Origin of the sequence: Paenibacillus lupini, assembly GCF_011761355.1 — a bacterium.
In the GTDB taxonomy this organism is placed as follows: Bacteria; Bacillota; Bacilli; order Paenibacillales; family Paenibacillaceae; genus Pristimantibacillus; species Pristimantibacillus lupini.
Map to the genome: position 1 here is coordinate 448,530 of NZ_JAASRW010000003.1, position 115,343 is coordinate 563,872.

General features: G+C 45.1%; 110 protein-coding genes, 5 pseudogenes and 1 riboswitch (1 of these 116 only partly in view). Of the genes and pseudogenes, 82 read left to right on the forward strand and 33 right to left on the reverse strand.

What is annotated here, in order from left to right:
* Positions 1–9 precede the first annotated feature (9 nt).
* Positions 10–1,146 carry a GGDEF domain-containing protein gene (locus FHS17_RS11610; RefSeq protein ID WP_167278562.1) on the reverse strand — a complete coding sequence of 379 codons (1,137 nt, stop codon included), beginning with the start codon at positions 1,144–1,146 and terminating at the stop codon, positions 10–12.
* Positions 1,147–1,352: 206 nt separating this feature from the next.
* On the opposite strand from FHS17_RS11610, the gene FHS17_RS11615 reads away from it, so the two are divergent.
* From FHS17_RS11615 to FHS17_RS11635, 4 genes and pseudogenes are all read left to right on the forward strand, one after another.
* Positions 1,353–1,616 carry a hypothetical protein gene (locus FHS17_RS11615; protein WP_167278563.1) on the forward strand — a complete coding sequence of 88 codons (264 nt, stop codon included), beginning with the start codon at positions 1,353–1,355 and terminating at the stop codon, positions 1,614–1,616.
* Between the two features lie 87 nt (positions 1,617–1,703).
* Positions 1,704–2,570: pseudogene (locus FHS17_RS30535) on the forward strand (FAD:protein FMN transferase).
* Entirely contained in the window at positions 2,554–3,153 is a 600-nt protein-coding gene (locus FHS17_RS11630) for a ferric reductase-like transmembrane domain-containing protein (RefSeq protein ID WP_167278566.1), read from the forward strand. Before FHS17_RS30535 ends, FHS17_RS11630 begins: the two are co-directional and overlap by 17 nt.
* Positions 3,154–3,555: 402 nt before the next feature.
* Positions 3,556–3,843 (forward strand): hypothetical protein, encoded by a 288-nt coding sequence (locus FHS17_RS11635; protein WP_167278567.1) that lies wholly within the window; start codon positions 3,556–3,558, stop codon positions 3,841–3,843.
* Between the two features lie 109 nt (positions 3,844–3,952).
* On the opposite strand, the pseudogene FHS17_RS11640 reads toward FHS17_RS11635, so the two are convergent.
* A pseudogene (locus tag FHS17_RS11640) lies at positions 3,953–4,835 on the reverse strand (LysR family transcriptional regulator).
* Positions 4,836–4,943: 108 nt separating this feature from the next.
* Here FHS17_RS11640 and FHS17_RS11645 point away from each other — a divergent pair.
* From FHS17_RS11645 to FHS17_RS11665, 5 genes and pseudogenes are all read left to right on the forward strand, one after another.
* Complete coding sequence (locus FHS17_RS11645; protein ID WP_167278568.1) at positions 4,944–6,221, forward strand: adenylosuccinate synthase; 1,278 nt, start codon at positions 4,944–4,946, stop codon at positions 6,219–6,221.
* A gap of 61 nt (positions 6,222–6,282) precedes the next feature.
* A complete protein-coding gene (locus FHS17_RS11650; RefSeq protein ID WP_167278569.1) occupies positions 6,283–6,594 on the forward strand; it encodes a luciferase domain-containing protein in 312 nt (103 codons plus the stop codon).
* A 74-nt stretch (positions 6,595–6,668) separates the two neighbouring features.
* Positions 6,669–6,842 (forward strand): annotated as a pseudogene (locus tag FHS17_RS11655) (small acid-soluble spore protein H); the annotation flags it as partial.
* A gap of 167 nt (positions 6,843–7,009) precedes the next feature.
* Positions 7,010–7,933, forward strand: coding sequence for a DMT family transporter (locus FHS17_RS11660; RefSeq protein ID WP_167278921.1), 924 nt, complete (start codon positions 7,010–7,012; stop codon positions 7,931–7,933).
* A 158-nt stretch (positions 7,934–8,091) separates the two neighbouring features.
* Positions 8,092–8,685, forward strand: a complete 594-nt coding sequence (locus tag FHS17_RS11665) for a hypothetical protein (protein ID WP_167278571.1) — start codon at positions 8,092–8,094, stop codon at positions 8,683–8,685.
* 9 nt (positions 8,686–8,694) lie between these two features.
* On the opposite strand, the gene FHS17_RS11670 is transcribed toward FHS17_RS11665, so the two are convergent.
* The 4 genes from FHS17_RS11670 to FHS17_RS11685 all read right to left on the reverse strand — a co-directional run bounded on the left by FHS17_RS11670 (position 8,695) and on the right by FHS17_RS11685 (position 16,082).
* Positions 8,695–9,240, reverse strand: coding sequence for an HD domain-containing protein (locus FHS17_RS11670; protein ID WP_167278572.1), 546 nt, complete (start codon positions 9,238–9,240; stop codon positions 8,695–8,697).
* 262 nt (positions 9,241–9,502) lie between these two features.
* Complete coding sequence (locus FHS17_RS11675; protein ID WP_167278573.1) at positions 9,503–13,399, reverse strand: galactose-binding domain-containing protein; 3,897 nt, start codon at positions 13,397–13,399, stop codon at positions 9,503–9,505.
* A 446-nt stretch (positions 13,400–13,845) separates the two neighbouring features.
* Entirely contained in the window at positions 13,846–14,622 is a 777-nt protein-coding gene (gene murI / locus FHS17_RS11680; protein ID WP_167278574.1) for a glutamate racemase, read from the reverse strand.
* A 95-nt stretch (positions 14,623–14,717) separates the two neighbouring features.
* Complete coding sequence (locus FHS17_RS11685; RefSeq protein WP_167278575.1) at positions 14,718–16,082, reverse strand: TrkH family potassium uptake protein; 1,365 nt, start codon at positions 16,080–16,082, stop codon at positions 14,718–14,720.
* Between the two features lie 210 nt (positions 16,083–16,292).
* Between FHS17_RS11685 and FHS17_RS11690 the strand changes: the two genes are divergently transcribed.
* The 3 genes from FHS17_RS11690 (at position 16,293) to FHS17_RS11700 (ending at position 19,254) form a co-directional block, all read left to right on the forward strand.
* Complete coding sequence (locus FHS17_RS11690) at positions 16,293–17,423, forward strand: tyrosine-protein phosphatase (protein ID WP_167278576.1); 1,131 nt, start codon at positions 16,293–16,295, stop codon at positions 17,421–17,423.
* A 120-nt stretch (positions 17,424–17,543) separates the two neighbouring features.
* Positions 17,544–19,010, forward strand: coding sequence for a protein adenylyltransferase SelO (locus FHS17_RS11695; protein ID WP_167278577.1), 1,467 nt, complete (start codon positions 17,544–17,546; stop codon positions 19,008–19,010).
* 19 nt (positions 19,011–19,029) lie between these two features.
* Positions 19,030–19,254 carry a helix-turn-helix domain-containing protein gene (locus FHS17_RS11700; RefSeq protein ID WP_167278578.1) on the forward strand — a complete coding sequence of 75 codons (225 nt, stop codon included), beginning with the start codon at positions 19,030–19,032 and terminating at the stop codon, positions 19,252–19,254.
* Positions 19,255–19,436: 182 nt separating this feature from the next.
* Here the strand turns inward: FHS17_RS11700 and FHS17_RS31090 are convergent, their stop codons facing one another.
* Positions 19,437–20,357: an SRPBCC domain-containing protein gene (locus FHS17_RS31090; RefSeq protein ID WP_167278579.1), complete on the reverse strand. Its 921-nt coding sequence runs from the start codon at positions 20,355–20,357 to the stop codon at positions 19,437–19,439.
* A gap of 150 nt (positions 20,358–20,507) precedes the next feature.
* Between FHS17_RS31090 and FHS17_RS11710 the strand changes: the two genes are divergently transcribed.
* The gene (locus FHS17_RS11710) at positions 20,508–21,122 is read left to right on the forward strand and encodes a cyclase family protein (protein ID WP_167278580.1); all 615 of its coding nucleotides are present in this window, start codon (positions 20,508–20,510) and stop codon (positions 21,120–21,122) included.
* A gap of 122 nt (positions 21,123–21,244) precedes the next feature.
* Positions 21,245–22,480: a YncE family protein gene (locus FHS17_RS11715; RefSeq protein ID WP_167278581.1), complete on the forward strand. Its 1,236-nt coding sequence runs from the start codon at positions 21,245–21,247 to the stop codon at positions 22,478–22,480.
* Positions 22,481–22,842: 362 nt separating this feature from the next.
* On the opposite strand, the gene FHS17_RS11720 is transcribed toward FHS17_RS11715, so the two are convergent.
* From FHS17_RS11720 to FHS17_RS11735, 4 genes are all read right to left on the reverse strand, one after another.
* Positions 22,843–24,045 (reverse strand): IS110 family RNA-guided transposase, encoded by a 1,203-nt coding sequence (locus FHS17_RS11720; RefSeq protein ID WP_167278582.1) that lies wholly within the window; start codon positions 24,043–24,045, stop codon positions 22,843–22,845.
* Between the two features lie 421 nt (positions 24,046–24,466).
* Entirely contained in the window at positions 24,467–24,874 is a 408-nt protein-coding gene (locus FHS17_RS11725) for a cupin domain-containing protein (protein ID WP_167278583.1), read from the reverse strand.
* A gap of 33 nt (positions 24,875–24,907) precedes the next feature.
* On the reverse strand, positions 24,908–25,654 hold the full coding sequence (locus FHS17_RS11730) for an SDR family oxidoreductase (RefSeq protein WP_167278584.1): 747 nt from the start codon (positions 25,652–25,654) through the stop codon (positions 24,908–24,910).
* A gap of 16 nt (positions 25,655–25,670) precedes the next feature.
* Entirely contained in the window at positions 25,671–26,426 is a 756-nt protein-coding gene (locus FHS17_RS11735; protein WP_167278585.1) for a carboxymuconolactone decarboxylase family protein, read from the reverse strand.
* Positions 26,427–26,650: 224 nt separating this feature from the next.
* On the opposite strand from FHS17_RS11735, the gene FHS17_RS11740 reads away from it, so the two are divergent.
* The 19 genes and pseudogenes from FHS17_RS11740 to FHS17_RS11830 all read left to right on the forward strand — a co-directional run bounded on the left by FHS17_RS11740 (position 26,651) and on the right by FHS17_RS11830 (position 41,700).
* Positions 26,651–27,196, forward strand: coding sequence for a TetR/AcrR family transcriptional regulator (locus FHS17_RS11740; protein WP_167278586.1), 546 nt, complete (start codon positions 26,651–26,653; stop codon positions 27,194–27,196).
* Between the two features lie 224 nt (positions 27,197–27,420).
* Positions 27,421–27,918, forward strand: coding sequence for a 2,4'-dihydroxyacetophenone dioxygenase family protein (locus FHS17_RS11745; RefSeq protein ID WP_167278587.1), 498 nt, complete (start codon positions 27,421–27,423; stop codon positions 27,916–27,918).
* A 97-nt stretch (positions 27,919–28,015) separates the two neighbouring features.
* Complete coding sequence (locus FHS17_RS11750) at positions 28,016–28,456, forward strand: GNAT family N-acetyltransferase (protein ID WP_167278588.1); 441 nt, start codon at positions 28,016–28,018, stop codon at positions 28,454–28,456.
* Between the two features lie 109 nt (positions 28,457–28,565).
* Entirely contained in the window at positions 28,566–28,742 is a 177-nt protein-coding gene (locus FHS17_RS11755) for a hypothetical protein (RefSeq protein ID WP_167278589.1), read from the forward strand.
* A gap of 58 nt (positions 28,743–28,800) precedes the next feature.
* A complete protein-coding gene (locus FHS17_RS11760) occupies positions 28,801–29,580 on the forward strand; it encodes a class I SAM-dependent methyltransferase (RefSeq protein WP_167278590.1) in 780 nt (259 codons plus the stop codon).
* A gap of 265 nt (positions 29,581–29,845) precedes the next feature.
* Positions 29,846–30,472 (forward strand): hypothetical protein, encoded by a 627-nt coding sequence (locus tag FHS17_RS11765; RefSeq protein WP_167278591.1) that lies wholly within the window; start codon positions 29,846–29,848, stop codon positions 30,470–30,472.
* A 112-nt stretch (positions 30,473–30,584) separates the two neighbouring features.
* A complete protein-coding gene (locus FHS17_RS11770) occupies positions 30,585–30,977 on the forward strand; it encodes an SMI1/KNR4 family protein (RefSeq protein ID WP_167278592.1) in 393 nt (130 codons plus the stop codon).
* A 76-nt stretch (positions 30,978–31,053) separates the two neighbouring features.
* Positions 31,054–31,218, forward strand: coding sequence for a hypothetical protein (locus FHS17_RS11775; RefSeq protein WP_167278593.1), 165 nt, complete (start codon positions 31,054–31,056; stop codon positions 31,216–31,218).
* A gap of 136 nt (positions 31,219–31,354) precedes the next feature.
* Positions 31,355–31,552, forward strand: a complete 198-nt coding sequence (locus FHS17_RS11780) for a hypothetical protein (RefSeq protein ID WP_243865303.1) — start codon at positions 31,355–31,357, stop codon at positions 31,550–31,552.
* 633 nt (positions 31,553–32,185) lie between these two features.
* The gene (locus FHS17_RS11785; protein ID WP_167278594.1) at positions 32,186–32,761 is read left to right on the forward strand and encodes a TetR/AcrR family transcriptional regulator; all 576 of its coding nucleotides are present in this window, start codon (positions 32,186–32,188) and stop codon (positions 32,759–32,761) included.
* A gap of 284 nt (positions 32,762–33,045) precedes the next feature.
* Entirely contained in the window at positions 33,046–33,573 is a 528-nt protein-coding gene (locus FHS17_RS11790; RefSeq protein WP_167278595.1) for an NAD(P)H-dependent oxidoreductase, read from the forward strand.
* Between the two features lie 227 nt (positions 33,574–33,800).
* Positions 33,801–34,445, forward strand: coding sequence for an MFS transporter (locus tag FHS17_RS11795; RefSeq protein WP_341805828.1), 645 nt, complete (start codon positions 33,801–33,803; stop codon positions 34,443–34,445).
* A 114-nt stretch (positions 34,446–34,559) separates the two neighbouring features.
* Positions 34,560–34,919 (forward strand): MFS transporter, encoded by a 360-nt coding sequence (locus FHS17_RS11800; protein ID WP_167278597.1) that lies wholly within the window; start codon positions 34,560–34,562, stop codon positions 34,917–34,919.
* 445 nt (positions 34,920–35,364) lie between these two features.
* Entirely contained in the window at positions 35,365–35,793 is a 429-nt protein-coding gene (locus FHS17_RS11805) for a hypothetical protein (RefSeq protein ID WP_167278598.1), read from the forward strand.
* A gap of 323 nt (positions 35,794–36,116) precedes the next feature.
* On the forward strand, positions 36,117–37,391 hold the full coding sequence (locus tag FHS17_RS11810; RefSeq protein ID WP_208420332.1) for a glycoside hydrolase family 5 protein: 1,275 nt from the start codon (positions 36,117–36,119) through the stop codon (positions 37,389–37,391).
* 244 nt (positions 37,392–37,635) lie between these two features.
* Positions 37,636–37,767, forward strand: a pseudogene (locus tag FHS17_RS30550) (RCC1-like domain-containing protein); the annotation flags it as partial.
* 310 nt (positions 37,768–38,077) lie between these two features.
* Positions 38,078–39,151, forward strand: coding sequence for a substrate-binding domain-containing protein (locus FHS17_RS11820; protein WP_167278599.1), 1,074 nt, complete (start codon positions 38,078–38,080; stop codon positions 39,149–39,151).
* A 76-nt stretch (positions 39,152–39,227) separates the two neighbouring features.
* On the forward strand, positions 39,228–40,751 hold the full coding sequence (locus tag FHS17_RS11825) for a sugar ABC transporter ATP-binding protein (protein ID WP_167278600.1): 1,524 nt from the start codon (positions 39,228–39,230) through the stop codon (positions 40,749–40,751).
* Entirely contained in the window at positions 40,735–41,700 is a 966-nt protein-coding gene (locus FHS17_RS11830) for an ABC transporter permease (RefSeq protein ID WP_208420333.1), read from the forward strand. Before FHS17_RS11825 ends, FHS17_RS11830 begins: the two co-directional genes overlap by 17 nt.
* Before the next feature lie 1,066 nt (positions 41,701–42,766).
* Here FHS17_RS11830 and FHS17_RS11835 read toward each other — a convergent pair.
* Positions 42,767–43,492, reverse strand: a complete 726-nt coding sequence (locus tag FHS17_RS11835; protein WP_208420334.1) for an alpha/beta hydrolase fold domain-containing protein — start codon at positions 43,490–43,492, stop codon at positions 42,767–42,769.
* 295 nt (positions 43,493–43,787) lie between these two features.
* On the opposite strand from FHS17_RS11835, the gene FHS17_RS11840 reads away from it, so the two are divergent.
* From FHS17_RS11840 to FHS17_RS11870, 6 genes and pseudogenes are all read left to right on the forward strand, one after another.
* Positions 43,788–44,759 (forward strand): helix-turn-helix transcriptional regulator, encoded by a 972-nt coding sequence (locus FHS17_RS11840; protein ID WP_167278603.1) that lies wholly within the window; start codon positions 43,788–43,790, stop codon positions 44,757–44,759.
* Between the two features lie 51 nt (positions 44,760–44,810).
* On the forward strand, positions 44,811–45,011 hold the full coding sequence (locus tag FHS17_RS30880; protein WP_167278604.1) for a DUF3888 domain-containing protein: 201 nt from the start codon (positions 44,811–44,813) through the stop codon (positions 45,009–45,011).
* A gap of 292 nt (positions 45,012–45,303) precedes the next feature.
* A complete protein-coding gene (locus FHS17_RS11855; RefSeq protein WP_167278606.1) occupies positions 45,304–46,092 on the forward strand; it encodes a P-loop NTPase family protein in 789 nt (262 codons plus the stop codon).
* A gap of 75 nt (positions 46,093–46,167) precedes the next feature.
* Positions 46,168–46,701 carry an RDD family protein gene (locus FHS17_RS11860; protein WP_167278607.1) on the forward strand — a complete coding sequence of 178 codons (534 nt, stop codon included), beginning with the start codon at positions 46,168–46,170 and terminating at the stop codon, positions 46,699–46,701.
* A 202-nt stretch (positions 46,702–46,903) separates the two neighbouring features.
* Positions 46,904–47,865 (forward strand): annotated as a pseudogene (locus FHS17_RS11865) (IS110 family transposase).
* A gap of 475 nt (positions 47,866–48,340) precedes the next feature.
* Positions 48,341–48,475, forward strand: a complete 135-nt coding sequence (locus tag FHS17_RS11870; protein ID WP_167278608.1) for a VOC family protein — start codon at positions 48,341–48,343, stop codon at positions 48,473–48,475.
* Between the two features lie 258 nt (positions 48,476–48,733).
* Here the strand turns inward: FHS17_RS11870 and FHS17_RS11875 are convergent, their stop codons facing one another.
* The 4 genes from FHS17_RS11875 to FHS17_RS11890 all read right to left on the reverse strand — a co-directional run bounded on the left by FHS17_RS11875 (position 48,734) and on the right by FHS17_RS11890 (position 54,516).
* Positions 48,734–50,146 (reverse strand): MFS transporter, encoded by a 1,413-nt coding sequence (locus FHS17_RS11875; protein ID WP_167278609.1) that lies wholly within the window; start codon positions 50,144–50,146, stop codon positions 48,734–48,736.
* Between the two features lie 1,136 nt (positions 50,147–51,282).
* Entirely contained in the window at positions 51,283–51,879 is a 597-nt protein-coding gene (locus FHS17_RS11880) for a TetR/AcrR family transcriptional regulator (protein WP_167278610.1), read from the reverse strand.
* 44 nt (positions 51,880–51,923) lie between these two features.
* Positions 51,924–53,399, reverse strand: coding sequence for an FAD-dependent oxidoreductase (locus FHS17_RS11885; RefSeq protein WP_167278611.1), 1,476 nt, complete (start codon positions 53,397–53,399; stop codon positions 51,924–51,926).
* Positions 53,400–53,877: 478 nt separating this feature from the next.
* Positions 53,878–54,516 (reverse strand): TetR/AcrR family transcriptional regulator, encoded by a 639-nt coding sequence (locus tag FHS17_RS11890; protein WP_167278612.1) that lies wholly within the window; start codon positions 54,514–54,516, stop codon positions 53,878–53,880.
* Between the two features lie 167 nt (positions 54,517–54,683).
* On the opposite strand from FHS17_RS11890, the gene FHS17_RS11895 reads away from it, so the two are divergent.
* Entirely contained in the window at positions 54,684–55,685 is a 1,002-nt protein-coding gene (locus tag FHS17_RS11895) for an NAD-dependent epimerase/dehydratase family protein (RefSeq protein ID WP_167278613.1), read from the forward strand.
* Between the two features lie 84 nt (positions 55,686–55,769).
* A complete protein-coding gene (locus FHS17_RS11900) occupies positions 55,770–56,159 on the forward strand; it encodes a tautomerase family protein (protein WP_167278614.1) in 390 nt (129 codons plus the stop codon).
* Between the two features lie 242 nt (positions 56,160–56,401).
* On the opposite strand, the gene FHS17_RS11905 is transcribed toward FHS17_RS11900, so the two are convergent.
* The gene (locus tag FHS17_RS11905) at positions 56,402–56,818 is read right to left on the reverse strand and encodes a MarR family winged helix-turn-helix transcriptional regulator (RefSeq protein WP_243865304.1); all 417 of its coding nucleotides are present in this window, start codon (positions 56,816–56,818) and stop codon (positions 56,402–56,404) included.
* 150 nt (positions 56,819–56,968) lie between these two features.
* On the opposite strand from FHS17_RS11905, the gene FHS17_RS11910 reads away from it, so the two are divergent.
* The gene (locus tag FHS17_RS11910; RefSeq protein WP_167278616.1) at positions 56,969–57,721 is read left to right on the forward strand and encodes an SDR family oxidoreductase; all 753 of its coding nucleotides are present in this window, start codon (positions 56,969–56,971) and stop codon (positions 57,719–57,721) included.
* Positions 57,722–58,271: 550 nt separating this feature from the next.
* Positions 58,272–58,742 carry a DinB family protein gene (locus FHS17_RS11915; RefSeq protein WP_167278617.1) on the forward strand — a complete coding sequence of 157 codons (471 nt, stop codon included), beginning with the start codon at positions 58,272–58,274 and terminating at the stop codon, positions 58,740–58,742.
* A 191-nt stretch (positions 58,743–58,933) separates the two neighbouring features.
* Here the strand turns inward: FHS17_RS11915 and FHS17_RS11920 are convergent, their stop codons facing one another.
* Positions 58,934–59,779: an aldo/keto reductase gene (locus tag FHS17_RS11920; protein ID WP_167278618.1), complete on the reverse strand. Its 846-nt coding sequence runs from the start codon at positions 59,777–59,779 to the stop codon at positions 58,934–58,936.
* 120 nt (positions 59,780–59,899) lie between these two features.
* On the opposite strand from FHS17_RS11920, the gene FHS17_RS11925 reads away from it, so the two are divergent.
* A complete protein-coding gene (locus FHS17_RS11925) occupies positions 59,900–60,349 on the forward strand; it encodes a MerR family transcriptional regulator (RefSeq protein ID WP_167278619.1) in 450 nt (149 codons plus the stop codon).
* A gap of 767 nt (positions 60,350–61,116) precedes the next feature.
* Here the strand turns inward: FHS17_RS11925 and FHS17_RS11930 are convergent.
* The gene (locus tag FHS17_RS11930) at positions 61,117–62,016 is read right to left on the reverse strand and encodes a LysR family transcriptional regulator (RefSeq protein ID WP_167278620.1); all 900 of its coding nucleotides are present in this window, start codon (positions 62,014–62,016) and stop codon (positions 61,117–61,119) included.
* Positions 62,017–62,202: 186 nt separating this feature from the next.
* Between FHS17_RS11930 and FHS17_RS11935 the strand changes: the two genes are divergently transcribed.
* Both FHS17_RS11935 and FHS17_RS11940 read left to right on the forward strand, forming a co-directional pair.
* On the forward strand, positions 62,203–62,742 hold the full coding sequence (locus FHS17_RS11935) for an NAD(P)H-dependent oxidoreductase (RefSeq protein WP_167278621.1): 540 nt from the start codon (positions 62,203–62,205) through the stop codon (positions 62,740–62,742).
* A gap of 81 nt (positions 62,743–62,823) precedes the next feature.
* Complete coding sequence (locus FHS17_RS11940) at positions 62,824–63,495, forward strand: NAD(P)H-dependent oxidoreductase (protein WP_167278622.1); 672 nt, start codon at positions 62,824–62,826, stop codon at positions 63,493–63,495.
* Positions 63,496–64,352: 857 nt separating this feature from the next.
* Here the strand turns inward: FHS17_RS11940 and FHS17_RS11945 are convergent.
* Positions 64,353–64,967, reverse strand: coding sequence for a helicase-related protein (locus FHS17_RS11945; protein ID WP_243865305.1), 615 nt, complete (start codon positions 64,965–64,967; stop codon positions 64,353–64,355).
* 218 nt (positions 64,968–65,185) lie between these two features.
* Between FHS17_RS11945 and FHS17_RS11950 the strand changes: the two genes are divergently transcribed.
* The 5 genes from FHS17_RS11950 (at position 65,186) to FHS17_RS11970 (ending at position 72,728) form a co-directional block, all read left to right on the forward strand.
* Positions 65,186–65,389: a hypothetical protein gene (locus FHS17_RS11950; RefSeq protein ID WP_167278623.1), complete on the forward strand. Its 204-nt coding sequence runs from the start codon at positions 65,186–65,188 to the stop codon at positions 65,387–65,389.
* 144 nt (positions 65,390–65,533) lie between these two features.
* The gene (locus tag FHS17_RS11955; protein ID WP_167278624.1) at positions 65,534–66,853 is read left to right on the forward strand and encodes a helix-turn-helix transcriptional regulator; all 1,320 of its coding nucleotides are present in this window, start codon (positions 65,534–65,536) and stop codon (positions 66,851–66,853) included.
* A gap of 697 nt (positions 66,854–67,550) precedes the next feature.
* A complete protein-coding gene (locus FHS17_RS11960; protein WP_167278625.1) occupies positions 67,551–68,279 on the forward strand; it encodes an SDR family oxidoreductase in 729 nt (242 codons plus the stop codon).
* Complete coding sequence (locus FHS17_RS11965; protein WP_243865306.1) at positions 68,254–68,697, forward strand: MerR family transcriptional regulator; 444 nt, start codon at positions 68,254–68,256, stop codon at positions 68,695–68,697. Before FHS17_RS11960 ends, FHS17_RS11965 begins: the two co-directional genes overlap by 26 nt.
* 536 nt (positions 68,698–69,233) lie before the next feature.
* Complete coding sequence (locus FHS17_RS11970) at positions 69,234–72,728, forward strand: hypothetical protein (RefSeq protein ID WP_167278626.1); 3,495 nt, start codon at positions 69,234–69,236, stop codon at positions 72,726–72,728.
* A gap of 284 nt (positions 72,729–73,012) precedes the next feature.
* Here the strand turns inward: FHS17_RS11970 and FHS17_RS11975 are convergent, their stop codons facing one another.
* The 6 genes from FHS17_RS11975 to FHS17_RS12000 all read right to left on the reverse strand — a co-directional run bounded on the left by FHS17_RS11975 (position 73,013) and on the right by FHS17_RS12000 (position 78,754).
* Positions 73,013–73,984 (reverse strand): stalk domain-containing protein, encoded by a 972-nt coding sequence (locus FHS17_RS11975; RefSeq protein ID WP_167278627.1) that lies wholly within the window; start codon positions 73,982–73,984, stop codon positions 73,013–73,015.
* 90 nt (positions 73,985–74,074) lie between these two features.
* A complete protein-coding gene (gene rsiV, locus FHS17_RS11980; protein WP_167278628.1) occupies positions 74,075–74,953 on the reverse strand; it encodes an anti-sigma-V factor RsiV in 879 nt (292 codons plus the stop codon).
* Complete coding sequence (locus FHS17_RS11985) at positions 74,938–75,459, reverse strand: RNA polymerase sigma factor (protein WP_167278629.1); 522 nt, start codon at positions 75,457–75,459, stop codon at positions 74,938–74,940. Before FHS17_RS11985 ends, rsiV begins: the two co-directional genes overlap by 16 nt.
* Before the next feature lie 657 nt (positions 75,460–76,116).
* Positions 76,117–77,115 carry an ABC transporter ATP-binding protein gene (locus FHS17_RS11990; RefSeq protein ID WP_243865307.1) on the reverse strand — a complete coding sequence of 333 codons (999 nt, stop codon included), beginning with the start codon at positions 77,113–77,115 and terminating at the stop codon, positions 76,117–76,119.
* 12 nt (positions 77,116–77,127) lie between these two features.
* On the reverse strand, positions 77,128–77,946 hold the full coding sequence (locus FHS17_RS11995; protein ID WP_167278630.1) for an ABC transporter permease: 819 nt from the start codon (positions 77,944–77,946) through the stop codon (positions 77,128–77,130).
* A gap of 10 nt (positions 77,947–77,956) precedes the next feature.
* Positions 77,957–78,754 (reverse strand): ABC transporter permease, encoded by a 798-nt coding sequence (locus FHS17_RS12000; protein WP_167278631.1) that lies wholly within the window; start codon positions 78,752–78,754, stop codon positions 77,957–77,959.
* A 126-nt stretch (positions 78,755–78,880) separates the two neighbouring features.
* Between FHS17_RS12000 and FHS17_RS12005 the strand changes: the two genes are divergently transcribed.
* The 4 genes from FHS17_RS12005 to FHS17_RS12020 all read left to right on the forward strand — a co-directional run bounded on the left by FHS17_RS12005 (position 78,881) and on the right by FHS17_RS12020 (position 81,929).
* Positions 78,881–79,846, forward strand: a complete 966-nt coding sequence (locus FHS17_RS12005; protein ID WP_167278632.1) for a phosphotransferase — start codon at positions 78,881–78,883, stop codon at positions 79,844–79,846.
* Between the two features lie 281 nt (positions 79,847–80,127).
* Positions 80,128–80,664, forward strand: coding sequence for an NUDIX hydrolase (locus tag FHS17_RS12010; protein ID WP_243865308.1), 537 nt, complete (start codon positions 80,128–80,130; stop codon positions 80,662–80,664).
* Positions 80,665–80,785: 121 nt separating this feature from the next.
* Positions 80,786–81,346, forward strand: a complete 561-nt coding sequence (locus FHS17_RS12015; RefSeq protein ID WP_167278633.1) for a glutathione peroxidase — start codon at positions 80,786–80,788, stop codon at positions 81,344–81,346.
* Positions 81,347–81,512: 166 nt separating this feature from the next.
* A complete protein-coding gene (locus tag FHS17_RS12020; RefSeq protein ID WP_167278634.1) occupies positions 81,513–81,929 on the forward strand; it encodes a hypothetical protein in 417 nt (138 codons plus the stop codon).
* Between the two features lie 258 nt (positions 81,930–82,187).
* Here FHS17_RS12020 and FHS17_RS12025 read toward each other — a convergent pair whose 3' ends face one another.
* Positions 82,188–82,901, reverse strand: coding sequence for a glycoside hydrolase family 25 protein (locus FHS17_RS12025; protein ID WP_167278635.1), 714 nt, complete (start codon positions 82,899–82,901; stop codon positions 82,188–82,190).
* 129 nt (positions 82,902–83,030) lie between these two features.
* Positions 83,031–83,110, forward strand: a riboswitch (ZMP/ZTP riboswitch).
* Positions 83,111–83,186: 76 nt separating this feature from the next.
* Here FHS17_RS12025 and FHS17_RS12030 point away from each other — a divergent pair.
* From FHS17_RS12030 to FHS17_RS12070, 9 genes are all read left to right on the forward strand, one after another.
* Positions 83,187–83,795 carry a DJ-1/PfpI family protein gene (locus tag FHS17_RS12030; protein WP_167278636.1) on the forward strand — a complete coding sequence of 203 codons (609 nt, stop codon included), beginning with the start codon at positions 83,187–83,189 and terminating at the stop codon, positions 83,793–83,795.
* Between the two features lie 73 nt (positions 83,796–83,868).
* A complete protein-coding gene (locus tag FHS17_RS12035; protein WP_167278637.1) occupies positions 83,869–84,732 on the forward strand; it encodes an AraC family transcriptional regulator in 864 nt (287 codons plus the stop codon).
* An 85-nt stretch (positions 84,733–84,817) separates the two neighbouring features.
* Positions 84,818–85,102, forward strand: a complete 285-nt coding sequence (locus FHS17_RS12040; RefSeq protein ID WP_167278638.1) for a (2Fe-2S)-binding protein — start codon at positions 84,818–84,820, stop codon at positions 85,100–85,102.
* 191 nt (positions 85,103–85,293) lie between these two features.
* Positions 85,294–85,614: a PadR family transcriptional regulator gene (locus tag FHS17_RS12045; protein ID WP_167278927.1), complete on the forward strand. Its 321-nt coding sequence runs from the start codon at positions 85,294–85,296 to the stop codon at positions 85,612–85,614.
* 5 nt (positions 85,615–85,619) lie between these two features.
* Positions 85,620–86,180, forward strand: a complete 561-nt coding sequence (locus FHS17_RS12050; RefSeq protein WP_167278639.1) for a DUF2812 domain-containing protein — start codon at positions 85,620–85,622, stop codon at positions 86,178–86,180.
* Positions 86,181–86,237: 57 nt separating this feature from the next.
* Positions 86,238–87,140, forward strand: coding sequence for an aldo/keto reductase (locus tag FHS17_RS12055; protein ID WP_167278640.1), 903 nt, complete (start codon positions 86,238–86,240; stop codon positions 87,138–87,140).
* 35 nt (positions 87,141–87,175) lie between these two features.
* Positions 87,176–87,706, forward strand: coding sequence for a phosphotransferase family protein (locus FHS17_RS12060; protein ID WP_167278641.1), 531 nt, complete (start codon positions 87,176–87,178; stop codon positions 87,704–87,706).
* Positions 87,707–88,069: 363 nt separating this feature from the next.
* Positions 88,070–88,546 (forward strand): GNAT family N-acetyltransferase, encoded by a 477-nt coding sequence (locus FHS17_RS12065; RefSeq protein ID WP_167278642.1) that lies wholly within the window; start codon positions 88,070–88,072, stop codon positions 88,544–88,546.
* Between the two features lie 3 nt (positions 88,547–88,549).
* On the forward strand, positions 88,550–88,951 hold the full coding sequence (locus FHS17_RS12070) for a GNAT family N-acetyltransferase (RefSeq protein ID WP_167278643.1): 402 nt from the start codon (positions 88,550–88,552) through the stop codon (positions 88,949–88,951).
* Between the two features lie 2 nt (positions 88,952–88,953).
* Here FHS17_RS12070 and FHS17_RS12075 read toward each other — a convergent pair whose 3' ends face one another.
* From FHS17_RS12075 to FHS17_RS12085, 3 genes are all read right to left on the reverse strand, one after another.
* A complete protein-coding gene (locus FHS17_RS12075) occupies positions 88,954–89,430 on the reverse strand; it encodes a hypothetical protein (RefSeq protein WP_167278644.1) in 477 nt (158 codons plus the stop codon).
* Positions 89,431–89,541: 111 nt separating this feature from the next.
* Positions 89,542–90,480, reverse strand: coding sequence for an aldo/keto reductase (locus FHS17_RS12080; protein WP_167278645.1), 939 nt, complete (start codon positions 90,478–90,480; stop codon positions 89,542–89,544).
* Positions 90,481–90,499: 19 nt separating this feature from the next.
* A complete protein-coding gene (locus FHS17_RS12085) occupies positions 90,500–91,498 on the reverse strand; it encodes a Gfo/Idh/MocA family protein (RefSeq protein ID WP_167278646.1) in 999 nt (332 codons plus the stop codon).
* A 124-nt stretch (positions 91,499–91,622) separates the two neighbouring features.
* Here FHS17_RS12085 and FHS17_RS12090 point away from each other — a divergent pair, with 124 nt between their 5' ends.
* Entirely contained in the window at positions 91,623–92,462 is an 840-nt protein-coding gene (locus FHS17_RS12090) for an AraC family transcriptional regulator (RefSeq protein ID WP_167278647.1), read from the forward strand.
* A 40-nt stretch (positions 92,463–92,502) separates the two neighbouring features.
* Here the strand turns inward: FHS17_RS12090 and FHS17_RS12095 are convergent, their stop codons facing one another.
* On the reverse strand, positions 92,503–92,904 hold the full coding sequence (locus FHS17_RS12095) for a VOC family protein (protein ID WP_167278648.1): 402 nt from the start codon (positions 92,902–92,904) through the stop codon (positions 92,503–92,505).
* A 220-nt stretch (positions 92,905–93,124) separates the two neighbouring features.
* Here FHS17_RS12095 and FHS17_RS30555 point away from each other — a divergent pair, with 220 nt between their 5' ends.
* The 15 genes from FHS17_RS30555 to FHS17_RS12170 all read left to right on the forward strand — a co-directional run bounded on the left by FHS17_RS30555 (position 93,125) and on the right by FHS17_RS12170 (position 108,993).
* Entirely contained in the window at positions 93,125–93,313 is a 189-nt protein-coding gene (locus FHS17_RS30555) for a hypothetical protein (RefSeq protein ID WP_167278649.1), read from the forward strand.
* 77 nt (positions 93,314–93,390) lie between these two features.
* On the forward strand, positions 93,391–94,305 hold the full coding sequence (locus FHS17_RS12105; protein WP_167278650.1) for a helix-turn-helix transcriptional regulator: 915 nt from the start codon (positions 93,391–93,393) through the stop codon (positions 94,303–94,305).
* Positions 94,306–94,325: 20 nt separating this feature from the next.
* Positions 94,326–95,321, forward strand: coding sequence for a hypothetical protein (locus FHS17_RS12110; protein ID WP_167278651.1), 996 nt, complete (start codon positions 94,326–94,328; stop codon positions 95,319–95,321).
* Between the two features lie 24 nt (positions 95,322–95,345).
* Entirely contained in the window at positions 95,346–96,296 is a 951-nt protein-coding gene (locus FHS17_RS12115; RefSeq protein ID WP_167278652.1) for a hypothetical protein, read from the forward strand.
* Between the two features lie 751 nt (positions 96,297–97,047).
* Positions 97,048–98,208 (forward strand): multiple monosaccharide ABC transporter substrate-binding protein, encoded by a 1,161-nt coding sequence (chvE, locus tag FHS17_RS12120; RefSeq protein ID WP_167278653.1) that lies wholly within the window; start codon positions 97,048–97,050, stop codon positions 98,206–98,208.
* A gap of 101 nt (positions 98,209–98,309) precedes the next feature.
* Positions 98,310–99,839, forward strand: coding sequence for a multiple monosaccharide ABC transporter ATP-binding protein (gene mmsA, locus FHS17_RS12125; protein WP_167278654.1), 1,530 nt, complete (start codon positions 98,310–98,312; stop codon positions 99,837–99,839).
* Between the two features lie 6 nt (positions 99,840–99,845).
* The gene (mmsB, locus tag FHS17_RS12130) at positions 99,846–101,009 is read left to right on the forward strand and encodes a multiple monosaccharide ABC transporter permease (RefSeq protein ID WP_167278655.1); all 1,164 of its coding nucleotides are present in this window, start codon (positions 99,846–99,848) and stop codon (positions 101,007–101,009) included.
* 105 nt (positions 101,010–101,114) lie between these two features.
* Positions 101,115–102,128: a substrate-binding domain-containing protein gene (locus FHS17_RS12135; RefSeq protein ID WP_167278656.1), complete on the forward strand. Its 1,014-nt coding sequence runs from the start codon at positions 101,115–101,117 to the stop codon at positions 102,126–102,128.
* A gap of 34 nt (positions 102,129–102,162) precedes the next feature.
* Complete coding sequence (locus tag FHS17_RS12140; RefSeq protein WP_167278657.1) at positions 102,163–104,037, forward strand: cache domain-containing sensor histidine kinase; 1,875 nt, start codon at positions 102,163–102,165, stop codon at positions 104,035–104,037.
* On the forward strand, positions 104,003–105,199 hold the full coding sequence (locus FHS17_RS12145; RefSeq protein ID WP_167278658.1) for a response regulator transcription factor: 1,197 nt from the start codon (positions 104,003–104,005) through the stop codon (positions 105,197–105,199). The genes FHS17_RS12140 and FHS17_RS12145 overlap by 35 nt, the downstream gene beginning before the upstream one ends.
* Before the next feature lie 41 nt (positions 105,200–105,240).
* On the forward strand, positions 105,241–106,128 hold the full coding sequence (locus tag FHS17_RS12150) for a LysR family transcriptional regulator (protein WP_167278659.1): 888 nt from the start codon (positions 105,241–105,243) through the stop codon (positions 106,126–106,128).
* 106 nt (positions 106,129–106,234) lie between these two features.
* Positions 106,235–106,669, forward strand: a complete 435-nt coding sequence (locus FHS17_RS12155; protein ID WP_167278660.1) for a rhodanese-like domain-containing protein — start codon at positions 106,235–106,237, stop codon at positions 106,667–106,669.
* Positions 106,670–106,785: 116 nt separating this feature from the next.
* The gene (locus FHS17_RS12160) at positions 106,786–107,067 is read left to right on the forward strand and encodes a DUF4190 domain-containing protein (protein ID WP_243865309.1); all 282 of its coding nucleotides are present in this window, start codon (positions 106,786–106,788) and stop codon (positions 107,065–107,067) included.
* A 131-nt stretch (positions 107,068–107,198) separates the two neighbouring features.
* On the forward strand, positions 107,199–107,741 hold the full coding sequence (locus tag FHS17_RS12165) for a sigma-70 family RNA polymerase sigma factor (protein ID WP_167278662.1): 543 nt from the start codon (positions 107,199–107,201) through the stop codon (positions 107,739–107,741).
* A complete protein-coding gene (locus FHS17_RS12170) occupies positions 107,722–108,993 on the forward strand; it encodes a hypothetical protein (RefSeq protein WP_167278663.1) in 1,272 nt (423 codons plus the stop codon). The genes FHS17_RS12165 and FHS17_RS12170 overlap by 20 nt, the downstream gene beginning before the upstream one ends.
* A gap of 337 nt (positions 108,994–109,330) precedes the next feature.
* On the opposite strand, the gene FHS17_RS12175 is transcribed toward FHS17_RS12170, so the two are convergent.
* A complete protein-coding gene (locus FHS17_RS12175; protein ID WP_167278664.1) occupies positions 109,331–109,945 on the reverse strand; it encodes a DUF975 family protein in 615 nt (204 codons plus the stop codon).
* Positions 109,946–110,113: 168 nt separating this feature from the next.
* Between FHS17_RS12175 and FHS17_RS12180 the strand changes: the two genes are divergently transcribed.
* Positions 110,114–110,398: a hypothetical protein gene (locus FHS17_RS12180; protein WP_167278665.1), complete on the forward strand. Its 285-nt coding sequence runs from the start codon at positions 110,114–110,116 to the stop codon at positions 110,396–110,398.
* 76 nt (positions 110,399–110,474) lie between these two features.
* On the opposite strand, the gene FHS17_RS31095 is transcribed toward FHS17_RS12180, so the two are convergent.
* Positions 110,475–113,258 carry a carbohydrate binding domain-containing protein gene (locus FHS17_RS31095; RefSeq protein ID WP_167278666.1) on the reverse strand — a complete coding sequence of 928 codons (2,784 nt, stop codon included), beginning with the start codon at positions 113,256–113,258 and terminating at the stop codon, positions 110,475–110,477.
* 387 nt (positions 113,259–113,645) lie between these two features.
* On the opposite strand from FHS17_RS31095, the gene FHS17_RS12190 reads away from it, so the two are divergent.
* On the forward strand, positions 113,646–115,343 hold the 5' portion of the coding sequence (locus FHS17_RS12190) for a cache domain-containing sensor histidine kinase (protein WP_167278667.1). Its footprint extends 93 nt past the window's final position; only the first 1,698 of its 1,791 coding nucleotides appear in the window; it begins with the start codon at positions 113,646–113,648; its stop codon lies beyond the right edge, outside the window.

The window sequence follows — 115,343 nt, forward strand, 5'->3', positions numbered from 1 at the left end:
GAGTGTTATCTAGCCAGCCTGACTGCGGAAAATGCTGTTTCGACCGTTGCGTTTGGCCGTATACAGGGCTTGATCACATCTTGTATACATCGATTCCAGATGAGTGTGCTGATCCGGGACAACCGTGAGTACTCCTATACTAATGGTATAAGTGACAGGCAGGCTGCTTGGAACTGTTTCGAGCAGTTTCTTGATCCGCTCGGCCAATTCGTTTGATTGGGCCTCGTTTTTACCGGGTAACAGGATACCGAACTCATCTCCTCCATAACGCACGAACAGATCGTTCTCCCCTAATTGCTGCTTAATCCGGTTCGTAACATCTTTAAGCACGAGATCTCCTATATGATGGCCGTATGTATCATTAATGTCCTTAAAGCTGTCGATATCAAACAGCAAATACGATACAGCCTCCCTTTTCTTCGCAGAGCGAGTAAGAAAATCCTTGGCATGCTCGGTGAACGTTCTTCGATTAAGCGTGCCGGTCAGATCATCATAACTAGCATAGCGAATCAGATCCTGATTGATTTTCTCCTTCCACATCAGTAGAAATCCCATGATCGAAAGAATGGTAAGAAGGTATATAGTCAGCAGGTAGAACAATTGATAAATACCAGGTGTGTAAAAGCTTGCTGAGATATCCGTAAAGAGGGCCGTTACCCCTCTGAAGATATTCGCCGCTATAACGAATAGATAGATATAGCCTATAACTTTCATTAATGAGGATGGTCCTTTAATTAACCGATACACAGGTGCCAGAAGGAATACAAGGATGATGGAGCAGTAGGCGATTCGTATGTCCTCATTCTGATGAAGGAGTAATTGAAAACCAACGATGCTAAGGAGGAGGAATGATAGATATATTTTTCTGAAGGCAGCATGCCATTCGTTCCTTAAATGTAACAGAGAGATAATTTCCAGAGATGCTCCGATAAACATGAATGAATTGGCAACGGTGATGGATAGAAAGTCTGATATATCTCCACGTAATACGGCACAGAACCAGGAGATGGACTGCAATAATTTAGCTACGAAGAATGTTCTGACTGGTAAAGCCTTGATCAGATCATGCCAGTAAGCACTCATAACAATAAACGTGAACAGATATCCGATTCCAAGAAAAATAACGATCGTAGTTGAATCGAGCATTATATTTATAATAGTCACCAGCCTGACGAGAAGAATGTCCGTTATTGTCGATTATATCAGGTCAAAGGAAACACTTGGAAGTGATTGTGTGTAAAAAGTAGGTCTTTTTCACCAGATATAACGTTGCATCCCATTTCAGATTGATTTAAGGAATGAAGTATACACTGGCTGTAATTACCATTGAAGCGATGAAGGGGGCTACATAGATGGCTAATCCAAAGTGGGTGAAGTGGGTTGTCGGCATCTCCAGCGTAGCGTTATTTACAGGTATGGTAGGCGTAATTAATCATTCCGAGACAACAACTGCGGCTAGTCCGGTCAGCAGTGATATCATAAACAGCAGTCCAATGGACGAGAGTATACAAGGCGGCAGCAGCACAGACAGCTTTCAGCAGCGTCCGCTAGGAGGCCGCGGCCGTGGCTCGAGCTCAGGGTCAACAGATGAAGGCATGCGGACACATGCATCTTAGAGGAGGGGACTCGACATGACTTTGCATAGATTTTACGCTATGAATACGCAGTTCTTTACCAAAGGACTGCCAGCTGGAGCGCAGGAGATGTCTGAAGGCTGGATGGCCACCGTAGAAGGAAAGCTCAGCCGATTTAATCCACATAGTGAGTTGTCATTATTCAATCGTTCGGCAGGACAACCTTTTCTTGCATCAACGTTGCTGTATGAAGTGATGAACGAAGTGAATCGATACTATGAGGCAACAGAAGGGTTGTTTAATCCCTATTTGGGACATGTGATCCGCCAGCTTGGTTATTCAAAGTCTTATGAGCTTCTAGAGGAAGAGGTCATCATTCACGACATAAAGTCAAAGCCCTTCGAGTGTGATATTCCCGTAATTCTTGATCCGGATCTAGGTGCCATTAGACTTAACCTGAAGCTTGCTGTCGATCTGGGCGGTTTTGCAAAAGGCTGGAGTACCCATCAACTATCTCTCATGCTTCAGCAAGCAGGCATTCGTTCTGGGGCAATTGGAGCGGGGGGCGACATTACATTATGGGGAGTACCGGAAGAGGGCTGGACAGTCAGCATCGGTGATCCGTGGGAGACGAGCCGGGACTTGATGACACTTCGCGTGCGTTACCCAGCCGGAATCGTCACGAGCAGCACGGTGTAACGGCAGTGGAAGGATCATTTGGGACAGTCCCATCATCATATTATTCATCCGCATACAGGGGCCTCTGTCCGCTGTGATCTTGCTCAGGTTACGCTCTTTGCCCCGCATCTTGTAGACGCTGAAGTGTATGCCAAATGCGTACTTATTCTTGGTTCGGAGCAAGGCTTTGATTGGTTAGCTAGTCATCATCCTTCCTGTGCGGCAATAGGCGTTCTGCATGACGGTTCCATACGGACAGTTGGTATGATTGGGCAGTATGTGGAGGAAGGGGAGCTTCTTCATGCATGGAGTTATTGAAGCTTTTACTGTATGGACGACTACACGTGCTTCAGGCATTACCTCGTATTTGTTTCTGTTTCTATCAACGGTTGCAGGCATAACAATGGGACTTCGTCTGGTCAAAAATAAAGCCAAACCAATCGTACTTACCATCCATCAAACTGCGGGCTGGTTTGGGTTTCTATTCGGAATGATTCATGGCTCGGTGCTGTGGTTTGATCAATATGTAGGCTATTCAATCAGCGATGTGTTGATTCCTTTCACGTCTGACTCGCATCCTATTTTGACTGGCCTAGGCACATTATCTTTTTACTTCACCTTCATCGTAATCCTGTCTTCTGATCTGATGAAAAGGCTTGGCAAAAAAGTATGGAAAATGACGCATATGCTGGCTTTTCCCGGTTACTTTCTGTCTCTTACACATGGCCTCCTGATCGGCTCAGACTCCCATTATCCATGGGCTCAGGCGATGTATTGGTCGACAGGTGTTATCGTAGTTTTGCTGACGTGGTATAGGGTTGCTACTTTGAAATCTAAAACACTTGAGGCTCCGAAGAACGGACGGCTGGCCTATCCGCCTGTTAAGCCACCTGTTCGCTGAGCTGAAAAGTCCACATACAAGAGATAAGACACTGCGAGGGTCTTATCTTCCACATACCAGCTACTTTTTCACGAAATAAGACCCCCGCAGGGTCTTATTTCGCGCTAGTCCCATCATTTCACCCCGTCTACGCGCCATTTTGACAGCGATAAGATCCTACGAGGGCCTTATCACTTACATACCAACAACTTTTCTATCTGATAAGACCCCTGCAGGGTCTTATTTTTGTGCAGCGCCTACCATTCTTCTCCGTCCCATTCACAGGTTTTCTTGTATCCAATAAGCACGCTTTTTTATTTTTCGAGAATATACGTTGATACAGGCTGATGGTGGAGACAACTTGCGAGCTGCCTGCATAAAATGTAAGCGTATCACATTCCTCTAATTCGGAGGTGATGAAAAGTGCTAGGATCATTTACACTTTGGATGGAAGTCGCAATGTGGGTCGTAATGGGCTCAATGGCAGCCAACTTATTAGTTGATTTGTTCAAAATGGTAACAGGAGGAAAATTCTCAACAGACTTCGTGTTAGGCTATTTGAAAGACATGGTTTACTATGTGCTCCCGCTGCTCCTTCTTGCAGGCCTTGCTGCAATGGATGTAACAGGCTGGCTAGTTTTGGTCGGCTACTACGTGGGCGCCCTCGCTGTACTGTTTAAGTATTTGATGGACTTGAAAGGTAAACTATAAGACTCACAGATGCAGCAGTTCGAGCCGCTAGAGAGGACTGCGTATCTTCGGATATGATAGGCCGGAGCTCCCTTAGGGAGTGCTCCGGCCTTTGTGTTTTTTCGTAAAGTTAAGGTAATAAACCAAGAAAGGACTTCGTTGCCGCAGATAAAGGAACTCCTCGCAAGGTTGCAATTCCAATCGGACGAGCAGGTATGGAGGGGCTTAATGGAATTTCAACCAGCTCGCCTCGCTGCAATTCCTCAAGTACAAAGTTACGAATGACAAACGCAAGACCAAACCCACTTCTCGCAAATTGGACAAGAAGATCTACGCTGCCAAGTTCAAATTCCGGTGACAGCGTTATGTCGTGCGATGCCGCATAGTCATCCAAGTAACGCCTGGTATAGCTTCCTTTCTCGAGTAAAAGCAAAGGATATTCGTTTAATTGTTCAAGAGGCATTGGAGAGCTTGCTGCTAGTGCTTGGTATCCTGTGCCTCCAACGAGACAGTCTTGCAGAGGTGTGCTTTCACGAATATCAACTTGTTTATCTGATAGCGGCGTACTTACAATACCGCAATCAATCTTCCCTTCTTTTAGCAGCCCGAGTGTTTCTGGTGTTGTTCGATTCGTTATCCGAATTCGGTATGCCGGGATGCTCTTTATGGAATTGCTCCAGATAGGGCAGCAAATAATGCTTGCACAACGTGTCGCTGGCTCCTATTGTGATCTCACCGCTATTCAGGTTGTTCATTTCAGCAATAGCCTTTTCACCAATTTCGACAGAGTGGAACGCTTGCTCAATATATTGCAGCAAAACGGAGCCTTCCGTTGTTAAGGTTACGCCCCTTGGTGTTCGGAAGAAGAGCTGCCCTCCCAATGTACTCTCGAGCTGCTTAATCGTATGACTAACTGCAGGCTGCGTAATATGCAGCTGTTCAGCTGCTCGTGATAAGCTTCCTGTCTTCGCAATCCAATAAAAGACACGATACCATTCCAAGTTAACTTCCATAGGTATTCCTCACATTTATATCGGATATTAGTTATATGAATTATTCTAATACACTTCTTTGCCTTTATCATTAGCTTTGTAAGTAATAAATGACCGGGGGTTGAGAAGATGGCTGTTACGGCAATTGTAGGAGCAAATTGGGGAGACGAAGGAAAGGGCAAAATGACAGATGTGCTTGCTGCACAATCTTCCTATGTAGTCCGTTATCAAGGTGGGAGCAATGCGGGGCATACGATTATTAATGACTTTGGCAAGTTTGCGCTGCATATGCTTCCATCAGGTGTTTTTAATCCGAATGTGATGAATATCATTGGACCAGGAGTTGCGCTGGATATCGACGTATTGTCGGAAGAACTCGAGGCTTTATCCTCAAGAGGAGTTCCGCTTCCACAATTAATGATTTCCGATCGAGCTCAGATTGTACTGCCTATTCATAAGCTGTTTGACCAGCTTGAAGAAAAGCGGCTAGGTAAGAACAGCTTTGGTTCGACTAGACGGGGAATTGCCCCTTTTTATGCAGATAAATATATGAAGCTTGGCATTCAGGCCTCGGATCTGCTGGAGACCAATCGGCTGCGCGAACGTATTGCTCGGCTGCTGGAGGCTAAAAATGTACTCCTCGAGCATTTTTACGGACAATCACCAATAGAAGCTGAAGAGTGGATGCCGCAATTGCATAAGCAAGCAGAGTTTCTAGCTCCATATATCGGCGATACTACGGCTTTACTTCAGAAGGCTTATATGAATGGCCAAAATATTTTGCTCGAGGGTCAATTGGGAGCACTGCGAGATCCAGATCATGGTGTGTATCCTTTTACCACATCATCCTCTACACTAGCAGGGTTTGCTTCTGTTGGAGCAGGGCTTCCCCCATACGCCATTTCGGAGGTGATAGCCGTAACGAAAGCCTACTCCAGTTGTGTAGGCGCGGGACCTTTTGTCTCTGAATTGGATGGAGCAGAGGCTGAAGCACTCAGGCAGCGAGGCGGGGACGCCGGGGAATATGGCGTAACAACGGGACGGCCGAGACGTGTAGGCTGGTTTGATGCTGTGGCAACCCGTTATGGATGTCGTTTGCAAGGAGCGACCTCGGTGGTGCTAACGAATTTGGATGTATTAGGTTACTTAGACGAAATCCCCGTATGCATCGGTTACGAGATGGAGGACGGCATCACTGATCAGTTTCCAATCACATCGAGACTGGCCTCTGCTAAACCGGTGTTCAAGCAGCTGCCTGGATGGAAGTGTGATCTATCGGGGATCAAACATTACGACGAGCTGCCGGCTGAAGCCAGACAATATGTAGAATTTATTGAGTCGGAGATTGGCGTTGTGATCGCAACCGTTTCTGTTGGTCCAAGACGTGATCAGGTCATAACACGATAGACATACGAATAGTTAAGCTGTAATAACATCCATTAAGGTAGTAGAACGGAGGGACTATTTGATGGGGAAGGTTACAGAAGTACTGCTGTCCTGGCCAGGGGTAACGTCGGGGCCGCATCGGTTCGGAGGAATTGAGTTCGTTGTTGACGGTAGAGAAATTGGCCATCTTCATGGCGAGCAGCTTGTTGACCTGCTATTGCCAAAGGGCAAGCGTGATGACGCTGTGAATGTCGGAAAAGCGAAAGCTCATCATATTCTTCCCGATTCAGGATGGGTGTCAATTTATTTAAATACCGAAGAAGATGTTGCACATGCGATTGAGCTTCTTAGGTTCAACTATGAACGGTTTGCAAAAGGGAAAGATGAGATCTAACGCCTAATTGGGTGCATATTCCATTCCTCCTCCGCTCATACTGTAATGAGTTTGAAGCAGAGGAGGTTATGGCGATGGATGTTAATCGGGCAACAGAGATTGCGGCATCTCCGATTATGGCAGATGTGAGTTATAACGGGATCCCGGTTTATATTCAGCATGTGGATGAAGAAAAAGGGACAGCCCGGATTTATCCTCTTGCTGAGCCGGATCAAGAAATTGAAGTACCCTTACGCAGCTTAGCTGAGCCTTCAGCTATGATGGCTATGGAAGTTGATCAAGTGGCTTGTCGGGTATCCGACGGTGGAATGGAAGAATAAAGCTTTTCGCAGAACAGAGCATAGCGGATGACCGCTGTGCTTTGTTTTTGTATAATTAACTTTTAGATCGTGTGAAGCCGGGAGAGACGTAATTGATGAAACAACAAGGGCAATTAAAATCGAGTTTACTATTATTAATCGCCGCTTTAATATGGGGATTCGCTTTTGTAGCACAGCGGCAGGGAATGGAGCATACAGGGCCTTTTACTTTTAATGCGGTCAGATTTGCACTAGGGGCACTTTCTTTGGTTCCGCTCATATGGGTGATGGATCGAAAATCCGATCAGACGCCAATGCAGCTTCGCTCATCATTTAAGAGTGCCTCGATGTACGGGCTTTGTTCGGGACTTATTTTGTTCGCTGGCGCATCTTTGCAGCAAATTGGACTGATGTACACGACTGCGGGAAAAGCAGCTTTTGTTACGGGGCTGTACATTGTTATCGTACCTTTCTTTGGTTTGTTCCTGAAGCAGCGGCTTGGGATAAACAGTGCCGTGGGTGCGATACTCGCGGTCATTGGCCTTTATTTATTATGTATGACAGATGAACTAACACTTGGTAAAGGCGATCTGTACGAGCTTGTGGGTGCACTATTCTGGTCCGTACATATTCTGATGATCGACAGCTTTTCGAGAAAGACGGATGTGCTGAAGCTATCGTTAGTGCAGATTTTGACCTGTTCGCTGTTAAGCTTCATGGCGGCCTTCTCTACAGAAACAGTAGAGCTAGCTGGGTTGTCCGATGCGATAATTCCACTTTTGTACGGCGGGATCTGTTCGGTTGGTATTGCGTATACATTGCAGATTGTTGGGCAAAAAAGTGCACATCCTACACAAGCGGCAATTATTCTAAGCTTGGAAACGGTATTTGCCGCGATTGGAGGATATCTGCTGCTTGATGAGATACTTGGTGTTCGCGCGGGAATTGGCTGTTTGTTCATGTTGGTAGGCATGATCGTGCCGCAGCTTCCGCCGCTTTGGCGTGTAGGTTTAAAGGCAGGAGTTAACGTTAGAAAATAATAATATTATTAAACACCTTCAAGGAAGCTCCATCATTTCAGGATGTGGAGTGCTTAGAAGGTGTTTTTCTTTTAGTTATGATTAGTCATTGATGTATTATGTTTTACAATTTATTCTATATATGTGGGTGGATGGTTGTTCGGGAGGTGGAATGTCAGTTGCTCACTAAAAAATGGATCTTATCCTTACTTATACTCGTTATTGGTGGTATCTCTGTTTGGTATATAGCTTGGACACGAAGTCATTTAGTTGATACAACAATTGTTGGAGTTAATTATCAACTTGGAGGCACAAATGCGGATAACACTCAACCTGAGACCGTAACACTAAAGGGCTCTTGGTCTAGAAATGTAAAAGGTCTCCGAACATTTAAAGGGACAATTACGTTCGCTAACGATACGATTCCTGTACCAGAGGATAGCAGGAAGACGACGATCCACTTTGATAAAAATGGATATGGGCCAATTATATATGGTTATTTCGATGAGTCAGTGTCAGGAATTGGGGTTCCATTGACGTATGGTTATGGTGTTTTATTCGCGAGCTCGGATTTCAGTAAAGTCACTTTTTTGAGAATGAAGGAAGCTGCAACTGTGGACAATTCAACCAGAAGCGGCTGGAATGGAGAAGATGGCTTGATGTTTGCTGGGCCGGCAATGAACCGGGAGCAGGCTCTTGAGATATCCAATGAGCTTATGAAAAAGCATTTGAAAAACCCCGGTTATGTTGATGGACAGTTTGTTTTGAAATGAGGTTTATGTTTAATTGAAGAAATCATTTACTTCATAAATAAACTGGGCGAATAGCGGATGCTGTTGGCTATCTTCAGCTTTTACGAATGTATCAGCAAGGCTTTTGTAGTACCAGGCCTGCTCTTTCTCGCCTCTTTTAAAACGTGACCAGAAATCAGGGCCAAATGCTTCATAATCCCGTTTCATGCTTCGCAGATTATGCAGTTTGTCTGCGCAGGCAACTAAGCGTACTTCGAGCGGATCAGTAGGGATATTCTCGATCGTATGGGTTTTCCTTTCTTCCCAGGTGAGTGATTTATCCGGTTCGGAACAAGCCTTCACAATGGAAGTGATTTCATGGCCAAACTTTTCAATCAGCTGCTGTTCCGTAACATCGGTATCCTCCAGAAGATCATGAAGCAGGGCGGCAATAATAACCTTCTCGCTGCAGAGATACGACGATAGGATCATGGCCACACCAAACGGATGGGAAATATATGGCGTATTTGTTCCTTTACGGTATTGGGATTGATGGGCTGTAGCGGCAAACTCGATAGCCATATCTACTAAGCTCATTGGATCAGCTCCTTTAGGATTAATTTGGGGTATAAAGAAAGTTTACGGGCAGCTGACTTTGATGTCGAGAAGGCGAAGGACATATTTTCTTTACACACGCCTTAACGATGTCCGACATCGTAAAGGCGGTAGAAAAGTAGCGTTAGTGTGGTCTTAACGATGCGGCGCATCGTTAAGCTGTCCCAGCAAGACCGAACGAGAAAAAAGAGGCCCTCTCATCGTCATCTTGGATGACAGATGGGAGGGCCTCTTCATTTATTGCCTACCAGTTGTTCCCTGATACTCTCGTTACGGTGAAGTTCGGGCTTGCGGCTTCGCCGTAGATCGCGGAGATACCTGGATTGTTGACCTTCACGTTCGTGAAGCTTGCGCCGCCGTAAGCAGGGCCTTGGCCTTGCTCAGCACGTAACACAAGCTTGATGCCGTAGCGGGTCGGGTTGTTGATGTTGACGTTCTCGACGCGGATATTTTGCATCACCATATTGTTAGGCGTCATGGACTGGAACATAAGGCCGAAGTAGACCGGATTGTTGATGTCTACATTTTTGATCAGAATGTTCTTGATTGCCCGGTCTCCACCGTAGATCCAGATCGCGCCAAAGTTCTGATAATCGTTAATTTTGTCATCGGCGCCAACGCTGGTCCAGAAGTCTCCGCCGGTGCGATCCAGAGTTGCTCCGTCAATAACGGTGTCTTGATCACCAAAGCCAAGTGTATTGTAGCCAAAGCTGTAGCTGCTGATTGTGATGCCTGGATAAGTCAGAGTATCAGCACCATACAGGTTTTGGAATAGGTTATTCGATCCACCGTATACGGCAAAAGCAGCTGCACGTCTGACGTTAGTTGCTGTCAGGTTGGTGTATTTGTTGCCTACATTGTAGGAACCGCCTGCATCGGCAGCGCTGAACAAGGCGAAGGAGTCATCCCCCGTTCCACGAGCATAGTTGTTGTCGATGACATTGTTGGAGGAACCATTCGTCATGTTAATACCGTCTGCGAATGTGTTCTTGATCCGGTTGTTCTTGAACGTATTGTTGGAGGAGTTCACGCCCCAGTAGAGGCAGATGAAATGCTCGACCCAAATGTTCTGAACCGTTACGTTCTGCATGCCGTTACCGTCAATGAATTTACCCGGTCCGTCAGTCCGGTAAATGTAGTTGCCCCATGCGGAGAGGTCACGGATGGTCGAGCCGTTTGCCGCCGAGCCGATGTTGAAGCCCACATCTGTATTCGATTGGTCTTGAGGAGCGACCAGCTTCGTATACCAAGGACCAGCGCCTACAATTTCCGTTGCACGTCCGTAGAGGAAGATCTTACTGTTAATCGTCCAATTGCCGGCAGGGATGTAGATGCCTTTTTTCGTAGTATCCTGTCTAAATTCGTTCAAAGCCTGCTCGATCGATTTGGAAGAGGATACTTCGACGTATTTGCTAGGGTCCGGGTTCGCTTGCGCCGGTGCGACATTTTCCGTCTCGATCATGTCAACATAGATCCAAGGTACATCTCCTGCATCCTTCTGAATCTTAATCTTTGTTCCAACGGGATACACTTGATCCAGCATAAGCTGCGAATCTTCGTAGAGCCAGTAAGCAGTGAGGCCTGCGCCAGATGCATTGTCATAGCCAAGACGGCCAAGCGTACTTGGTGTTGCGTACAGGTAAGAGAACTTGGAAGAGACGTTAAACTTCCCTTTGCTTACCCCATTTGCATAGACACTTACTGTACCAGTTGTATTCTCAGCAACAGCGTTGCGGAGGACAAAAGCATTCGCCGGGGACGTGAGTGTAAACTCGACATATTCACCTGTTGCATCAAGCTGAACAGCGGAACGTCCGGAAGCTTCACCGGCAAAATCACCTGGCTTGAAGTTAGGAGCTAATTTCGTACCGTTGGTTGTATTCGAAGTCGACTCTGCTTCCATAATCGTAAACGGCATATTTGCGCCGCGGCCCGAGTACAGGCTTACTGCGTTGGTGTTATTGGTCTGCTTCGTGCTGACTTCACTGCCGTCAGCCGCAACCGTAGTCGTTACCGAGTAACTGCCGTTAACAGCTGTCCAAGTGCCCATTGTAACGTTGACCGATTGGCCTGCAGCAAGGGAGCCATTATAAGTACCGTTCCACGACTGAACAGTTGCTCCGGCTGCATTTTTCAGTGTAACGGTAATGGCATGAGCGCCGCTGGCTGAAGCGATGTTGCCTTGGTTTTTCAGATTCGTTGTAAAAGTAACCGAATTACCTGCGCTTGGATTGCTTGGATTCCAGGTCGTCGAGACGATCAGGTCCGAGCTTTGTACAGCTGCTACCGTAAAACCAGCCGAGTTGCTGTAGCTGTTGTTGTTATTATTTTGCTCAATCACCGTGTTGCTCTCGTCGACTTTGGCGCTGACCGGATAGCTGCCTGCATTTCTTGCTCCGGCATTCACCGATACAGTAGCTATTGCATTAGAGGCGAGTGCAGCAACAGGAGCAGATCCAACAAGCTCGCTGCCCAGATAGAAGTTAACCGAAGAGGCTGGGGAGCCGGCATTGCCGATATTTTTCACCGTTGCACTGAGGGTAATGGCATCCGTTTCAACCGGAGCGGAAGGCGTCCAGGTCATGCCTGTGATTGTCAGATCCGGGTTAGCAGCTGGTGTACCATAAATCTCGAATTCTGCCACCTGACCAGCTGGTGCTCCAGAGTTGGCCGAAATATTTAATTGAACCTTGCTAGCAGTAGCAGTGACCGGAATGGTTACCGAGTTGCCGGAAGTTGGGTTGAAGGTATACGACTGTGCGGAAACCAGATTGCTCAAGGCTGTTGTGCTTTGGTTAGCACCCAGCACTTGAATCGTTTGGGTGCGCGTGCTCCATTCGGTCGCAGGATTAAGTTTCACAACGACGGAAGTAATGTCATGATTAGCACCTAGATCAATCGTTAATTGGCTAGGACTACTGCCACCTTCCCAATAAGTAGCTGTGCTGCCGTCATTGCCGTTAGCTGCTACAAAAGTAAAAGTAGAGGATGAAGCGGTAATGGTCTTGCCTAATGCTACATTTGATGAGCCTGCAGGAGGTGTAGGTGTAGGTGTAGGTGTAGGTGTAGGTGTAGGTGTAGGTGTAGGTGTAGGTATAGGTGTAGGTGTAGGAGTCGGCGTCGCTGTAGGCGTTGGTGTAGGCGTTGGTGTAGGAGTCGGTGTCGGTGTAGGCGTTGGAGTTGGAGTCGGCGTCGGAGTCGGAGTCGCCGAAGCAGCTACTGAAATTTGGTCCAGGTTAATGTTGCCGGAATCGGTTGCGTCGTATTTGTAGGCAATTGTGTTATTGCCGGCATTCAACGTCAGCGTTTCTGTCTTGGTTCCCCAAGTATCCCAGTTGGCCAGATTGTTCAATGTCGTTTGGCGGATCTTAGTACCGTTGACGTAAATGCTCAATGTGCGTGAAGCTCCTTGGGAGTTTGCATATTTGAGCGAGACATCATAGCTGCCTGCAGAAGCCACATTTGCGGTGAAGGTCGTTGCTGCACCTTGCGTCCAGTAACCGTCAACAAAACCTGTACCGGAGTAACCGGTATGGTCTGTGTTCACTTTGGCACCGCCTGATAGTGCTGCACTTTCAGCTTGGTAAGTACCGGATGGTGGTGGAGTAACAGCTGCCCCATAGATTTCGAATTCGGAAATTTGTCCAGCCTGCCAGCCAGTGTTAGCGGTGATATTCAGGCGAACATAACGTGTGCTGGCTGCCGAGAAGTTGATTGTAACCGAATTGTTATTCACCGTAGGATTAAAGACATAACTGGCTGAGCCAACGATATTAGTAAATGTCGAGCCATTGGTGCTGCCTTGTACAGAGAGGGTTTGCGTGCGGGTTTCCCAGCCAGCAGGGATCTTGATTATAACCTGATCAATACTGGTGCTGGCACCTAGATCGACTTGAACCCATTGCGGAAAGGCGTTGTTCGCACTTTCCCAATACGTAGCTTGATTGCCATCAGCCACATTGCCGGCCACGTATACATCGGCATAGCCGCTCGCTGTTACGGTCTTGCCTATAGCAAGGTTAGAACCGCCTGCCGCCGAAGAGGTAGAAGGGTAGAGCGTAAGCTGGGATAAAAGGATGACGAACGCTAATGAGAACATCACAAACGGATTGCGGTTTAACCTTTTACTTATTCCTAACATAAGAAACCTCCTAAAAAGAATGATCACACAAACAGCTAGGATTATGCCGTTTGTGATGATTCTTGCTTCGAAAGCATTAGCTAGTCGAATATGTTGCGAGCTTAAAAATTAATGCGCTTACATTTTGGCGCAAAGCTACATTCAACCACCTCCTAAAAAGAATTGCGCAGTAAAGGGACTAACTTATGACATTGGGTAATTCTTGCTTCGTAGCATTAAACATGGGGAAACAAAAAACCAATACCGAAAGCTCCTATTGGTTCGCGGTATTGGCCATATCGAGGTCTGTTCATGAGGTTATTGTCCGAACTATGAGCTTAGCATAATGCACTTGCCGATTAAGCTGAAGATGTATTCCTACGATGAACATGTGTGATTCTATGTATCATTTCTAAACAAAAACCGGCAGCCACTTAGAGTGGCCGCCGGTCTTCTTGGATCATATCTTACATATCCTGTTCCTTCAAATAGCTGAGCGCAGAGCGCATCTTTTCGATATAAGCTTCTTCGCCGCCGGTACACATGAACTGTACATGGCCGCTGCCGCGCCCAGCTCCGATCCCGTAACGGTTCAGCATGGCGGATAAACGACGGATGGTTCCCATATTGCCGTTCACAATCTGAATATGCGGCGGCAAGACCTCTTGCAGAATAGACGTATAGAACGGGAAATGCGTGCAGCCAAGCACGACTATGCCGTAATCCTCAAGATCATAAGGAGCCAGCTTGGCCAGGAAATAATCGCGAAGGACATTCGTATCGAATTGAAGCGACTCGCAATATTGGACAAGCTCAGGCATCGGCAAGGAGTCAACAATGCCTTCTTCATCGACGCGGGAGACAAGTGCGTAATATTTTGGCATCCGAAGGGTAAGGGGAGTTGCCCAGACAAGAACCTTTTTCCCTGTTGCCCGGTTCATCTCCACAGCCGGCTTAACGGCTGGTTCCATCCCTATGATCGGAAAAGAATACCGCTCACGCAGCTCATTAATCGCAATGCTGGTCGCTGTATTACAGGCCACAACAAGCGCATCAATGCCTTGCTCTACCATCTGTTCAACGGTCTGAAGCACGAAGGAGCGTACTTCCTCTTCTGACTTCGTGCCATATGGGACATGCTTCGTGTCAGCCATATAGAGATAATTCTCGGCGGGAAGGCGCTTCAGCGCTTCTGCCAGTACTGTAAGTCCTCCGAGTCCGGAGTCGAAAATACCGATCATCATAGATTATGAGTTCCTATCGTATGGTATTGATTACACTCAGCATAACGCGAGAAAGGCGTTAGGGCAAGACTACGATAGGATTATTTGATCTCTGATTAGCCTGTGATCACTCTCTCAATTGGATAGCGGTACTTCGACATCGTTTGTTGTCCGCCGATGATATAGAGGAAGGAGGTTAGTCCAATTCTTCCGATGAACATCAGCAGCATGAGAATACATTTGGCAAATATGCTTAAGTCCGGTGTAATGCCTGTCGACAGGCCCACTGTACCAAAAGCAGAGCATACCTCCAGAATGATCGCAACGAGCTGATGCTGCTTATCAGAGAAGCTGATTGCGATGACGGATAAGCTGCACATGACAATAGCCAGCATCGATATCGCGAGCGACTTCAGAACATCGTCTGGATGAAGCTCCCGCTTGAATACCTTGTAATCCCGCCGACCTCTGGCAAAGTGGTACACAAACAGCATGTTCAGTACAAAGGTCGTTGTTCGGATCCCCCCGCCAACCGAGTTAGGAGAACCCCCGATAAACATATACACGCACATGAGAAGGAGAGTTGGCAACGTCAGGTGGGTAATATCCATCGTCGTAAGTCCTGCGCTGCGGGTAGTCGCGGCCTGGAAAAAGGCATAAAAGAAGCTTTCATGCCAGGACAGGCCTTTGAAATAATGCTGTGATTCGAAGAGCAGGATCAGAATGGTACCAATTCCAAGCAAAATGAAGTAAGTGGATGTCGCCAGCTTTGTAAATAAGGAGAAACGGAAGGGATAGTTCAGATCGAGCTTTTTCCGGGACAGGAACGCCTTCACTTCAATTAACACCGGGAATCCAATCGCGCCAAAAACAATAAGTAATATCGTGACCAGCTGCACGAAATAATCATCCTTGAACGGAATCAGTGACTGGCCAGTAATGTCCATTCCGGCATTGGTCGTTGCACTAACGGATGCAAACAGGCCTTGCAGAAAAGCTTCCTGCCATGTCGGAAAGTAGCGGAGGAAACGCAGACCAAATATGATCGCCCCCACCAACTCGGTCAATAGAGTAATCCGCAGAATCTCCTTCACCAGCTGGACAAGCCCGGACAATGCAAATTGATTATTGTCGACCATGATGAGGCGGCGTTCGCGCAGGCCGATTTTTCGTCCAATGAGCAGCCAGAAGAATGTACTCATCGCCATAATGCCGATGCCGCCGAATTGCAGAACGATCATAATAACGAAATATCCGAACACGCTATATGTTTCTGCTACGTTAAATACACTTAGTCCAGTATCGCTTACGACACTGACAGCCGTGAAGATGGTGTCAAAGAAGGATACTTTCATTCCCGGCTTCCGTACGGCAGGAAGGCTGAATAGCAGGATAGATAACAGCACGGCCACAATGTAATAACCAGAAATGACTTGTGCGGGTGAACGTTTGCTCACCCAGTTCCGAAATGTTCTCCACATGAATGATTAATCCTCTCCGATGTTTCTTTTCAGATAGCCATAATATGGTTAGATCGGAGCGGAAATATGCGGAAAGCTGCATTTACAAACTCTTCACCAAATTTTAAAATTCCCTTTATAAAGCCCCCCTACAATAAAAACTTGAATACAAGTCGTATACGAGCAAAACACATCCAGTACACAACCAATTTGTAGGGGGAAACAATAACAATGAAATTATCCAAAGCTTACGCAGTAACTGCAATCGCAGCATCTCTGGTACTTGGTGCAGTAGCTGCACCAGCAGCAAGCTTCGCAGCACCTGTTGCTGCATCCCAGAAGAAAGTGCAAGCCGTATTCACACAAGCAAGCGTTGAACGTACTGCAGACGGCAAATTGAAAATTAACTGGAACTCTAATGTGGATCTTGGCGCTGCGAAAATCCTGTACAGCACTTCCCCTGATAATATCGTGAAAAACGGCAAGCAGCTGAAACGCATCAACGCCAGCTATAACGGTTATGTAACATCCGATCCGAAGCCAGGCTCCCGCTTGTATTTCTACATTAAGACAAGCAGCGGCGCGACAATTACGGTTGCTGAACGCAAAGTAAACCTGCAAGGCGCATTCAACTTCCGAGACCTGGGCGGTTACAAAACAACTGATGGCAAGACCGTAAAATGGGGCAAGCTGTTCCGTGGCGAAGAGCTTGGACATTTGACAGATGCTGATATTAAGATTGTTCAGTCCATGGGTATCAAATCAAACGTTGACTACCGTACCGATGCAGAAGTTAACGCTATGCCAGATCCGATTATCCCAGGTATCACAAATATCCGTACCGATGCAGGTAATGCTGGTTCGACAGCAGACCTGAACTCCATGATTGCTTCCGGTATGATGAAAGATGAAGCAAGTGCAGTTGCCATGATGGCAGGCTTCAACAAGCAAATGGTTGACAGCCCGAAATTCTATGTTCAACTGATGGAATTGCTTAACGATCCGAACAACATCGGTTTGCTGCAGCACTGTACAGCTGGTAAAGACCGAACAGGCCTTGGTTCCGCAATCATCCTCCTGGCACTTGGTGTAGATGAGAAAACAGTGATGGACGACTACCTTCTGAGCAACGTTTACCGTGCAGAAGCTAACAAAAAAGCGGTTGATGCTGTCAGAGCTCAGGTGAAAGATGAGAACGTTGTTGCAGCTATCTCAGCAATGATGGGTGTTCAGAAGGAATTCCTGCAAGCGGCAATCGATGAAATGAAAAATAAATACGGCTCGATCGATGCTTTCCTTGAAAAAGGTCTTGGCATCACGAAGCAAGAGCGTGCGAAGCTGAAAGCCATGTACACAGAGTAAGATTTCATGCAGAGTCCGTTGACCATTTGGTCACGGGCTCTTTTTTATTTGGAGTTTCTTCATGGTGAGTGGAAGGAGGGTTATAATAAGGTTAAATATGAAAATGGATTGGAGACCAAGATGACGGATAACAAATCGCAAATAGGCTGGAACTTTGAGAACAGCTACGCTGGCCTGCCGGACTTATTGTTTACCAAGCAAAATCCTATTCCTGTACGTGCTCCGCGATTAATCAAGTTAAATGAATCACTTGCTGCTGGACTTGGACTAAATGCTGATGCACTGCGAGGCAGTGATGGTGTAGATGTATTTGCGGGTAATCAGATTCCAGAGGGATCAGAGCCGCTTGCACAAGCGTATGCCGGACATCAATTCTCTTATTTCAACAAGCTGGGTGATGGCCGGGCAGTGCTGCTTGGCGAGCAGATTACACCGCACGGAGTGAGAGTGGATGTTCAGCTTAAGGGTTCAGGCCGGACGCCTTATTCCCGCGGTGGAGACGGCCGGGCGGCGCTTGGACCAATGCTGCGCGAATATATCATCAGTGAGGCGATGCATGCGCTTGGTATTCCGACCACACGCAGCCTTGCTGTTGTAACAACAGGTGAAGAGATTGTGAGGGAAAGCTTGCTGCAGGGTGCTATATTAACTCGAATTGCGGCAAGTCATATCCGTGTCGGAACCTTCCAATATGCCGCTCAATGGGGAACGCTCGAGGAGCTTCGTGCACTGGCGGATTATACGATTAAGAGACATTATCCGGATATGGAGGATGGGGACAACCGTTATGTCAGCTTCCTGAAGGAAGTAATCAAGCGGCAAGCCTCACTTATTGCAAAATGGCAGCTGGTTGGTTTTATCCATGGTGTTATGAATACCGATAATATGGCGATCAGCGGAGAATCGATTGATTATGGACCATGTGCATTTATGGATACATATGATCCGGCTACGGTCTTCAGTTCGATTGACAGGGAAGGCCGTTATGCTTACGGCAATCAGCCGTATATCGGTTCATGGAACTTAGCCAGATTAGCTGAAGCTCTGTTACCGCTGTTTGATGAAGATGAGGAAGGGGCAATTGAGCTTGCCCAAGATGCGTTATCTGATTTTAGCGAACTGTTTCATGAACATTGGCTGCAAGGGATGAGAGCGAAGCTTGGGATTTTCAATGATGAGCCTGAGGATGAAGCTCTGATTGAAGCTTTTCTACTGCTTATGCAGAGCAACAAGGCCGATTACACAAATACGTTTCGTGCTTTATCGCTGGATAAGCCGGAAGATACGGCACTACATGGGATAACGGAGTTTGCTGAGTGGCAGAAGCAGTGGCAGGCAAGGCTGGATAGACAAGAGGAGTCGAAAGAGGATTCTTTGAGACTGATGAGAAGCAGCAATCCGGCTGTTATTCCGCGTAATCACAGGGTAGAAGCAGCGCTGGAAGCGGCAGAGCAAGGGGATTTATGCGTCATGAACAGTCTGCTGGAGGCACTTAGCAATCCGTATGCTTACTCGGAAGAACAGGCGGAATATACTCTGCTGCCGGATGAATCCCCACGTCCTTATCGGACGTTCTGCGGAACATAATTTGAGGGAGATTAACGCCATGAAATATGATCTAGGTCGATGCTTACTGCAGGAACAGCTAGAAGAGCGGGGAATGAGCAGAGAGGCGCTGGCAGGGGCTTTGTTTTATAAACCGGAGCGGCTTGCGGATTATATCGATAATAAGCGGTTAATGCCGTTAAAGACGGCAATCTCGATCGCTGATACCGTAGGTTGTACGGTTAATGATTTATATGAGCTTATTCCCGTAGAGAGAAGTAACTGAAGGAGCTATAGGGTGAATAGGGAAAGGACGGGGCATCCCGTCCTTTTTGTTACCACATTGGAATGTTTAAATTCTTTAAAGCGATAAAACGTAAAGAAAATCATTCCGATTGGCGATAAAAACTTCCGCTTAAACGCGGTCGCTCATCTTCGAAGTACTCCGATAGGAGTTTTTCTCATTTATTAATGAGGTAAACGATTGCCTTCCAAGTGTGCTTTTAGATTCTCAAGCGACATCGTATAGCCTTGTTTGACTGGTTCGGCCTGCTCTGCATTCTCATAACCGGACTCCGCCATTGTGACCTGTGTTCCACCATTGCTTTCATGGAGGCGGAAGGTAGTAGTGACCGGAACATCGTTTGCACCTGTGTAGTCCCACCGAAGGGCAAAGCGATGTGGAGGCTCGAATGCCGTTATCTCAGCTCGCAGAGTAGTCACTTCTGTACCGGAGTGATACTTGCCAGGCGAGTGATGGAATAGAGCTGATGCTCCTTCCTTGTGCTCAGTAATCTCCCACGGGGAGCCGGGTGAATACCACTGTGATAAGGCTTCAGCCTCTGTGACTGCTTGCCAGACTGCATCAATGGGCCGATCAATATCTATAGAGCATTCAACTATTAAGGATTGAAGCTGCTGCAAGGCGTCCTGATATTTCGGATACCAGCGTTCCCAATGCTCGCGGCGTGCGGCAAGAGGTTGTCCATTGTCCAGCAAGGATTGAATGACATCAAGGCAGACATGCCAGCCTGCGAGATCCTTTGGCGTATGCTCGGAAGGATTAAGGATACTCTCGATTAATTGAAGCGTACAGATGCCATCATTTTCATGGAGCTCGAACCTTACAGCCATGTCTTCACCCCAAGTGAAGGCGAGCACGGATAATGGCTCATAGGCAGTAATTCTCATCGTCTCATAAGAACCGTCACCCATGTTGAAGCTTAGGTGTCCGCCCTCCCGCAGATCCTCTACCCGAAGCTCGGAGAACCATTTTGGCAGTTTTTCGTTATCGGTAAAATAAGACCATACCTCTTCCTTCGGATGTCTCAGCTTGCGCTCGAACACCACTGTATAACCAGAGCCTTCTCTTCGAATGGTTGCCAGCATACGGACTAATCCCCTTTGTAAGGAAGTAACATCAAGGAAAGTGTACCAAATGGCGGCATGGGAATAAAGAGAGTGATTGATTGACACGGTAATTGGCTTGGCGTATAAGGAGAGTACATAGGACAATGAATTAGAGGAGGCAAATAAAAGATGCTGATCGACCTTACCCATACGATTGTAAACGGGCTGCCGCCATTCCCGGGAGATGCCGAGACGGAGCTCGTGCAATCGAGATTTTTTCAGGCGGATGGTTACAATAATCACCAGTTGAATATCAACATGCATGCGGGAACTCATATGGATGGGCCTATGCATTTAACGGACTGTTACGAGTATTTGAATGAGGTTCCTCTTGAGTCATTCATCGGCGAAGGATGTCTGTTAGATGTAAGAGGACAGGATGTTATTGATTATAAAGACGAGTATGAGCAGCATATCGGAGAGCATCAGATTATCGTGGTGTATACGGGGCATAGTCACAGATTTGGTGAACCCGGCTATTTTACAGATTATCCGGTTCTTACACCAGCGTTTGCCGATCTGCTCGTTCGGAAAAAAACGAAGATGGTTGCTCTGGATACACCGTCACCGGATCGGGACCCCTATGAAGTACATACTCGTTTATTCGAAAATCGTATTCTTATTGCTGAGAATTTGATGAATGTAGACAAGCTTTTGGACGTACAAGCATTCGAAATCATTGCACTGCCCCTGAAAATCCGAGCCGATTCATCGATTGCACGTATCGTTGCGCGAGTCCTGTAGCGAGAATCACTGTGGGACAAATGTTCGGCGTACAAATGACCGATGCCATATACCCAAGCCATCCGTGTCCCAGCTTCTTATAATAAATAAGCGGTTATGCAGGATTGGGAAAGGAGATCGGTATGAAATTATATGGCCGGAGCAAGAGAGAGTCGGTTCCATTGCTGCTATATATGTCTCAGAAGCAGTCAGGTTTTTTGTCCCCCCCAACAAACAACATAGATCAGCCAAAGAAGAAAAGGAAGAAACCATACAGCAGCGAGAAAAAGCAGAAATCGATCGTTAACAATACCAATACAAACACCATTACCAACACCAACACTAACACTAACACCAACACCAATAGTCGAGTCAGACTGGAATACCGAACAAGGCTAAAGCCTCATAAACGGGATGGTATGAAGGAGCTGGAGGATTTCGTAGAAGAGGTTGAGGTTGAGCTTGAGCCTGATCAGCTGGATGTTAATCTGATCTATGTTACCTCACAAGAGGAAAGTCTGATTACCGTCATTGACGGAGAGACGGAAGTCGTTATTCGGACGATCCCTTTATCTCCGGCTGGTTCATCCACACGAGGCATTACCCATAATCCGATAACGAATCGTATTTATGCGATTAACAGCGTCACCCATAATGTCTCGGTTATTGATGGTACGACAGGTAACGTCCTTACAGTCGTCCCGGTCAACCCTTTTCCATGCCATGCGGCGGTGAATATGGTCACTAATCATGTCTATATCACCAGTCTTCTTCTGAATACAGTAGATGTCTTGGATGGGGATACGAACACCATCATCCGGTCGGTAGGGGTGGGTAATATTCCTTCGGGTATTTCCGTCAATCCGGTTACGAATCGTATATATGTCGCCAACGGCGATCCAGATAACGACGTATCGATTATTGATGGTTTGACTCATACAAGGATATTCCCGGATATTCCGGCGGGCCAAGATCCCGGTTTGCTTGCCATTCATACGGCTGCAAATCTGATTTATGTTCCGAACTTCAAGAGTAATAGCGTCTCTGTGATGAATGGAGCAACCAATTCCTTAGTGACGACCATTACGGAAGGCATCGGGGTTAATCCTTATGCAGCAGCGGTTAATCCGTTGACGAATCTCGTCTATGTATCGAACTTCGGCAGCGATTCTTTATCCGTTATTGATGCCGCTGCGAATACAGTGGCAGCGACGATCCCAGTTGGCAGCCATCCAAGAGCAGTTGCTGTTCATCCAAGAACAAACCGGATTTATGCTGCTCTGGGCAGCGAAGTTGCCATTATTGACGGCAAGACAAACCAAGTGGTGAACCGCTTAAAGGTGGCTGTTAACCCGAGTGGTATTACGATACAGGATTAGCATATTGAATTAAAAAATACAACGACATAATAATCCCGATTTAGAACCTTGATAAATCAAGGTTCTTTTTCATTTGTACGTATTTTCTTGTCATTTATTTTTTGATGTAAAAATCCCTTAAGCTAGCGCTAGCGACAAGAAAATCACATTATTATGTGTTGTATGAGCAATATTTGAGCGAGTTAAACTGAGAAAATAAAATGAAGACAGACAAGACTTTATTAAGCTATTCCAGCTAATAGCTTGTCAATATTTAATTATTAATGGCATATTCACGAGGTGGTATACTGAAAAAAGGGTATAGCAAATAACCGTCCCTTCAGGCACAGGAAGATATTTCATATGTTGCTATAGCCTGCTACTTAATCTAAACGGAACGATTCTTTCTTAGTCAAAATGGCAAAGATCCAGTGGATGAGTTTATTTACACAAGCGATTACGGCTACCCTGAACAGCTTTCCTTCAGCCCGTTTTTTATCGTAGAAAGCTCTTAATTTTTTGTTTCGGTTACTACGAATGCCACATCGCACAGCTTGAAATAGAGCTGAGCGAAGCCTCCTTGAGCCGTGTTTCGTGATTCTATTTTGGGTTGATACAAATTTGCCTGAAGAGAAAACACTTGGATCGACACCAGCGAAAGCTACCAACTTCTTAGCGTGTTCAAACCGATCGATCTCTCCGATCTCTGCTAAGATTGTTGCAGCAATCTTAGTACCAATGCCGGGTATTGATTGGATTAATTCATATTCGAGCAATTCTTCAGCCAGGGCATCGACCGATTTTACGAGGTCAGCTAGATGCTCCTGGTACTGAAGAAGCAATTTAATGAGCAACTGAATGGAAACTAAATGGCTTGGGAAAACCGTCTCTTTGAATGGATTTCGCCTTGCTGCAGCCATTAGAATTTGAGCACGTTCTAGACACCATAAAGCGGATCGACCGCGTCCGGTAAGGCTTTGGATTGCTGCTGTAATTTCGTTCTCGGTCATTTCTAGCACATCTTTGGATGTTGAATACTTGGCCAGAAGTTTAAGGGAAACCTTTGAATACAGGTCACCAAACACACCACGGTATTCGGGAAAAACTTGATCGAGTATAGCCTGGAATTGCAATTTCACTTGGACATACATACCTGTTAAAGAGTCGTATTGCCGCGTGAGATAGCGCAAATTCATGAGATGCTGGCCACGCTTTTTGATGGGCTCAAACTCTTCTTTATAAAATAGCATCCCGAGTTGAAAGGCATCAGCAGCATCCGTCTTTACCCGCCTCAAATTGGTTTTTTTGGCTTCGAATGAGATTAACGGATTAATGACGATGGTTATATACTGGTGCTCATCCAGAAACTGAACAACAGGGCTATGATAATGTCCTGTAGCCTCCATAACAACGGAGGGACGTATTCCCGCAGCAGACTCTACGTCTCTGATGTAGTCAAGAAAGGATGCTAAACCCTCAAGATTATGCTGGAACTTAAAGACCTTGCCGTAAGGTAATCCACGTTTTAAAAAGGCTTGTGCATGACTCTCTCCCTTAGAAATATCCACACCAATGACTGGATTCATTTCATCACTCCTAGAGTAAATTCGCCGGCAACCCCTAACCTTCTTGTTGTCCACACTATCGCATGTGATACGGGATCAATGTCCCAACCAGCCTAAACATGGTTTAACAAGTAGGGGGGACGAACAGAATAGCTTACGGGATCCGAGTCCCACGGGCAGTTACGTTCGATCCCCGGCTACTGCAATCTTACGACTCTACAAAAAAGAGGTCGACCAGAAAGATCTGGTGACCTCATAATACGAACGGGCAGTTTAGTTTAAAGGGGCTGTCTCAAAAGAGTTTCGCTCGCTTGATGAACCAGCAGTTCACCTGATTGAATTAATCAGTCAAATTAAAAAATGGCGGTGCTAGGGTGTGATCCCTGCACCACCATTTTTGGCTATTGGTCTATTTTCTGCCTTCTTTAATTCAATTCTTAACCTAAATATTGTTATATTCCTCATCTGATACTGGTTCCAACCATTCAGGTGTACCAGCAGTGATTGCAATGTGTTCAAACCAACTGTCTTTTGCGGCACCATGCCAATGTTTCACACCATCGTGAGTGACAATAACATCGCCTGCTTTTAAGAATTGAGCAGGCTTTCCTTCTTCTTGGTACCAACCTTCGCCACCAGTTACCAATAAAATTTGAAATCCATCACGATGGATATGCCAGTTATTTCTGCATGCTGGTTCGAAAGTTACATTCCCAACACCAACACTCACTTTAGGATCAGCAACTAATCCTTTAAGAAAACTTTGTCCCACAAAATATTGTGCATATGCTTCATTTTTTTCACCCACTGGAAAAATAACGCCATTCTTTACTTCTTCATGTTTTACCATTTTATCCTCTCCAATATACTATATTTTGTTTTATTAACCAACTTGAACAGTTGGACGAATAATCATTTCATTAATCGCTATATCTGATGGTTGCTCAATGGCAAAGGCGATTGCACGAGCAATGCCGTCAGCATCAATTGCAACTTGGTAAAATTCCTTTAATCCTGCTTTCATCGTTGGGTCTGTTATAGTTTCTAATAATTCACTGTTGACAGCCCCAGGAGAAATATTGGTCACACGGATATTTGTAGCACTTATCGCTTCTTCTTGACGTAAGCCCTCAGAGATGGCTTTTACCGCAAATTTAGTGCCACTATAAACCGTCCCACCTGGGTAGATATTATGTCCAGCTACTGAAGAAAGATTGATTACATGACCGGATTTACGTTCTCTCATAGATGGAACAATAGCAGCGATGGCGTAAAGAACGCCTTTGATGTTCACATCAATCATCTTATCCCACTCATCCACTTTATTTTCAGCAAGAAAAGCTTGTGGCATGATGCCGGCATTGTTGACTAGCACATCAATTTTTCCAAATTCATTAAGAGCATACGCAGCGAGTTCTTCGATTTGTTGACGAGAAGACACATCTGTCACTTTATAAATAGCTTGTCCGCCACTGGTTTGAATCTCATCTTGTAGTTTCTTTAAACGGTCTTCACGACGAGCTGCGAGTACCAACTTTGCACCTTTAGATGCAAGTTCTTTTGCAGTAGCTTCTCCAATTCCGGAAGAAGCTCCAGTAAGAACGACTACTTTATTTTTAATATTTGACATAATAAGCAACACCTTTCTAATTTTCAGGAATAATTTCATTAACGCAAGCTAATGCATTAAGTGTTCTTGGAAAGCCCATATATGGAAGACAGTGGGTGATGGCATTAATCATTGTTTCCTTGTTATTCCCCACATTTTTGTTACCCTGCACATGGCCTTTAATCTGGAATTCAGTCCCACCCATTGCACTTATGATGCAGAGCGTTAACAACTCACGCATTTTCAAATCGAGTCCATCTCGAGTGTAGAAATCTCCGAAGCAAAAAGCAGAAAGATATTCCTGAATATGCTTTTGATTTGATGGGGTACTCTCTTGCATTTTTGTAATAATATCTCCAAAGATCTCTACCTGCACTGAGACTCCCTTGTCGAAGCGATTTTCTTCATTAACCTGCTTTTGGCTTTCAATTGGTAATGAAATATTCTTGGACTTGAAAACCTCATTGACTTCATTGATAGCGTTTAACGTTTTTGGGAATCCGATATACGGAGCACACTGGTAAACAGCTTCTTTAATTTCTACAGGTGTTAGCCCAACATTCAGTGCTGCACTAACATGTGCCTTTAGTTGAGGCAACGTCTGATTGGTTGTAAGCACCACCAGGGTAATCAACTCACGCATTTTGTCGTCAAGGTTGCCATGATAGAAGACTTCCCCAAAAATGAAATGGTTCAGTATGTCCTGAAAATCAGGATCAGTTTCACGTACAGCGGTTACTCCCTCACCAAATAGCTGGTTGAACTTTTCCTTGCTCTTTTCAATACGGTTCATAATTCAAACTCCTCCTTGATTGTATTTGATTTCAATATTATTCCAAAGGTAATAATATTTGATGCGCTAGTTAATCGCACATTGATGTGTTACCGCACATCTGTGTATAATATAAAATGAAATGAGGTTGTCAGCAATAATCAAAATGCTTATTTCGTGCGTTATTGCACAAGTTAATTAAAATTGTACGGTAAATTTTAAGGAAGTTTGGTGGTTATTAAAAAATGTCTATGTTGGATAGAAGAGTTCAAAAATCACAAAAGGCAATAAAAAATGCTTTTATTGAACTGATGTCTGAGAAGAGTTTTGATAATATTACAATCCAAGATATTTCCGACAGGGCAAATGTCGGTCGAAGAACCATTTATGATCATTACATGGATAAATTTGATTTATTGGATAAGCTAATTGAAGAACATATTAATGAATTAAGGAACCTCTGTGAATCGACGGCTGATATGAGCTTTGTTGAGGGAAATCTTATGTGGTTTGAATACTTCGAACGTAATTATTCATTTTTTTCAACAATGCTAAAAAGTAAAGGAGCCCCTACTTTTCGTATTCATTTCCTAAAACTTGTGATCGAAGAGTTAGAGGGGGAAGTAGATGTAACCGAAGGGAAAAATAAAGGATTAAGTAAGTCTTTGATTCTAAATTTTTTTGGAGCTGCAATCGTGGAGACAGTAGAAGCATGGATCGCCAATGGATTATCTGAACCAACTCAAGTTGTGGCAGAACAGGTGGGAATCTTGTTAGATAGGAATTTTTAGTTTTATCATATACAACGAAGATTGTGAGGGAATATACTCTTAAGCTAACGGGAAACGTTAGTTGAGAACAATAAAAATGGCAGCCGATCACTGGATGATCAGTTGCCATTTTTATTGAAGTAAAGGGCAGATTAGCGCGATGACAGAGTATGGAAATAAAGGAAAAATTGAGGCGGGTTTCGAATACTAAATATGACCAAACAAATTGAATGAAGGTGCTCTCAATGAACTCCCTTATTAAAGAATCAGTAATAAAACTCGCAGAGAAATTTCAGTTACCAGAACGTATTGTGAACATTGAAGATCTACCCTGGGTTCCGTTTACTGATAATCACTCTTCTTATTTCAAACCTTTACGCTTTGATCTAAACACCGGAACATGGATTTACTTATTTAAGATTAAGAGTAATCAGATTTTGGGAAGACATAGACACACTGGAGGATCGGTAATTGGCTATAATATTCAGGGCAAATGGAGATATGAAGGGCGCGAATGGGTTGCTGTTCTAGGAACCTTTATATTTGAGCCTCCAGGCGACATTCATACCCTTATTACAGAAGAGGAAGAAGTAGTAACTCTATTTATATGGGGCGGCTCTCTTCAGTATTTTGATGAGAACGATCAAATTATTGGGCAAGACGACATTTATACTGTCCTGAATAAATATAAAGTTTATTGCGGTCTACATGGAATTGAACCTAGAGATGACCTTATTTATTAAAAATAGTTACACATAGGATCCGTTGAACTAAGGAGAATTTGATAGTTCAATAACACACGTAGTAGCTAGACATTGTAAATTAGGTGGTGATAGTACAATGGTTACTGTTAGGAAAGCAAATGAAGGTGATTTATCAAGAGCAGCTAAATTATCTGAATTATGGGCTACTGAAGGTATCACTTACGGTCTGGGGGCAAATACCGAAGAAATTTTAAGGAACTACATAGGGGATTACTTCTGGGTCGCAGAGATTGACTCTATAGTAGTAGGATATATAACAGGAACAGTCCATGAAAGTGATGGATTGGCTGTCATTGGAAAAGGTGAAAGTTACCTTGAGGTCGATGAGGTTTATGTTCATCCAGATTATCGGAGTGACAATATCGGGCATGCGATGGTTGATAAGCTGCTCCAATCAGCTGAAAGCAATGGTATAACTCATTCCACAGTGTATTCCGCAAGTAAGCAGTGGCAAAAAATCGTTGGTTTTTACGAAAAGCACGGTTTTAAGATGTGGTTTGTTCAAATGTACCGATAAGCGACATGTGATTACGCTAACTGGGAACGATAGTTGAAAAGCCAGACTGATAAAGCTGCCGTTGAACAATCGGTAGCTTTGTTACGTTAATGGGAGAATAGTTCAATTAATGACAGATATGATTGAAAGAATAAATAATGATCTTCAAACAGAAGCCGCTTCCACTATTGCTAATATTTCCCTTATAAACTATATTGGTTTTATCCTACTAAGAAAGCGAGTGGTTACAGTGAGAACAATTCAATTTGGTGGTAAAACAGTTATTTTAGAGGTGCGGAAGGGATAATCATTTAAACTATCTCCTTCCGTGCAAAAAAACCAAAACCACGGAGGGTAAAAATTATATGTCTTTTAGTTATTACGGAGAACTGTGTACAGAGGTTTATGATCTGACCAAAGAAATTGGACATTCATTTAACGGAGATATTGAATATTATCAAGAGAGACTTAAACATTGCAACGGACGGATTCTAGAGGCAATGGTAGGTTCTGGACGTGTCATTATTCCACTTCTTAAATCAGGTCTTGTTGTCGATGGAGTAGACTACTCTTCTAAGATGTTGGATTCATGCAGACAACGTTGTGAGGTTCATGATTTAAAAACCAATTTATATCAAGCTGACTTAAAGGAACTCGCATTGTCCAATAAATATGAAGCAATCATTATTCCTGCGGGTTCATTTTTGTTAATAGAACAACGGTCTGAAGCGAAGGAAGTCTTAAAACGACTGTACGATCATCTGGATATTGGTGGGCGTCTTATACTAGACCTACATTTGCCTGGAAATAATTACAACAGCTCTGATAATGGGCACTGGAACGGTTCATCGACATTTCACTTACCAAATGGTGACATAATCACTATGGAAGGGAAGTGTGTCGAAGCTGATTTATTCTTTAACCAGTACAGAGTAGACTATATAAAGTATGAAAAGTGGCGTAACGGAACACTAATTCAAACTGAATTACAACGTTTTGCAAAGCGGTGGTACGGAGTGGAAGAATTTAAGTTAATTCTAGAAAGTATTGGTTTTACCGATGTAACTGTATCTGCCGATTTTGAATTCGGAAAGATACCGACCAATGGAAATCAACAATTCGTTTATGAAGCTACAAGATCATAATTAAGTAACATACCTAGAGCCACTCCATTGTTTGGAGTGGCTCTGTCTTATATATTGATATGTATTTTGTGATCAAACTTTAAATTCGTACTTAGATACATTACGGTGAACCTTGTCATAAATAAAAGTGCGGTTATTGAAGTAACTGGGAACGTTAGTTCAGCCATCTAGGAGCAGTTTGCCACAACGGCAGTTGCTCTTTTTTATTAGGTAAAGGGCAGGATATTACCAATATATGGTACTATCTTTAATGAGGTGATTACTTATGAATTGGTTACAAGGAGGACCTTTTTTAGAACTTAGCTTTATAATTAATGAACCAACTAAGATAGAAAGAGTCATCTCTAAGTTGAAGAATCTAGATGTTAAAATAGAAGTTCATAACCCTCCGGAATACCTTCAACAATACTACGAGGGCTATCCTTATGATGAGGATGATCCTCACAGTGTAATGATTCATCAAATAACACTCAACATAACTGTTCATACTACCCGGCTACGGAGGGCTTTACTTTTCGTTGAGAAAATCAGTTCAAAATTATTGTCATTTTCGATTTGCTTTTACGGAGATGCATTTGATGCCCCAGAGTGGAATCAGTTAGGTGTGAGAGATGATGAGTTAGACGAGTTCATTAGTCTTCTGATCTCTCTCTATATGGAATTAGATTTTAGCGTGGGCGGTTTAGCCATAGAAGAAGACATTAAGGGTTTGTTTGATGTTAGTGAAGGATGGCCAAATGAAAAATATCACTTAGCAAATCTTAATTTCAAGGATAGCCTACAAAATTTTCTGGCCATCATAATAAACCGGTCATTAAAGGACAATTTCCCAGATGAACATTTCATCCTAAAAGATAACTCTTATTTACTTTACCGAACCGAATTACGCTAACGTAAGAACAATAGTTCAATTAATACAACGGCGGCGGGAGGATAGTGTAACAACAAAAGAGAAGAAATATCCGGTAGTTAAAACGGCAGAATTCTCATATAGGAGTGTAATTATGGATTTTTCAAAATTAAATGGACTCGAGAAAAATGAAGGTGCAGGAGAATTAGACCTTCTTAAAGCTGAGAAAGAGTTAGGAGGTAGGCTCCCGATTCTTTACAAAATGATCTTAAAAAGAATGAACGGATTTATACTTGATGATGGTGTGTGTCTTTATGGCACTGAAGATTTGAGTGAACGTAACTCCACCTGGGAAGTAGCTGTTTATGCAAAAGAGTTCATTGCAATTGGGGATGATAGCGGAGGTACAGTATTACTGATGCCATTTAAAGAAGACTCAACAGTAATAATTGCTGTTGATGCTGGAGATATGAACCCCTCCAACGGTGTCCTTGTATCTGCAGATATCGTTAACTGGATCGAAAACGGATGTCAAATTGCCTATTAAGCATATCAAAGAATGCTGGTGTTCGTGACGTTGGAACCCGATAAAGTCATTTCTGCAATTTTTGGAGGTGTATTTCATGCAAAAGGCAATCGTCGTTCATTATTTTAACGAAAAAAAGAATAACTTAGCTGAGCTAAATCAACTGTTGCAAGATGGATGGAAAGTTGTAAGCCAGAATCCTATGTCTTGTTCTGAGTCTGGTGGTACAGTTTATTCACTTGCTATACTTGAGAAAAATTAGTACATATGGATTCATTGAAGTAACTGGGAACTTTAGTTCAACAATACATGAGCAGTTTGCCACTGTGACAGCAGCTCTTTGTGTCGTTAAGCTGTTAGGCAACGGCAACAAGAGCATGTGTAGAGGCGTCTATATAATGGGAATCCTTTCTAAAAAGGAGATGGTTTGCTGGTTAATTTATGTGGTTTACTCTATAGGGCATGTTGATGCATGGAACGATGATAACCGTCTTGCTATTGCACTACTTATTGCATTTGCAGGATTAGTGATTTTCCCAGTTTATTTTGAATCAATTTATTTATTTGCAAAAGTAAGAAAAAGGGAAACGATGTAGCAGCTGTAGATCATTCTGATCCTGAATTGATTTATATTTATATTTTTAATACAGAAGCTGCTCGTAAATCCGGCACAAAAGAATTTAATGAGAAAATGAAAAATGCCCAATTTACTACGTATCCTTTTTTATAAGAGAAAGGAAATATACTCACTATTTATTGGGCTAAATCAAAAGAAAAACCGCTTCTTAATGATCAGATAAAATCAGCGATTGAAAAGCTGTAAAGATACAACTTAGCATTGAACTAATTGGGAAACTATAGTTGAATAGCCAAACGTAACAAAGCTGCCGGTACACGATCGGCAGCGATGATATGGGCGCAATCATCATCGAATTATGACAGGGCGGCGCCGACGGATCCGCTCATTAGGAGGTTTGATCAGTAGTTTGTGTCAATGGACAACAACAATACAATACTCCTCCAAGGAAAAGAGCTTATATTGTCCTCCTCCGGCCAATCGACATGAACATAGCCATCGTAGGGAAGACTACCGCTAGTTCAACCTGTGGAGAGATTCGCCTCTAACATTATTCATTCTATACAAACTGTGATAAAATTAATTTGTCACCTTTCAACCGGTTAGGCAGATACTGAGCTCGAGCAAAAGAAATCAAAAAGGGTGTGTCGAGATGTCGAAACTCCAAGATATTATTAAAATCTCCAGAAAAATCATTTATTATAAGGGCTACCAAGCTACGTCGATCAGCGATATTATGGACGAGGCTCACATCGGAAAAGGACAGTTCTATCATTACTTTTCGTCCAAGCACGACCTTGGCCTGGCCGTCGTCGATGATCTGGTCAAGGAATGGGAAAGGGATGTATTCGAAGGCATTTTCGCAGCCGATCTTGATCCTATCGTGAAATTAAATAAAATGCTTAACAGGACGTTGACCATCCATACAGACCAAGAAGGGAAATCGGGTTGTCCCGCGGGGAACCTCGCCATTGAGATGAGCGAACACGACGAGACGTTTCGGCTAAAAGTCCACTATATATTCGACCGGTGGATTTTGTCGATCGAAGGCGCGCTCAGCGAGCTGAAAGCACAGGGGCATCTACCGTCGGACATCGATGCCAAACAGCATTCACAAGCCATCGTATCTATGATCGAAGGCGCCATTTTATTAATGAAGAGCCAAAAAGAAGTCAGCTTTCTCACGAACGCCATCGCGATCATTCGCTCGCAATATCGCCTTTCTTGAGCCCCGATTGCCTCCATCCTTTTCCATTGTGCATGCGAAGCGATTTTGATATGATCTGTCTGTACCTAATGGTAGGTACAATATAGAATAGAAACTGCGCTGATGAAGGAAGGGGTACCCAGATGCTTGGCATTCATTTTTTTTGCCGATTCTGTACCGACAAGTAGGTACAATTTTAAGTTAAGGAAACAAATGCACGGCAAGTGATATCGCTTATGGATCCTATAAAAGGGTAGGAATGCAGGCTCAAAACTAAACTTACAAGATGAATGGAGCGAATGCACGTGAAAACACTAGTCATCGTTACCCACCCGAATATCGAATCGTCCGTCTGGAATAAAGCATGGGTGAATGAATTGAAAAAGCATGATGAGATCACGATTCATGAATTGTACAAAGAATATCCGGACGAAAACATTGATGTCCATCGGGAGCAGCAGTTAGTCTTAGCCCATGAGCGGATTATTTTCCAATACCCGCTTTATTGGTACACCGCGCCGCCATTGCTGAAAAAATGGTTCGAAAACGTGCTGCTGTACAACTGGGCATACGGTCCGGGAGGGACGAAGACAACCGGGAAAGAAATCGGGGTCGCGTTCTCGTATGGCGCGCCTAAAGATGCGTATCAACCGACCGGTTCCAATCACTTCACGCTGGAAGAAATTTTGGTTCCCTTCCGAGCACTTACCAACTATATCAGCGCCGTATACCTGCCTCACTTTGCGTACAACACGCTCGACGAAACGCTCTTGGAGCAAAGCAGCAAAGATTATGTACGGCATATTACGACGGTTAAGCCGTTACTTATATGAAATACGTAATTATTGACGCGATTTGTCCCTGGTACCAGATAGAACGGCCAGTCTGCATACCACTCTGATATAAATGCCTTCCGCAAGGTGATGCCGGCCGATTGGGCGGAATTGTACAATTCGAAGCCACAATGAAACATTATAACCAGACCGGTGCGCATTTCGGTCTTCGATTTCATAGTTACTGATCTCTCTAAAGCCCCGGATTCATACCTGCAAAAATCTCAATTTCTCTTGCTGAGTTTTTGCCAGTTGGTCTACTTTATGAAATTAGCCGAAGCTTTGATGTATCCGAGGGTACTGCCGGAATTACAGTGACGTCCACTTCTATACTGGCGGCCATTGCGGGTCCGATTCTTACGATAGCTATCGGACGTTTGGATCGCCGGGTGGTGGTTCTCGGACTGTCGTTGCTGCTTATTGTATCTAATGTACTTTCGATGATTACAACCCATTTCTTTGTGCTAGTCATTGCGCGAATCATCCTTGGATTAAGTGTTGGAGGATTCTGGGCTGTGGCTATGACTGCTCAAGCAAAGTTAGTTCCGCAAGAGAAGGTAGCAAAAGCAATCTCGATTGTCCTCGGAGGATTTGGGATTGGCACGGTCATAAGTGTTCCATTTGCGTCTTATATGGCCGCATATTTTGATTTGAGAAGCGTTTTCATGGTAGGATGCATACTTGCGATTGCTGTTTTTATCATCCAGCTCATACTGCTTCCGAGAATTCCGATGGAACAGGGGGTTCGTGGAAAAGATTTTTTGGAGCTGTTGAAAATGAAGAATGTAATAACGGTCTTTGTTATTGCGATTCTCATTGTGGGTGGTCAATTTGCAGCCTACACTCATATAACACCCTTTTCCAGCAAGTGACTTTAATCGGCACGAATCTGCTTAGCGCGATACTGCTTGTCTACGGGATTGTTTCCTTCCTAAGCAATTTTGCCGCTGGGTTTCATAGCCGAACGCTGCCTCAAGGGATTGTTAGTGGGAACAGTAGTTATTTTCCTTATTTCATTGCTGGGCATTTCACTGATTGGACATAACGTTGTCATTTCAATCATTGCTTTCATTATTTGGGCAATCGCCTGGGGAATGGCTCCCTTGGGCCTGCAGCTATTGTTTTTTTCAACTGCTGGGAATGCTATAGAAGCCATGAGTCCGATCTATGTAGGTATTTATCAGTTGTCTGTCAGCTTGGGAGCTTTAATAGGCGGTTTGGCAGTCGATACGATCAATGTAACCAGCGCGATGTGGCTGGGAGCGTTCTCGTTCGCTTTGGTACTCATCTTTCTTACGGTTACCTCGACAGTCAATAACCGTTCTCTAGTCAGTCAAACAGAATAACGCAATAATTGTTGAAGGCGATCGTGCTTAAATCCCTTAGGGAAGCGCGATCGCCTTTACTAATGTTTTAAGCGCTCACCGCTTGAATTATGCGGGGAGTTGACATAAGTGGATACCGAAGCCTGCCGCTGGAAGTCGCAAAGATGGGCGAGAAGCGTAGCGAAACTGCTGGAACATAAATCGCGACGGAGGTCGAGGATTCAACTAACTGGGAAACGATGGTTGAAAAGCCAAACGAATAGAGCGCCGGCGTGCAACCGGCAGCTTTATTCCGTTAACGGACATAATAGCTCCCAATTCAAGAACTAGGCGATAGCAACGACTTGCATCCTTCGACACTTTGTTACCTCCCTGTAATGCTTTAGAATTATCTATATCACATTTTTCATTGAAACATTTCTACAATTATTTACGTTTCTTAGGCATACAGGAAGGAGGAGGAAGTTTGAGTAAAAAATCAATACTTATTTCTTTGTCTGTTGTAGGTGTTGTGATTGTAGTTATGATTGTCATCGGCATCTACAAAGGAAATTCAGACTTTTTTAATCAATTCAAAAGTTTTTCTGTAATGATTGATAATCAATCAGATTATGACCTTACTCAAATAGAAACAGGTGTTATGGGTGGATCCCAAGGATCCGAGAGTGAAGAAAAATCAAAGGTAGTACAAGAGTATCAACTTGCTAGCGGAAGAAAGGTTACAATTAAACCAGATCTTCATCTAACCGGTGAAGGCGGTATTTACTTGAAATTTACAGACTCGCGTGGAGAAACAATAAAGAAAACAATCTGTTCGTATACAGAGTCTTTGTCTGGACATTCGAATGTAACGATTAACAACGATTCCGTAAATGTAGTTGAAAAATGTAGTTAAACAAAAAAAGTTGGTGCGAAAGGGGACTGCCCCCCTGGCTTGAGACAAATTAAAAACACCTTCAAGAGATAGCTTCCATGTCGTAAGATATGGAGGACAACTTTGGAGGTGTTTTTTGTTGGCAACAAGAGTTAGTTAGAAACCAAACAACGGAATTGGTAGTCAAAGGTTCAAAGCTGGAGGAAATTGAGAGAGTCCGAGTAAATGACTATGAAAGCGGGATTTTACGAAGAGAAGAACTAAGACGTAAATACAATCCAAGAGAAGTGATCTTCGTTTTAGAAAAGTATTTAGAATGAGTTACTTCAAGGGGGTCTGTGACATTGAAAAAATGGAGTATTGCACTCATTGTCTCGCTGCTCATGTTTGTTTTGCAAACGGGGTGTACAGGTGGAACGCAAAACCTAGGCAAAGAGGCATCGAACAAGGAGGAGAATGCCACGCCGGCGGCCAGCAAAGCGGCGGAGAATACACTGTCTCCCGACCCGACTATGGCTGCTTTGCCCGCGACTACGCCGGACCAGAAGCTGCCGAAGCGTGACCCGCAGTCAGCGCCGCTTGACGTATTTCAACAGGCTAAACAGCTTGGGAGAGGAGTCAATCTTGGCAATGCACTTGAGGCTCCGATAGAAGGGCAATGGGGAATCATTTTACAGGAAAGCGACTTCAAGACGATCAAGGATGCTGGCTTCGAAACGGTCCGTGTTCCGATCAAGTGGTCGGCGCATGCGGATGCGGAAGCTCCTTACGCTATTGATTCCAAGTTTATCGAGCGCATTGATTGGGTCGTCGACCAGGCGCTGAAGCAGGGGCTGAACGTAGTTCTTGACATGCACCATTTCGATGAGATCTATTTGAATCCAGATGAGCAGGAGGCTCGTTTTCTGGCGCTATGGAAGCAAATCTCGGCACGGTACAAAGAGCTTCCCAGCAATGTGTATTTTGAGCTGCTCAATGAACCAAACGGTTCTCTGACCTGGTCAAAATGGAATAGAACGCTGAAGAAAGCGCTCGATACGATTCGGAGCGAGGATCAGTGGCATACGGTCATTATCGGCTCCGTCAACTGGAGCAATTATGCTGATCTTGTGTCGCTAGACATTCCGGTTAACGAACACAACGTTATCGTTACGTTCCATTATTACGATCCTTTTCTCTTCACTCACCAGGGAGCAGAATGGGCAGGTCCGGAAATCGGAACCATCGGCGTCATTTGGCCAGGTCCCCCGGCGCAGAAGACGGAACCGATCACTGCCGCCAAGCAGGTGAAGTGGGTGGACGATTGGTTCCAAGATTACAATACGAAACCGGTGAAAACGAATCCGGCAGGTCCCAATTCGATTGTGGAAGCATTCGATAAGGTGAGCAATTGGGCAAAGGAGCACCATCGCCCGATCTATCTTGGCGAATTCGGTGCGTACAACAAAGCCGATATGCCTTCACGAGCACGGTGGACGACTTTTGTGCGAGAGGAAGCGGAAAAGCGCGGTTTCAGCTGGGCTTATTGGGAATATAGCTCGGGCTTCGGCGTATTCGACCCGATAGCTAATCAGTATCGGAATGAATTGCTGGAAGCACTTATTCCTCATAAGGAATAGTAAGGAAATCAAATCAGCAATTGAGAACCTATAAAGAAAATAAGCATTCAACTAATGTGGAACGAGGGGGTTGAATAGCAAAACTGAATGAAGCTGCCGGTACACGATCGGCAGCTTTGTTACGTTAATGGGCAGGTTAGTTTAATGAATTAGTGAAATATATTAAAGGTGAGCTACTTGCAAAGTTGCAAGGGGTATGACACCTATTATTGATAGGTCATTGTTTTGAGGAGTGAAGTGAACTATGTATCATACTTCGCCGGAAACGGCGCTAAAAATGAAACGGTGGCCAAAGAATACCATAGCGGCGGGTCATCGGCATTCCGTTGGTCTCCTTTCGGACGGCACGGTAATGGCTGTGGGGAGAGTGGACGAAATACTGAAAATCAAAGGAGATTTAAGAGAATTGTTTATTGAATTTGAAACATCTGAACAGACGATGCAGTCATGAAGGAGAAAATCTTGCAAGTCATTCAACAAATTTCATGAATTATAATAGTAGTCAATAAAGGGCCATCCATTATAAGGTGGCCCTTCAAACTTGCCGGAAACCAACCTGTTAGACCATGCCGAAAAGACACGATTTAGGAAACAACAATCCCCTTTATCACCCTGACATGATTGTAGTTGAAAACGAATACACTTGATTGAGACCAAAGGGAATATATCAAGAATGGAGGGTTGGTATGATTAGAAATCGAGTTTCAGTAATGCTGGTGCTCGCGATTCTGGTGCTGTCCGGGTTGGGACTAGCCGGCTGCACGAGCGACGGCTCCGGGAAGGAAATTGCCGTCATGGTGCCGAGCGCGGATCATGGTTGGACGGGGGCTGTTCTGACTTACGCACAGGAGAAGGCAGATGAGCTGAATAAGGACGATGCGGTGAAGGAGAAATTCAAAGTCAAGGTGTTTGCAGCGACGGATGTGGAGAACCAAATTAAGCAAGTGGATGACCTCTTGAGTAAATCGGGCAGCATAGGCGGCATTGTTATTCTTCCGTACGATAACGGTCTTCAATCGACTCTGGAGAAAATTGCGGCCGCAGATATCCCCTTTGTCCAATTCGACCGTGTCATAACGAGTCCGATGATCGATGAGAAGGTGGTCTCGAACGTAAAGGGCGATAACGAAGGCATCGGTTATGAGACGGCTAAGCGATTCGTTGAGAAGGGTCTCACCAAGGACGATTATGTCTATGAAATGATCGGAGACAATTCCTCCGTGCCGGAGCTTCGTTCGAACGGATTCAGGACATACCTAAGCGAGCAAGGCTGGACAAAAGAAGAGATCGACAAGACAGTGGTGAAATCCGCAGCCACCGGCTGGAGCCGCGATACAGGGAAGGAGCTGTTCGAATCGTGGTTCGGTAGCGCCCAGCTTGATACCTCCAAGGAGAATTGGATCTTCACGCACGATGATGAAATCGCTATCGGCGTCCTGGAATCTCTGAACGGTTCAGCCCTTGATGCAGGCAAGAAGGAAGCGTTTCTGAAGCAGCTGAAGGCACTGGGCGCCTCTTCGGGTCTTGCCGAAATGCATGCAATTTTGAAAGACAAACATCAGACAATAGCACGCCCGTCCACATTCGATATCTTTTCGGTAACCTACGATCCGGCTATGATTCAAGAGGCCATGCAGGTGATAACGGACTTCCTCATGAAAAAAGGAACAGTCGAGCAGGATCACGTCATTCCGGTTAAGGTCGTCGATGCCGGCAACGTAGCGGATTTCAAGGCGTTCGGCACGTACGAAGAGAAATAGTACGGTAAATAAACCGCTCATGAGATGATCGTGCTTATGAGCGGATTATCCTAATATACAAGGTGAGTGGGGGCATATGGAACTGCTGAAGATGGACGGCATCACCAAAGCGTTCTACGGAGTTACTGTGCTCGACCGCGTTAGTCTGAGCGTTAACCGGGGAGAAGTACACGCCTTGCTCGGAGAGAACGGTGCGGGCAAATCCACACTGATGAACATCCTGGCTGGCGTTCATAGCAAGGATAACGGCCTGATCTCTTTCGACGGCAGGGAGATCACCCAATACAGCATCAAGTCGGCCGAGCAGCACGGGATTGCCTTTGTTCATCAAGAACTGAATATATTTAACGATTTGCGTGTGTACGAGAATGTGTTTCTGGGCAAGGAGCTGACCGGTCCCCTCGGCAGATTGCGAAAGAAAGAGATGGTTGATCAGACATGCGCGTTGATGGGTAAACTGGGTGTCGATATAGACCCTATGGAATACGCAGGCAGCCTGGATACGGGAAAAAAGCAGCTGCTGGAAATCGCGAAGGTGCTTCAGGGGGAAGCGAAGCTTTTTATACTGGATGAGCCTACCACAGCGCTGAACAACGAAGAGATTGAGCGGCTGTTCTTTATTATCCGAAGATTGAAAAATGCCGGCAAAAGCTTCATCTTTATCTCCCACAAGATGCCGGAGATCTTCCGGATTGCGGACCGCTTCACCGTGCTTCGCAACGGAAAGCTGGTTGTATCGAATGACATCAAGCACACCACGCCGGAGGAAATCGCCAGACATATGGTCGGGGAACGGTATTCATCCGATGTAGGGTATGAAGAGCGCACGGCAGGTGTTGCAATCGTAGAGATACAGCAGCTCTCCGGCAGGCGGTTTCACAACGTCAACTTGAACGTGAAGAAGGGCGAAATCATTGCATTTACAGGCTTGGAAGGCGCTGGCTGCTCGGAGCTGTTGCAGACGATCTTCGGCGTATTGCAGCCTCATAGCGGCAGGCTTCTCATCTATGGCCGAAGCCTCCAGCCTCACAGCATCCGAAGCGCGATGAAGTTAAGAATAGCGATGGTTCCCGCGAGCCGCAAGGAAAACTCCGTCATCCCGGACCTCAACCTGCTCGAAAATACTTACCTCTCCGAGCACGCGATTCATTCCAGACAGAAGTTTATATTCAAAAAACGAGAGCTTCAAACCTACGAGGAGTTGAGAAAAAAGCTTGCAATCAAGGCGGGCAGCTATCGGGACATGATCACAAGCTTGTCAGGCGGAAACCAGCAGAAGATCATCCTGGCGCGGTCGCTGCGCACCAACGCGGACCTTATTCTTTTCGACAACCCTACGCAGGGGATTGACATCGGCGCGAAGCACGAAATATATAAGCTTATTCTCGAGCTGGCCAAGCAAGGAAAAACAATTATTGTCAATACACTCGAGATGACAGAGATTCAGAAAATTGCGGACCGTTGTGCGGTGTTTTATCGCGGGACCATTATGGCGATTCTGAACCGGGAAGAAATCAACGAAGAACGCGTCATGCTCCATGCGACAAACGCCATTGTTCCGGAGGAGAGGAGTGCGGCGGATAATGAGCGTCAACTATAAGCATCTGTGGTCCAACTACAACTACATTATCGTCTTTATCGGCATATTCATTGCCTTCTTGTTTACGAATGGCAGGGATACATCCTGGACCAGCATGACGAATATATTGCTTCACAGCGCCATTCTGGGGACGATTGCGCTCGGAATGGGATTCATCATTCTTACCGGGGATATCGATCTCTCTGTCGGCTCCTCCTTCGTCCTTGTCGGCGGGCTGACCATTATCGTTTACAACCAAGTGGATAACATCTTTGCAGGGCTGATCATCGCCATTCTGCTCGGAATGGTGTGCGGCTTCATTAACGGCGTGCTTGTTGGCTGGCTGCTGATGCCTTCGTTCATAGTCACTTTGGCAACGATGCTGATCTTTAGGTCGATCTCGCAATATATGATGAATGAGCGGGGTGAAACGAGATACAGCGTGGACGGGTCATTATCCAGCTATTCGGCGCTGTTTAAGCTCGGCAATGGAGAATTGTTAACACTCCCCGTTATTGGCATTATTTTTATCTGTATCGCAGTGGCTCTCACGTACATATCGTCCTCTACCAAATTCGGGAAGCGTGTCTATGCGCTCGGAAGCAATCCGCGCGCTGCTAAGCTAGCCGGTATCGATATTCATTGGACCAGAATCAAGGTATTCCTGCTTAGCGGCGCATTGGTGGGATTTGCAGCGTTCCTGAAGATTGCGAAAGATACCTCCTTCGACCCGGCAACGTCCGGTCAGAACTTCGAGCTCTATGCCATCGCTGCCGTTGTCATCGGCGGAATCAGCATGTCCGGCGGGAGAGGGAAAGTGGCGAGTATCGTGTTCGGCACCATGTCATTCACAATGATCGATAAAATCATAACGGCGGTCGGAATGAATGCGTTGTTGAACGATTCAGTAAAAGGGTTGATTCTCCTTGCCGCTGTAGGGTTGCAGATGGTGAAGCGGCAATCAAGGTAGGGAGCGAAGTTGGAGGCGATCGAACTTGAAGCACGCCTGCAGTTCTCTTGAAACAATATTGTCAGACGACAACAACATTTATACAATCGAAGTCGCATATATTGCGGCTTTTTTATTTTTTGAAAGAAGTTCTTGTCGTGAGCTCAAGACAAGAATTTCTATACAAAGCCGTATTAGGACAAGAACTTCTATACAAGGCCGTGTTCCCCAAAAGCATCAGATCGAGTTATTAAACAGATGTCGTAATTGATAGTTTAATTGAATTAAAACGAGTAAAGGGCAGGATAGCGTGGAAACTATCTTGAATAAATGATTAATAAATAATCGATGCGTTACTATAAAGGCTCCAGAAGAGCAAAGCTTGTAGACCGAGCAAAAGAGGTAATGGAGAACATTGGGACCGAGATAAACGGTATATGAACCAGGAATGGGAGGCTGATTTTGGTTCCTGGCAGGGGATATTAAGTGTTTATACCTGTCGGACGACAAGAACATCTATACAATCGAAGTCGCATATATTGCGGCTTTTTTATTTTATGTATAGAAGTTCCTGTCGTTTGCTCAAGACAAGAACTTCTATACATAACCGTATTAGGACAAGAACTTCTATACAAAGCCGGTGGCCAATAAGGTAGCACGTATAAGTTTTTTTCATGAGCAATTAATTTTGACTGCACGTTCTCTTACTCTCTAAATATTCGAGGTAATTAAGAGGGGATACTCGGCAAATTAGACCGGTATTTCGCTTTGAATTGCGACTGGATAACGGGGTATCTGTTTTCCAAAATCACCATTTTTTATGTTCTATTTTATTTCCCGTTTAACCTTTACTAAATCTTATAGAATCGTGCCGGTAAGTGATAACACTGAGTTAAATAGAAAACGCAATATTTGTAATATTATGACGCAAATGTTAATCCGAGTTCAATGCGTGGAGCAAACCAATGAACTTCGACCTGATAAGATAACGAAATAGAACCAGCAATTTAATAAGAAGAGCCATCAGAATATGATGGCTCTCTCCTATTATATGTTTTCAACATTCGTATTCGTTAGGATCAAATGTTCATCTGAGATACTGTGTGATGAAGAACGCAGCACGGTCCAGGGCTTGATCAGCTTCATCGAGAATACCAGTGAACGCCTGGAAAACATGCGGGACGTCGGCAGTAACGTCAAGGATTACATCCACACCGGCTGCCCGTGCACGGTCAGCTAACTGCGTGGAATCGTCAAGAAGTAGCTCGTTCGTTCCGACCTGTAGTAGGAGTGGTGGGAATCCGGTAAGATCGGCGAACCTGGCGGGGCTCACGAGTTCATGATTCGGATCCTGTCCGGCTAGGTACATCGTATCCGTTAATGTAAAGCCCTCACGAGTGAAGAATGGGTCGATCCCCATTTTGCTATCCATACTTGTTCCGGAGCGCGTCTTATCCACCCCCGGCGAGAAAGCCACTACTGCTGCTGGCATCGGCAGACCTGCGTCCCGTGCCATCAGGCAAGCCGAGACAGCAATACCGCCGCCGGCAGAGTCTCCAGCAAACGCAATAGACGCCGCCTCAACTCCGTTGTCCAGAAGCTCACGATAGGCGGCGAGAGCATCGTCAAGAGCTGCAGGAAACGGATGTTCCGGAGCAAGTCGATAATCGAGAGAGACGGACCGGATACGGGTTTTGTTCACCAGATTTGCGGTAACGGACATGGCAGTGTAGGGGGAACCCACAATATACGAGCCGCCATGGAAATAGAGGATGATTCCTGGGCGGGCATCCTGTTCAGGGTCAACGGTCACACTGGGCCGATTACCCAGGGTCGTCGGCGTGGTTCGAATGCCGTCAGGTACCTTCATCGTTGCCATCAAGGCAGCGAAGTTCGCGCGCATCTCCTCGACGCTTTTCGGCTTGGTGGGCTTGGGACTCCGCAGTATTTCATCCAGATTCTTACGCTGTTCTCTACTCATATGTTGTTCTCCTTCTCCTTATTTAATCGTTTTCTACCGTAATCACTCCCGGCGATCCGGCTTATTCATAGTGTATAATATAATTGTGACAAAACCTGTCACTATATTTTTGGGGGAGGTGAATATAATGGGAAAGTCGAGACGCCTGATTGAATTAATGATGGCAGTAAATCGGAAGCGGAAATTCACCGTCAAAGAGCTTGCTGAAGAATTTGGTGTGTCTGCCCGAACCATGCTGCGTGATTTGCAGGAGCTGAGTGGAATGGGAGTGCCATTATACTCTCAGGTTGGTGCAGGAGGTGGATACCAAGTTCTTGCAGAGCGAAGCCTTCCACCGATTTCATTTACGGAGAATGAGGCATTCTCAATATTTTTTGCTTCCCATGCTCTTCGACACTTTAGTTCACTGCCCTTCAAGGCATCTGCAGAATCCGCACTTCGGAAGTTTTACAGGTATTTATCGGAAGATGTGAAACGTCAGATAGATGAGATGCGACATCGTGTTGACTTCTTTACGCAAACCCGCCAAGAACGAGCCGACTACCTTGAGATATTGCTCCAAGCATCCATTAGAAGGTTGCCCGTGACAATTAATTATGGAATTCGGGAGAATGAGATCAATCAAAGAACGATTCAACCCATCGGTATATATGCCCATGAGGGATATTGGTTTTGCCCAGCCTACTGCTATCTACGAAAAGCCTACCGATTGTTTCGGGCAGATCGGATACGGTCAGCCGTTTTGGCGGATGCGGAAGCGTTAACGACTACAGTGGATGTTTCAGAGGTGGATTTAACGAACTGGGGTCATCATTTCTACACCAAAGAAGAAAGCGTAGATGTCAAAGTGAAATTAACGGCAAAAGGGATTGAGTTATTCCGAGATAAGTGCTGGATTTTCCCTTGGGGAGAAGTACATAGTTCCGATAACGGCACAGGCATACTAGAGATGGGTATTTTCCCCTCAGAAATACTATTTTTTGCTGAATATTTCTTTTCGTTCGGCGCTGAAGCGGTCGTGCTCCAACCGGAAGAATTAAGAGAAGCTATCAGAAGGAAGTTGGTCCGTACTCTCGAAAAGTATAATGTCCCAAAATAAAAAGATTTTCGTCTTCCAGAGAAAGATTCGACCGAGCTGAGATTGCAGGATATGCTAATGAATTTTTTAAATCCCTATATAAAAGATGCTGTACAAGATTATTACGAGCATCTTATGAGGGAGTCTCCACATGTTTATCCCTATTTCGTTGATGTAATTGAGTCCCACAGGGTTAATGGCTTTCGCGGGTTTATCTTATCATTAACACTCGATGTAACGCCTGTTGTGGGGCCCTCATATTTCTGTCGGTGAAGACAGATTGACGTTTGAAATCTCATCAGGCCCCAAGGTTAAACTTGTAGAATACACTCACGTAAAAACACATGAACTTCCCCCACATTGGCAGGACATTGTTAAGTAACAGGGATATCATGTATTAAGCTAACTGGGGACGATAGCTGAATATACACCTACGACGAAGCTGCCGGCATTATCGGCAGCTTTATCACGTTAAACGGGCAGGAAAGCGTAAGTTGATGTCAAATATATGAATATAAAAGTTACTTGGTGGTTAGGGGAAAATCGCATGCAGAGGGACTGCAAATTGATTTTGGTCGAAGGGTTGTGCGGCACGGGTAAATCTACGTTAGCGGAGCGATTGCATCAGTACCTGGTACAACAAGGCAAGTCATCTTGTTTTTATGATGAAGGTGCCGAAGGACATCCAGCGAGCTTAAACTGGCATGCTTTCTTCCGAGAAGAGGAATATAAGCAATTTCTGGAGCGCTATCCGATCACAGCTAACCGTTCGCGGGCTATAAAGGATGGTAGCAATTATTTACTGCCTTATCGTGGGGTCAAGGAGTTCAGCGAGCTGAATGCACTCTATGCCGAGCTGAAGTCCCGTGAGTTATGCTGGACGGATTCACCCAGCGCCACACTGTCGGAGTTAACATATTTGGTTCAGAGGCATTGGGCTCGTTTTGCTGAACTTGCCAGCACTACAGATACCATTTTTGTACTTGAAGCTGTGTTTTTTCAACATCAAATTCATGACTTGCTAAGGCACTATGAGGCTTCTGATAGCCAAATTGAGCAGCATATTCATGGAATCGCTAATCAAATTTCCGCTATGAATCCCGTCCTGATTTATTTAACCCAACCTAGTGTACGAGAGCAGCAGGTTTGGATTTCATCCATCCGTTCTAAACCGCACTTCGCAACGGAACATAATATTAAGTTTATGGAGAACCGTAAACGGATCGAATTAGGGTTGCTTGATGCGCTTCCTTTCCCAACCCATGCGATTGAAAATATGAATCTGGACTGGGAAGATGTCTTTTGTAAAATGGTATGCGCAATGAAAGACGAAACGGAGTATTCATTGCGCTAACGGGCAGGATAATTGAATAGAATCCCGAATAATTAAATTGTGTTATCTTTCTTAATTGGTAAGAGGGGTAGAGTTATGCATAGGCATGGAAATTTAACAAACGTATCCTTAGTCACCCGCATAATCGCCTTTTTATGGGATTATGTAATCATTACAGGCTACATCATTCTGCTAATCGGCATATCTTTTCCTTTACGACCTTTGTTAATTCCATTGTTTACGACAAATCCATTATTGGCGGAGCTCAATGGATTTCTATTCATTACTCTGCCCGTATATCTTTATTTTGCCGTATGTGAGGGATCGCAATCGCATGCGACATGGGGAAAACGAAAAATGGGAATTGTGGTGACCAGCATTTACGGCAATTCAATTGGACTCGGATCCTCTCTTTTTCGTTCTGCCCTTAAATTCCTTCCTTGGGAGCTAGCCCATTTCACCATTTGGCACATGGTTATTCCTTCTGATTACTCCGATTCATTAATTTATTCAATTCTGGCGATAGTCTACGGTCTGGCTCTCATCTACTTGATAAGTCCATTTTTTAGTAAAAATAAACAAACTGCATATGACTTTATTGCGGGGACCGTTATAAGGTACAAGGTTTAAGAATTACAACGATCTTATTCAAAGAATTACGCTAAAAGGCTGCCACGAAATATAACTGGCAGCCTCGTTAAGTTAAAGGGCAGCATTCCTATAATGAAGAAATACGAGGTTTGAGAAACAAAAAAACTCCTTGGTATGATGTATGAGGGTCCCAGATGCTCGCCAGCGACCGGATCCAAATACAAACCAAGGAGACTACAAAATGAATTCTACTCAAAATGAACGTATTAATCAAATTACTTCTTCTACCTTAATTGTCGGTGTAGACATCGCTAAATTCAAACATGTCGCTCGAGCACAAGACTACCGCGGAGTCGAGTTCGGGAAGTCAATTACGTTTGAGAACGACCGTGAAGGCTTCGAAATGTTCGTTAGCTGGTTCAGAAAGCTTGCGACGGAGAAAGGGTTCCAAGACGTTATCGTTGGCATGGAACCGACCGGTCACTACTGCCTGAACCTGGCCCATTTTTTAAGAGAACAGCATGTTACGTGCGCTGTGGTTAATCCGCTACACGTGAAGAAAAGCAAAGAATTGGATGACAATTCACCTACCAAGAACGACATCAAAGATGCTAAAGTCATCGCACAGCTCGTCAAAGACGGAAGATATGCTTTACCTAACCTTCCCCAGGGCATCTATGCCGAACTAAGGGAAGCGATGAAAATTCGCGATCATCTGTCGACTGACCTGCGCGTGGTGCAAGGCCGCGTTCATAACTGGTTGGATCGGTACTTTCCAGAGTTCCTCACGGTATTTAAGGACTGGGAATGCAAGTCAACACGCCAAATGCTCAGTCTTTGATTGTTGCCGCATGAGCTGGTTTCTGAGTCTGAGGAAGCCTTGCTGAGTCACCTCAGAAAGGTTGCCAAGCGGGGTCTCGGCATCGAGCGTATGAGAAGTCTGAAAGCAGCGGCAAGCCGTTCTGTTGGTAACTATTTCGCGTCATGATGCCACTGGTGGCTAAGAACTGTGCGTTTAAGGCATTGCATCAATACTATACCAAACGGCTAGATAATCCCTTGAAAAAGATGCAGTCGCTCATTGCACTATGCAACAAGCTGATTCGAATTCTCTTTGGGGTCTTGAAAAAGGGGCATCAGTTCAGTGAAGAAAAGATGTTGCAGGATATCCCAAGGTACACGGCAGTGTCGTTAGCAGCTTAGATTCAATGTTTTCATAGAAGTCGAACATCAATAAAAGGTACAGACATTTGAAGCACGGATGAGTCGGAACAGAACTATCATACGGACGAAGATCCTGTCGGGCAGCATATCCGACCTCCACCTCATGGACAGGTTGAATGAAGGAATGTGGGAGCGAAGACTCTGTGAGACATGGGAGGGTTGACGCCATGAGCCTAAGTGGAGATCCAAAGGTTCGACCATATATATCCAGAATGTCCACTTTTTAAAGTCAGTGGTCTGGGTGGATGTGTTTTTGCACTTTCTTTGCCCCATATTTTACATCTTCTACAATCTTGTTCCATTCAACGGTTGTCTGGCACAAAAGAAAAACGTTCAAAACCTACGAAAACAAACGAAATTAAGAGAAAAACGATTCTCCATAGAGGGAGGATAGTCTAATGACTTCACGAATGTTTTATTAGTGAAAATAATGATGTCAAGGAGAAGACAAGACATGACTATGAAAACGAGATTACTACATGTCAGGGCAAATGTTTCTGATCTGAACCGTGCAATTGACTGGTATGAGAATTTTCTTGGTTTCCGGGTTACAAACTTGGCCAAAGGAACATCCAAAACTTCTCAGTAAGTAATTTAGATGATCTATGGGAGACAATAAAGGATAAAGTTACAGTTATTGAACCATTATTTGACACGCCTTATGGTACAAGAAAATTCACTATCTCCGATTTACATGGTAATGAACTCGGATTTGTAATGGATTAAGTTATTGCCACCGAATATTGGGGTACTACGCTGAACGGGAGACAATAACTTAACAGCAAAAAGCTGCCGGTAAGTGTTGTAAAATGATAATTTCCAGAGCATTACTCCCTAGTGTCAGTTTCTAAGTGCTGCCAGTAACATCGTTGGCCTTTTCTCGCCTACATTTTTCATATTGTTTTATAATAATAAACCCTAATATGCCTAGGAAAGTGGCTGCAGTTGCCAAGTAGAATGAATTGCGTGAGCCTATCCATATATCATGGGTGGGGGATTGAAGAAATCCGGCTGTAACTGCAGTGAACAATGAAATTCCAATGTTCTGTGTAAGTCTTTGTACAGAGCCAATCGTTGCTTGATGCGAGGGACCAACGGTTTCCATGATAGCCGCAATGTTTGACGGTTGGAAAAGCCCGGCACCTATACCATAAACAAAAAGCAATGAGCAAACTATAGGTAATTGTCCGTTCGGGAGCACAAAGACAAGAATCAGCAGTGGTACTAACATACAGCAAAGTCCGACTGTCATTAATCGGAACGTGCCCCAACTGTTCATCAGTCGGCCGGCTATATTAGAGGTCAATACAAGGCCCAAGGGCAACAGTAAATTTACCAACCCGGATTTCCAAGGGGCATAATTACGTCCTTGTTCCAAATAGAAAGGTACGACAACCATACAAAGGCGTGTAACACCCCCATATGCAAAAATTGTATATAAAGAGACTGTGAAAAAACCATTCTGAAATAACGATAAAGGAACAATGGGATTAGCCACCCTTTTTTCTCTTCGGATAAACAGGAACATAAGGATTGCAAAAAACAGAAAGTTGATATACATCCTGGAATGAGAAGAACCTAGCTGAGTGCATCCATATACTAATGAAAGAATAGAGGCTGAAAGCAAAAGGCTGCCGGACAAATTTAACGGCTTTTTTTTGCTTACCGGTACTACTTTTCCTTTTAAGACATAGTGACATGCAAGTAAACAAAGGAGACAAATAGGAATATTAATCAAAAATATCCAATTCCATCCTATTGAGGATAAGATGATCCCACCAGCCACAGGTCCGAGGACATGCCCGAGTCCAAAGAATGCGGCTAGAGCCCCCAGTGCTTCACCTTTTTTGACAGGGGATACTAAGGTTGTTATTAGAGCAGCAGAGGTTGCTTGAAGCATGGCAGCTCCTATCCCTTGTAAGACTCGAAATGAAATTAGCTGTATCACAGTTTCTGAAAAAGCGCAAAACAGGGAGGCAAGCGCAAATAACATTAATCCTATTGAATAAATTTTTAAACGTCCATAACTGTCGCTTAGCCTACCGAAGACTACAATACAACTGCATATGACAATGGAATAAAGAGATATGGTCCAGGCTACCATTGTGACAGAAGAATGGAACTCTTGAACAAGAGAAGAGATCGCAACGTTAAGAATTCCTGAGTCTAAGGTTGTAAGAAACATACCTACCCCAGCAACAAGTACTATGGCGAGATAAGAGTCATCTTGATCTGAGCGGTTATTTGCCGAAATCTTCATACTTCTCCCCCAGTCAAATGTATTTCACCAATCAAGATCTATTGTTGAATTTATTTTAAAGCAGAAAGTGTTATAGTTATAATATATAAAACGTATTAATATTATAGGTTATAGCTATAAATAACTAAACTATCAGGGAACGCTAGTTCAACACATCTCGGAGCAATTTGCCGGCGGCAGTTGCTCCATTTTTTCGTTAAGCTAACTGGCTGTTTATTTGGGAATGTCACCTTTGAACCGGGATGCCGAAATAACTGGCATATTCATCGTGATGAGCAGGTTTTCCTTCTTCTTGGTACCAACCTTTCGTAGCAAGATGCTCTATAAGGAAGAAGCGAAGTGAGCCATCTGCAGGAAGTGAGTCCGAGGGGCGTATACTACCGAGGAACGCAGGACAACACAACCTGCGGGAGGGAAGGCGCCCTGCTTTGTTCAAGCTTTTCAAGGAGCTACGAGTGAGTGAATCAAATGGCTAGCGACACCTAAGGAAAAAGTTCAACAACTCCAAGAGAAGCTAGTCATGCTGCCAAGAGTAACAAGCGCAGAAAATTCCATGCGTTGTACGACAAAGTACACCGGTTGGATGTGCTCCAGTTTATCGGGATGGCGTCCAGATTGCGGATGTTCTAGCAGCGCTAAACAGTTATCTGGATATAACCGTATTGCCCGGCACGACCTATGGTTTTACCGTTAAGGCGTATGATCAAGCAGGCAATCTCTCGGCCTCGAGTAATGCAGTCAACGCTACAACGGCCAAAGGCTAGAGAACGCCGGGAAATATTGCCCCTGACGCTGCTGTGACAGCATCTTCTCAATTAAGTGCCCGCTACCCGGAAAATTAAGATGGTCGATGAAGCCGCCCCTAACGAGAGTTGACTGAAGTCTATTAGAAACAACGAATCTACGTAAATCCATTACAAACAAGCCGGTGCTTAGGGGACCGGTTTGTTTGATTTTGGTGGCATGACAGAGGCGCGATTACGCTTGCCCGAGTCGTCAATGTGCGAATAGGCGTGAAGGAGAGGGAGAGCAAAATGAGATCCCAACGCAAAAAAGCGATGCTTGGTCCGGGGAGGACAGCAATCGCTTGGTTTTGCTAAAAGGCAGGGTGGAGATGCCGCGTACGTCCAGTGATGCTATGGACGACCCGTTACAATCCGTAAAAGCAGGTTAACCTCTGGCATTTGATAAGCTTCATCTTCGTGAATATTTAATGTCATCAATGCTGAAACAACGGTAAAATAGGTGGATATTAACTGCCGGGGATCACCCTGCGTAAATTCGTTAGCTTTCTGTCCCTCAATGAATAATGGCTCCAATATGTCGACTACATAAGAATCCATGGAATATTGTTCAATAAGTTGCTTTGCTTCTTCGGGTATTCCGTCCGAAGTACGAGCATGATGAATGAGCATGAAGTAAAGCTGACCCTCATTATCAAGCCGAGTCAGTGCCCTTAGCTTTTCAATGGGAGAACCGGGTAATTGATAGACGCTTTTCATGCCGTCGATCGACTCTTGAATCGCTTGCTGAATCAGCAGAATAAAAAGCTCGTCTTTAGATTTGAAGTAATGGTATAACAGACCTTGACTAATGCCTGCTTTCGTTGCGATCATGCTGAGTTTTGTTCCGATATAGCCTCTCCTGGCAAAGATTTGAAGAGCCGCTATCATAATTTGTTCTTTTCGTTCATCACGAATAATTTGCAGCTGATCCCCATTTAAAGGCGACAATATGTTCGCTCCTTTTGATTTTACGATATTTGTTTGATTCTTTTCTATTCCGGCGGAAACGGTACGAAGGTTGCTTTAGAAAAGGAAGGTAATTGGTTCAAATACTCCTCCAGTGTTTGACCTCTCTTCTGGAGAAACGCAGTAAACCATCGCTTGTCTTCGCTTGATGCATCAGCAATAACAGAGCTGACCATCTGTTGATCGGTCATGACGCTTGGAGAGAACAATAATGAATTCACGCCCCAATAGAGTAAAAATAGCTCAAAATTATGTTTTGATGTTGCCTGTTGGAGGAACACATTAAAGTATTTTTGAACGAAATCGATCCCAACCAATGGTTGGCCCTCATATTCTACGCCCGACCATTGTAAATCGGAAATGCAATTCAACCACCAAGCAGGCTCAACAACATCCTGAAGCCTTTGGAGTACGGTCCGTTCATAAAAGGGGTGAGGATTTATGCGTTGTTCTCTTAAACAAAGCTCTAACATATCTGCTTCGATTGCAGCCATAGTCATCCCAAGACCGTAAATCGGGTCGAAATTACAGAAGGCGTCTCCTAATACTAACAGCCCCGTTGGCCATTCATCCATTTGTTCAAAATGTTGGCGGAACAATTCGGATATTCGATATCCTCTGGGCGACGAGAGAGGTTCTAGTTTCTTCAGCACCTCCGCGATTAGCGGGTCTGCAAGTCGGGCAACGGTTTGTTCGAATTCTTGTACGGCAGTGGCAGGATAATGCCCGCCCGCGCTCCAAAGCAACATTTCTGCTCTATTATGTTCAACGACGGAGAAAACGCCCGTGAATTCGTTTTTGACGGAATCCCCGTCGACCCGTATAACATCCCATTCATCTGATAAATGGGAAGGAATATGATAATGGCGAGTGCTATACCCCAAAGAGACCTTCAAAACATCCGGTTGAGGTACAGTATAACCGATATCCCGAAGCCATGTCGCTAGTTTGGAAGAACGTCCGCTTGAATCCAATACCAAATCTGCCGACAGTGTTTTCAGCTGTCTGTCTTGTGCGCGATCTCGTACGGAGATCCCCGTGACACCGGTTTGATCCTTGTTTGTCACCAAACCGATTACGTCTGTCTTGGGAATAAATCTTACATTCGAAATCCGCTCCACCCTTTGGCGAAACACCCATTCCAATAAGGCTCTGCTAAACGTAGCTTCATTCTCCGAGTTCGGCATATCGAAACTTCCGTAAGGGTTGCTTAAATGCGCGATTTTATTAAGAGAAGAGGGAGCTCCGTGCGCAAGCAAGTCATCGTTAAATCCAGGAAAGAGACGGTTCATGATCATGCTCCCGCGCGGCGTTAGACGATGAGGTTGAAAATCTTGCGGAGTGCCTGCGCGATTCGCGGGCTTATCAGGAAACTCATCTTTGTCTACGATCCATACCTCGTCGTAGAATTCAGAAAGCACTTTGGCGCTTAATAATCCACCGATTCCTCCTCCGATAATAATGGCCCGCCCTGAACTTGGTGTTGCATCGATCTCGCTCATAAACTAATCCCTCCAAAGAGATGAACTCATGATATTTTTTTTGATTGGTTCAACCGTTCAATATTAAACTATAGTAATTTTTGTCATATGTCAAAGGATTTACAATAAGAGTCAGTATCAGGGAAGATTAGTTCAATGGAACGATGAAGCAGCTGATATCCAAGTAGTCGTTAGAGATTACATAAATTCGAAGATGGTAGAGTGAAGATGATGAAGGTCAACAATCAAGTCCTTGATTTATTAAATCGATTAACTGAATTTTCATCGATGGTTGAAACTGGTGAATATCTCATCATTTACATTGGAATTTAAGCTCCCTCGAAACGTTAGTTCAGCCATCCAGGCGCAGTTTGTCATCAAGGTAACGCGCCGACGGGCTGCTCTAAGCTTTCCCTGTATTCCCACGGCGCAGCGCCTTGCTTCTTTTTTGATCAGACTCCGATAACGTTTCTTCAAATCCACAAACCTTCTGCTAATTTCAAGAAATGTGCTGAATGACTTGCAAGATTTTCTTCTCCATGATGGAATCGTCTATCGTATCCCGGAAGTTTGGCGTAATCACCTGATATTTGTTCATTACGTAAAAATCCATTAACGCCCGTTTCAACGTGGTATCGAATTGGATGGAAAACGAGGGCTCCAATATGCGCCTAAGAACGACGTCCGCCTGCACGAAGCATAATGCGGGATCAATGGGATTGAATACGCCTTCGGCTACGCCAGCATCGAAAAACTGCTTGAAGCAGAGGAGGCGTTCTTGTTCCGCGAACAAAAGAGTATCCAAAAGTTTAGGATATGCCTCCCGTAAATCCTGCAATAGAATATCAGGCACATATACCGCGGCTTTCAATGATTGCTCAAAGGTAAATTGAAATCGCTCTACATAAGATATTTCCTCGTCTACCATCATGTTCTCGCCGGATTTAAAGTAATCCGCACAACTCTCAACAAATAGTGTGACAATGTCGTCTTTCGAAGAGAAGTATTTATACATGGTCGGTTTACTGATGTCCATATGCCTTGCAATATCGTCCATATTGAGCTGGCTGAATCGTTTTTTTCTAAACACAGGCTTTATCTTTTCGAAATATTTATATCTAATCTGGTCCTTCTCCATCTTCCCAGCCTCCTGTCTCCTTCCATCGTAACGTACATCCGGCATGAAGTAAACGATATTTAATGTTTATTACTAATTTAACTATTTTATTAATTTTAGTTTACTTCGTTACTAATTTGCTGTATATTTGCTGTAAACCAATTATGTACATGAGGAGGAGAGGGAAGATGCGTGCTTTTGTGACCGGAGGTACGGGATTGCTCGGCAGCAATTTGGTTCGGCTTCTTGCGGGTAAAGGTTATGAGGTCAGGGCGCTTGTCCGGACGGCAAAGAAAGCCGAGAAGTTACTTGACGGATTGAATGTCGAGGTTGTAACAGGAGATTTGACAGATATCGAACCGTGGGCGCATCATTTGAAGGATTGCGACGTTCTCTTCCATACGGCTGCTTATTTTCGCGAAACGTTCCGGAGAGGAGATCACTGGACGTCATTAAAGCAAATAAACGTGACCCAAACCGTTCGCTTATTTGAATATGCCGAACAGTACGGCGTAGGGAAAATCATCCATACCAGTACAAACGCGACGGTTCGTAAACGTAAGGACGGAATGCCCAGCGATGAAAGCGACCGGATGAATCCAGAGGAAGCGCTGAATTTATATGGGAAAAGCAAAGTGGTCGGTGATCTGGAAATCGATCGATTTGCGCGGAATCACCGAACCCCGGTCGTCACCTTTTTGCCCGCATGGATGTTCGGCCCCGGCGATGCCGCACCGACCGGAAGCGGCCAGATGGTATTGAATTTTCTCGCCGGGAAGCTGCCGGGATCTTTCCCCTCCGGTATAGATGTCGTGGATGCCAGGGACGTCGCGCATGCGATGATAATCGCTGCCGAAACCTCCACAGGCAACGAGCGGTATATCATTTCCGGTCATTATACGAATTTGGTAGAATTGTTCGCCGTTCTTCAGAAGGTTTCCGGCGTTCAAGCACCGTCCAAAACATTTCCGATTCCAATCGTCTATCTATCTACATGGATCAATGAACGAATAGCCGCTTTCCGAAACAAAGAGGTGGATATGTCAGTAGATGAGCTTCGCGTTATGACGGAAATGAAGCGAACAAGCGGAGCAAAGGCTGTCCATCATCTGAAGGTTACCTGCAGACCCCTGGAGGAAACCATTTGGGATACTGTAAATTGGTTTAGAGCTAATGGCAAGAATGGATAACGGAGGGCGCGATATTAAACTTTTCGTCTTTGGTGCAAACGTCTTAACCGAGAGAGCTGAGAATAGAAAGGTGAGATGAGGGAAATGGCTCAAGTAAAGATTTTTGGTTTACGGGAACATTTGAACCCGATTAAAGAAAGGTTCTCCGAGGTAATTCATTCTTGTGTGGTGGTGGCATTCAAACTACCTTCAGATAAAAAATTCCATCGTTTTTTCCCAATGGATAAGGAAGATTTTCAATTTGCACCTGGACGTACCGAAGCTTATACCGTAATTGAAGTAAGCATCTTTGAAGGGCGTTCGGTGGAATCGAAAAAACATTTGATACGATTGCTTTTTGAACGCATTCAAAAAGAACTAAGAATTTCTTCTCAAGATATCGAAATAACGATTTTTGAAACTCCTAAATCAAATTGGGGAATTAGGGGATTACCTGGCGATGAACTCCAGCTTAATTATAATGTAAACGTGTAGAATATATACATTTTGGCAACCAGAGATGGTTGCCTTTCTTATGAATGCAGACCACCTTCATTGTGCTAACGGGTAACGTTGGTTGAATGACAACAGCGGCAGTCTAAGAGTGACTTTATTTTTCAGTCTTGGTCCGCCGCTGTTTTATTTTTTATGTTAGTCAAATACTAAATTTTGAAAGCTAACTATTTTTGACCTTATAAGCCCCTTTAAATAAAGTCGTGCAGTCTAAAACTTTATTTTCACTGGACACCTGTCTTTGTTCTTTCCGCCAACATAGTGATCGACTCCATGTCTTGAGCTGTTAATTGATCAAGGAAATATTTGCGTATTGCCTTAGCCACGATAGGACGGGCTTCATCCAATGCGGATTTCCCTTTAGAAGTGATGATGACCTGAACACCGCGATCTGTTTCTAATGGTTTTCTTGTTACAAGCCCGCGTTTCTCCATCCGCGTCAGATGATGTGACAATCGGCTCTTATCCCAGTCCATCGAGTCAGCTAACTCCTGTTGACGAAGGTTGCCATTCCCAAAAATGACTAACCGATCCAATACTCCATAATCACCCTCGGATAATCCTGTGTGCTCCGACATCTCTTTAACTACGCGACCGAAAATGCTCTGAAAGGAGCCTTTCCACAAATGCCATATTTGCATTTCCTCTTCGTTTAACTCGTTCTTGTCCATAGGAACATAATAGCATGGTTGACGCGTCAACCACAATATGTTACAGTCACTAAAGGTTGACACGTCAACCAAAACTGTTTGACAAATATCCTACATCGATGCGAAAAGGAGAGTGTCACTATGCATGACAAACCAGTCGCCTTGGTCACCGGGGCCAACAAAGGAATCGGTCTTCAAATCGCGAAGGATCTCGCGGCCAATGGCCTTACTGTACTCGTTGGATCACGCAACCTCGAGCATGGGGAGACGGCCGCGAAGAGCATCGGAGCGAATGCCCAAGCCCTCCAACTTGACGTTACGAATCAGGTCTCTATCGTCGCCGCGGCAGAACGTATCCGGAGCGAGCTCGGCCGTCTCGACGTGCTTGTAAACAACGCGGGCATCTCGCACGCCGGAAAGCCGGGCAGGCCACTAGAGGAGGTTGCGAATTCGGGCCGCCCTAGCGTTGCGTCTCTCGACGAAGCGCGTGCTGTGTTCGAGACGAACGTGTTCGGCGTTATCGCCGTCACACAAGCAATGCTGCCGCTCCTTCGTGAAGCGCCGGCGGGACGCATTGTAAACTTATCGAGCTCTTCCGGATCGCTAACGATCAACTCGGACCCGAACTTTCCGCATCGGTCGGTTTTCGGTGCCGTTTACAGCCCGTCGAAAACCGCCCTTAACGCGATTACGCTTGCCTTCGCCATCGAACTCGAGTCGACAGGCATTAAGGTTAACGCTGCGTGCCCGGGCTTCACAGGGACGGACCTTAACAACTTCGCGGGGACTCGAACCGTCCAACAAGCTGCACGCGAGCCTGTGCGCCTGGCGCTCCTTGACGCAAACGGTCCGACGGGCACATTCTCGAACGAGGATGGTCCGCTCCCGTGGTGATGATTCTGGAGGCATGACCGAAGGGATTCGCCAGGCAGTGAGTTGAGGAGCGAATGCTAGCCAGACTCTCTAAGGTCGAATGGACTTCATAATCCAGTGAAGGAAAAATACACAGCTGCTTTATTGGCAATGAAGCGGATGCCCCCCTATCCTTCGAGAAGTTTGCTCAGGATGGTACCGTAAAGTATCCTTTTGAATTACAGCCGTGAGGAGCCTATTACGGTGAGATCTAAGATAAGTTCGGAGTCAGGTGCATTTTAATTTCGCTTTAAAGATGCTACGGAGAGCTTTATCAGTATTAAGGGCAAGTTTTTGCTTTGTCGAAGGAGCAGAAAATGGTACACGGAAACCTGCAATACTCATAAATAAGAAACCATATCGTTGCGAGGGACTAGGAACATTAGATCAAGAAAGACACTACGGCAGCCCATCATACATGAGCTGCCGTTTTGTTAACTAAGGGCAGGATACTCCAACTATCTTTTAATTGTATTGCGAACGTAAGTTCTGATATAATGTAACGATAAATTGAAGTCGAAAGGAAGCAGCTATGAACGCTATAGAAGCTATCGTTCAGAATTTAAATGAGATTCGACGCAGAAGCATGATTATTTGGGGAAGTATTCCGCATGAGTTTTTGGACTGGAGACCGGATTCAGAAGCAATGAGTATAAAAGAGATGATCCGCCATGTCCTGGATAGTGAACATTATTACCATCTTGCCTTGCTGAATGAAGGAAGTCTAACCGCTTATGAATCCCCTTATGAGGCTCGTACTTTTACAACAATCCAAGAGGAACTCAACTTTTCAGAATCCTATCGGAATCAATTTATGGATACAGTAAAATCCTATACACAAGAGGATTTAACAAGAATCCAGATTGATAGAAAAGACGTAGGTTACATTCGATCATTAGGCGACATGCTTTTGAGAATTGCTTACCATGAAGCAGTCCATTCAGGTCAACTTTTAGATTATTTAAGATTAGCCGGATTAAAGCGGCCAAAGGTATGGGATTGAAGTTTAAGAAAGATAGATTGAGCTAACTGGGAACGGTAGTTAGGGAGCTTGCTCCGCGGCAACTCTTTTTTTGTTCATTCTAGTAATGGTCTATCTAATACGTGTTAAAGGCCATCCCGCCAAGGATGGCCAAAAGTTTGCCGTTTCAAACAATGCGGAGATCCGAACTGTAAGTATCGAGTCGCTCGCCTTTATTTGCCGAGACTAATGATATACTCTACGGTTTGCGGATCAGAGTGGGAGAAAAATAAACTTTCTCCTGTATCGAGTGCAGCTATTTTCTCCATTTCCTCCGCTGTCAGAGTAAAGTCAAATACTTTATAGTTTTCTTCCATTCTATTCTTATTGACTGTTTTGGGAATAACTACTACGTCTCTCTGAATCAAGAAGCGCAAAGCAACCTGAGCTGTAGATTTGTTATATTTATCACCGATTTCTTGTAAGGTTGGGTTCGTGAATAAATTGTTTTTTCCTTCTGCAAAAGGACCCCAGGATTCAATCTGCGTATTGTATTTTTTCATAAGCTCATGTGCTGCTGCCTGCTGATTAAAGACATGAGTTTCCACCTGATTCACAGCTGGCACCACTTCGCTGAACTCAACTAGATCTACATATCTGTCCGGATAGAAGTTGCTAATCCCGATCGCTCTGATTTTACCCTCTTTATAGAGTTCCTCCATCGCACGGTACGTTCCATAGTAATCATTAAATGGTTGATGGATCAGGACCAGGTCTAGATAATTAAGCTGGAGTTTCTCCATGGATGTCTGGATGGATGCTTTTGCTTTGTCATAACCAGCATTGGAAATCCAAACTTTAGTGGTGATGAAGAACTCTTCTCTTGGCACTCCACTTTTTTTGATTGCGCGGCCTACTGCTTCTTCATTCTGGTAGACCTGTGCGGTATCAATGGAACGATAACCCACGCTAATCGCATCAAGTACGCATCTTTCACATTCCTCTGGATCTTGAATCTGATAAACCCCAAAGCCTAAGATTGGCATGCTTACTCCATTGTTTAAAGTAACAAATTCCATTTCAATTCCTCCAATTTTTTTGATTTATTGGTCTTTCAACTGCTACAATTAGCATATTACACCCTTCGTGTTACACGAAGGCAAGAGGAATCTGATTATTTTTTTATTAGGAGGAATTTCATGTACACGGTAAAAGAAGTAGCGAAAATGCTTGACTTAAGCGAGCATGCCATTCGGTTCTACACGGATAAAGGATTGATACCTAGCCTACTGCGAGATAAAAATAACAACCGGCTATTCAATGAGGAATCCGTCAATTGGCTTATTGGAGTAAAGATATTAAAACAATGCGGGATGTCTATCGAAGATATTAAAACCTATGCAGATCTTTGCATAAAAGGCGATTCTACCATTCAGGAACGCTACGAGATCATTATAAGGCAAAAAGAACATGCCCACTTTCAATTGCAGGCAACGAGAAAAACAGTTGATTATTTGGAAGCGAAATCCAACTATTACCTTAACATTATAGAGGGTGTAATTGCGGATAGCTCCAACCCCGCTAAATGGCCACTTAAGTATGAATTAAATGAAGTTTGGGACACGATCAAACAAGTTGGAGCCAAATGACGTTGTTCACGCAATTGCAAAGCAGGGCAGAAGGTAGTCAATAGTCACTGCTAGCTCATTGTCCGCCGGTAGATGATCCGAGAATCATGCTGATCAGTGCACTTAAGTCATCCTCCACAGAAAGCTCGCGAATGATCGTTGTCGGAAGTCCATCCTCCATGCGCCAGACGAAGTTATACAGAGCGGGTTTTCTTTCCTTTACTCGACGCAGAACGACCGATCCGTGATTATCATACACGGTCCCGGAAGGGCTGTGATATCGTTAAGCACAGCGGAAAGAGATTGCCCAAATGGCCGCCGTTCCTGGTTCATGCCAGGAACGTACCGCCTCCCTGTTCCTGGCGCCAGCCGGGAACTTTCCTTCTTCGGGGTCTTCCCGAAGGGCTTCGGAACACAAGGAGGAAAGCTGGCCGATGGAACCTACGAGCTCTTGGCCTGGTTGCTCTTCGTCAGGCTTAGAGCCAGTTGTTCGCTCGGCCGGCCCGACTGTATGAGCTGGGGGATCCAAAAAAAAAGCTTCTGCAGACCCTTATTGGGCTCACAGAAGCATTAGACTGTTTAACACGTATTCAAAAAAGATCCCGTTTTCTCTGCTCTAAATCCGCCGTTATTCCTTTGCCTCTACGCTCCTCGTACAATCCTCGCGTAGACTCCTTCAGATTCTCCAGCACCAGGTCCAGCATACGATCAGCTGCCGAAACAAAGAGCGGCCGGAGCAGATTCTTCGAATTTTCGAGACGAAGGCTGATAGCAACTGCGCTCTTTGTTCAAAGTGACCATTCAAAATTGGCAGCGGATGGCGTGTAAAGCGGATTGTTCTCCTTCAGCATCTCGATAAATTTTGCCAGTGCACCGGTCAGCAGCGAATCTTTATGGCGGATGAAAAAGGTTTTGGTGCTGCCGAACTCCGGCGGAACCGGAAAGGTCTTGAGCAGTCCTTTTTCCTCATAATTTTGGACCACGGAATGGGGCAGGAAGGCGACACCAAGGTCGGCAAGCACGCCTTGAATAATCGAATCCAGATAGTTGAAGTCCATGTACCGGACCTGACTGATTCCCTGAAACTTCAGCCAGCTTTCCAGCCGGCTCCGGTTGGGACAGCCGCTTGGATTCATCAGAAAAGGCTTGGCATAAAGGCTTTTGATATTCTTGTATTCGGGACGTGAAACGATAACCAGCTCTTCGGTGATCTCCAGCTCTTTTACGAGATTGCTGTCATTGATTTCCGGAAGCCTCACAAAAGCGCCATCCAGCTCATAATGGAGCACCTTACCGAGCAAACATTCCGCCTCTCCAGTAAACAGGGACAAATTCACGTCGGGATAGGATTTGTAGTACTGGGTCAGCAGCTTGGGAAGGTGGAGCGAGGAAATGTTGGCATACGCACCAAGCTCCAGATTGCCCGAAGGCAATTCCGTCTCGGCCATAAATTTCTCAGCCTGGTCCAGCAGATGCAAAATCTGCTCGGCATACGTCAGCAGCTTGCTGCCTGCAGGTGTCAGAATCATGCCGCGCTGCCGGTAAAATAACGCTGTCCCTACCTCCGACTCCAGCTGCTGTATACGGGCCGTCACATTTGACTGTACATAACCCAAAATCGCAGCTGCCTTCGTAATACTTCCCTCCCGGGCAACCGCCCGGAATATTCTCAGCTCTGCGCTCTCCATTTCATACTCCCCCTCACTTGTATCACTAAAAACGAAACATACTATCGTTTATATTCATTTTACGTGATGCAAGAAGCGCTGTAAACTACAGACGGGTCCTGAAAATGGAATAGCAGGCCTGAAGGAAGCGAGGCAATGGCTGACCGCACAAAGAAAATAAATTTACATTTGAGAGGAAGTGTCTATATGAAAACTTTAATTATTGTTGCACACCCCGATTTGCAGGCTTCGCGGATTAACCGCGCCTGGGTGGAGGAATTGTCCAAGCAGGAGAATGTAACGGTTCATTCCCTTTACAATGAATACCCGAGCGGAGCAATTGACGTCAAACACGAGCAGGAACTGTTGGACAGCCATGACCGGGTGATTTTTCAATATCCATTTTACTTTTACAGTACGCCGCCGCTTCTCACACAATGGTTTAATGATGTGCTTGAAGTAGGCTGGGCGTTTGGCCCAGGCGGGGACCATATGCGCGGCAAACAAATCGGCATTGCTATTTCGGCGGGCGGAACTGCCGCAGCCTATCAGGACGGGGGTCACAATTTGTTTACCATCCAGGACCTTACGAAGCCGATGGCTTCGATCGCCAATTACGTGCATGCAGATTATCTCCCGCTATTTGTTCTGCATGGCGTCAATAACGTGACAGACGAGGAGCTGGCAGCAAGCCGGGCCGCTTACGTCAACCATTTGGCTGCCGTAGAACCTGTTGTTTATAAATAAAGGAGATATGGTTTTAACTGAAGAAGCAGCGGATATTTCGGTATCCGCGGGATAAAACAACAAACAAGGGAGAGTGTGGATATGGCTATCATGAGAGAAATCAGCAAAGAACAGGTGCTGGCAGCAATGCAGAACAGACATGCGACAAAAGTGTTTGACTCGGCCCGGTTAATAAGCGGCTTGGATGCTCAGTATATTTTGGAAGCAGGCAGATTATCGCCAAGTTCCTTGGGCCTTGAGCCGTGGAAATTTGTCGTGGTGCAAAATCGTCAACTTAGGAACAAGCTCAAGCAGTTAGCGCCTGGGGCACAAGGAAAACTGGATACTGCCAGCCATTTTGTTATTATTTTGGCCAGAACAAATGTTCAGTATAATTCCCCTTATGTGCTGGATCATATGAGACAAGTACAGCAAATGCCGGAGGAGGTTGTACAATATATATCCGGTTTTTTAAAGGAGTTTCAACAAGTGCGCGGATTGCTGGACGATGCGCGGCTACTGTATGAATGGTCCGCAAAGCAAGCATATATTGCATTAGGCAATATGATGACGGCTGCAGCGTTAATCGGAATTGATTCATGCCCGATTGAGGGATTTGATAATGCGGAAGTTGACCGCATACTGGCAGATGAAGGCCTACTGGAGAACGGAAACTTTCAAAGTGCTGTTATGATGGCGTTAGGCTACCGGCAAGAAGAGCCAAAGCGTTCCAAAACGAGAAGTGATATAGAAAAGCTTGTAGCATGGCGCTGACAGAAGAGCCTTGTAAAAACCATGCCTTGGTATAAAATACAGATCGAATTGATAAACAGATATCCCTAAATAAAAGCAGTCCATCCTCCAATTTCACCATCCGTTTTACATTTACTACAAATGCAGTTAGGATCAGTACCATTTTATACGGGGATTCATATCGCGGGATAACATATGATACCTTCAAGATAAATATGATCTCTGATGAAGTGACTGAGATTGGAATAAAAGAAACTATTCGGAGACTCCACATAGTTGATTCAGAAGACGAGATTGAGAGCAAATACGGTCCGTCAATTGTTCTAGAGAAATTCGAAAATACCAAAGTCTATATTTACGCTTTTCCGGATAAACAACTGCAAATGAAAGTGAGAGATAGGAATTTCCTACTACAGGTAACATTCAGTTTTGATTCTGGAAGGCTACTTTTAAGTCGAGCTAAAGCGTCTTTCTTCTTTTTTAGGTACATCTTCGCAGACTTTACGTTAAGAGGAACGATAGTTAAATTTCAATTAAGCTGCGATTACAAAAACCGGGTTTCCTTGTAGGAGTAAAGGGGCCGGTTTTTTTCATGCAATGAATTGCTTAGCGTACGATTATTTTCATTTCGTGAGGCGATCCCTTTTTAGGCAGTTTAGCGATATGTAGACTGCGTATGTTCTTGAATGGATTCCTGACCAAGACGAGGAAACGTTCTCGATTCTTATCGACAATAAAATGATAATTTGTATTCATATCGATCCTTCACCTTGGAGCTGGTGGGAGCAGTTTTCCCTTAAAGGATATAAACAAAGAAAGATTGAGTAGGATACAACAGCATGAGGCTGCCGCGGAATTGATTGGCAGCCTTGCTTACACTATGGGTTCCGGCATTCCCGATATTCGAACTCGTCGATTTTGCCCGACGTTAGGAGATAATATATGGTCGCTTCTTTATGATATGAAGTTTGTCTCGATATGCGGTTGTTGCGCTGCAGAATATCAGAGTAGCGGGCCGGATAATCATAGTGCACAAGATGATTTGCCGCCGTAACGTCGAGACCGGTGTTGACGGAATCCGTAATAAGCAGAACGGTGGATTCCGGGATTTTATTAAATCTGTCAATCATCTCATTGACCTCATGGATGGAAAGCTGTGTCGTAATAATAAAAACGCCTTTGATGTCCTCGTCCGCAGAAAGCTCGTCTAATAACAGGGATGTGACGGCATTCGATTTGGAGATGACGACCGCCTTTTCCCTTCTGTCACTTACATCTCGGATGATGGACCTCAGCATGTTCATTTTTTGCGGATTCTGGTTGCACATAAGCGCCATTTGCTCTTTAATCGCCATGAGCTGTTTTTTTTCATGAATGGAGGAGGCCCGGCTATTTCGCTCGGAAGCCGTAAAGTAATTATTCAAAAGCTTCAAGTATTCGGTTTCATTTTCGGGCTCCAAGGATACGACGATCTGTTTTTCAGTAATGTTCATGATATCAGTCATCCTTCCTGCTCTTCTTATTCTTTGAATATTAGCAATGTAACTTATGATACGGTTCTCTCGACGAAACGACAAGCTTCATAAAATGGAATTTTACAACGCGACGGTAAGAAATATTACCCTGGCTAATGAAAAATATACATCGCTGATGTACTTGCTGAACACATGGTATGCCCTCAAAATGATTTTGGTCGAGGAAGCGCCCGGTTATGTGTAGGACCGGAGCGCAAGCGTTTTGTATGGCAGGGGCTGCGTATCTGATTCAGGAGATACTCGAGACAGGTGTGACTGTCTCCTCATTCCGCGAATCGAACAGCCACTACGCTATGCAGTACAGTATGTGGACGCAAGTACTCGGCTCCTTTACAACACGACCGCATAAGACAAGGCTTTCGGATACTTCGGTACATTGAAGGAAACTCTTTATGATAGGCATTCATTGAGCTAACTGGGAACTTTAGCTCAACAATAAGACGGCTGCCTACAATCAATCGGCAGCTGTTTTCATTGAACGATTAAGCAGGATAACGGAATTGATTTGTAGAAAAAACCTATACATGAAAGTGACAAAAGTAGTGGGGTGTGGATTCCAGATCTCGCAGATGATGCAGGATCATATGTCTACCCTCTCTGGCGATTTTCTGTCTGGACAATTCTACCGGCAGTTGAATAAAGCGGATGTGACAATTCAACCAACGCTTGATAGGATTGCGTTTGCGGAAATGCTATGCTGTTTCCGACAGTGCGCACTGTACATTTTGTTTTATCGGAGGTATACGATGCTCGACTTGCGTAAAATTGGAGCTTATATTTCGAAGCTTCGCAAAGACCAGGATCTGACCCAATTGGAACTTGCCGATCAACTGAATGTAAGTCATCAAGCGGTATCGAAATGGGAACGGGGCGACTCGCTACCGGATATCGGAACGCTTCCGCAGTTAGCGAGGTTATTCGGCAAAACGGTAGACGACATTTTAAATGCAGGAGACAACGCAGAAATTCGGGAGCACCATCACCTGGGAACGATCGTTGAGGAGATCGCAGAGAACAGACCGGTACAAGTTGCAGAGATGGTCAATACCGGAGAGGTGAAGGTGGAAGAGCTTGTACAAGTAGCGCCGTTTGTAAAGGCAAGCACTCTGCATAAGGTTACAGAACGATTAGACAGCAGCGTCCTTAAGTTAGACGTGATCATGCGGCTGGCTCCGTTCCTTGGAACAGATACATTGGATGAACTCGTTCGTCAGGCAGAAGAAGGAGAAATTGTGTGGAATGCCATTACTGGACTCGCTCCGTTCGTCAGCAGCGACACATTAAGCCGACTGGTAGATAAATCGATTGACGGTTCCTTAGAAGTTCACAATCTTGTTGGAATTGCCCCGTTTCTTAGAAGAGAACATGTAGATCGGTTGGTACTAGAAGCCGATGAGGGCAGCTTGAGCTGGCATTCCATTCAAGGTCTGGCACCCTTTATTAGCAAAGAAACATTAAGTCGTTTGGTAGACCGGGTTGTAGACGGAACCATCGATGCGAACCGGATCATAAGTCTCGCACCTTTTCTTGACAGGGAGCAAGTGGATCGGTTGGTACTAGAAGCCGAAGAGGGCAGCTTGAGCTGGCATACCGTTCAAGGTCTGGCACCCTTTATTAGCAGAGAAACATTAAGTCGTTTGGTAGACCGGGTTGTAGACGGCACCATCGATGCGAACCGGATCATAAGTCTCGCACCTTTTCTTGACAGGGAAAATCTCGAGAAGTTGATTGGTGGAGTCGAAGCTGAACAGCTTAGCCCGGATCTGCTGGCAAGTCTTGCTCCTTTCGTCGATCAAGGTACATTGAGTAGAATGGTGACAAACTTATTAAATAAAGTAAAGTAGACATGTATATCGGAAAACGGAGATCGAAGATTGGTGATGCATAGATTGTCGGCGATCCCCAAAGCTACCGGCTTGAAATTCGGTAGCTTTTTGTTTGGATTTTCGGATCATTGCGAACTAGCAATACACAGACTGCGGCTGTGTAGCTGTCATTAAATTACTATCAATTGTGTAAATACACATCAGAGTCCATCTATCTCCCAGATAGAACGTCAAGCTCTTTAAATGCCACTTCTTTGTTGCGCTAAACATTCCTGTATAGCCTAAGAAATGGGCTTTATCAAAAAAGGAGCGCCTCGGTATGATAGGTTTGTCGAAGGGTAAATACCCACACCATCAAGGAGGTGCTCTTATTATGAAGTTTAAGCAATCAGACGGACAAAATCAACGTATTGAACGTATTACCACTTCACGGGCTTTTTGCACTTCTGGATACCCATATATTTCTTTACCTACAATTTAATTAATTCCACTAAAAAGTTATCTGCTAAGAAGCAATTATGGTCTATATCTGAGAAAATGAGAGCATTTAAGAGCAAAGTGATTCTCCATAGAGGGAGGCAGGTTACTGCCTTTTTTTTGTTTTTATCGCTTGACTTGGTGTTTACACCAAGTTGTAACATGAGTGAAGTAATGATCAAAAGCGTAATGATGTAACGTCATTACGCTCAAAAAATAGAAGGAGAGGTGAGAAGAAATGTCCGTACAAATGAAGAAGGTAGCGTTGATTTCGGGAGGCAACAGAGGGCTTGGTTTTGAAACGGCGCGTCAATTGGGGAGTCTAGGGTATACGGTGTTGCTAGGAGCGAGAAACAAGGAAAAAGGGGAAGAAGCGGCAGCAAAACTGCAAGACCAAGAAATTGATGCGCATTGTATCGAACTGGATGTGACCGAACAAGCCACCATTGACGCTGCAGCCCGAAAAATAACAACAGAGTATGGAAAACTGGATGTGTTGATAAACAACGCAGGAATTGGTGTTATTCATAAATTTACGGATCTGAGCGTAGCGGATTTAAAGAGATCATTCGATACGAACTTTTTTGGCGCATTCGCGGTCAGCCAAGCGATGCTCCCCCTCATCGAAAACTCGGATGCCCCGCGGATTGTCAATATTTCCAGCTCCATAGGATCTATAACGCTGCATAGCGACCCGGCCAGTGGCGTATATCCTTTTAAGGCATTGGCTTATAGTTGTTCCAAAACTGCACTGAATCAGCTTACGACTCATCTTGCTTTTACATTGAAACATACTCCTGCTAAAGTAAATTCCGTTTGCCCAGGTTTTGTTGCTACCGATTTCAATAACGGATACGGTGACCTAACGCCGGAACAAGGTTCCCGAATCATTGTCCATTACGCTACTCTTGCACAAGAGGGACCCACAGGGGGATACTTCAATGAGCAAGGCGTTATTCCTTGGTGATTTTATTTCAAGAAGATGGGAAGGTCTAAGGATGAGCAATTCAGCCGCTTTTTCAATCAAGGAAATTTCAAGAATGACCGAATTAACAGAGGATGCTCTCCGCTATTACGAGAAGATCGGATTGCTTCCTAGGGCGAAAAGAAGAGACAACGGTCGGCGAATGTATCACCAGGAAGATATACAGTTAATGGAGCTCATTATTTGCCTGAAGAAGATGGGCGTACCTCTTAAAAATATCAAAGAGTTTGCATCGCTCTCTTATGTGGAAGATATTGTGTCCGTACCCGAAGTGTATGATAAAGTTCTAGGGTACAGAAAGAAGATCCAGGACCAAATCGATCACTTACAAAAAATTTTGGGTGTACTGGATTATAAAATTGCGAATAAGAAAAGCCTGCTTAAGGATTTGCAACATTAGATTTCGTAGATTGCTTGGATTGGTGCTGTAAAAAAGCAGGAGCATCGTATGCAATGACAGAACTCCATGAAAGAAGGATACCAGTGTTGGGGATTGACCAGGTAGCCTGTTCAGCTAAAGGGGAACGATACTTCAATAAAACAGCAGCAGTCTAGGACTTATTTTCTCGTCCATGGCTGCTGCTGTTTCGTTTTTTTGGGTCAGTCTAATACTTTATTTTCACTGAACATCGATGCCATCCTGTGATTTGGTTGACCGGGTCGTAGACACACTTTAAAGCTATTACCTTTGAACTAAAAAAGGACAGCCGATCACAAGATCAGCTGTCCTTTTTTTGAAGGGTGTTGAATCATTATCGGATGGCAATTATCTCGGCAAGACAGCGTAAATCGCGGATTTTTGATGTTATGGGATAATGTTGCTGTTAAGTCACGAAATACAACTTTGTACTCAATTATTGACTAGTTAACAATCATCAAACAAAACTGAACTATGCTAGTACTGAATCAATTAAATAGAAAGAGGAGAGAGTGAAGTTGAAAAAAAGGTTGCTTATATCCACTATTATTGCTCTAACTATGATGTTTAGTCTGGCTTACGGTGCCTGGGCTGCATCTAATCCGCAGCTTAACGACAGCTCGAAACAAGTGAAACAGGATAATCATGGACAGTCTAAGAAAATAACTCCGTTGGGATTTTCGTCTACCGTACGAGCGTCGGACACATTTTCGTTTAAGACATCTTCAACGATTGATCTATTGAATATTACCAGCGGCAGTGTTCCACCTTATATCACTATAACGGATGGAAAGGATAAACTAGATTTGTCTCATGCTAAAATTAGTGTGCTCAAAGGCACTGATGGAATAGCTTACGCGATAACGAATTTACCTGCCGTAAATAAAGCTAAATCCTACGAGTTGCAAATTAGCAATTCTAAAATTTCTTTGAAAAAAGCTGCTTTTAAACCGGCTAATTCTTCAAACACTAATCTGAGAATGCTAAATAACGCCATTCACCTATCAAGCATCGACAACGCAAATAGCTCAATTTATATGATACCTCAATATGATGTTGAACAATTGCTTGCTGAAATCGACTCAACGGACAATTCGATTCAACAATATTCCGTTACAGATCGTTCGGGAAACGAAAAAAGGATATCTGATGAAATCTTGAATAATGATAGACTAACTGTAGTTGCTGAAGACGGAACATCCAAATCGTATACCATCCAACTATCAACTTTAAAAGCCAACCTCCAGCAATATACGGCAGGTCAAACCCAAGATATAATATTGGAATATTCTATCAATAGAACCACTCCGGAAAGAAAATATTTATACGGAACGTTAACCTTTCATTTGCCGGACGGAATAACAGCTTCCCCTACCGATACGTTCGATTTAATTGGCCGCGGCTTCGTACAATTAAATGATGCGGCTATCGCTTCCGCAAAAGACTATAACCATTCGGGAAGAAACTGGGTTAGAGATATAAATTCAAATGAAGATTTACGAACAAAAGTGGCCATAACGGACGGTGGAAAAACGGTTTCTATAAAGGATACCGATTTTAGCGCATACAATGGCGTTGACGTTACACTTGTTTTGAAAAACAAAAAAATGCCAAGTCATGGCGGAACTTTCAGTGCAACTTTTAGCGGCAAGGCTTATTCAGGAACACCCCGCGAAGCGGATTATACGGAAACAGGAACGGCAAAATTCAATATCACTACTAATGTAACAAATTTAGTCAGAAAAGCAGCTGATGTCTCCTATAACACCCCAACAACCGTTGTGCTGGAAGCTGATTCATTGAATAAACAAGCAAGCGTTTATGCAAGTTTAGACAAAGGTTTAACTTGGGTGAACACAGGAACCGTATTCAAATCACAACAAGCGGTACTCTCGAACCTATTACCGGAGACAAACTATTCCTTTAAGCTAGTCACATCCGATGGAAGTTCAAACATGGTAAGCTATTATTCAGGTCAATATGACGTAACGAATTTTGGTGCAGTTGCCGACGCAAAGGTATCGGACAGCGCGGGTGACATTATGAAATATACCGGATCAGATAATGCTGCCGCTATCAATGCGGCAATTGTTGCAGCAAGTAAAAATGGCGGCGGAACGGTTTACTTCAAAGGAGACTCGAACTTCGCCTCTAACAGCATCCATTTAAGAAGCAACGTACATTTATATTTGGACAAAAACGCTCAGCTTATCGCTTTAGACCATATCGACGCAAGAGAAGCTCCTTTAAATTATCCCTTCGCATTGGGGCAGGATGACGGTCATGGCTATTGGGAAGACGCTCTTATGTGGGGCATTCGCGTAGAGAATATCAAAATCATCGGCAATTCGGCCAAAATTTACGGAAATATGAATTTATATACGGGATATAGCGATCCTTATGTTGCTGGTAACGGAACCAAAACCATTTCGCTCAAGCTATCCAAAAATATCGTGATTGGCGGAATGGACGAGGATCATCTTTTAACCATCGAACAAGGCGGCTGGTTTTCTGTACTAACAACCGGATGCGATAACATTAGAGTTCAAAATATATTATTGCCTGACTCTACTTCCGGTCGTCAAAGAGACACATTCAACTTTATGCAAAATAGCGACGCATCCGCTTATAACATTACAACTCTGAAATCCAGCAATGACGTTGCAAAATTAGGAAGCGACTTTTCTTTAGGATTTATTAGACATGTTTCTAATATCGATATTGAAAAAATCGTTGCTGGTGACATCGCAGGCGGAAATGTGTTCCAGTTAGGCTCGGAAACCGTTGGAGATATGGAAAATATAACTGCAAAAAATTTAAGTCTTACAACAAATGCGAACAAAACCGGTGTTGCCATCTGGGTTAACGACGGTTCAAACGTAAGTAACGTAACCTTATCCGATTTACATTTAGAAAACACATCCGGCGGTATTGCTTTCGGCGTGTCTCCTCGATTTGAAGGTGCCGGACTTGACGAAGATGGAAGTCTTCAAACAGCAAGGCTGCCTCTTGGAATAAGAAGACCCGGTTCAATTTCAAACGTAACGGTAGATGGGGCTGTTTTATCCAAGAACGCAGGAGGAGATGGGGCATTCCCCATTGTGATTCAAGGATATAAACGGTTTCCAAGCACCGGATCCGCAGGCCAGGTTGACGTTGGTTCCGTAGGAACGATTGTAGATGGAGAAACGTATCCCGTTCGAAATATAACGATTAAAAACCTTGATCTTACTGCATCCTATAATCCTGCTAAACCTGCTTCCAAGCCCGTGCTATCAAACACGACGGAAGTTATAGCCGAAGCTAAAAATGGGGGGAACTATCGAACATCGTCCTATTCAAATGCGAGCTCATTCCCTGCATATGGCATACTTATGAAATACGTCGACCATGTCACGATTCAAGACAGTTCAATAAAATATGAAGACACGTTAAAAAATGACCGATTTGCGATTGTTGTTGATAATGGAACTGACGTTAATTTAAGCAACCTAAATATTTTACAAGGCGGGTTAATCGGCAGTGCTGTACAAGTTAGAGGTACCTCAAGTTATCATTTTAGCAATATCGGTGTTAAAACGTTCAATAAAAACTATAAAACGCAAACCGCAACTGTGTATCCTGATGCAAATGGCAGTACCAAGTTCGATAGTTCCGTACAGGCAAATTTATCGCAGTCCTACGTTTTCCCGAGCATTGTCTCTGACACAACCGTAGATATTGCCTATACAAGCACGCATATTAATTCCATTTCAAGCCGTGCAATTGACATTAAGGCTGGGACAACGGCTGGTAATGTGTTGGACGAGTTAATATCCCTGAATGGTGTTCAGACGATTTCCGTTGTAGATGGTAGTGGCCATCCCGTTGCTTCAACCGAAGCTATTACAACAGATCATTGTCTTAAAGTGACTTCAGCCGAAGGAATCCAAACGATCATGCCGTTTTCAATTGATGGTGCCATTTCCTCTGTTACGGATCTAGATCGTGTATCACTACATGAAGTCGCTTAACCGCAACTCTAGTCCTTTTATGGGGACGAGTACAACGACATAATAATTCCGCTTTAGAACCTTGATAAAATCAAGGTTCTTTTTCATTTGTACGTATATTATTTATGGTAATTTTTGGGTGTAAAAATCCCTATATACTGCGCCAGCGACAAAAGAAGCCCAAAAAGTAATTCAACTAATGCACCGTGATGGTTGGAGTCAGACTAACGGTTGGGCTCTAAAGGCAAGCCGAAAGAAGGGTGCCAATTCCATTAGAACTGAGCACCTTTCTTGTTATTGAGTTTCTATTTAATACGAGTGAACGTTTGACCAGCCAACTCTAGTGTATCACCGTTAACAACAAATTCGACCGTACTATTAGACATGTCCGCAACGATACGAATATGGGACGAGTCAACGATCAAGTAGTTCCCAGCCGCTTGACCAGCGCGATATAATACACCGTCGGTGGTCAACTCCATTACTGTTCCTTTGCTCGATTCGGTCCAAGAGCCGACTAGCTTAGATGCGATATCCGCGCTTGCCGAAACGGCAGGAGATAGGACCAGATCATATCCTCTAGCTGTCATATGCTCGACGATTGCCTTGTAACTTGCGTTATCTGGTGTGCCTGCTCCAAATGGATTATCCTTCTTTACTCGAAGGACGTACGCGTACTCTCCTTTGGTTCCCAACAAAGAGTCTTTAACATCATGGTTCTCAGTATTCCAGTTTGCCTGATCAATAACCTCTACTGTAGCAACAATTCGTGCTTCAGGTGATGCTACATCTTGAGGCAAGTAAAGTAAGTCGATTGCGCTAAGAGTGCCCACCGTCAATGCCCCAGACATAATTCCGTCCGCGACCGATTCCGCCGGCCATACTGTCGGACGAAGCTTGCCGCCAAACGATGCTGGAATCTGCAAGGAATAACCGTACTTATCCAAAATCAATTGTTCATCTGCTCGATACTCAAGATATTCGCTTTTTGGGGTGAAATATGCCGTCTGTGATGATCCTTCCCAATAGACGTCATAACCGAGTTGTCCGGCTACGCTGCGAACGGGTAAATATGTGCGGTTGTTATAAACGAGAGGCGTCACTGCCGAGCCGTTGTCATCTTTTAATTCGACTTGGCTACCGCCTACATTGATGTTGACGGACGGGTTTAAGAATGCCTTCACTTGGGTCAATTGACCAGATGCGTATACACCAGCCGCGATCCCTAACGTCATGGTCGCTGTTAACCCTGCAGCAATAACAGTTTTTTTCATCATAAATGTTACCTCCGTAAGCTTATTGTGGTTTGTACATAGCTATAACGGGTAGCCTTATGATAAAGTTTGGTAGATTTCTCCGATAAGGAATTATTTTAAATATTCTTGATCGCCCTGAATATCAGCTAATACCTCTGTCGGTATAACGAATTCAATGATACCCATCGATCCGGGAGCGACAGCGTACTTATCAAAGGAAATGACCAGTTTGTTATCATGATTAATATAAAAATTTTGATCTTTCTCAATCGATTTAAAATTCATGTCTGACTCTTGCTGTCCATTTCCGGAAACCCAGAAAAACAAGTTCTTGTTTTGTTTCATTCTCGCTATCATTTGTTCCTTGATGTTGTTGCTGATGATTTCGATATACTGTTCGTCTTTAAATAGACTCGAGAGCGTGATGAGCACATGGTTCTCTTTGTCGACCGTGTCGTATTTGAATGTTGTAGAGGAAGAACCTACGGTATTTACGACATAGCGTCCAACGCATAACAAACGATCCGTATCTGTTTTGACAACATAACCGCTTTCCACACCAGCTTCTCCACCTCCGTTTTTCTTCAAGTCTTCTACTTCAACCATAAATTCCGTGTAAAGCCGCTTGCTCTCCACAGAATATTTGTCATTCAATTGATTTTCTAACGACTTGTCACCAAGATCGGAAATTGCCGGTACTTGAATATGGGCTTTATAGGATGATTCATTAACCTTGTATTCTCGGATAGTAAGTACTTTAGCAAGGGGGCCGATTACAGGCCACTTCGAAGATGCATTTGCAAACGAGGGACTTATGTTTAAAGCGGAAATAAACAAGGTAACAATTGCTGCAGTAGCAGAGATCCATCGAATTCGCAGCATTTTCTTATGGATATGCTTGCGATATGCTTCTTCTACAATGATGTCCAGACCCTCGGGGACAGGTATTTCGCTATATTGTCGCTTTAGTTCAATCATCTTGTTATCCATTGCCATCCACCTTTCAAGTTTTCATCGTTCATGAATAACCGTAATTTTCGTAAAGCTTCATACAATCGTGTTTTGATTGTGTTAACATTTTCGTTCAAGACATGTGCGATTTCTTCAATTTTCATGTCTTCAAAGTAGCGGAGAACAACTACACTTCGATATAGAGGAGGGAGCAAATTTATCGCATGCTCCAAATCAAAGTCTCTATAGGCATCATGTGTACTTAAACCATAAGTTTCGAGTGTCACTTCATCGTAAGGAACACTATTTTTCCTTTTTCTCAAAAAGTCTAACGCAGTGTTTATCACAATTCGATAAAACCAGCTCTTTACATGGGAAACATCTTTGAGTGACTTCGAAGCTGCTAGAGCTTTATGAGTGGCTTCTTGAAAAATGTCCCGTGCGTCATCGGGATTTCTGACGTATGTATATGCCAAACGATAAGCGTTATCTTTGTGTTGTAAAATGCATTGCAACACTTCCTTTGAAGAAGGGGAAGCAAACATGACGAATAAACTCTCCTTTACGATAAGGGACGTAAAACTATAACGTTCCATGCCGGCAAAAAGTTTGGTGTGGAGATATTTACCTGCTGCTTCGAGATGCAGGACTTCAATATGGCTGTGAATTAAATTACGGAAATGATTCGGCTTCTAGAGCGCAGCCGAATGAGCTTCGAAGTGTGAACCGGATCTCATTCTCGACTGAACTGAGTTTCTGTATTTTTCTAAGCTTGAAAACGATCAGATTGTTCGGAGTTTCTGCGATGAGGGCATCGGTTTATCGTCTTAATTAATCGAAACTGGTGGAAGATGTGTACAGCTGTCAACTTAAAAATGCACGATTTATTAAGCTATCTGGGAACGTTAGCTCAATAAAAACAGTGCAGCAGCCGGTCAGTATTGACCGGCTGCTGACGTTTCTCAACTGTGGGTATTTGAATGCTTGGTTCAAAATATAATTGGGATTTTCTTGTCGTTGTAAAAGCATTTCTACGCAAAGCGGCTGTGCGGGCTTAAACCCTGCACAGCCGCTTTTTTTACTTGTTTTTTACCATTTAAGAATACGGGTTAAACCTCAAACGGAGCATTTCAAATGATTCTGGAGAAGCAGAGTTTATTCTTACGATGTAGCTTCTTTGCAGAAAGCTTGCTGCTTTAACCCTACACCGAAGACGTTGTCTTATAAACTTCCCGTATTGCGTCTTCGACGTTTGGTTCTTTTACGCTAATATCTTGAATCGGCAGCTTTTGCGATAAGGCGGCGATTAGCTCTGAGGCGGAGATGGCTTCCTTCTCGAATTGGTACCATATCTTGAGCCCCTCTTGTTTGATCACGATGGCGTTAGGGGTGGACAGATCAGCGCAAGGCTTCTGAAGCTCGACAACTAGCATGCGGTGAGGCGTTAACTTGTGAATGATGGACTCGATGGGGCCGTCCTCTACGATTTTGCCATTGTTCACGACGATAATCCTGCTGCAGAGCTGCTCAACATCATCGAGATCATGGGTAGTTAGAATAACGGTTACCCCACGCGTACGATTAATCTCCTTAATAAAATTACGAATAGCCAGCTTTGCATCCGCATCTAGTCCAATCGTAGGTTCATCTAGGAACAATACGGATGGAGAGTGGAGCATGGCAGCCGCAATATCACCACGCATACGTTGACCAAGGGAAAGCTGGCGCACCGGTGTATTAATAAAATCCTGCAGCTTCAGCACATCCGTCAATATCGCGAGATTCTGCTCATATTCCGCCTGATTGATCTGGTAGATTCTTCGCAGCAGCTCAAACGATTCGCCAAGCCGCAAATCCCAATAAAGCTGAGTCCGCTGTCCGAATACGACGCCAAGTTTGCGGACAACGGCTTTTCGGTCGGCCTGCGGGGAAATGCCGCATACCTTTATGGACCCAGCGGTTGGATGGAGAATGCCGGTCAGCATCTTAATCGTGGTGCTTTTGCCAGCGCCGTTTGGACCAATGTAGCCAACGATTTCGCCAGGAGCGATAGAGAAGCTTATCCCATTTACGCCGTTAAATTTCGTTTTCTTAGGGAAGAGAAGACTCTTGAGCGAGCCGCGCAGCCCGCTTTCTTTCTTCACGATGATATATTCTTTCACGAGATCATTTACTTCAATAACGGCATCCATTCTCGTCATTGCCCCCAAGTCTTAAGAGCCTGCGCTCTCGTAATTTTTCATTCCGAATCTGAAAATACCACTCGCAATCAAGAAGCAGATGATCCCGACTAACGGCGTCCAAAGAGCGAAGCTCAGCGGGAGCTCAAGCCCGCCATTATCTGTACCAAGAAACTCGGCAGCAGGATAGAAGCTGATGAACCCGATGGGGATGATGAACGTAAACAGAGCTTGCAGGAAAAAAGGGTACATGCTAAGCGGATACATTGTGGCACGCTCCAGCATGGTGAGGGCGAAGCCAACCATTGAGCCGTTTCGTTTCGTCCAGAAGGCAATTGTACCAAGGCTTGTGAACAAGGCAGCACGGATTAGAATACCACCGATCAATACAAGGATGAGCTTGCCGATATTGACGAGAGACCATTCAAAGCCGGCAATTTCACAGCCATAGAGGAAAATAATAACGCCAGGAATGCAGTCAATAAGACCAATAAAGTTCACATAGCTGGCTACCAGCTGGAAGAAGACGTTCATCGGGCGAAGCAGGAGACGGTCGAAGCCGCCGTTAATGACCATATGGTCCATACTCCAAGTATTAATGAAGAAAACAACAAAGATGCCGTGGCTGATCAGCCCTAGTCCATAAAGGAAGGTAAGCTGCGGGAAGTCCCAGCCGTTCAGCGCCTGGAAGCGGTCGACAATGATTTTGAGCATCCAGATGCCTGAGAAATATTGAATAGGAATCATCAGAAGCCAGCTGAACAGGAAGAGCGGGTATTCCAATTGGCGTTGGATGGCCAGCCGTGCCCAGCAGGAAGCGACGGATACATAATGTTTGAATGAGGATACCATATGGGCTGTATCATCCTCCTTGGATTAAGGTTTTTTTCTTCGTGCGGGACCATCCGGCTGCAAGGACGAGGAAGAGTAATCCAACCCATACTGCTTGAACAGCCATGGCGGTGAAGCCATCACTGATGCTGGTATTGCCGATATAAATGCCAAGTGGAGTCTGGTACGTATATTGAAAAGGCAGGAACTTCGAGATTGTCTGAACGGTGTCCGGGAAAAACCATAACGGCACAATGCTGCCGGATAATACGCGGACAATGCTGTCTTTCACATTCCCCATGTTGCCAAGCTCCATGACCCAGAATGCGATCAATCCAACGAGTGCACTGAGAAGCCAAAGTATGGCGTAGCTTAGCAGGCAGCTTGGGAGGAAGAGGAGAAAGCCTTGGATGGAAGCGGGCCAAGGGATGCCAAAGAAGATGGAAGCGAATACAATTAGCGGAAGGGCTCGGTTTAATAAAGAGCTGAACATCTCTCCGATATCCTCAGCCAGATAACAGGCAAGAAGGGGAATCGGGCGGTAGAAGTCAGTGACGATCTGTCCTTCCCGTATTTTGTAATAGATGGTGTTCTGTACGTCACAAACGAAGATGGTGGAGATGGTGATCGAGAGAATGGTATAGGTCGTTATATCCTGCAGGCTAAGCGACTCAACCGTTCCGGAGCCGCCTTTGTAGGCGGTCTGCCATAAGAAGACGGATGCCAGCGTAAGAATGAGGTTAGTCGCCACGGAAGTGAATACTTCGAATCGGTAAGTCAGATTGGTAAGGAGCTTCATTTTCGTTATATACCAATAAGCTTGAAGCATATTAACCCCCTTGAAAGTGACTGCATATGAAAAATCTTACATTTATAACGTTTATATATTAATCTAATTAATAGAAATAGGCTATGGATATTTTAAATATAGATATTTATGGGGAGCGGGATTCAAATGATAGAATACGCGGATCTATTTGCGCGCTGTGAGAAGCAGTTTAATTTTCAGATTCATGCGGCTGAGCCGATTAAATTAGGATGGTTAAATAAGAAGTGGATCCTGCATACGAATAAAGGAAAATATGTGCTGAAGAAGTATCACAACAACCGATTTAAGAGTGTGGACACTTTACGTATAGCTCTGACTCAGCAGCACAGGCTGTCACAGATGATGTTTCCTTCGCCCGTGCTTCTTGAATGGGAGGGAGAAATTCTACATGCCGATGAATCCGGCGAACGTTATATTCTGATGCAATATTGCGAAGGCAGCGGGATTGCGCCAGGTATGGCGGATCGTTCTCATATGTATAGTCTGGGGCGAATCATCGGTCAGCTGCATCACCACCTCAATGATGGTACACTGTCAGGCAAAAGTGAACCGGATTTCATGCCGCATGCAGTGGAGGCAAGACTTGCGCATTGGGATGATGTGATTGAGCAAGCTGTTCAGATGAATAAACCCCACCTTGTTCCGATTATGGAGCTGCAGAAAAAAATGACTCAATCGCTGAATCTGCCTGCGCTTCAGCAAGCTTGCCGGCAAGGCTGGGCACATCGGGATTTATGGATGGATAATCTGTTATTCCGTGAGGAAACCGTATCGGCTGTCCTTGATTTTGATCGGCTGAACTTTGACTATCTGGACTTTGATATAGCCCGTGCCATCCTATCCGGGGCATTTCTGGAGGGGCAGCTGGATTTTGGTAAGACCAAGGCTTTCCTGCAAGGTTATCAAGAGACTGCAGGTTTTGAGGTTAATTATTTATCGGATATCATCCGGTTACTCTGGTATTTGGAAAGCAAATGGTGGATTACCGCGGAGATGGATAATCATCATCGGATTCCGGCACGTTTTGCTGAGGAGATGATCTGGATTGCGGAGCATCACGAGCAGTTGGATGAGATGCTGATGGGAATGTAAGAGGAGAGTGTCCTCTCTATTAACTTGTTTGAAACAGGAGTTGTATTTTATACAGGAAAAATCAGAAGTGGGTGAGGTGTCTGAGGCTAGATTGTATTCTATACAGCAAAAATAGGCTCTAGGGGTTAAGTGGGGGCAATATGAGTGGAATTCACTGTATTAAATACAGTATAGAGGCGTATACCGAACTTTATTGCTCCAAACGATTGTACATAATCCAACATGGTTAGAGATTCATGGCCAATAGAAACTAACCTACTAAATTAACATAAAGGAGATTAATGATGACGTTAAATCTTAGATTAAACGACAGTGATATTTTGGGAGGAGCCCCAGCATATATCGATACGGTCTCCCGATATGCTTCGCGAGGGGTGCTTGTTGATCACACTGGACAGGTTGCTATGATGTATATGGCTGAATTGGACCTTTATAAACTTCCGGGTGGCGGCATAGAGGAAGGTGAGTCACCAGAGGAAGCTTTTTTGCGTGAAATTATAGAGGAGACGGGTTATGAGGCAGAGGTGGTTCGCGAACTAGGAGTTGTTGAGGAGCACAAGAACAGAAACCGCTTTCTGCAATATTCCTATTGTTACTTGGCGAAAGCACAAAGAAGCACAGAACAAACGTCCCTAACGGAAGCTGAAGAGCAGCTCGGAATGTCCGTTCAATGGATGACAATTGGTCAAGCAATTGAAGTTATGGAAAAGGATGCAAATAGCAGCGCTGATGATTATGGCAATCTTTTTATGCTAATGCGTGATCGAATGATACTAAAAGAAGCCGCAGAGCTGCTGGAGAAAATGGACCTATTTTAAGTCCTTTTTCCATTAAATACATTATTGGAATTGCCTATTAAGATTATTGTTTTTATATATTATTCAAATAGGATTCTGGGTTATATGATGGATTAAATATAAAACAAGGGAGAGGAATAAGATGAACAAGTCCATCTATGACTTTCAAGTTAATGAGATTACTGGAGAGCCTATTCATCTGTCTGCTTTCAGTGGCAGGGTTCTTCTAATCGTTAATACAGCAAGCCAATGCGGATATGCCAAGCAGTTCGATGGTCTTCAGCAGCTGTATGAAAAATACTGGATGCATGGCTTAGAGATACTGGGCTTCCCATGCAATCAGTTCAATGACAAAGAGCCCGGCAGCAATACGGAAGTAGAGGAGCATTGCCGGCGCAATGTTGGGGTAACCTTCTCGTTATTTGAAAAGGTAGAGCTCCGTGGACAAAATGTCCATCCGCTCTTTCAATATCTTACGGAGCAGGCACCTTTCCAAGGATATGATCCGGATAATGCTGCTGAGATGTGGATGAAAGATTTTCTCCAGCAGAATCATCCGGACTTATATGACGGCGATGGCGTAAAATGGAACTTCTCTAAGTTTCTCATTAACCGAGAGGGACAAGTCGTCGGCCGATTCGAGCCAACGACACAGCCGACCGATTTGGAGTTGGCTATTGAGGAAGCATTGTCCTCCGACTAGTTGAATAGACCGTGGTTATCAATCTTGACGTCTTGACGTGTATTTGGGGATGGATATCGATCTTCGGATACTCCCGGTAAATGAGGGGGATGAAGGAGGAGAAGTGAGTGATCCAGCGAAGTATGTAACCCTTAGATAGAAAAAAAGTTTGAGGGAGGCACTCTCAATGTACAAGTATTTGAAGTTGGTTATGGTTGTTATTTTCGTTTCTACTCTGCTTATTCAACCTGTCTCTGCAGCGAGTAAGACGACCAAGTTTAAGGTCACTCTGGTTAGTATAGAGCTGGTTGAGAACAATCATGTTGGTAATGAGTGGTTAACAACGGCGTATATCAACGATAAAGAAGTGAAGGAGGGCGGCAGTGTTACCTTAAATCTGAAATCAACCGATAGTGTAAAGCTTAAGGCTTATGCTGAGGAACAGGATAAAATACCGGATAGCAACTCATCCAATACTGCAATTAAAGCCTCCAACATAACTAAAACGATAAATAAAAATTTGAAAGTAGTCGTCACAGAAAATCGTGGCAGGTATTCCGGGAACACAGCTGAGTGGAAATTTACCTTTAAGATTCAAAAGTAGATATAAAAAACCGTTCTCTCAAACTGGGACTATCTTTTAAGACTGGCAGCGGTTTGATAAGACCCTGTGAGGGTCTTATTTGCTTAATAAGGGGAGGAAACCAAGCTTTCTTGAGCATTCAGATGCAATAAGACCCTACGAGGGTCTTATTGGGTGATTGCAGCCTGCAATTAGTAACGATAAGACCCTGTGAGGGTCTTATTGTACAGAGAGGGGCTGTTGGGACAACTCCTTCCTTCATATCTTATTTCTTGAACTTTATCTCTTGAACTTCGCAGCAAAGACAGCTTCATCCCCATGGAATACGTTAATGTCCACGTAGGCATCGATACCGGAGATTCTTCCGCGATTATTAAATTGCCAGAACGTCCAAGCCCGGTTGTCCTTCAGGGATGGATGCTTCACAATATCTCTGATCCAGATTTCGTAATCCTCGAAGTTTCCTGCAATATAGGTGTTAAAAGTATCGTAGGTGACATACAGAATGGGCTTCTGCTTGTAATGCTGCTCCAGTTTATCTGCTAGGGTGGTTAGCTCACTTTGAATGAGTGGAACATCTTTATCCAGACTGATCTCAATATCGATGACTGGGGGAAGGCTGGCAGCCTCATTAGGAACCTCTTCAATAAAATGTGAAGCTTGCTGAGAACCTGTACTTTGAGTGGTGAAAAAATGATAGGCACCAATGAGCATGCCATTGCTCTTCGCCTGCTCCCAATTAGCCCTGAAATGGCTATCGGTCATATCTTTTCCCTCGGTAGCTTTGATGTAAACAAATTGCCACTTTCCACTGTCAGCGACCTTTTTCCAATCTATATCCCCCTGATAGTGAGAGACATCGATTCCTCTTACATCATATTTGGCCGCGAACAAGCTGTTGTGCCAGATGATCCCCTTGTATTCTAGTACTCCGGCAGTAAGGAGTAACAGCAGCAGCCCAGCGATTATTTTATGCCATCTTTTTAGCTTCATGGCTACACTTCCTTCAAAGAATACTAGACTTACAAAACATTCCAGTTTTATAGACGATATACTGCCATTAATTGTTTCAAATTCACTCTTGCCTCCGGCCGATGTTCGGAATAGTATAATAAGTAAATATCTGGTATGTGCGACTGGCGTAAACGTGGATAACCACGAGGGAGCACATATGTCATCAGCCGTACGCCTGGGCAGAGTATTTGTTCACTGGGAAGAGTTTGTTCCCGTGGGACAAATACTCTTTTTAATTTCATTTATTTTTAGGAGGATGAGGGTATGGAAACGGTGCAGAAGAAGCGGAATGTAGCGATTCTGATCTATGACAATGTAGAGATCTTGGATTTTACGGGACCGTACGAAGTGTTTCTTACGGGTAGTAATTACGGACAGGATTTCCATGTCTACACGGTAGCCGAGCATAACCATCCGATCACGGCATTAGGTAATCTCAGCGTGAATCCGGCGTATACCATTCATGACTGCCCGAAACCCGATATTATCCTCATCCCTGGCGGCCGTGGTGTTCGACAAGAAATGAACAATCAAGTACTGACAGACTGGATCCACAGCTGCGCGGATGAAGCTGAGCTCATTTTGTCCGTATGTACGGGAGCGTTACTCCTTGCTAAAGCTGTCGTATTGGAAGGAATGAAGCTCACCACCTATCATCTTGCTATTGAGGAATTAAGACAGGTTGTACCTGCATCGGCAGAGATTCTGGACAATGTGAAGTATGTAGATAACGGTAAGATTATTATGTCTGCGGGTGTATCAGCTGGTATAGATATGTCCTTGTATGTAATCGGCAAGCTTCATGGTGAGGAGCGGGCCCTAAAGACAGCGAGGCTGATGGAATATGATTGGACGCCAAGAAAGCATTCCTGATCAAATATAGCAAGCCACTTCAATGATAAGATAACTGCAAATGTAAACGAAGGAGCTGGGTAACTCAATTCCAATGGAACATTATACGAGAGTCCAACAAGCCATCATGTTTATGGAAGATCAGCTGCAGGAGCCGCTTAGCTTAGAGGTTATTGCCATGGAAGCGGGGTTTTCGGTCTATCATTTTCAAAGGATCTTTCACGCTATTTCTGGATTTACGGTTCAGGAATACATTCGGAAGAGAAGATTAAGCGTCGCTGCTGCGGAGCTTCTGGTTACCAAGAAAACAGTACTAGACATCGCAGTGTCTTATCAATACGGCTCGCAGGAGGCATTCACTCGTGCTTTCAGTAGTTATTTTGGCGCAACACCAGCTAAGTATCGTAAACGGCAGCAACCACTTGTTTCCCAGCATCCAATCGACTTCATTGCTCTAACAGCCAATATTCGAGGAGGGCTGAATATGTACAAACCGGACATAGTAGAGCTTCCTGCCATTCGTATTATCGGGTATAACTACGCAACGAATTTGAATAACGAATTGTATTTTGAGGAGATTCCGGGATTTTACGGGCATTTTGGCAGCAATGAATATTTTATGCGTATCCCAAACAAAGCCCGGCCGGCCTTTGCCTATGGTATTTCCCACTCCTTCCATGAGGATGGCGCTTTTTCCTTCCTTATTGGCGAGGAGGTCACAGCATTTGCTGAAGTAGAAGAGGGCTTTGCTTGCTTCGAGCTTCCTGCTGGAAAATACGCAGCCTTTCGAAACAGCAGTATGCCTGAGCTTGGGCAAAATACATGGAAGTACATTTACGGCACCTGGCTGCCTAACAGCAATTATGAGCGTGGAGAGGGACCAGACTTTGAGGTAACGGATGTGATGAATTCCACTCCGGAGAAAATTAGTATGACGGTCTATATTCCCATTCATTAAAACGTCAATTGTCAATTTGGGTATCTCTCCCTATACTTGAAGGTGATAATCACTTTCATTAAATAAACTTGTACTGGAGAGAAGCATGATGGGCTTGATGCTTAACCAGAATGACATTGCTATAGGGGCGACGACTGGACAGCAAGCACGTATGGAAGAAGACTTCCGGTTCTTAGTGCAGGAGGCGCCAGGCTATCTGTTTGGTGAATCGCGTAATCCATTAACCAAGTTCTATACGGAGAAAAGACTAACAAAAGCTTATGAAGATCCGTTCCGCATACGTAAAACCTGCTGTTATTATTACCAGACGACATCTGACGAGCAAAGCTACTGTGGCAGCTGTCCGAAGGTAAAGCACGAATTCGTGTAAAACAGCACAAAGAGACCCGCTATTCAAAGGGCATGTTGGACAATCCAACATGCCCTTTTTTTCATGCAAAAAGAAAAAAATACCATAACTATATTGACACCCGATATATCGAGTTGTAATATATAGTCATAAGATGTATCGCATGTCGATATATTAGAGGGGAGAGGAAAAGACTGAACGATGTGAAAGAGATGCTGCCGCTGACGGAAGCTTTTTATTATATCTTAATTGTTCTATACACGGAGCCTTCGCATGGATACGGAATTATGCAGGATACCGAGAAAATGAGTAACGGACGGGTCAAGATTGGTGCCGGCACTTTATACACGGCGCTTAATACCTTGCTCAATAAAGGGTTGATTGAACTTTATCCTGTACCTGAGGGAACGGATACCCGGCGTAAGATGTATGCCATTACGGAGAATGGCAGGCAGGTTGTGTCTGCGGAAGTCGCAAGGCTGGAGGAGCTTCTGGGCGTAGGGCGTCAGGCTCTGATTACGAAGAAGGGGTGAGGCAGTTGAGTGAAAAGCTGGTAAAGCGTCATCGAATGATTATGGCCTGGAATTATGAGAAAGGAGAGCAATGGATGAATGAGTTGTCGAGCCAAGGATTACATTTTAAAAAAGGCGGACTCATAAGCAGCTCTTTCGTGCGTGATGAATCGGTTCGGTATACGTATAGGATGGATTATCAGACCGGACAGTCTCGGGAAAACGGGAAATTTCAGGAGTATCTTGATTTGTATCAAGATGCGGGCTGGGAGTATGTCAGTTCATTCGGTTTGACCTGGCATTACTTCCGAAGGGAGTGGCAGCCGGGTGAAGAGCCTCAGCTATATACAGACCGTGAATCTTTAATTATGCTCTATAAAAGGCTGCTGGGAGTTATTAGCGCTATGTTGTTCGTCAATCTCTTTATCATGATTTTGAACATGGTTAACTTGAATACCTTCTTTACAGAGGGGCTCTGGACGATAGGTGTTCCGCTGATGATCCTCTATCTTGGACTGTTTGCCTTGTTAGGATATGGCTGCTGGAAGATAAAGAAGAAAGTAAACAATCTTAAGCTGCAAGTATAGTCTTGAAGGCTGCAAGCCTTGGCGTTTGCAGCTTTACAATAAAGGAGTGAGATCCGAATGAAACAAAATCAGTTAGGCAGCTCAAAGCTGCTCGTTGGAGAAATTGGTCTAGGCTGCATGTCGCTTGGAACCGATGAACAGAAGGCAACAGCCCTTATTCATGAAGCATTGGAGCGGGGCGTTAACCTGCTGGATACTTCAGATTTGTATGACAGCGGACTTAATGAAGAGCTGGTAGGCAAAGCGATCAGTGGACAGCGTGATCAGGTTGTGCTAGCGACGAAGGTTGGCAACCGGAGAATTCCTGGTCAAGAAGGATGGACATGGGATCCGTCGAAACAATATATTTTATCAGCCGTAAAAGAAAGCCTTCGCAGACTAGGCACAGACTATATTGATCTGTACCAGCTGCATGGCGGAACGATTGAGGATCCGATCGAGGAGACGATCGAAGCGTTCGAGCAGTTAAAGCAGGAGGGCGTCATTCGCGAATATGGCATATCGTCGATTCGTCCAAATGTGATTCGTGAATATGCTGCTCGCTCCTCTATGGTCAGCGTGATGAATCCTTATAGCATCGTAGACCGACGTGCAGAAGAGACGGTTCTTCCGCTCTTGGAGGAGAAAGGGATTAGCGTTATTGCGCGTGGTCCTGTTGCAAGTGGAGCGCTTGCGGCAAGCAGACAACCATCCAAAGGTATTTCAGATTATGAGCTGGGCGAGCTGGTTCAGCTCCGTGAACAGCTGCAGCAGTTGACGAGCACAGAGAGAAGTCTCTCGCAGCTTGCAATCCGCTACTCGCTTAGCCATCCGGTTGTAGCAGTGGCGATTCCGGGAGCCAGCTCCCGTGAACAGCTTCTGCAGAACATTGCTGCAGCGGAAGCTCCAGCACTAACAGGAGAAGAAGTTCAGCTTATTCGCCGTTTAAGCAAAGCAGGCGTATACAAGGTTCACCGGTAATACCAAATCCAAGGAGCGGAGGCTATTCTGCAGATATGGAAAATGCGAATAAGTACAGGCTTAGCAACCAAGAGATCGGAAAAATTGTACATGAGGCTTTTGGACAGGGCTTTCACTCGGCAAGTGAGCTTACGGACGGCTGGGCTAATATGGCTTACTCCATCATGCTGGAGGATGGCCGGAAGACCGTTCTCGCTCGGGTAAGTGGGCTTCTGACGGATGTAAAGGAAGCCTCCTTAGTCCATTGGGATTTGTGGGATGGTAATATATTTGTGAAGGATGGAGCTATCTCCGGCCTTATCGATTTCGAGCGGGCATTCTGGGGCGATCCGTTATGTGAATATTATTTTGGCCGGCTTACGCAGGAGTGGTCGAACGCTTTTTACGCTGGATACGGTATTAACGGTCTAACCGAAGCTGAGCAGAGAAGACGGGTGCTGTATGATTTCTATATGGATCTCATATTCGTGATTGAATGCACCTACCGCAAATATGAGAATCAGGACCATATCAAGTGGACGCATGAGAATTTCAAAGAGGGCTTTAAGCGTTTACAGGCCTTATAAACTAAAACAAGCTGATGACGGTTTATGGACCGTTATCAGCTTTTTAGTTATGTGGTCTTAACGATGCGTGACATCGTTAAGACGGCAGAAAACACAGGAAAAAGGAGTGAAAGTAGCCAAATCGTTGAGCTTAACGATGTGCCGCATCGTTAAGAAGGTGAAATCGTATGTGGGAAGAGGTCTTAACGATGTACGACATCGTTAGGGTGTACGGAGGAGGGGGGGGGAGATGGTGAAAAAGTAACCTATTCAGGGATTGGACGGAAACAGCCTTACAGAAAGTAATGGCGATTAACGATAGTTACTTGTAAAATATGGATAACAATCTATGGTAATAGCCACTCCCTATTAGGAGGAAATCCTATGCATATCCGACGCTTGCAGCAAAATGATCAGCAAGATGTGATCCATATTTTCGAGGAATATCCACTGCAATTCCCATCATTTGTCGTTGCTAGATATCCTGTAAGGTGGAGGGAGTACTTTACAACTTCCTCATACAAAAGTGAGTATTATATTGCGGAGGAGGATGGCATAGTCTGTGGGCACACAGGTTTTATCTATAACGATGAGGCTGGCCTCTACGAAATTGTTGGTGTCGTCGTCAAAAATAGCGCTGCCCGAAAGGGTATAGGCCGAGCGCTGATCAGTTCGATTTGTGATAGATTGAGAGAGCTAAACGAAGAGAAAGTGATTTTGTACACGCTGGGTCATCCGGGGAATGAGGGGACGATCGACTTTTATCGGAATATAGGCTTTGATTTAATCAAAGAGGAACAAGACTTTTTTACAGAAGGTTATCATCGGGTTACCTTTATGAAAATATTAAATGGGGGCTGAGGTATGGAACAATGGTATAAAAACTACCGTGTTAGCGATGATAAGTCACTGCTCAACATAGAGACTATTGGTGCTTTCTTAGGCCGAAGCTACTGGGCGAATCAAAGGTCGATAGAGACGATCGAAAAGTCCATCCAAAACTCGATTTGTTATGGTATTTATCAGGAGGACAAGCAGGTTGGCTTTGCCCGGGTTGTTACGGATTGGGCGACAGTTTATTATCTGGCGGATGTGTTTATTGATGAGGAGCATAGAGGACATGGGCTGGGTAAGGAATTGGTTGGACTTATTGTTGGACAGTACGAGGGGATAATGGGACTGCTTGGTACTTTAGATGCTCATGGGCTGTATGAGCAATTTGGGTTCAGGAGAAATGCAGATAGATTTATGAATAAAAGGCCTTGAGGCTAGATACCATGATGTAGAATCATATAGTTCTCTTCTGAATCCATAGCCTTACTGGTTAGTTCAACTAGCTTGTTAATTCTTGTAATAATATCGTTTTTACTAAACGTGATAATTTCATACTCTCCGGGAATATCCGGCTCTCCCTCAATTGTAACGTATGGACCAGTTAATGTGATAATATCGGGAGCAACTGTAAATAGGCTTAACCATGCTTGAGCGATACTATTTAACGTTCTAATACCATCTTCTTTTAGTAAGCTGAGCCCGTGATAATAAAGGCCATATTGTTTCTCGTTGTTAAAAGGATTGTACGAGCAGACCCACTTCATTGTATCCATAATATACAGAATCAGGTCATCAGGAATATGAACAACCATATCCCGTTTAGCTTCATCTTTAAGCATGAGTAAATAGAATAAATCAAATGGGGGTTCATGATCAGTCTTTACTAATATAAAATCATGGATAAGTGCCATTAGAGCCTCCCCGATAAAATGTTTTATTTAAATATTCAAGATGAACTTTATTCATCCTCTCTTCAAAAAAAGCACGCTCCTCAAACAGGAGCGTGCTTTCTTCATCTACCCTTATTTCTTATCCGAGCTCAAATCCAGCCAATCCATCTCTTCTCGGGTCAGCTTGATTCGCGAACCCTCGTCGCAAGAGCGGAGCTCCTCGAGTGATTGGGCGCCGATGAGGGCGCAGGTTGGGAAGGCTTGGTTAAGCACGTAAGCCAAAGCGATCTGGATCTGCGTGACATTCTTTTGCTCCGCCAGCTGCTTCGCACGTTCATAACGCTCCCAGTTGTCGTCGCTGTAGAAGACACGGACCAGATCGGCATTGCTGCGATCCTCTGGAGTGAAGCGGCCTGTGAAGAAGCCACGTGCTTGGGAAGACCAGGAGAACAGAGGCATTTGGTTCGCTTCATGCCATGCGATGGTCTCTGCATCAGCAGATACGCAGCCTGCCCAGAACGGCTCGTTTGCTTTGGCGAGGCTTAGGTTAGGGCTGCTGAATGAGAAGCCAACGAGACCTTTTGCCGCTGCATAATCATTCGCCTCTTGAATACGCTGCCAAGTCCAGTTGGAAACGCCAATGGTTTGCACAGCACCGGACTTAATATGCTCATTCAGAATTTCAATGACTTCACCAGCAGGCACGTTTGGATCATCGCGGTGAAGGCCGTACATATCGATCGTATCAATCTGCAGACGCTCGAGGCTTGTCATCAGGTCGCTGCGAATCGCTTCACGGCTGACACGAGGGCCGTTCTGATCATGATGGGCGCCTTTGGTCAGAATGACCCACTGATCGCGGTTGCCGCGTTCCTTCAGATATCGTCCCATTACTACCTCACTTTGCCCGCCGCAATAAATATGGGCAGAGTCCATGCAATTGCCGCCGATGGCGAAGTAAGCGTCCAGGTTGGCAGCAGCTTTCTCATAAGAGTCATTGTAGAAATAGTCCGTGCCTTTCATTAAGCGGGATACCGGTTTGTCCAATCCTTTTAAGTTCAAGAATTCCATATCAGTCAGCCTCCTTAGATTATAAAGTTACTCTTGTCCGTTCACGGGCAGATAACAAGCAAGCGTCAATGACTTTCATATTGCTAATCGCATCTGACGTCTGGAAGGTAAGTGGAGTTCCATTTGTAATCGAGTGGTACAAAGAATCTGCTTGCGCCGTATATGAGTTGACATACGGTACTTCAATTTGACGGCGCTCACCGTTAGCAGTCAGATAAATATGGCTGCTTTCTGGCGTAGGTGTTACAAAGGCAGAGGGAACCTCAATGATTCCGTCCGTACCAAGCACCTCCAGCGGGTTGCGGAAGGCAGCCCACATGCCGCAATCGAACGTAAGGGATACATCTCCCTCAAACTCGACAAGCCCAGAAGCCATCATATCCACATCATCATGTTCTGGAGAGAAGAAGGCATTAACGGTAACCGCTTGTGGCTCTTTACCCAGCAGCAGTCGAGCCGCGTTTAGCGGGTAACAGCCTACATCATAGATCGAGCCGCCGCCCCACTCTTTGCGGAAGCGAACATTTTTAGAATCATTCGGGTTGTTAAAAGTAAACGCACTGCGGATCCCGCGAACCTCACCAATGGCACCGGATGCAATTAAATCCTTTATCGTTTGGTAACGAGGATGATAGCGGTACATAAAAGCTTCAGACAGAAGAACGCCTGCTTTATCTGCTGCTTCGGCCATCTCCGCTGCTTCGTGCGCGTTTAAGGCGAGTGGCTTCTCGCATAAAATGTGCTTGCCTGCTTCGGCTGCGCGAATCGCCCACTCCTTATGGAGATGATTCGGCAGCGGTATATAAATAACGTCAATGGAGCTGTCGGCCAAAAGCGCCTCGTAGCTGTCATAGGCAGTTGGAATGTTAAGCTCATCAGCTGTTTGTTTCGCTTTTTCTCCGTCACGGCTTGCGATTGCGGCCGCTTCATTCAACTCAGATAAATGAAGACCTGGAATTACTGCGCGCTTTGCAATTCCGGCGCATCCCAAGATGCCCCATTTTAACTTTTTGCTCATGCTTCACCCTCGCTTCGTCTAAATGATTTATGACTATATTGCGATTATAGGAGAAGATAATTAAAATTAAAATGATATTATTTTGTGTTCCGTTAAAACAATATTGTCATAAGAGGTGTGCGATATGAAACGCCAAAGCCTGCTGCTCACTCTTCCGAATATGCCTTACTTTTGCTTGCCGGAATCGGTCGGTAATTATCGTAATGACCCGGAGCATAGTGCAGAACGGGAAGCGGGAGCACTTAACAATTTCAATATCCATTACTGTGTTTCGGGCAAGGGTTTTGCCGAAATTGACGGAGTTATCCATGAGCTTCGCGCAGGGGAGGCTGTCCTTTATTTCCCCTTGCAGAAGCAGCGTTATTTCAGCAGCCAAGATGAACCGTGGGATGTACGTTGGTTTCATTTTTACGGGGGGACGGGCTTAAGGGACTATCTCATCGAGCAGGGATTTCACAAAAGCCCCTTGTGGAAAATTCGCCAGCCTGTAGTCTGGGAGCAGGTTCATGAAGAACTGCTTAACGAAGCGGTGACGTACCGAATGCTGCGGCCCGCACATTTGTCGATGCTGACTTATATGCTACTGACGATTTTCGTCGAACAGGCGGTTGCCTTGCAAGGAAGCAAGACAGGTACATCGAGCGAACGGATTATGGAGCTGCTCCCGCTGATGCAGCAGGAGGCGGTGAAGCCTTTTATACTGGAGGAATGGGCAGATATAGTAGGTGTGACGCCTTATTACTTCTGCAAGTTGTTTCGAAGTGCAACACGCATGACGCCTATGGACTTCATCACCCGCTGCCGCCTGCAGGCAGCGAAGCAGTGGCTGCTCGAGAGAAAGGACGATAATATCGGTCAAATTGCAGAGGAAGCGGGGTATCCCAGCGTCAGCTATTTCAACAAGCGGTTTATGGAGCATGAAGGGATGACGCCTACGGCTTACCGAAGACTATATGGGGTATAAAAAACGCCGGTGACCTTAAGGAGGTTACCGGCGTTTCCTATTAGCCCTGCGGCATTTTACTCTCATCCATGTACAGCAAATTCCAACGGTGCCCGTCCAGGTCGGCAAAGCCAGCACCATACATCCAGCCTTGGCTTTCTTGAGGTTTGCCAAAGATGGTTCCGCCAGCAAGTTCTACCTTTCGGACAATTTCATCCACTTCTTCTCTGCTGTCAGCCCCAAGGGAAAACAAGACTTCTGTAAATTGGGAGGTATCCACTACTTTCGCACCTGCAAATTGTTCAATCGCCGCTTCCGGGAACAGTAATATCGTTGTACTCCCTATGCTAAGCTTTGCTCTTTCATTACCTACGGCTACCGCCTGGAATCCAATCTGATTAAAAAAGGCAGTTGAATTCTGAACATCCTTGACCGGCAAGTTAATCCAAATCTCCTGTGGCATGAACGAACCCCTCCTCTGAAAATGGCATTTCCTTATTCCACTATACCCCAAATGGACAAGCATTAAAAAGAGGTATGACAGCACTAGTGTCATACCTCTTTAGAGTGTCACCACCAGTGAAGCCAAGTGAAGGATGATATATTTCTTAAGTGGTATGACATTTTATGTCATACCACTTGTTCTATAATGGGCACATCACATAGAAATGAGGTCATGAATAATGGCGAAAACAAAAAGGGGCCGTGTACTCTGGAATCTTCCATCCCGCGGCAGAGGGACTTGTCCCGTATGCAACAGAACGAGAATTAAACTGCTTTACACCCATACGACGTCGGAAGGTAAAGCTTTGAAAGTATGTAAGCGATGCATCCCTGCATCACAAGAGAGAGTAGACGCAGCCGTGAAGTAATACGATACATTCTGGTTGCGGTCTATCTCCAGAAAATGCTGTAATAGAAATAAATAGACAAGGGGGGCTGTGAGAGGATGAGCAATATGCATCGCATCGGGTGGTTTGATCAGCAAGTACGTGCAGGTTTTTATCCAAACAGCAGCCTTCTAGCAAAACAATTCGAAATCTCGAAGCGTCAGGCTGCGAGGGACATTGAATATATGGAAATGTCTCTTCGTGCACCGCTTAAATATGTGGCCAAATATCGTGGCTATTGCTATGAGGATGAAGCCTTTGTACTTCCTCATCTATATCTGTCGGAAGAAGAGCAGAAGATTCTGAAGTACCTCGCACTTCGCTATCGTCACTATAATTATGACAATGCCGAATCAGTTAGGCGTGTAGGGGATTTGCTGAGCAGATTCGAGGCTTCGGAGAACCTCGAAGAGAAAGGCTTTTCCAAACTGCCGATCTTTGACGCCAGCCCGCGGGCTATTCAGCATATGGAACTACTCTCAGAGGCCATTACGGACAAAAAGTCGGTTTATGCGCTCTATAAAGATGAAGAGGGCGAACGCCAGCTGCATGTCAGTCCAATTCGGTTCGTATCCCGTTATCATGCGGATTATGTGGCGGTACATAGCGAGGCGGAGGTACGCCCAATTCTGTTGAGACTGGATGGCATCACGCATCTCTCTATTGCAGGAGCAGCGTTTGGCATTGAGGATCGTGAATCGTTCTCTAAGTTTGAACAAGGCAGCAAGCCTGCCCGTGCTCCTTATCTGGCGAAGATAAGATTAAGCACTCCGCTTGATGGGAACAGTTGGAGAGGCTTTGCTATACAATCTCGGAATGAGCTTATCTATACAGTAGCTTTTTATGATACGGACAGCTTTCTGCAGCATCTGCTTGTGACCGAGTGGGAGGAGCTGATCGCTCCGAAGTGGCTCAAGCAAAATCTTCAAATCAAGTGTGAACAGATCACGAATCGATTTAGAGGAACAGAATAATTTAGTCAGGAGGATGGACCTTGCCTAACGTACGATTACAACTCGATATGAAGCGGGAAGCCAAATCCTACATTGATAGTTTGTATGCCATACTCACCGCAACCGGATTGTTCGGGGGGCCGAAATACCGACTGTCCGGACTTACCGGGATGGCTTTTAAATTCACCGTTCATGAACGGTTGCTGCCATTATCGGTCTCGGCTTATGGAGAGTGGATTAACGAGCATAGACCCGGCATAGACAATCTTGGGATATATACGGTGCTTGATGCGGGCAGAACGAGACATCCAACGTTCCGCCATTACCAGCAGGATGCGGTCCTGTGGGTGAAGGAGAGTCTTAACCGGGGTGTTGGCGTTATTTACTGGATACCGGAGTTTGGCATTATTGACGGTTATGATGAAGAGGATCGGGTGTTTTTCGTACAGGATGGCTGGTCGGGCGAGTCGCAGATTGTTCTGTACGATAACCTCGGCCTTAACTTTACGGAGTTCTGGTATTGTCAGGCGTTTGGCGGCAAAGTGGACATTCCTCTTGAGGCGATGATTCTGGAATCGCTGCGGCTAGCGATCTATGACTGGGATACTCCTCATAAAACCTTACCCAATACGGATATCGGTTCCGGTCGACTTGCGTATGATTTTCTGATTAGAGCGCTCAAGCAGGGAGATTATGATGAGGGCGGAGCGGTGTATATTCTGGATTCCTACTGTTATTCGCGGGAAGAGATCTGCGCGTATTTGCAAGAAGCACGAGCAGTCTATCCTGAGTTGGGTGAAGCTTCACGGCTGTATGAGGAGCTTATTGGTATACTACCGCTAATCCGGGATGGCATTATCGAAACGAGTGGTGCTCGGAAGGTTGACCGTAATCAAGTCGAATTGTTAACCGAGCAATTCGCCGCAGCGCAGCAACTCGAGGATCGCACGGTAGATGTATTCCGTAGTCTATCCGAACGATACCCTGATCCGCGAAGATCCATTATTCCTAGATGGGGAATTCATACACCGAAATGATCTTAAAAGATGAGAGGTGAACCTATGACGGTAATCCTTACGAATGTAAAAATGACAATTGAATCGGAATCTTATATCGATGCTATGCATGCGGTTTTAACTCATAAAGGATGGACGACTTATTCCAAGCCTATGCTGGCTGGTATGACATCAGCGGCGTTCCGGTTTACCGTCAACCGGAGGTTAACGGCAGAAGGTCCTACCGCTTACAACTGGATAGCGGAAAATTTTCTTGCCGCCGATTTTATTGGTATTGCCGCTTCGTCGAATGCGGGTTTTACCTTTGATGCGACCTTTCCTCTTTACAGAGATGCGGCCATTCTTCAGATTAAAAAGGCCATAGATGACGGCACTGGCGCGGTCATATGGAAGGATCGATTTGTTGTCGCTGCGGGTTACGATGATGAGCGGCAGATCCTCCTTCTGTCGAATGGCAGGGAAGAGGAGATGGAGCAGCTCCCGTACCATTCCTTCGGCTGTAATCCGTATTGGTACTATCAGGTGCTCGAGAATCGGATCCCACTAGACCATTTGGAAGTATGCCGGGAATCACTGATGCAGGCAGTGTACCGATGGGAAACGCATGATCCGATGCTTCCTGAGAGCGAGTATGCTTGCGGGAAGTCAGCGTATGCGGCGATCACTTCTGCCCTTCAAAATGGCGAATATGACCGTGAAGGATGGCTGGCAGTGATTCGCAGCTACGCGGCTTCGAAACAGAATATTCGGAGCTATTTCACCGTATTGGAGACGTATTGGCCATCACTGAGGGAGGCAGCCTTGCAGTATGCGCGCGTTGCAGAAGCCCTCGAAGAAATGAATCGTCTTGTGCAGAGCGATGATATGCCGGCGATTGAGCGGCTTATCGTGCTACTCGATGAAGCCTGTCAGGCTGAAGAGAAGGCCATAATGGCCATTAAATTATTCATGCGGGAAACGATAGATATCCGCAAGGGCGATATCGCTCTGAGGTAAGAGGATAAGGGCTGTCTACAGAAGTCATCTATGATGACACTCTGAGACAGTCCTTATTTTATATAAGACCCTGACAGGGTCTTAAGTTCACGCCTGCAGCCTAACTCTCCGCTGATAAGACCCTGCGAGGGTCTTATTGCCCCATCAAGGCCCTCGAACCCCGCTGTTTTCCCGCTTTTCCGAGTGAATAAGACCCTGACAGGGTCTTAAGTTCACGCCTACTGACTAACTCTCTCCTGATAAGAGCCTGCGAGGGTCTTATTGCGCCATCAAGCCCTCGGACCCCGCTGTTTTCCCGCTTTTCCGAGTGCATAAGACCCTGACAGGGTCTTAAGTTCACGCCTGCAGCCTAACTCCTCGCTGATAAGACCCTGCGAGGGTCTTATTGCCCCATCAAGGCCCTCGAACCCCGCAGTTTTCCCACTGTTCGGAGTGAATAAGACCCTGTGAGGGTCTTATTGCGCCATCAAGCCCTCGAACCCCGCTGTTTTCCCGCTTTTCCGAGTGAATAAGACCCTGACAGGGTCTTAAGTTCACGCCCGCAGCCTAACTCATCCCTAATAAGACCCTGCGAGGGTCTTATCAAAATTCCAATCCTGCGATGACCAGAACGTAAGTGTTCATTGCTCCCTATTTTTGTTTGTTTTTTTATAAAAACCAGTAAACGAAGTGCAAAGATAATGTTCTTTCGCCCCTGTATGATTTGTCTATCAACAATTCATTTCCACAAATCGAGAGGGGATAGACAGAAATGAAAAAGATGTTATCGATCTTAATGTTAACGGCACTAATCGTTGTGCTTGCGGCTTGCGGGGCAAACAGCAGCAGCAATGGCACGAACAACAACGACAAAGCAGCTAACAACACCGGCAGCACAAACACCGCCGACAGCACGGAAAGTACCAATGCAGGCGCAACTACTGAAATGGGCAAAATCGGAATCTCGATGCCAACGAAGTCATCGGAGCGTTGGGTTGGCGATGGCGCCAACATGAAGAAGGAATTCGAAGCGCTTGGTTACACAGTAGATCTGCAGTATGCAGAGGACGTTATTGAGAACCAAGTATCTCAAATCGAGAACATGATTACGAAGGGTGTTAAAGTACTCGTGATCGCAGCTATCGACGGCGAATCCTTGACGGATGTTCTGCAAAAAGCAGCAGACGCGGACATTAAAGTAATCGCTTATGACCGTCTGATCAAAAATACCGAGCATGTCAGCTACTATGCAACCTTTGATAACTTCAAAGTAGGCGTATTGCAGGCCTCTTACCTAGAAGAGAAGCTTGGTCTGAAGGACGGAAAAGGACCGTTCAACATCGAGCTGTTCGCCGGCTCCCCAGACGATAACAATGCTTACTTCTTCTTCGACGGTGCGATGTCTGTTCTTCAACCGTACATCGATAACGGCAAGCTGGTTGTAAAAAGCGGTCAAACCAAAATGGAACAGGTTGCTACTCTCCGCTGGGATGGCGCAACAGCACAATCCCGTATGGATAACCTGCTCAGCGCAAACTATGCAAGCGACACGGTAAGCGCAGTATTGTCCCCTTATGACGGTATCAGTATCGGTATTATCTCTTCCCTTAAAGGTGTAGGCTACGGCACAGCTGATAAGCCAATGCCAATTATTACAGGCCAAGACGCTGAGCTTGCATCGGTGAAATCGATCATTGCCGGCGAGCAAACGTCCACGATCTTCAAAGATACTCGTGAGCTTGCAAAGGTAGCGGTTGGTATGGCTCAAGCGGTTATTGAAGGTAAAGATGCTGAAGTGAACGACACGAAAACCTATGATAACGGCGTGAAAGTTGTTCCGTCCTTCCTGCTTGAACCGGTATCCGTAGACAGCAGTAATTACAAACAAACACTCGTTGATTCGGGTTACTACAGCGAAGACGAACTGAAATAAGCAATTCTCTTACATTTGCGGCAGCCAAATGGTTTAGCGACGGCCACAAAACCGTCGCTAGATCATTTTCCATTTATCTAATTGAAGGCGTGGTGATAGCTTTGACTGATATCCTACTAGAAATGCGGGGAATCACCAAAACCTTTCCGGGCGTTAAGGCGCTGGAGAATGTTAATTTACAAGTAAAAGCAGGCGAGATTCATGCCTTAATGGGAGAAAACGGAGCGGGCAAATCGACGCTGATGAAGGTGCTTTCCGGCGTATATCCACATGGTTCATATGAGGGCGACATTTTATTCAAAGGCAATGCCTGCGAATTTAAAGATATCCGTAACAGTGAAGAGTTAGGCATTGTTATTATTCATCAGGAGCTTGCTCTCATCCCGCAGCTATCGGTAGCGGAAAATATTTTCCTCGGGAACGAGCAGGCAAGCCGCGGCATTATTAACTGGAACGAGACGGTTGTAAAAACACGGGAGCTGCTTAAAACAGTAGGCTTGTCCGAATCACCAAATATCCATGCAGGGACACTTGGCGTCGGCAAGCAGCAGCTTGTTGAAATCGCCAAGGCGTTATCAAAGGAAGTAAAGCTGCTGATTCTGGATGAACCAACGGCCGCCCTTAATGAAGAGGACAGCGAGAATCTGCTGAATCTGATGCTGGCCTTCAAGGAGCAGGGCCTTACCTCGATTATTATTTCGCATAAGCTTAACGAGATTATGAAGGTAGCCGATTCGATTACGATTTTGCGTGATGGCAAGACGATCGAAACGTTAAATGTCCGGGAGGACCAGATTACGGAAGACCGGATTATTAAAGGCATGGTAGGACGTGATCTGACACATCGTTATCCGGAGCGGGAGACAAACATCGGGGACATTTTATTCGAAGTGAAGAACTGGAATGTCTATCATCCCCAGCAATCGGAACGAAAGGTTATCGATGAGGTCAGCTTCCATATTAACCGCGGCGAGATTGTGGGTATAGCCGGGCTGATGGGGGCAGGCCGCACGGAGCTTGCGATGAGTATCTTTGGTCAGTCCTATGGCAAAAAAATCAGTGGACAGCTGTTCAAGGATGGCAAGGAAACGAAGCTGCCTGATATCAGCAAAGCGATTGATGAAGGCATTGCTTATGTAACCGAAGACCGGAAGGAATATGGTCTTATTCTGATGGATGATATCAAGCGGAATACAACCCTTGCTAATTTGAATGGCATTTCCAAGTGGTTTGTGGTGGATGACTACAAAGAGATTAACGAGGCTGAAGGCTTCCGCAAGAAGCTCAATATTAAGACGCCAAGCATCCATCAGAAAACAGGAAACCTGAGTGGAGGAAACCAGCAAAAGGTCGTGCTCAGCAAATGGATTTTTACCGGTCCAGATCTCCTTATACTGGATGAACCAACGCGGGGTATCGATGTTGGGGCTAAGTATGAAATCTATACGATTATTAATCAATTGGCTGCACAAGGAAAAGGCATTCTGATGATCTCCTCGGAGCTGCCTGAGCTGCTTGGTATGTGTGACCGCATTTACGTGATGAGTGAAGGACGGTTTACAGGAGAAGTGCCAAGAGCAAAGGCCAACCAAGAAACATTGATGAAGTTTATGACCAAAAGCAGGAGGTAGAACAGCATGGAAACCGCGCTGAAATTGATCCGCAGCAATATCCGGCAGTATGGCATGTTCATTGCACTAATCTTAATCATGCTGCTCTTTCAGTTTCTTTCCGACGGCATTCTTTTGAAACCACTTAATATTACGAATCTTATTCTTCAAAATAGTTATATTCTTATTCTCGCTATCGGGATGCTGCTTGTTATTATTACCGGGCATATTGATCTTTCCGTTGGTTCGGTTGCCGCTTTTGTTGGTGCCGTCTCTGCGATTATGATGGTCAAGCACGGGATGTCCTTCCCGGTTGCGATGGTCCTGTCGCTGGTGTTTGGTGCACTCGTTGGAGCTTGGCAAGGCTTCTGGGTCGCTTATGTCCGGATACCATCCTTTATCGTAACGCTTGCCGGCATGCTCTTGTTCAGAGGCTTAACGATGCTCGTGCTGGACGGCAAATCGGTCGCTCCATTCCCGAATGGCTTCCGCTCGATTAGTACAGGATTTCTGCCGGATCTTCCTGGGAATTGGGATATCCACCTCCTTACGATATTGATTGGTATTGCCTTGTCTGTTGTGTATATCTTCATGGAATGGCGTACACGGATCATCCAGAAGCAATACAAGCTTGAGCTTCTGCCGTTTCCATTCTTCCTAATCAAGCTGGCAGCGGTTGTGATCATTACGAACTTATTCACTTATGTACTTGCTTCGTACAAAGGTCTGCCGAACATTCTGATTATGTTGTTCATTCTAGTTGCCCTGTACACGTTCGTGATGCGTAAGACCGTTATGGGTCGTCATATTTACGCACTTGGCGGCAACGAGAAGGCAGCTAAATTATCCGGGGTTAAGACCAAGAAAATGACCTTCTGGGTATTCGTCAATATGGGTGTTCTTGCTGCACTCGCTGGCCTTGTCTTTGCAGCCAGGCTGAATGCAGCAACTCCAAAAGCAGGCGTTAACTTCGAGCTGGATGCGATCGCGGCGGTATTTATCGGCGGGGCATCAGCTACAGGCGGCGTTGGTACGGTTATCGGAGCGATTGTGGGCGGTCTTGTGATGGGCGTTATGAATAACGGTATGTCACTAATTGGTCTCGGAATCGATTACCAGCAAGGCATCAAAGGTTTGGTGCTGCTGCTCGCGGTAGCCTTTGACCTCTATAACAAAAATAAATCAGCTTAATTAACTCGGCGCGTATAGACACAAGCTTGTGTCTATACGCGCTTAACTGCTATGTTAATGAAAGCGGTTTTTTGCGTTTATTGGCATAGTTGAAGGAGGATCAGTTTGAAAAAGCTACTGCTCGTATACATTGTGCTGATTGGCACGTTAATGGCTTATTTATACATGGTTTTTGTCAAAGAAGACAACAGCGAGCTGTTAAATGAAACAGAAGGTTTGCATGGTACGCTGGACGAGAAGTATGTCATGGTCAATTTCCTGGCAGGCATTGATTATTGGAAAAACGGGCTGAAAGGCTTCGAGGATGCGGCGGAGGCGCTTGGTGTATCGGTCGAGTACCGCGGCTCTACACAATATGATGTGCAGGAAGAAGTGATGGTGCTCGAGCAGGTTATTGCACGTAAACCGGCGGGCATAGCCGTCAGCGCGATTGATTCGGAATCACTTAATTCAGCGATTAATAAAGCGGTAGAAGCGGGTATCCCCGTTGTCATGTTTGACGCTGATGCTCCTAACAGCAAGGCTTATTCGTATATCGGAACCAACAATTATAATGCGGGGGTTACGGCCGCACGTAAGATGGCCGAGCTGACAGGAGGAAGCGGTAAGGTTGGCGTTGTTACGCTCCCTAAGCAATTGAACCATCAGGAGAGGACAAGAGGGTTCGAAGAGACACTCCAGAAGGAATTCCCGGATGTTCAGCTGATTGGAATAGAGGATGGCAAAGGTGATCAGATGGTATCCGAGCAGAAGGTTCGTGAGCTGCTGGAAACGTATCCGGATTTGAAGGGCATATTTGTAACGGAAGCGAACGGCGGCGTAGGTGCGGGGAATGCGATTTTGCGTCTGGGCAAGATTGATCAAGTCCGAATTATCAGCTTTGACACTGATAAAGGGACACTTGATATGGTCAAGAGCGGCACCATCTCGGCCACACTTGCACAAGGAACATGGAATATGGGGTATTGGTCGCTTATGCAGCTGTTCCATCTTCATAATCATATCGTTAATCCGATGTCGGCAAACGGGGATTCAAGCATTCCTCCATTGCCAACCAATATCGATACGGGGATTACGGTGGTGACCCCTGCTGATGTCGATCAGTTTTATGCGAAATAAGGGTTGTTGTTAAACGAAAAGGGGAGCTTTCAAGATGGAATTCAGACAACTTCAGAAGAGCTTCCAGTTGAACAACTGGTCGATCCGCTACAAGCTCATTTTGCATTTTCTGCTCATAAGTATTCTGCCGTCGCTGGTCATTGGATTGTTAATGGGGTGGATCGTTAATGGCATTGTGGAGAAGCAGGTAAATAATCACACGATGCAGCTGATTGACAACGTCAATAAGTCATTGGACTATTACGCAGGTAATATCCAGAATATCTCTTACTTCATTTCGATGAATCCGGAAATTCAGGCTTTCTTAAATGAAGGCGAGGCAGCTATTGATGATGATCGTGAAGAATACCGCATGTCCAAATTTCTGCAAAGCTTTACAACGTTATACTCGGAGGTTGCAGGTATTATTGTCGTGCGGCCAAACGGGGATTATTTTAGCAACGAGATGTATGCCCGTACGAATGAAAGCTTAACCAAAGAAACCTGGTATCAGGAAGCGGTTGGCGCGAAGGGGATATTCAAGATTATCGGTCATCCTTCTAATCGCAATGTCACGACACACGCAAACTATAAAGATAGTGAGGTCGTCTCTGTCGTTCGCGCCATTCAGGATCCCGATACGCAAAAGACGTTAGGGGTTGTGCTGATTGATCTTAAGCTGAGGGTCATAGCGGAAACGGTCCGCGATGTGAGGCTTGGGAAATCTGGTTATCTGATGGTCATTAATGATAAAGGCGAAAGCATCTACGCCCCCCGCAACTCCAAGATCGGGAGCCTTGATGTTGCGCTGCTGGGTCAACAGCCTTCGGGGATGTTCGCTCAGACTATAGGGAATCAGAAGCTGCAATTTATTTATCAAAAATCCTCATTCACGAACTGGACAACGGTAGGTGTCTTCGCGGTTCAGGACAGTGTTCAAGAGATTAAGGACATTAATTTATATTTGGTCACGTTTGTGTTTATTGTGTGTATGCTTGGGATTGCGGCGTCGTACTACCTGTCCCATTCGATCTCCCGGCCAATCTCGCAGCTGGCCTCCTTCATGCGCAAAGTGGAAGAGGGCAATATGAGTATTCGGATTCCGGAGGAGCGGGAGGATGAGATTGGTTTACTTGGTCGCAGCTTTAATAAAATGCTGTCGCAGATGACTCGTCTTATCTCGCAGGTATGGTCGGAGCAGCGCCTCAAACGGGAGGCGGAGCTGCGCAGCCTGCAAGCTCATATTCAGCCGCATTTTTTATATAACACGCTTGATACCATTCAATGGCTTGCCCGTAAGGATGGCGCGAAGGAAGCAACGGAGATGGTAGAGGCTTTGTCGAAGCTGTTTCGCATCGGGCTTAGCAAAGGGCAGGAGATCATCCCGCTTACGGATGAAATCGAGCATATACGGAGCTACCTCAAAATTCAACAGACGAGATATAAAGATAAGCTGAATTACAAGATCGAAGTGGATGGAAGCTGTGATGATTTGTTCGTACTCAAGCTGATCCTTCAGCCGCTTGTCGAGAATGCCATCTATCATGGCATTAAGGAACGCCGTGGTCCGGGGATGATTGCCATAAAGGCTGTTATTAGTGAAGAAATGCTGGAATTAATCATTCAAGATGACGGAGTGGGTATGACAGAGACACGTCTTGCAGCATTACGTGCCGTTCTTGAAGCTGTGCCGGATGTATCCGATACAAATGCCGCTCAGCGTGCGGCAGCCGAGCGTTCTCCTAATCAAGCAACTAGCTACGGGCTAAGAAACGTTCAGGAACGAATCCGGTTAAGCTATGGCGAGACGTACGGCATCACGATTGACAGTGTAGAGAAAAGCGGAACAACTGTGACGATCAAGCATCCTATTATTCGGAAGGGGCAAAGCGCACATGACACGCAAATGGAAGGTACTAATCGCGGATGATGAGTCGATTATCCGGGAAGGAATTCGAAGCTCTATCTCTTGGGAGGACCTTCATCTGGAGGTTGTTGGCGAAGCGGAGGACGGGGAGGAAGCGTTGGAGCTTGCCGTGGAGAAGCAAGCACAAATTCTGTTAGTAGATTTAAGCATGCCGATTATGAACGGGCTGACGTTGATCAGCCATCTCCGTGAACTGCTTCCAAAGTGTAAGATTATTATCATTACCGGCCATGATGAATTCAGCTATGCCTATGAGGCGATTAAGCTGGAGGTCGATGACTACATTTTAAAGCCGGTAAATCCGGGAATGCTGACGGAGGTTCTCGCGAAGGTCGTTCAAAAGCTGGAGGAGACAACGGTTAATGCAGAGCTTCTGCAGATGGCTTCCAAGCAGATCGATAAGAACTTTACGCTGCTGAGAGAAAGATTTTGCCTGGAATGGATCAAGGGTGAGCTTGGAGCTGAGGAGATTGTGGAGCAGCTATCCTTCCTGCGGATGCCTGCCGAAGCACCGGATTATGTAGGGGTTGTCAGGTGGCCGGAGCAGTCGAAAGGGAAAGCTTTTTTCTCCGAGAAGGATCGGCAGCTGCTGCTGTTTGCCATCGAGAATATAATGGAGGAGCATCTCCAGTCGTTTACTTTCGTCCATTTCCGAGATAAAGTAGGGTTAATTGTTGTTCTGATCTGGGGCAAACCACGGGAAGTTGTCTTTAAGCAGATTGAAGCAGATGTTGCGGCATTTTTGAAAATTGAGATTGTAGCTAGTTATCAGCCGAATGAAGCGGGAGATGTGCCAACGCTGTATGCAGAGGCGAGAGCCTGCGTCACGCGGGAAACCCGCCTGAGCCCGTTCGTTCGTCGGACAAAGGAGATTATTGCTGATCGTTATGAGGATCAGAATCTTTCTCTTGAAGGCATCGCCAATGAGCTGAATGTGTCAGCCGTTTATTTGAGCCGGATCTTCAAGCAGGAGGTGGGGGCCTCCTTCATCAGTATGCTGACAACCGCTCGAATGAAAGAGGCCATTCGATTGCTCAATGAAACAGAGCTTGCTATTCATGAAATTGCAGAGAAGAGTGGATATGAATCGCAGCATTATTTCAGTACAGCGTTTAAGAAAATAACGGGGCTGCCCCCGAACCAATATCGCAAGCATGTGCTATAAGAGATAAGAGAATTGGAATATCAGAAGAAGAGGTGCCTGAGATGGAGCTTACCTATTTGAAAACCTTCTGTGAAGTTGCCAAATGGGGGAGCTTCACTCGTACTGCCGAGAATCTCGGTTATGCACAGTCCAGTATTACCACCCAGATTCAACGTCTTGAGGAATCGTATGGGGCCGTGCTCTTCGAGCGGTTTGGCAGAAGTATGAGACTGACAATCGCCGGTGAAGCGCTGCTTCCTTATGCGAAGGAAGTCATTCGGCTGCATGAAGAGTCCAAGGAAGTTGTCTCCAAGCAGTCCAAAGGGACGCTCTCGATCGGAACGATTGAGACACTGGCTGCCTATTATTTACCGCCTTACTTACAGACTTACCGTCAGCAATATCCGGACATCAGCATCATGATTCAGCCGGCGAATGAGCCGTTTATTATTGAGTCGGTAAAAGAGGGAACGCTGGACGTGGGAATTATTTTGGACCCGCCGTTTGCAGATCCCGAGCTTCATACACAGGTTTTACGGGAAGAGGAGCTTGTTATTATTGCGAATCCGGAACATCGTTTCTCGCAATTAAGTGAGATTCAGGTGGAGGATTTGGCTGGTGAACCACTTATATTGACAGAGGATGGCTGCTCGTACCGGGCGATGCTGCTCAAAGTACTGCGGCATAGCGAGATCGATTTTAAACCCTCTTATGAGTTCGGCAATCTGGAAGCAATTAAGCAATGTGTGGTATATGGACTTGGCGTTGCTTTGCTGCCGCGTATTGCTGTAGCTGATGATATCCAGAAGCAGAAATTGATCGCGGTCCCTTTTAACCACCCGGAGTGCCGGTTCTATACGCAGCTTGTTTATTCCAAGAAGAAATGGCAGTCGAAAGCTTTCATAGGTTTCGTTGATTTGATCGGCGAGGGCAATCATCAGAATAATTGAAGTATCGCATCAATATTGATCGATAACTCCGTTAGAAGGGGTCATGTTATATTGTTTTCAACAAGCCAAGGCCATTGGCTGAATCCCCTAATTGGAGGCAACGATTATGACAAACAGATCTTATTCTCTCGTTCTTGAAACTCCTGCAGCATCGCCGGAAGTGACACACCGCCATTACTTGAACAAGCTCTCGGTAGAGACCGATGTAGCGGATGTTTATTACGATATGAAGCATGGTCTGAACGACTTCCTGCTGATTGACGTACGAAGTGAAAAAGCTTATGCGGAATGCCATGTTGCTGGAGCGATTAACCTTCCATCGAACCAGATCAGCGCCGAGACAACGGCAAGCTTCTCGAAGGATCAGCTCATTGTTGTTTATTGCTGGAGCCCTGCCTGCAACGGCGGTACCAAAGGCGCAGCACGCCTCTCCGGCTTGGGCTTTAAAGTAAAAGAGATGCTGGGAGGCATCGAGTACTGGAGAAAAGAAGGCAATGAAGTCGAAGGTACACATGTCGAGACCGCACCGATGGTGGGCTAAAATAGTTGAGACGAGAGGTCAGATTCCTTTATAGGGGATCTGGCTCTTTTTTTATTAGTCTTCCAGAAGTACTAGGGATCATATAATATAGAATAAAATGGAACATGGTGGTGGTAATGGAAATGCAGGGAAGTTCATTTCGAGCGAACAAGACTAACGATAAATCGATTGTTGCCCTAGTACTTGGTATTTTGGCTCTTGTAGTGCCGTATTTGGGATTTATTCTAGGGATCATTGCGATTGTGTTCGCTAGGAAAGCAAAGAATGAAATAAATCAAACAGGAGAACAAGGGCGCGGCTTTGCAACCGCGGGTTTAGTCTGTGGAATTGTAGGGACGATTGGGTATGGAATACTTTTATTGTTCCTTTTAGTAATAATAACTTTTACTTTTTCTTAAAGGTAAGCTGTAGCTTAACTAGCAAAAAGCATTCCTTCACTAGAGGGAATGCTTTTTATTTTTCATCAGTAGAGCCAAATGATCGATTTACGCGTCTAATCTGTATGAGAGTAACTGTTCAAGCAAAGTAGGTGAATGGCATTATTGACCTGGTGAGGAAGGCTCAACGTGGTGATGAATCGGCATACCTGGAGCTTTTTCAGCAATTTGACGAAGATTTATACCGAGTGGCTTATGTGTATTTGGGCAATGAAGAAGATTCACTTGATGTTGTTCAAGAAACAGCCTATCGGTCCTTCAAATCAATAAAGAAATTAAAGGAGCCGGAGTACTTCAAAACATGGCTTATTAAGATCGCTATTAGCTGCTCCATCGATCTGCTGCGAAAACGAAAACGGCAAATCCAGTGGAAGCCAGACTATATCGAATCCATAACGATAAAGGATGATGAGGATCTTCCTTTATCCTTGACGTTGAAGGAACTCATCGAAGCACTTGAGCCTGAAGAAAAAAATGTTATCATCTTACGTTTTTATTATGATCTAACGATTCGGGAAGTAACGGAAGTGTTGGATATTCCGCTTGGGACAGGGAAGACCTTACTGTATCGGGCATTAAAGAAGTTAAGGCAAAGAGTAGAGGAGGATGGAGATTATGGCTATGGATTCCGATAATTTGAAACAGCAGATAGAGGCCATACCCATCCCTTCTGAGCTTCGTCAAAGAGGGCGGATAGGTATAGAGCAAGCAAAGCGGGAGCAACGGGCAAAACGTTTCAGTCGGGGATGGGCTGCTGTTGCCGTTGTGTTTGCTGTCATCCTATTGTCAACGGCATTGGTTAACCACACCAAAGTATGGGCGGCCATACAGAATGCTTTGCAGTTTGTGCCCGGTATGGGAATGGTCAAAGAGGAGGAGTCATCACAGGAGAGGTATGTTCTGAGTAAGCCAATTACTTTAAAGGTTGGAGAAGAAGGAAGCATTGTTATTACCGGTATCCTGTCCGATGACGAGATGACGTATATTACAATGACTGGTAAGAACACACCTCGGATTGAAAGTGTTACTTTAATTCATGCTCAAGGATCTGCAACTACTTTCGAAAGATCAATGGCTTTGGCGGCTCCGGGACAATGGTGGACGGCTTCCTTTTGGCATAAAGGGAAATTGGATGTTAAAGGTGATCTAACTTTAATTATTCCTCAGGAGCCAGATATTAAAGTGCCTATTCGTCTTTCTGCAGCAAAGTCTGTTGCCACTTATTCCGACCTTGGTCCAACTTCAACCGTTAACGGCTTGTCTATTACCGCTGTTACCGATCGGGTAGATAGGGAAGCAAGGGTGTCCTTGGTCTCGCCTTCAGAGCAGAATTACAGAATCCTCGATTACGGGATATTGGGTGTCAATAATCATGAGGAGAGCCGTAAACTTCATGTGGTGGATGAAGCTGGAAATAACCTGGATATAAGATATGTGGAAGGTCTAAGTAGTCCACGAAGCGAATTTTACTTCCCGTTATCCGTTACGAATGATGGCTCCTATAAGCTGACTTTGCCTGAAATAAGTGTTGCCTATAACGATGAGGTAACTGTTAAGGTACCGACTGATACCAATGATCACTTGAACCAAACGTTTGAGATCGCGGGCTATCCGGTAACCATTACGAAGGTGGAAAAGACTTCGGCAACGACGCTTCGATTGTATACGGATCTTCACTATGATGAACAGGCACGCTCTTCACTTTATGAGTTTAGTGCTAAAGAGAGTGGGATGGCTAGGCTGAACGAACAGACTGGGGAAATTGTCTATATGGAATGTACAATAAAGGCTGGGAGCAAGCATCTCAATTTGCATATTATAAGGCCTTATGTGGTTATCCGGGGACCGTGGGAGTTCCATTTTAATGCGGAGGATTTCGCAGGCTAACAACCAAACGTCAAACGTCCTCTCCGTACGGCAAGTGAGCCGCATGGAGAGGACGTTTTTTTTCGTTAGTAGCTGGAAACCTCAGCGCTATGTTGGATTTGGTCCAACGATATTAAGAGGTAAGGAGCTAACCTGAAGCTAGAGTGGATTTTCTCCAGTATACTTCACTGAAACATGCCTATTATCGCCGAAAAGTACAGATTATGCTGTAACTAATCCAATGTAGACCAAGCTGCTCTACAGTATAGTTAGATTATGTTGTACGAAATCCAGTCTGGTGTTGAGGTGTGCAGCAACTGGGTAACCGGGAAAGCGGAGGCAGCTGGAGCTGTCACACCTAATTAATATTATCAATAGCCGGTGCGCGGCCAATCAGATCATCATAGAAGTGAGCTTGTGTCACGCTAATGTATGGAGCCAGCCACAGATAGCCGATGCCGCAAGTGATGGAAGCTAGGATGGCCCAGCCGATAAACGTAAGCTGAAGCACGAAGTAGCGCCATTTATGACCGATCATCAGCCGTTTGCTCTCGGTAATGGCCTCCATGACGCCGATGTCAGGATTGTCTCGAAGAAGAAAATAAGCCTGGGAGTAACGGAAAGCCGCAATGATACCCGGAATGATAAACAGTAACGTCCATAAGAAAGTGAATAAACCAATCATAAAATACAGACAGAACGCTTTGATAATAAGGGAGAAGCCGCTAAATACTTCCGATACAGGTGGGTTTTCTTTTCTCGCAATTCCTAAGAAGAAGCTGATCATTCCTAAAGAAATGGAGCCGCTGACAAGGATGCCAATCAGATTACCGACAATCGGGAGCAAGTAGTTGAGCATGCCTACGACAGCAGCGAGCAGCAGGGACAGCACAAAACCTCCGATAGCTTTTCCCCAATTACCCCTCAAGCTGTCTCGAGCTCTGGCCCTTAGTTCCGAGTAAGATGCATTCATGGATATGTACCTCCTAAACAGAATGTTCACACAAACAACAAAGATTGTTGTTCGTTAGCCATCTAAATATACGAGGGGACCGGAATGAACATTCCTGCTGTACAAGCTAAAGGATATTTATTCATTTCCTCGAATAATTAATGTCATATAGATAACAGGGGGAAAAGAATGAAGAAGTATTTAGTCATCAGTCAGATCATTTATGTGCTTGCGCTGATTCCGTGGTTGTTCACGTTTGGGGTATCGTTTTTTGCTTTTGACAGCGGTTTTAGTGTAGGGAGTGTCTTATTTGTAGTTGCGATTGGAGTCTATCCCATCTTCATGATTACGAGCTCAATCGTCGCCTGGTGTATCCATAAACGCTATAAGAGAGCGGCTATTATAACGAACTGCGTACCTATGTTATGGATTGGCAGCATTGGGACGCTGGTTCTATACGCGTACTTGTCCTAGTAGTAGTAGAAAAAGAGAAAAGCCCCCTCAAACCGGCACCTAGCCGACTTGAGGGGGCTTTTACAATTAAATAGGCTTAATACGTTTTCACCGCATCAATGTTAATTGTACTGCTGCCTGTGCTGCCTGATCCCTGATTCACATAGAAGTTGATTTCTGAGATGGAGCCAAGATCACGTGTGCTGTTGCCGCCGCTATACCAGCTTGGACGGGCGAAGCTGCTGAAAGGAACCTGGATCGTGGTTGCCGTTGTACCGGACAACACATAAGTGGTCTCCCATGGTTCACCGCTAGCTTCTTTGAACTGTACAGTAAGCGTGCGATTCGAGCCGTCAGGCTTCACCCATAGTGAGATCCCGGTTTTACCCGTCCAATTCGCAGAGAGTGGGTGAACAACACCAGCATAGTTAGCTGCCGTAGTGATGCTGTAGCTCAGCTTCATGCTGTTTGTACCATCACTTTTCACAGTTGTATCAAGTGTAGGAGTAATCGCGCTGCCAGAAGAGTTAGCTGGGTAGGCAGACTGCAGTGCACTGTTAGAAGCATAGCTGTCAAAGCTGTCAATTGCATCACCTGTAGGTTGTGTGCCCCCGCCAACTTGACCCGCTGTTACGGAGTCAAAGTAGATGGAGCTGCTGCCGGTCGTCCCGGAACCTTGATTGACGTAGATGCTGTATTCCTTAATCTGATTCAGGTCCTTCACACCATTGCCGCCGCTGTACCAGCTCGGATGGTTAAAGGAGGTGAAAGGCAGATTAACGACGCTTGCTGTTGTCCCAGATAAGGTGAAGTAGGTTTCCCATAACTCTCCGTTTGTTTCTTTGAACTGAATAGTGAGGGTACGGTTCGAGCCGTCCGGCTTCAGCCACAGCGACAAGCCTGTAGTTCCGGACCAGTCTGCGGTACCAAGCTGCTTAGTTGCACCTGCAAAGTTGGCAGGGGAAGCTGCAATGGTATAGTTGAACTTCATGCCGTAAGTGCCGCCATTTTTATTTGTAGTATCCCGAGTAACCGTTAACGCTCCGCCGTCCGTGTTGCGGACATAGGCACTTTGCAGTGCGCTGTCTGAAGCATAAGAGTCAAACGAGTCAATCGTAAGAGATGACACTTGAGCCGCAGTTGTGAAGGTAAGTCCGGCATTCGATGCCGTAGTAGAACCGGTTCCGTTCACCGCGGTTACTTTCCAATAATAGGTTTTGTTATAGGCTAAGGAGGATCCTGGCGTGTAGGATGTTGATGTCAGTCCGCTGGCATTAATAACAGGGCTCGTATAGGAGCTGTTATCTGCTACAACAAGGGTGTAGCTCGTTGCATTGCTGGAAGTATTCCATGCCAATGTCGGCAGCACACTTTGATTCGTGGCTCCGCTCGTTGGTGTAGTCAGTGTAAAAGCACCAGGAGCTGGAAGTGCCGTTCCGCCGGTTGCATAGACAGGAGAGTAAGCTCCGGCAACCCCAGCAAGGTTATGTGCTTTAACTTTATACCAGTAGGCGGTACCCGATACGGAAGTTGGATCAGTCCAAGGGGTGTCGTTATCTGTTGCACATTGATTACATACGACAGTCCATGGTCCGCTTGCCCCAGCTGTTGCACGTTCCACTGTATATTTGTCTGCTGCGGCTACACCTCTCCACTTGAGCTGCACCTTGCCGCCATTTGCCTGATGTCCGGTAATCAGTGGATCGCCTGGCACGCCTGCGGCAGGAACCGCTATTCCGCGCATAGCATAAGCGTGATTGCGAAGCTGTTGGGCTTTAGCCCGCATATCTGTTGTTGTGCCTGGATAGTAGATCGTGAAGCCATCGTTATGCACTTTGTAGCCGTAATCATCATTTTGTCCAAAAAGAGCCCAGTAAGCGCTGCCGGCAATCGCCGGATGTGCTTCGATTGCAGACAGGAAGTTAGCAAGGGAACCGTAAGTCTCGAGGTTCCAGGCGAATTCGCCAACAATCATCGCTTTGCCTGCGGCTTGCACTTTATCAGCTTGCGTGTTGAGCTGCGTGACAGATAAGCCTTTGCAGCATGCGCCTACAGCTGGCCATTGGTAGAAGTGGTCGCTGTAAATATCCACGCTGTTAATGGAGAGATGAGCATCCTTCACGCCATAAGTCCCGTCGACAACGAGATGGTTGCTGTCGATGCTTTTCAGATAGTCCGCAATTTCCTGCGTCCAGTTCTTCATGGCTGTTGGGTTGTCGTACCAGCCCAGCTCATTACCGGTCTCCCAAGCCATAATCGTTGGATCGTCTTTGTACTTAATACCTGTGAGGGTATTTGTACGGTTAAGCAGGACGTTCAAATGCTGCTTGAAAGCACTAATAATTTCTGGTTTGTAATAGAACTCGTAACCGGTATAGCTGATTCCGTCATCGGGATAGCCGAACCAGCGTGTCCATGATTTTTTGCCGCCATGATAGTAATCGTATTGGTCGATAAGCGGCAACACGAGGCGCAGTCCGTTGTCTCCAGCTGCTTTGATCGCATAATCAAGCTTCTGGAAGGCTTCCTCGTTGTATGTATTAAGCGTTGGCATAATACATTTGGCGCATCCAAAGGAATTGGCTGCATGGGAGCGGACAACGGTCGCGCCCATTTCTTTAGCTGTTTGGAAGGCATTATTTACACGGAATGGAGTTGGGAAATCAGTAGGGTTCTCATCAAGTCCGATCCAGTACAGGTTAGGTCCACTGTAGCGGAAAGGCTGGCCGTTTAGCATAAGCTGGCTGCCGGAGCGGGTAACAAAACCGGATACGGCTGCGGAAGCTTTTTTGGCCGGAGGACCAACAAGGGCTAATAAAGACATAAAGGCGAGCAATAGAGCGAGTGAGTAGGAAAGCATACGGAATCTGGTTGTGATCACATGATTACCTCCTAAAAAGAATTGTCACCCAATTGGCCTAGTCGGGCCAATTGTGATGATTCTTACTTCGTAAGCATTAAAATTGTCATTCGTTCAACGGCACGCCAAATGCCGTTTCTAGCAATTCATCCTTCAAAAGCAGTACCGGCACACGCCATCTCCTAGAAAATGTAAGCGCTTTACCTCCTCTCCATCACAAATACGCATGCCGCGTGCTATTAATCTAACGCCTTATTTCTCTCCTGACTATTGGCTAATTTTTAGGTTTCTTGCATTCTGTTTAGGCCTATGCGACTTACAGGAAGAAAAGGTTGCCAGGTTGTTCAGCTCTATGTCAGAATCACAGTAAACGCTTACATATTAGAAATGAATAGGGGCAGGGCATAAATGAAAAAGAGGCGAGGGTTTTTCCATTTTACTGGAATCAGCAGTATGACGATGCAGAAGAAGCTGATTATCGTATTTGTGGTGCTTATCATCATTCCGATCTCGGCAACGGGGTTTATTTCCTATCAGAACTATATTCAGTCTATTAATAAGAACACAAAAAACTACGTCACCGAGTTAATCAGCAATATGCAGACCAATCTCGATAACCATCTGGAAGATATGATGACCGTCAGCAAAATCCCTCTCTATTCGGTCTCGATGCAGCAATATTTGAGCCATCAGGAAATGACGCTTGAGAAGCAGCGCCAGATGGACTTCTATATCGGATTACTTGATAGCATGAGGAAGGATCTCTATTCGGCGTATATCTATGATAATTTTGGGAACGTGTTCTATCGGATCAAGAGTGATGCCATTCGTGAGGATATGATGAGCCAGTATGAGAAATGGAAGGAGCTGGCGATTGAAGGAAACGGTGATCCAGTCATCATACCAACGCAGCGGGTTGTACGTGCGAATGGTTCTCCCCAATATTTATTCACGGTGCTGCGCAGTATCCGGGATATCGGCACGCTGGAGAATATCGGATTTGTGGCGGTTGATGCAGATATTAGTATCATTGAAAATGTTGTACAGGAGCTTAACACGGTAACGAACGGGAAGACGCTCATTATCGACGGCGAGAATAATGTTGCTTATGACAGCGACCACATTTTGACGGCCAGCAATATTACGGGTAATGAGGTTGTGGAGAAGGCTATTGGCGATCAAGGCAGCTTTAATATTGTGGTCGACCATATTTCCTATATTTGCACTTACTCCGTCTCGAAGGATACCGGGTGGAAAATATTTGCGTTCATCCCCGTTAATTATTTGCATCATGATGCCCAGCTGACGCGGAATGTGACGCTTACGACGACGATTGGGATTATCGGCTTTGCCCTGCTTGTCTCGGTAGTGCTGTCGTTTATGATGACGAGGTCACTCCGCCAGATGACGGATCTGATGCGCAGCGTGCGCGGCGGAAACATGGACGTCAGTTTTGATGTGAAGCAAAAGGATGAGGTCGGTATTCTTGGCATGGAGTTTAACCGCATGCTGAGGCGGATGAAGGAGCTCATCTCGGAAATCTACGTGATCCAGTCGCGTAAGAAGGAAGCAGATCTGGAGGCGCTGCAAAGCCAGATCAATCCTCATTTTATATACAATACGCTCGAAACGATCCGCATGACGGCTGAGATCAATGATGATGAGGAAGTAGCCGAGATGACCTTCACGCTTGGGAAGCTGCTGCGATACAGCATTAATCGAGGACGCGAGACGGTAGAGCTGAGGGAGGAAATGCAGCATCTGGAGCGTTATCTTCAACTTTTGCGTTACCGGTTCAACAACCGATTTAATATGACTTTCGAAATTCCGCAGGAGCTGCTGAATTTCCCTGTGATGAAGCTGACGTTCCAGCCGATTGTAGAGAATGCAATCATCCATGGCGTGGAGGGTAAGCCAAATGAGGTATCCATTCGCTTATCTGCTGAGATGAAGGAGCAGCTCATTATCTTTTCTATTAAGGATGAAGGAGCAGGCATGGACGGCGTGACACTGGATTTGCTTCGTCAATCGATGAACGGCACTCGGGATGCAGGAGGCTCAAAGACAGGGGTAGGGCTGCGTAATGTGAATGAACGAATCAAGCTG

Excerpts from the sequence above, each read along its gene's own strand:
- rsiV (WP_167278628.1), bottom strand. The coding sequence starts at position 74,953 with ATGGATAACAAGATGATTGAACTAAAGCGACAATATAGCGAAATACCT.
- FHS17_RS11740 (WP_167278586.1), top strand. The coding sequence starts at position 26,651 with ATGTCTATGTTGGATAGAAGAGTTCAAAAATCACAAAAGGCAATAAAA.
- FHS17_RS11895 (WP_167278613.1), top strand. The coding sequence starts at position 54,684 with ATGCGTGCTTTTGTGACCGGAGGTACGGGATTGCTCGGCAGCAATTTG.
- murI (WP_167278574.1), bottom strand. The coding sequence starts at position 14,622 with ATGATGATCGGTATTTTCGACTCCGGACTCGGAGGACTTACAGTACTG.
- FHS17_RS11820 (WP_167278599.1), top strand. The coding sequence starts at position 38,078 with ATGATTAGAAATCGAGTTTCAGTAATGCTGGTGCTCGCGATTCTGGTG.
- FHS17_RS12000 (WP_167278631.1), bottom strand. The coding sequence starts at position 78,754 with ATGCTTCAAGCTTATTGGTATATAACGAAAATGAAGCTCCTTACCAAT.
- FHS17_RS11610 (WP_167278562.1), bottom strand. The coding sequence starts at position 1,146 with ATGCTCGATTCAACTACGATCGTTATTTTTCTTGGAATCGGATATCTG.
- FHS17_RS11765 (WP_167278591.1), top strand. The coding sequence starts at position 29,846 with ATGAATTGGTTACAAGGAGGACCTTTTTTAGAACTTAGCTTTATAATT.
- FHS17_RS11935 (WP_167278621.1), top strand. The coding sequence starts at position 62,203 with ATGAAAACTTTAATTATTGTTGCACACCCCGATTTGCAGGCTTCGCGG.
- FHS17_RS11755 (WP_167278589.1), top strand. The coding sequence starts at position 28,566 with ATGACAGATATGATTGAAAGAATAAATAATGATCTTCAAACAGAAGCC.
- FHS17_RS12075 (WP_167278644.1), bottom strand. The coding sequence starts at position 89,430 with ATGGCACTTATCCATGATTTTATATTAGTAAAGACTGATCATGAACCC.
- FHS17_RS11870 (WP_167278608.1), top strand. The coding sequence starts at position 48,341 with ATGACTATGAAAACGAGATTACTACATGTCAGGGCAAATGTTTCTGAT.
- FHS17_RS11990 (WP_243865307.1), bottom strand. The coding sequence starts at position 77,115 with ATGACGAGAATGGATGCCGTTATTGAAGTAAATGATCTCGTGAAAGAA.
- FHS17_RS11750 (WP_167278588.1), top strand. The coding sequence starts at position 28,016 with ATGGTTACTGTTAGGAAAGCAAATGAAGGTGATTTATCAAGAGCAGCT.
- FHS17_RS11745 (WP_167278587.1), top strand. The coding sequence starts at position 27,421 with ATGAACTCCCTTATTAAAGAATCAGTAATAAAACTCGCAGAGAAATTT.
- FHS17_RS11615 (WP_167278563.1), top strand. The coding sequence starts at position 1,353 with ATGGCTAATCCAAAGTGGGTGAAGTGGGTTGTCGGCATCTCCAGCGTA.
- FHS17_RS11695 (WP_167278577.1), top strand. The coding sequence starts at position 17,544 with ATGACGGATAACAAATCGCAAATAGGCTGGAACTTTGAGAACAGCTAC.
- FHS17_RS12010 (WP_243865308.1), top strand. The coding sequence starts at position 80,128 with ATGATGACGTTAAATCTTAGATTAAACGACAGTGATATTTTGGGAGGA.
- FHS17_RS11660 (WP_167278921.1), top strand. The coding sequence starts at position 7,010 with ATGAAACAACAAGGGCAATTAAAATCGAGTTTACTATTATTAATCGCC.
- FHS17_RS11910 (WP_167278616.1), top strand. The coding sequence starts at position 56,969 with ATGCATGACAAACCAGTCGCCTTGGTCACCGGGGCCAACAAAGGAATC.
- FHS17_RS12070 (WP_167278643.1), top strand. The coding sequence starts at position 88,550 with ATGGAACAATGGTATAAAAACTACCGTGTTAGCGATGATAAGTCACTG.
- FHS17_RS11905 (WP_243865304.1), bottom strand. The coding sequence starts at position 56,818 with ATGCAAATATGGCATTTGTGGAAAGGCTCCTTTCAGAGCATTTTCGGT.
- FHS17_RS12140 (WP_167278657.1), top strand. The coding sequence starts at position 102,163 with ATGGAATTCAGACAACTTCAGAAGAGCTTCCAGTTGAACAACTGGTCG.
- FHS17_RS11735 (WP_167278585.1), bottom strand. The coding sequence starts at position 26,426 with ATGAACCGTATTGAAAAGAGCAAGGAAAAGTTCAACCAGCTATTTGGT.
- FHS17_RS11920 (WP_167278618.1), bottom strand. The coding sequence starts at position 59,779 with ATGGAATTTGTTACTTTAAACAATGGAGTAAGCATGCCAATCTTAGGC.
- FHS17_RS11875 (WP_167278609.1), bottom strand. The coding sequence starts at position 50,146 with ATGAAGATTTCGGCAAATAACCGCTCAGATCAAGATGACTCTTATCTC.
- FHS17_RS11825 (WP_167278600.1), top strand. The coding sequence starts at position 39,228 with ATGGAACTGCTGAAGATGGACGGCATCACCAAAGCGTTCTACGGAGTT.
- FHS17_RS11780 (WP_243865303.1), top strand. The coding sequence starts at position 31,355 with ATGGGAATCCTTTCTAAAAAGGAGATGGTTTGCTGGTTAATTTATGTG.
- FHS17_RS11840 (WP_167278603.1), top strand. The coding sequence starts at position 43,788 with ATGGGAAAGTCGAGACGCCTGATTGAATTAATGATGGCAGTAAATCGG.
- FHS17_RS12020 (WP_167278634.1), top strand. The coding sequence starts at position 81,513 with ATGTACAAGTATTTGAAGTTGGTTATGGTTGTTATTTTCGTTTCTACT.
- FHS17_RS11700 (WP_167278578.1), top strand. The coding sequence starts at position 19,030 with ATGAAATATGATCTAGGTCGATGCTTACTGCAGGAACAGCTAGAAGAG.
- FHS17_RS11675 (WP_167278573.1), bottom strand. The coding sequence starts at position 13,399 with ATGTTAGGAATAAGTAAAAGGTTAAACCGCAATCCGTTTGTGATGTTC.
- FHS17_RS12160 (WP_243865309.1), top strand. The coding sequence starts at position 106,786 with ATGGAAATGCAGGGAAGTTCATTTCGAGCGAACAAGACTAACGATAAA.
- FHS17_RS12060 (WP_167278641.1), top strand. The coding sequence starts at position 87,176 with ATGGAAAATGCGAATAAGTACAGGCTTAGCAACCAAGAGATCGGAAAA.
- FHS17_RS11915 (WP_167278617.1), top strand. The coding sequence starts at position 58,272 with ATGAACGCTATAGAAGCTATCGTTCAGAATTTAAATGAGATTCGACGC.
- FHS17_RS12040 (WP_167278638.1), top strand. The coding sequence starts at position 84,818 with ATGATGGGCTTGATGCTTAACCAGAATGACATTGCTATAGGGGCGACG.
- FHS17_RS11995 (WP_167278630.1), bottom strand. The coding sequence starts at position 77,946 with ATGGTATCCTCATTCAAACATTATGTATCCGTCGCTTCCTGCTGGGCA.
- FHS17_RS12045 (WP_167278927.1), top strand. The coding sequence starts at position 85,294 with ATGCTGCCGCTGACGGAAGCTTTTTATTATATCTTAATTGTTCTATAC.
- FHS17_RS11930 (WP_167278620.1), bottom strand. The coding sequence starts at position 62,016 with ATGGAGAGCGCAGAGCTGAGAATATTCCGGGCGGTTGCCCGGGAGGGA.
- FHS17_RS11645 (WP_167278568.1), top strand. The coding sequence starts at position 4,944 with ATGGCTGTTACGGCAATTGTAGGAGCAAATTGGGGAGACGAAGGAAAG.
- FHS17_RS11715 (WP_167278581.1), top strand. The coding sequence starts at position 21,245 with ATGAAATTATATGGCCGGAGCAAGAGAGAGTCGGTTCCATTGCTGCTA.
- FHS17_RS11950 (WP_167278623.1), top strand. The coding sequence starts at position 65,186 with ATGTGTAGGACCGGAGCGCAAGCGTTTTGTATGGCAGGGGCTGCGTAT.
- FHS17_RS11760 (WP_167278590.1), top strand. The coding sequence starts at position 28,801 with ATGTCTTTTAGTTATTACGGAGAACTGTGTACAGAGGTTTATGATCTG.
- FHS17_RS12025 (WP_167278635.1), bottom strand. The coding sequence starts at position 82,901 with ATGAAGCTAAAAAGATGGCATAAAATAATCGCTGGGCTGCTGCTGTTA.
- FHS17_RS11690 (WP_167278576.1), top strand. The coding sequence starts at position 16,293 with ATGAAATTATCCAAAGCTTACGCAGTAACTGCAATCGCAGCATCTCTG.
- FHS17_RS12155 (WP_167278660.1), top strand. The coding sequence starts at position 106,235 with ATGACAAACAGATCTTATTCTCTCGTTCTTGAAACTCCTGCAGCATCG.
- FHS17_RS11885 (WP_167278611.1), bottom strand. The coding sequence starts at position 53,399 with ATGAGCGAGATCGATGCAACACCAAGTTCAGGGCGGGCCATTATTATC.
- FHS17_RS12095 (WP_167278648.1), bottom strand. The coding sequence starts at position 92,904 with ATGCCACAGGAGATTTGGATTAACTTGCCGGTCAAGGATGTTCAGAAT.
- FHS17_RS11900 (WP_167278614.1), top strand. The coding sequence starts at position 55,770 with ATGGCTCAAGTAAAGATTTTTGGTTTACGGGAACATTTGAACCCGATT.
- FHS17_RS11770 (WP_167278592.1), top strand. The coding sequence starts at position 30,585 with ATGGATTTTTCAAAATTAAATGGACTCGAGAAAAATGAAGGTGCAGGA.
- FHS17_RS12175 (WP_167278664.1), bottom strand. The coding sequence starts at position 109,945 with ATGAATGCATCTTACTCGGAACTAAGGGCCAGAGCTCGAGACAGCTTG.
- FHS17_RS12030 (WP_167278636.1), top strand. The coding sequence starts at position 83,187 with ATGGAAACGGTGCAGAAGAAGCGGAATGTAGCGATTCTGATCTATGAC.
- FHS17_RS30555 (WP_167278649.1), top strand. The coding sequence starts at position 93,125 with ATGGCGAAAACAAAAAGGGGCCGTGTACTCTGGAATCTTCCATCCCGC.
- FHS17_RS12080 (WP_167278645.1), bottom strand. The coding sequence starts at position 90,480 with ATGGAATTCTTGAACTTAAAAGGATTGGACAAACCGGTATCCCGCTTA.
- FHS17_RS12145 (WP_167278658.1), top strand. The coding sequence starts at position 104,003 with ATGACACGCAAATGGAAGGTACTAATCGCGGATGATGAGTCGATTATC.
- FHS17_RS12005 (WP_167278632.1), top strand. The coding sequence starts at position 78,881 with ATGATAGAATACGCGGATCTATTTGCGCGCTGTGAGAAGCAGTTTAAT.
- FHS17_RS11830 (WP_208420333.1), top strand. The coding sequence starts at position 40,735 with ATGAGCGTCAACTATAAGCATCTGTGGTCCAACTACAACTACATTATC.
- FHS17_RS11685 (WP_167278575.1), bottom strand. The coding sequence starts at position 16,082 with ATGTGGAGAACATTTCGGAACTGGGTGAGCAAACGTTCACCCGCACAA.
- FHS17_RS11965 (WP_243865306.1), top strand. The coding sequence starts at position 68,254 with ATGAGCAAGGCGTTATTCCTTGGTGATTTTATTTCAAGAAGATGGGAA.
- chvE (WP_167278653.1), top strand. The coding sequence starts at position 97,048 with ATGAAAAAGATGTTATCGATCTTAATGTTAACGGCACTAATCGTTGTG.
- FHS17_RS11945 (WP_243865305.1), bottom strand. The coding sequence starts at position 64,967 with ATGAACATTACTGAAAAACAGATCGTCGTATCCTTGGAGCCCGAAAAT.
- FHS17_RS12090 (WP_167278647.1), top strand. The coding sequence starts at position 91,623 with ATGAAACGCCAAAGCCTGCTGCTCACTCTTCCGAATATGCCTTACTTT.
- FHS17_RS11710 (WP_167278580.1), top strand. The coding sequence starts at position 20,508 with ATGCTGATCGACCTTACCCATACGATTGTAAACGGGCTGCCGCCATTC.
- FHS17_RS12115 (WP_167278652.1), top strand. The coding sequence starts at position 95,346 with ATGACGGTAATCCTTACGAATGTAAAAATGACAATTGAATCGGAATCT.
- FHS17_RS11670 (WP_167278572.1), bottom strand. The coding sequence starts at position 9,240 with ATGAGCTTAGTAGATATGGCTATCGAGTTTGCCGCTACAGCCCATCAA.
- FHS17_RS31090 (WP_167278579.1), bottom strand. The coding sequence starts at position 20,357 with ATGCTGGCAACCATTCGAAGAGAAGGCTCTGGTTATACAGTGGTGTTC.
- FHS17_RS11925 (WP_167278619.1), top strand. The coding sequence starts at position 59,900 with ATGTACACGGTAAAAGAAGTAGCGAAAATGCTTGACTTAAGCGAGCAT.
- FHS17_RS12180 (WP_167278665.1), top strand. The coding sequence starts at position 110,114 with ATGAAGAAGTATTTAGTCATCAGTCAGATCATTTATGTGCTTGCGCTG.
- FHS17_RS12170 (WP_167278663.1), top strand. The coding sequence starts at position 107,722 with ATGGCTATGGATTCCGATAATTTGAAACAGCAGATAGAGGCCATACCC.
- mmsB (WP_167278655.1), top strand. The coding sequence starts at position 99,846 with ATGGAAACCGCGCTGAAATTGATCCGCAGCAATATCCGGCAGTATGGC.
- FHS17_RS11985 (WP_167278629.1), bottom strand. The coding sequence starts at position 75,459 with ATGTTTGCTTCCCCTTCTTCAAAGGAAGTGTTGCAATGCATTTTACAA.
- FHS17_RS11890 (WP_167278612.1), bottom strand. The coding sequence starts at position 54,516 with ATGGAGAAGGACCAGATTAGATATAAATATTTCGAAAAGATAAAGCCT.
- FHS17_RS12035 (WP_167278637.1), top strand. The coding sequence starts at position 83,869 with ATGGAACATTATACGAGAGTCCAACAAGCCATCATGTTTATGGAAGAT.
- FHS17_RS11940 (WP_167278622.1), top strand. The coding sequence starts at position 62,824 with ATGGCTATCATGAGAGAAATCAGCAAAGAACAGGTGCTGGCAGCAATG.
- FHS17_RS11775 (WP_167278593.1), top strand. The coding sequence starts at position 31,054 with ATGCAAAAGGCAATCGTCGTTCATTATTTTAACGAAAAAAAGAATAAC.
- FHS17_RS12015 (WP_167278633.1), top strand. The coding sequence starts at position 80,786 with ATGAACAAGTCCATCTATGACTTTCAAGTTAATGAGATTACTGGAGAG.
- FHS17_RS11860 (WP_167278607.1), top strand. The coding sequence starts at position 46,168 with ATGCATAGGCATGGAAATTTAACAAACGTATCCTTAGTCACCCGCATA.
- FHS17_RS12105 (WP_167278650.1), top strand. The coding sequence starts at position 93,391 with ATGAGCAATATGCATCGCATCGGGTGGTTTGATCAGCAAGTACGTGCA.
- FHS17_RS11955 (WP_167278624.1), top strand. The coding sequence starts at position 65,534 with ATGAAAGTGACAAAAGTAGTGGGGTGTGGATTCCAGATCTCGCAGATG.
- FHS17_RS11960 (WP_167278625.1), top strand. The coding sequence starts at position 67,551 with ATGTCCGTACAAATGAAGAAGGTAGCGTTGATTTCGGGAGGCAACAGA.
- FHS17_RS11650 (WP_167278569.1), top strand. The coding sequence starts at position 6,283 with ATGGGGAAGGTTACAGAAGTACTGCTGTCCTGGCCAGGGGTAACGTCG.
- FHS17_RS11975 (WP_167278627.1), bottom strand. The coding sequence starts at position 73,984 with ATGATGAAAAAAACTGTTATTGCTGCAGGGTTAACAGCGACCATGACG.
- FHS17_RS12150 (WP_167278659.1), top strand. The coding sequence starts at position 105,241 with ATGGAGCTTACCTATTTGAAAACCTTCTGTGAAGTTGCCAAATGGGGG.
- FHS17_RS11630 (WP_167278566.1), top strand. The coding sequence starts at position 2,554 with ATGCATGGAGTTATTGAAGCTTTTACTGTATGGACGACTACACGTGCT.
- FHS17_RS12085 (WP_167278646.1), bottom strand. The coding sequence starts at position 91,498 with ATGAGCAAAAAGTTAAAATGGGGCATCTTGGGATGCGCCGGAATTGCA.
- FHS17_RS12065 (WP_167278642.1), top strand. The coding sequence starts at position 88,070 with ATGCATATCCGACGCTTGCAGCAAAATGATCAGCAAGATGTGATCCAT.
- FHS17_RS30880 (WP_167278604.1), top strand. The coding sequence starts at position 44,811 with ATGCTAATGAATTTTTTAAATCCCTATATAAAAGATGCTGTACAAGAT.
- FHS17_RS11730 (WP_167278584.1), bottom strand. The coding sequence starts at position 25,654 with ATGTCAAATATTAAAAATAAAGTAGTCGTTCTTACTGGAGCTTCTTCC.
- FHS17_RS11785 (WP_167278594.1), top strand. The coding sequence starts at position 32,186 with ATGTCGAAACTCCAAGATATTATTAAAATCTCCAGAAAAATCATTTAT.
- FHS17_RS12055 (WP_167278640.1), top strand. The coding sequence starts at position 86,238 with ATGAAACAAAATCAGTTAGGCAGCTCAAAGCTGCTCGTTGGAGAAATT.
- FHS17_RS11720 (WP_167278582.1), bottom strand. The coding sequence starts at position 24,045 with ATGAATCCAGTCATTGGTGTGGATATTTCTAAGGGAGAGAGTCATGCA.
- FHS17_RS11725 (WP_167278583.1), bottom strand. The coding sequence starts at position 24,874 with ATGGTAAAACATGAAGAAGTAAAGAATGGCGTTATTTTTCCAGTGGGT.